Source organism: Pseudomonas sp. FW300-N2F2 (assembly GCF_017351655.1).
GTDB classification, from domain to species: domain Bacteria; phylum Pseudomonadota; class Gammaproteobacteria; order Pseudomonadales; family Pseudomonadaceae; genus Aquipseudomonas; species Aquipseudomonas fluorescens_AA.
On record NZ_JACNDQ010000001.1, the window covers coordinates 2,969,867 to 3,084,197 of the forward strand.

A 114,331-nucleotide genomic window follows, 5' to 3' on the forward strand; every position below is an offset into this window, starting at 1 on the left:
GTCGACGGGCTTGGATGACGGCACCGGCAGCCAGGTCATGGCCGCCATTGCCCGGCGCGCGGTGCAGTGCTTCCCGCGCTTGGGCCAGGTACGACTGGTGCGGGCCTGGGGGGCGCTGCGAGTGATGAGTGCCGATGGCTTTCCAATCTACGAAACACCGTCAAGCTGCCCGGGGCTGTCGGTTGTCAGCTGCCACAGCGGCGTAACGCTGGCCGCTGTCCATGCCTTGCGCCTGGCGCCGTGGATCGTCGGCGAATTCGATGATTCGGCGGTGAAGCCATTCGGGCTGCAACGTTTCAACTTGCCAACAGAGGCGCGCCATGTCGGCTGACAGTCTGTTCCGGCCATTGGCCTCGGAAGATCACACCGTGCAAATCGAATTCGAAGGCACGCCGTTCACGGTACCCGCCGAGGTATCCCTGGCGGCGGCGCTGCTGGGTTGCGGCATCCGACACACCCGCGAGAGCGCCATCAACGGCCGCCCCGGCGCGCCTTATTGCATGATGGGGGTGTGCTTCGAATGCCTGGTGGAGGTGAACGGACAAGCCAATACCCAGGCCTGCCTGGTGCCGGTGCGTGCCGGCATGCGCGTGCGTCGTCAACGCGGGGCCGTTTGCCTGGCACCGTGGGAGGAGGGTGGCGATGAGTAACGCGGTCATCGACCTGATCATCATCGGCGCTGGCCCGGCGGGAATGAGTGCTGCGCTCGAAGCCAGGCGCCACGGCCTGTCGGTGGTCGTGCTGGATGAGCAGTCCAGTCCAGGCGGGCAGATTTATCGCCAGGTGCTCCAGGCTGACGCACGTCGCCGCGCCGTATTGGGTGACGACTACGGGGCCGGGGCGACATTGGCCACCGACTTTCTCCAATGCGGTGCTCGCTATTTGCCCAATGCGGCGATCTGGCAGGTGACGCCGCAGTGCCAGGTGCATTACCTGGTCGAGGGGCGCGCCGAAGTCTTGCAAGGGTGCCACCTGTTGATTGCCACGGGGGCTTTCGAACGGCCGATGCCGATTCCCGGCTGGACCTTGCCGGGCGTCATGACCGCTGGCGCCGGGCAGATCCTGCTCAAAGGCGCGGCCATGGTGCCGGCCACGCCCGTGGTTCTGGCCGGGTGTGGTCCATTGCTTTACCTGCTGGCGGTGCAATACCTGCGTGCCGGCATTGTCCTTGAAGCCCTGGTGGATACCAGCCACCGAAGCGATCTGCTGCGGGCCTGGCGACACATCCCCGCTGCGCTGCGCGGTTGGCGCGACCTGCTCAAAGGGCTGGGGCTGCTGACGGAACTCAAGCGGGCCGGCGTCCGGCATTTTCGCGGCGCGAGCAACCTGCAGATTGAAGGCGCGGATCGGGCCTGCGCCTTGAGCTTCGACAGCCGAGGCCGTTCGCAGCGCATTCGCGCCGATTTGATCCTGCTGCATCAAGGCGTGGTGCCGAACACCCAGGTCAGTTGGTCGTTGCGCCTGGAGCATGATTGGAGCGAGCAGCAGCTGTGCTGGGTGACCCGCCGCGACCAATGGGGTGAAAGCAGCATGCCGGGCATTTTCATCGCCGGTGACGGTGGCGCCATCGGCGGAGCCCAGGTGGCGCGACTGGAAGGACGCCTGGCCGCGTTGGCCATTGCCGGCCAGCAGGCGCAAGCGCGGCCCCTGCAATACGCACTACGCCGCGCCCGCGCCGCACGGCCACTGCTCGACGCCCTGTATCGCCCCCAGGTCGGCAATCGTATCCCTGCCGACGACGTCACCGTGTGCCGCTGCGAAGAAGTCAGCGCCGGGGACATCCGCCGCTACGTCGACCTGGGTTGCCTGGGGCCCAACCAGGCCAAGGCCTTCGGCCGTTGCGGCATGGGCCCGTGCCAGGGACGCCAGTGTGGTCTGAGCGTCACCGAAATCATCGCCGAACGCCGTCATGTCTCACCCTCCGAGGTGGGCTATTACCGCATCCGTTCGCCCCTCAAACCCATCACGCTCGCCCAATTGGCGGGCGAGCGTCTCTCTGTCGAGGAACCCTCATGAGTATTCAACGCATCGAAAGCAACCCACGCCTGAGCCGCAGCGTCGTGCACAACGGCGTGGCCTGGCTCAGCGGTGTCGTCGCCGCCGATTGCAGCCAGGACATCCAGGGCCAGACCCGCCAGGTGTTGCAGCGGGTCGATGAACTGCTGGCCGCGTCCGGCAGTGACAAGCACAGGCTGCTCAGTGTGCAGATCTGGATGAAAGACATGGTCCGGGATTTCGCGGCGATGAACGCGTTGTGGAGTGACTGGGTCGATGCTGCGCACACCCCGGCGCGGGCCACCGCCCAAGTGGCCTTCGACGATCCCGAGATTTTGCTGGAGTTGATTGTCACGGCGGCGGTCTGAGGCCGCCGGCCGGATCACCGTGGTGCTGTCACCGGGTAGGCAACCGCCAGAGTCGCCGCCCGGGCTTGTTCACATTGCTGCTGCCATAACGGGCGACTTCTGTGGAGCGCCCGAACTCAATAACATCGCACCTGGAGCAAATGAATGAACGTTAAACGCATTGCCCTGAACCTGGGTTTCATCTCGCTGCTGGCGTTCGGCGCGAGCCTGCAAGCCGCCGAATCATCGCTGCGTATCGGCATCGAGGCGGCTTACCCGCCATTCGCCTCGAAAACCCCGGACAACGCCATCGTCGGCTTCGACTATGACATCGGCCAGGCATTGTGCGCCGAGATGAAGATCCGCTGTGTCTGGCAGGAGCAAGAGTTCGATGGCTTGATCCCGGCGCTGAAGGTGAAGAAGGTCGATGCGGTGATTTCCTCCATGTCCATCACCCCGGAGCGCTTGAAGTCGGTGGATTTCACCGACCGCTACTACCGGATCCCGGCGCGCCTGGTGTTTCGCAAGGGCAGTGCTATCAGCGACATCCCGGCACAACTCAAGGGCAAGCGGATCGGCGTGCAGCGGGCGACCAACTTCGATCGCTATGTCACCGATCACTTTGCCCCGGCGGGTGCCAAAGTAGTGCGCTATGGTTCGCAGAATGAAATTTTCCTCGACCTGCTGGGCGGACGCCTGGATGCGACCATGGCCAGTTCGGTGGTGATCGATGAAAGTCTGCTCAAGCGTCCCGAGGGCAAGGATTTTGAATTTGTCGGGCCCAATTTCACCGAAGAACAATACTTCGGCACGGGTATCGGCATTGCGGTACGCAAGAACGATGCGCTGGCGGGCCGCTTCAATCAGGCACTGGCGACCATTCGCGCCAACGGCACCTACGACAGGATTCGCCAGAAGTACTTCGATTTCGATATCTACGGTGAATGACGTTCGAGGCTGTTTTTTGGCCCGCAGGTCCAGCCTGCGGGCTTCCTGTGACACAGCACGGAGTGATCCATGAAAAGCAAAGCGGTACTCACTGAACAGGATGTCGCGCAGTTGCTGGTGGCGGCCAAGGAACTGGCGCACCAGCGCCAATGGGCCGTTTCGGTCTGCGTGGTGGACGACGGTGGTCATCCCCTCGGGTTGTTGCGCCTGGACGATGCCTCGCCGTTATCGGCCTACATCGCGACGGAAAAAGCCCGCACCGCCGCCATGGGCCGGCGCGACAGCAAGGTTTTCGAAGACATGATCAATGGTGGTCGCTACGCGTTTCTCAGCGCTCCGCACCTGCAGGGTATGCTTGAAGGTGGGGTGACCATTCGTCATGACGGGCAGTGCATCGGCGCTATCGGGGTGTCCGGGGTCAAGGCCGAGCAAGATGCCGAATTGGCCCGACTGGCGGTGGAAGCGGTATTGCCGATGATCACTCCGGATGCCTGAGACGGCCATAAACCGTGGGAAGGAAGATGTGCAGGGGAATGGGATCTTGTGAGCACCACAAGAAACGGTGGGAGCGAGCTTGCTCGCGATAGCGGTAGGTCAGTCGCCCGGTGTATCTACAGACTGCGCGCCTTCGCGAGCAAGCCTGCTCCCCACAGGGTTGCACAAATCTTCCAGACACACCCCTCATCAGCAGTTAATCTGCCAAGAGCACATTCGTTAAACGGGGCAGGGCATGACAGCGCGCAACTGGATCGATCTCAAGCAGGACGCCACGTCCGGTATCGAGACCGTGCGCGCGCATTTCGAGGGGCATGCCTATGATCCCCACTGGCACGACAGCTATCTGGTGGGCGTGACCGAGCAGGGTGTGCAGCAGTTTCATTGCCGTCGCCAGCAGCACAACAGCACGCCGGGCAAGGTGTTCCTGCTCGAGCCCGGCGAGTTGCATGACGGCAACGCGCCCCACGACCACGGGTTTACCTACCGCACGTTGTACCTGGAACCCCAATGGCTGGAGCGCGAGTTGCGCTCCTTGTTCGACGTGGCGCCGGACAACGCCCAATTGGGATTCGCCGCCACCCTGACCGACGATGCGCGGCTGGCGAGTGCCACGGCCCTGGCCTTCCAGAGCCTGCATGAGCAGGAAATCCGCATCGTGCGCCAGACGGCCCTCGATACCTTGTTGGCCAACCTGACCCAACACCTGCACTGGCGCGCGCGGATCAACCCCGACCCACGCCTGCCATTGGTGGCGCAACAGGCTCGCGATTACCTGCACAGCCACCTGAGCGACGACATCGGTCTGGACGATCTGGCGCAGGTTACCGGCGTGGATCGTTTTCGCCTGAGCCGTGCATTCAAGGCTGCTTTCGGCCTGGCCCCCCATGCCTATCTGATCCAATTGCGCCTGGCCCGTGCCCGGCGCTTGTTGGCCGCTGGCGAGAGCGCCGGGGCGGTGGCGGCCATGCTTGGTTTTGCCGACCAGAGCCACTTGGGGCGCTGGTTCCAGCGTGCCTATCGCCTGAGCCCGGCGGACTACCGCAAGCGCTGCTCAATTGTTCCAGACTGAGCGGGCCTTCGTGGGGATGATCGAGTGACGATCATTCACCGAGAAGTTGCTCCATGGACCAGTTACTGCCGTTTGCCTTGTTCGCCTTTGTCGCCTCCATTACCCCGGGCCCGACCAATATCCTGGTGCTGAGCCATAGCTCGCGCTTTGGCCTGGCCACCACCTTGCCGATCATTCTGGGTGCCTGCGCCGCGGCGGCTTTGCTGGTGTTGCTGGTGGGCACCGGATTGGGCGACGTGCTGGCGCGCCACGCCAGGGTGCAGACCCTGCTGTCATGGGCCGGCATTGCCTGGTTGAGCTGGATGGCCTGGCAGATTTTTCGCGCCCCGGCCCAGGCCATCGACCCGGACCGTCCGGTTGAAGGCCCGCGACTGGGCCTGGCGGGGGCCGCCGGGTTGCAATTGGTGAACCCCAAGACCTGGATGATGGCGCTGGCGGTGGTCAGCGTGTTTGCTGGCGCCGAGGCCGACCGTACGGTCCGGGTCCTTTGGCTGTCCCTGGCCTTTTTCGCGATTTCCATTCCCTGCATGACCGTCTGGGCCTACCTGGGCCTGGGGGCTGCCAGGTTCTGTCGCTCAGCTGTGGCGATGGGACGCTTCAATCGCAGCATGGCGGTGTTGCTGCTGGCGTCGGCGTGGTTGACGCTGGTGGTGTAGCCGTTTGCCAGCCCCCCGTCCACGCAACCCCTTGCAATGGTTGGACGGTTTCAAAAGAGGGCCATTTCTTAGAGCATCGGGCTCGCATCTAGTCAGCGTACGTTACTTGTCGAATACCCAATCGCCCCCAAGGATGGAGGTCCACCATGTCTACCCTCGATACCCATGTCGAGTTTATCCAGGCCAGGCTGCCCGCCTGGCTGAAACGAGCCCCACGGCCCCAGCAGGAGCGCTTCAGGGTGCTCACCCGGCAACTGCAACACGACAGCGATGCACTCAACGCATTGCTCAAGGACCTGCCCACGCCCTATGCCTTTACCCTCGACCTGCTCAAGGAGCAGCCGCAGGTGCAAGGCTGGAGCCAGGTCAATGGCCGCGGCGATGTCGCGGATGCGCTACGTCGGGCAAGGGTCCGGCGCAGTTCGTTCGTCACGGATCCCTCGCTATCGGTCGTCGAGGCGGCCATGCGCAACTATCCTCCCGACGATGCAGTCACCGGCAGCGCGTTCGATCGAAAAGGCGAGCTTTTCATCAAGGGCCAGCCTGGGGAGTTCTATCGTTGGGGCGCCCCGACGGACACCACGCCGCTGCCCATGACCCCGGCCAGTTTTGCCCGCCTGTGCCGCAGTGTGGATGTGGGCGGGGCTTACCGGCGCTCGCTCGAATGGCGGCTGCCACGTATCGGCCATCAGGTGCCCATCGTCGCCACGGCCTACATGGCCTATGCACGCAGCCAGCTCGCCTATGACGCCTACGAGGCGAAGCTGGATGGACGCCTGGACAACACCGGTGAGCGTTTGCTGGCCCATGTCGGCGTGCAGTTGGAAGATCGGCCCGTGGCGCCGCTGGCCTGCGAGGTCAAGGCGCTGGCGTTGCTGTCGGCGCCGTTGTTCGGCGTTCGGGTGTACTGGGGACTGGAAGGAGATGCCAATGGTGTTCGCCCGATCGTGCTGCACATGCCCCATGATGCAGTGGCACCGCTCAAGCAGTTTCCCAGCTTGCAGGCACTGTCGGCCGAGCTGACTGAGCGGGTCCGCAAACGCAGTTACCGCCAGACCCTGTTGCGTTATCTGCCGCTGCGTCTACAGGCCAGCCTGGGATCGGCCCTGCACGATCAGGTGGAGTGGAAGGTCACGGACAACCTCAACCTCTTCCAGGAAATCCATGCCCGCATCACCGGTTGGCGCGAGGGTGAGCGAGGCGAGGACGACAACCCTCGACGCATTCGGATCCCCACGCCCAAGGTGGCCTGGGGCCTGGATGACCTGCGCGAGGATCCCTGGCACTCCACCTACCATGAATGGCGCGGTCATACCTTGGCCAACGCCTCGGCGTTGATGGTCCCGACCCGGGACCAGGACTGGCGGGCGCTGCTGGCCCGCCTCGAATACTGGGAAGGCCTGGTCGAGCGTTCGCTGATGGTCGCCGCGACCTTTTTCCCGTTCTGCGCGCCGGTGGGCATGGTTGCCGCCGCGGTGGGCGGGGTGCGCCTGGTGTATGAAATATTCGAAGGGATCCAGGCGTTCAATGAAGGTCACGCGCAAGAAGGTATCGAGCATATCTTCAACGCCTTGTTCGGGGTTGCCCAGGGCGCTTACCTGGGCTTCATTGGCGCAGCCATCGAACCCATGCCCGTGGCTGACGGCAGCACCCGCCTTTGGAATGGCGACGTGCGCGCCTTCGAAGCACAGCGCTTGCCTCCGGTGGAGGCCGAGCAGGACGCCTGGGGTGTCTGGCGCACCGCTGACGAGGCCTGGGTGCGGATCGAGGATCGTTACTTCGAGGTCCAAGGCACGCGGGACAAGGTGAATCTGCGCCTGCCTCCCGGGCATAGAGGCGTTGCACCGCCGCTGGAATGGAACCGCACGCGAGGCTGGCAGTGGGCGCATCGCAACCCCTTGCAGCGAAGTGGCCTGGAGCTGTTGCGAACCTTCGCCGAGACGCCCGCCGAACTCGACGACCCTACGATCCTGGCCTTGCAACGCCAGGTCGGTATCAGCGAAGCGCATCTGCGCTACCTGCAAGTGGAGGCGCGGCCAATGCCGGCCATATTGGCCGATGCCCTGGACGAGGCGCGGAACTGGCAATGGGTGCGGCGCACCATCGAACGCCTGCGCCGTGGCGAATCGCCGCAAGGGATGCATTTTCGCATCGTCCAAACCCTCGTGGAGCTGCCGGGCTGGCCGGAAGACATGACCTTGCGCTACCACGATGGCATCAGTCTGTACCCGGTAGGTGATACGGCCGACACCCGCTCGATCCTCCTGACCAAAACCGACCTGGCCCATGACGCCTGGGCCGCTCGCATCCTGGAAGGCTTGAGTCACGACGAGCAGACCGTACTGCTGGGGCAAAGCAGTATCGGCTTGCAACCCCTGGAGCAAAGTCGCCTGTTGGCCAGCCGTTGGGCCGCACGTCTGGAGCGTGACGCCGAGCGGGTGACGATGGCCATGGGCAGGTCCACCCGGCTCGATCCACTGGCAGCGCCCTTGGTCCAGGCATTCCCGAGCCTGCCTGAATCCATCGCCAACGAGCTCGTTCGCGACGTGACAGGCGATGACCGGCTGCGCTTGCTCGAGGGGCGGGTGGCTGGGGACCTCGGCAGGCGGGCGGCCGAAGCGTTGCGTGAGCTGCGCTTGAGCCGTGCGTTGCGCGCCCTGGAACGTGGCGAAAGCAGCGTCGATCGGGATCGCGTCATCATGGGCCTGCTGGCGGATATGCCCAGGCTCCGCGCTCGCCTGCACCTGCGCCTGTGGTTGCGCGAGCTGGCGGATCCGGTCGAGTTGGGGGACGCCGGGCCGCTGAAAGTCATCCGCCAGGAAGGTGAACGGTATCGCCCCTTCGACGAAACCGGCGAAGAACTGGCGAACGCCGTGGCCCTGGAGGCTGCGCTGCTAAGCGCCATGCCGGACGAGGCTCGCAGCGCCCTGGGCCTGAACATCTGGGAGGCGGACCGGCTGCGCAGCCAACTGCTGGCACAGGCCCTGGAAGATCGGCAAGCCCTGCGTCCGTACTTGGCGATGCGTCGCCTGGGCAGCCTCGGGTCTCGCCCGCAATGGTTGAACGGACACCTGGTTTACCCGCTCAGCGGCCGTGGCCGGCTGCCGTTGCAGGAGTGGCAAGGCAGCCTGCGTCAGCGTCTGGAGCGGCTCTATCCCGCCCACGCGGGCAATGCGCTGGAACGGCTGCAGCTTGGCCTGACCGAACAGGCCGGGCTCGAGGGCATCAGCCTCAACGACGTGATCACCCGCCTGGAGCACGAATGGACCACTTTGGACGAGGGGCTGCGTCAATGGGTCGACCAGGAAGGCTTTCATCATCCCGCCGAACAGGTTCTCGACCGTGAGGCACTGGTCGCGCAGCGCCAGGTCATCGCGAGGGAAATCCGCCGGGCCTGGCAACGCGCGCCTGACCCGGGCCGGGAGGGCGCAGAGCTGGTGCTGCGGATAGAGAACATCAACATCGGAAGGCTGCCGCCCATTCCTGTTCGTTTCGAGCATATCGAATCGGTGGTGCTGGCTAACCTGGAGCTGGTCGAGGATCCTTCAGACTTCCTGCGGATGTTCCCCGGCATCGAATCGATGAATCTGCGGGGCAATCACCTCACTGCCGTCCCCGTTGCGGTAAGTGAGTTGCGGGCGCTGGTGGATCTGTCATTGGCCCGCAACCCGTTGCACTTGAACGCGGAAGTGTTTACGCCGCTGCTGGGCGACGATCCCACGATCCCGTTATGGACCCTGGACTTGTCCGGGATCAGCAGCGGCGCGGCATCGGGAACCAACGCCGAGGTGCTTGCCGCCATTGGCAGCCTGGCTTCGCTACCGTCCCTGCGTGAAGTCATATGGACCGACAACCTGGATTTCACGCCCGAGCAGTTGCAGGCCCTGACGGCCACATTGCCCGACCTGCGGGCGCTGAACCTGGCGCGCTGTGGCTTGCGGCTGGACGAGGAGGGCAGCACCTTCCTGCGCAGCGCCACCGCTTTGCAGGAACTGCGCCTGAGTGGAAACAACTGCCGGGACCTGCCGGAGCTCCCCGAGCTTGCAAACCTGATGACGCTGGAACTGGGCAGGACCGGCCTGGATCGGGTGCCCGCGTTGGCCTTGGCGGTGCTGGCCAGGCATTCCGATGTGTTCATCTCCGATACGTTCGTCGTCGATCTCAGCGGCAACCGTATCACCTCTATCCAGGATGACCTGCTCCCTGCGCTCAACCGTTTGCCGAGCCTTGACACACTTGGGGTCTGGCTTGACGACAATCCCTTGCCCAGCGCCCAGATCAATGCCCTGCGCAATGTGTTTCCCGAGGCGTTTCGCTACACCGTCGACGAGTGGCTCTATATTTCTGCCTCGCTCCAAAGGGCACTGGAGGTCGCCCGTGACGATCCCGGGATGCGGGGGTTCATCGATTGGTTTTCTGGTCGCGTCCGCGAAGCCGACGAGGACTCCCCCGCCGGACTGGCGTTTGGCGTTCGCCAGAGGGCCGGGGCGGTTCTGCAGCACTTCATCGGTTATGGAAACGTCTATGGCCGCCTGCCCACCTTGATTGGCGATTTCGATGTGCAACTTCGCCAACTGCGCACGCGCTTGCAAATCCGCAGCCAGGACAGGCAGCAGCCAGACATCGGCGAGCTGGAGCTGCACTTCACGATGTTCGAGTCGGTGATGCGTGCACGGCTGTCCCGGGACGGGGCGCCGTTTGCGAGTTTCCTGGCGGAACACCTTTCCCATTGGGACTTCGCGCTGATGGACCGCTTTATCGACCCGGTGCAACGCCAGGCGCAAATGAGCCGGGAGGCGTTCATCGATTGGCTCAGCGACGCCCAGGATACGTTCAATAGCAACGATCAAACCCCACGTACCGGCGAGATGACCTGGCGACCTTACCTGGGGTTGATGTCCCGCGACTGGCCCGAAGGACTGGCGATCTGGGAAACGGTCGATGACGATTTGGTGAATGCCTTCAGCGAGCCCATCGATCCGTCCCGCTGGCCCCAGGTCATGCTGGACAATCTGGTTTCGCCGGACCCCGGATTACCCAGCCCCTTGGAGCCGGTCACCGAAGGCGAGCGGATCGTCTGGCGTCGCGCGGGGCTCGAAGCCGTCGCCGATGTGGATTGGAGGGGTGGCCAGCCGGTGACGCTCAACGAGGATCAGTTGCGCCGCACCATGGCCATCTACCGTTCGGTCAAGAGCCGGGAGGTCGAGGCCTTGGTGCGCCGGGTGACCAGGAGCCTGGTTACCGCCTGGTGGCCGGTGCTGCCGCTGTGAAGACCAGCGCCTTCAGGCCACATTGCACGTCGGCATCGGGAAACTCCGGTGGGTTGGCCAGGCGCTGCACGAACGTCAGGCCGGGGGCTTCGCGGGTGACGCCGTCGATGAGGAAGTCCGGGCCGGTGGCCGGGTCATTGCTGCAGGCCAGGACCGTGCCGTCGGCCGTCAGCAGTTCCGGCAGGCGGCGCAGGACCCGCTGGTAGTCCTTGGTCAGCAGGAAGCTGCCTTTCTGGAAGGTCGGCGGATCGATGATCACCAGGTCATAGGGTCCGCCGTTGATCACTTTGCCCCAGGATTTGAACAGGTCATGGCCGAGGAAACTCACCTGGCCAAGGTCATGGCCGTTCAGACGATGGTTGTCACGGCCTCGACTCAGGGCCGCCCGCGACATGTCCAGGTTGACCACGTGCCGCGCACCGCCGGCGATGGCCGCCACCGAGAAGCCGCAGGTATAGGCGAACAGGTTCAGCACGCGCTTGCCGGCGGCACTGGCTCGGACCCAGTCACGGCCGTAGCGCATGTCGAGGAACAGGCCGTTGTTCTGTTTCTTGCCCAAGTCGATCCGATAGCGCAGGCCACCTTCGGTCAGGGTCCATTCGTCGATGGGGTCGCCCACCAGCCATTGGGTGAGGCTCTGGGGCAGGTAGCGGTGTTGCACGGCGAGGGTACGGGCGCCGCTGTTTTTCCAGGCGGGCGCGGCGGCAAGGGCGAGCAGCATGGACATCAAGTCATCCAACTGCGTCGGTTCCGGTTCCTTGAACAACGATACCAGCACAATCCCTTGCAGCCAGTCGACGGTGATCTGCTCCAACCCCGGCCAGCAGCGGCCGCGACCATGGAACAAACGGCGGGTTTCTTCCGGCGGGGACGCCAGGGCTGTCAGCAAATGGGTCTGCAGGTCATGTAGAACTTGAGGGGTCATCAGGCAAGGCCAGCGATTCGAAAGGCCGGCATTTTAACCTGTGGCGAGACAGCTTGCTCCCGCTCAGTTACGCAGCGACGGCCTGTTCAGCCACCGCTGGTAGCCAGAATGCTCGCCACCTGTTGCGGCTGGCAGTTGAGATAGGCCGAACGCTTGAGCCAGCCCGGGTCCGGGTACCAGGAAAACATGAATTGGCCGCCCTTGAGCTTGTCGATCACCTGCCGCGCCACTTGCGGGCGCACGGCCGGACAGCCCTGGCTGCGGCCGATACGCCCCTGGCGCACGCTCCACAGCGGATTCACGTAGTCGGCGGCATGGATCACGATGGCCCGGTCACGGGCCAGGTCATTGAAGCCCGGTTCGAGGCCGTCCATGCGCAGTGAATAGCCGTGGGTGCCCTGGTAGCTTTCCTGGGTGCGGAACAGGCCCAGGCTCGACTGATAGCTGCCCAGGCGATTGGAGAATTGCGTGGCGAAATTTTCCCCGGATTTCTGCCCGTGGGCCACCAGGTCGCGCAGCACCAGCTTCTTCTGGCGCAAGTCGAAGATCCACAAGCGCCGGGCCGTGGACGGTTGCGAGTAGTCGATCACCGCCAGGTGACGGGCCTGGCCAGCGCCATTGGCGACCGCGCATTGCATGGCGCTCAAGGCACTTTTGAGCGCCAGGGGATTGAGTTCCGGCGCTGCCTGGGCGAGGCTGTGGTAAAGCGTTTGCGACTTTGCCTTTTTTTCGGCCAGCGCCGGGCTGCAAATGATGCCCAGGCCCAGCATGAGCAGGCAGAATCGGCGCAAAAAGCCCGATACAGGCGAAGGGGTTCCAACGTGGTGTTCGTTCGCGGCATCCCGTCCGATTTCGTTTGTTTGCATGATGGCGGGTCGTACCTGTCGCAAAATTCACCGTCAACGAGACGGCCATGGATTGGAGTAAAGCAGTTGTTCAAAAAGTCCGCATGTTACCTGAGCCTTTTATTGCTCACTGCGCCATTGGTCGCCACAGCCGAAGACAGCGATCCGGCACTCGTGCAGACCACCCTGGCGCAATTGGCGGCCGCGTGCCCGGACGTGGCGGTGGGTGTCGACTTTCCGACGCTGCTCGACTTGCAGGCGTTCTATCAGCAAAACGCAGGCCAGGAAGTCTGGTCGGACGACGAACGACGGGGGGCGTTGCAGGTCCAGTTGCAACAACTGGCCGATGACGGCCTCGATCCCGCGCGCTATGGCTTGCCGGTCGAAGGGGCAACCCAAGTCCCTCATTGTGCCGACATCGCCATCAGCCGGCGCTACCTGCAAGCCTTGCATGACCTGCGTTTCGGCTACCTGCCTCAAGACCGGCTGGAACCGGTGTGGAAGGCCAACCCACCGCCACAGGACCACCCGGCCGTGGTGCTGGCCATCGCCGGGCTCGGCCTGCAGAACCTGGCCGACGCTTTTGAACAGGCGCGGCCGAACCTGGACCTCTACCGCAACCTGCGCGGCCTCTATGCCCGGTTGCGGCAACAGCCTTTAGCCGAATGGCAAGCGGTGCCGGGCGGGCCGTTGCTGCAACCGGACAAACAGGACGCCCGCGTACCCGCCCTGGCCCAACGACTGTTCAACGAGGGTTACCTGAGTACGCCGCCGCAGGTGAGCGACGAGCACTACAGCCCCATGCTGGTGGAGGCGATGAAGAGCTTCCAGACCCAGCATTCGTTGCAGGCCGATGGCGTGGTGGGGCCGTGGACCGTCACCGAGCTGAACATCAGCCCGGCCATGCGCCGCGAGCAGTTGCGCATCAACCTGGAGCGCATGCGCTGGCTGGCCCAGGACGTGGAGACCGACAGTGTCCTGGTCAACGTGGCGGCGGCGCAGTTGACGGTCTACCAGGGCGGCGCGCCGGTCTGGCAAACCCGCACCCAGGTGGGCCGTGCGCAACGGCAGACGCCGTTGCTCAAATCCCACGTTACCCGACTGACACTCAACCCGACCTGGACCATTCCGCCGACCATCATGCGCGAAGATAAACTGCCCGAGATCCGCCGGGATCCGGAGTTTCTCAGCCGCCACAACCTGCGGATCCTCGATGGCGATGGCCTGCCGTTGCTGGCGGAAGACATCGACTGGGAGCACCCGGGCAACCTCATGCTGCGCCAGGATCCAGGTCCGAAGAACCCGTTGGGTAAAATGGCGATCCGTTTTCCCAATCCGTTTTCGGTGTACCTGCATGACACACCGAGCCAGGCGTTGTTCAGCAAAGGCCCGCGGGCCTTCAGTTCAGGCTGCGTGCGGATCGAGCAAGTGATGCACCTGCGCGACCTGCTGGTAAGCCCGGCCGAACGCGCACGTACCGACACGTTGCTGGCCAGTGAGTCGACCCACGAGTTCAGGCTGGCCCGGCCCGTGCCGATTCTGCTGGGCTACTGGACAGCACAAGCGGACAGCCAGGGCCAGGCGGTGTATGTCCCGGATATCTACGGGCGTGACGCGACACTGTCTGCCGCCCGTGGTCGTGCGCTCTGAGCTCAGGCGCATGCGGTCGCAGGCGCGTGGGTGGTTTCGTCGAGCGTTGCGAATAACCGCTGGCCGATAACGCCGGCGGCCTGCAAATGCTGTTGCGGATCGGCGGTTTCCGAGTCGAGCAAACGCTGGGAACTCACTACCCGGGCACCGCAATAACCGAATATGCCATGGTCGATCTGCGTGGTCATCGCCTCACCGTAGCCGTGGCGTTGGAAGCTGTCGGCATCGGCACCACCGACTTCCACCAAATGGACCCGCAGGTGCTGCAGCTTCTGGATAAACGGCTTGTCGAGGCTGAAATCGAACGCCCAGCCGTTGGAAAACACCCGGTCGATCCAGCCTTTGAGCAGTGCCGGCATGGACCACCAATAAATCGGATAGACCAGCACCAACGCGTCGGCACGGTCGATTCTGGCTTGTTCGGCCAGCACATCCGCGGGTGGCAAGGCCTCGCGGTGGTGCACGGCGTGGTCGGCAAAGCTGAAGCGCGGCTCGAAGCCTTCGGCAGCCAGGTCGGCGATCTCGAACGTATTTGCAGGGTTGGCGCGGGTGATGCCCTCGGCGATTTTCCCCGCCAGGCTGTGGGTGAGGGAGCGCGGATCGTGGTGGGTCACAACGATGAGTGCATGCATGGCGAAACTCCTTCTGGTCACGAGGTCTTGATGACAGGTATGCTTAAGTTACGCTTAGTAAGTTACGGTTGGTAAAGTTAGCATGTCAAGCACTGACGAACATTCGCAGGCTTCACCTCGTCGTCGTTTATCCCGGCACGACCGGCAGCGCCAATTGCTGGATGCCGCCTGGCGGCTGGTACGCGAGGAGGGCAGTGACGCCCTGACCCTGGCCCGGCTGGCGGACCAGGCGGGGGTGACCAAACCCATCGTCTACAACCACTTCATTACCCGGTCTGGGCTGCTGGCGGCGCTTTACCAGGATTTCGATGCCCGTCAGACCGCGCTGATGGAGGCGGCCCTGGATGCCAGTGACGCCACCTTGCAAAGCCGGGCGGCGGTGATCGCTTCTTCCTACGTCGAATGCGTGTTGTTGCAAGGGCGAGAGATTCCAGGGGTGATTGCAGCGTTGACCAGTTCGCCGGAGCTGGAACGTATCAAGCGCGAATACGAGGGTATTTTCCTCGACAAGTGCCGCGCGGTGCTGGAGCCGTTCGCTGGCACGAAGGGCATCACCCAGGCCGGTTTGCGGGCGATGCTGGGAGCGGCGGAAGCACTGTCCAATGCCGCCGCTACTGGGGAAATCAGCGCTGACGAGGCGAAGGAAGAATTGTTGGCCAGTATCGTGGCGATGGTGACCAGGACCGCCGATACCCCTTCAAGCTGACCCACCGCTATCGCGAGCAAGCTCGCTCCCACAGGGGAGTTGCGGTGGATTCCGAACTTGAGCCCAACCCTATGTGGGAGCGAGCTTGCTCGCGATGACGGTCCTACGGTGAACGACTGCACTTTTATGAAGCCGCAGGCGGGGTGATCGCACCATCGCAAGGCAGTTGGCGGTGCCTGCGAAACGGCGCAGGAGGCTGGTCAGCTTGCGGTGACTGAGCCGGCGGTTTCGCGGCCAGGCCCGCTCCCACAGGGGATCGTCGGCGAATTCGAGGTTGTGAATCCATTGCGGATGAGGTTTGGCACGCTCGCTGCAAGAGGCTATTCAGGCCCACCGTGAACACAGTCGAGTGGGCAGCCCCGTCGGTCAACGAAGATCGAGCGCCAGCAGGCCGGGGGACAACGGTAGGTCAGGGCGCAGTCGCCGGGCCGATACCGCACAGAACAGGCAAAGACGCCTGGAACCGCAAGGTTTCAGGCGTCTTTTTTTTGCTTTCAAAATCGTGATGGGCTTTTGTCGGGTGCTTTTTATGAATTCCAACGTTGCTTCTCTGAACAAGCTGCAAACGCTGATCGTGATCGGCAATGGCATGGTCGGCCATCACTGCGTCGAGCAACTGATCGAACGCGGTGCCCTCAATCATTACCACGTGCATGTGTTCAGCGAAGAGCCGATGCGTGCCTACGACCGCGTGCACCTGTCCGAGTACTTCTCCGGGCGTGATGCCGAGTCCCTGGCCCTGGGCGAAGCGTCGTTGTACCAGACCCCCGGCGTCACGTTGCACTTGGGCGTACCCGTGCTGGAAATCGACCGCCAGGCGCGGCAGGTCGTCACTGCCCGGGAGCGCCTCAGCTACGACAAACTGGTGCTCGCCACCGGTTCCTACCCGTTCGTGCCACCGATCCAGGGCGCCGAGGGTGACTCTTGCCTGGTCTACCGCACCCTCGAAGACCTGGATGCGATCCGCGCCGCTGCCAGCAATGCCCGCCGCGGCGTGGTGGTCGGTGGCGGCCTGCTGGGCCTGGAAGCGGCCAACGCCCTCAAGACCCTGGGCCTGGAAGCCCATGTGGTGGAATTCGCGCCACGGCTGATGCCAGTACAGTTGGACACTCAGGGCGGCTTGGCCCTCAAGGCGCGCATTGAAAGCCTGGGCGTCGGCGTGCACCTGTCCAAGGGCACCCAGTCCATCAGCGCCGGCGAGCAGTACCGTTATCGGATGAATTTCGGCGACGACGATTTCCTGGAAACCGACCTCATCGTGTTTTCCGCCGGTATCCGCGCCCAGGATGCCCTGGCACGCCAGAGCGACCTGCAGATCGGCCCGCGCGGCGGCGTGGTGATCGACGATCATTGCCAGAGCAGCGATCCGGACATCTACGCCATCGGCGAATGCGCAGCCTGGAACGGCAGCATTTTCGGCCTGGTCGCCCCGGGCTACCAGATGGCCCGCAACGTCGCGGCCCGGCTGTGCGGCGAAAGCGCTGAAGCCTTCACCGGCGCCGACATGTCCACCAAGCTCAAGTTGCTGGGCGTGGACGTCGGCTCCATCGGCGATGCCCATGGCAACACGCCAGGTTCGCGCAGCTTCCAGTTCATCGACGAAACCAGCGCCAGCTACCGGCGGCTGGTGGTGGACGCCACCGGCAAGCGCGTGATCGGCGCGGTGCTGGTGGGGGACAACAGCTACTACGACACCTTGCTGCAATACATGCAGAACGGCATCGCCTTGCCCAAGGATGCCGCCAGCCTGATCCTGCCATCGTCCGAAGGCGCCCCGACCCTGGGCCCGGCGGCGTTGCCCGAAACCGCGACGATTTGCTCGTGCCACAACGTGACCAAGGGCTCGATCTGCTCGGCCATCGACGGCGGCTGTACCGATCTCGGCCAGCTCAAGTGCGACACCAAGGCCGGTACCGGTTGCGGTGGTTGCGCGGCCCTGGTCAAGCAAGTGTTCGAGCACGAATTGATTGCCCGTGGCGTCAGCGTCGACAAGAGCCTGTGCGAACACTTCGCCTACACCCGCCAGGAGTTGTATGCGCTGGTGCGCGTTGAAGGCATCATCAGTTTCGAAGAACTGCTGGCCAAGCACGGTCGTGGTCACACCGGCTGCGACCTGTGCAAGCCGGCGGTGGGCTCGATCCTGGCGTCGTGCTGGAACCAGCCGATCATGGACCCGTCCCTGGTGGCGCTGCAGGACACCAACGACACCTTCATGGCGAACATGCAGAAAAACGGCACCTACTCGGTGGTGCCGCGCATCGCCGGTGGGGAAATCACCGCCGACAAACTCATCGCCATCGGCGTGGTCGCGAAGAAATACGACCTCTACACCAAGATCACCGGCGGCCAGCGCATCGACCTGTTCGGCGCCCAGTTGCACCAGTTGCCGGACATCTGGGCCGAGCTGATCGAAGCCGGTTTCGAAACCGGCCATGCCTACGGCAAATCCACCCGTACGGTGAAATCCTGCGTGGGCAGTACCTGGTGCCGCTACGGCGTGCAGGACAGTGTGCAGATGGCCCTGACCATCGAAGATCGCTACAAAGGCCTGCGCTCGCCGCACAAGCTCAAGTTCGCCGTGTCCGGTTGCACCCGCGAGTGCGCCGAGGCCCAGAGCAAGGACGTCGGCGTGATCGCCACCGAGAAGGGCTGGAACCTCTACGTGGCCGGCAACGGCGGCATGCGTCCCCGTCACGCCGAACTGTTCGCCACGGACCTGGATGACGCCACGCTGATCCGCTACATCGACCGTTTCCTGATGTTCTACATCCGCACCGCCGACAAACTGCAACGGACCTCGGTCTGGCGCGAAAGCCTGGAAGGTGGCCTGGACTACCTCAAGGACGTGATCATCCACGACAGCCTGGGCCTGGGCGCCGAGCTTGAAGCCCAGATGCAACTGGTGGTCGACCGCTACGAATGCGAATGGGCCAACGCCTTGAAGGACCCGGACAAGCTCAAGCGTTTCCGCACCTTCGTCAACGACAAGCGCGGCGATCCGGACGTTCACTTCGTTCGCGAGCGCGGCCAGCGTCGGCCGGTTCACGCCCATGAACTCCACCTGATTCCCGTTACCGAGGAGGTGCTCTGATGAGCCAGTCAAACGTCGTTCGTATTCCCGCCCGCGATGTCGCCCAGGAGCCCTTGCAGTGGCGTGCCCTGTGCAGCCGCGCCGACCTGGTGCCCAACTCCGGCGTGGTCGCCTGGCACGACGGCAGCCAAGTGGCGTTGCTCTATCTGCCGGCACATGAGGACAAGCCGCTGTACGCCATCGACAACCGCGACCCCAAGTCCGGTGCGAACGTCATCGGCCGCGGTTTGCTGGGCAGCATCAAGGGTGACCTGGTGATTGCCTCGCCGATGTACAAGCAGCATTTCCGCCTGGAGGACGGCCATTGCCTGGAGTACCCGGAGCAAAGCCTGCGGGTGTGGCCGGTGCGCTTGAATGGCGATGTGGTGGAGATTGGCGAAGACTGATCCGTGAGTTGAAAGCTGAATGAAAACCTGTGGGAGCGAGCTTGCTCGCGATAGCGGTGCATCAGTCAATACTAATGCTGCTGATCCAACGCTATCGCGAGCAAGCTCGCTCCCACAGGGGATGTTTTAACTGACAGCATGATGTTCGAACAGGCCTTTGGCTGAATGTGGGGATGAACAATGAAAACCGCTGCCCAACTGGTGAGACTCAAGAGTGTGCAGAACCAGCAGGTCCACAGCATCGCGCCCGAGCAGACGGTGCTCGAAGCGCTGCAGATCATGGCCGAAAAAAATGTCGGCGCGCTACCGGTAATCGAGGACGGCCAGGTGGTGGGTGTGTTCAGCGAGCGGGACTACGCGCGCAAGATGGTGCTCAAGGGGCGGTCGTCGGTGGGTACGACGGTGCGTACCATCATGAGCGCCCCGGTGGTCACCGCCGACAGCCAGCAGAGCATCGACCGCTGCATGGAAGTCATGACCGACAGCCACTTGCGGCACTTGCCGGTGCTGGATAACGGGCAGTTGATCGGCCTGCTGTCCATTGGCGACCTGGTGAAAGAGGCGATTGTCGAGCAGGCGGACCTGATCCGGCAGTTGGAACACTACATTCGCGGGCACTGAGCCCACAGTTCAGCCCAGCATCAGCAACTGCCGGATCAGATTCGGCGTGCTGCCGGTCCAGCGCTTGAACGAGCGACGGAAGTTCGCCGTATCGTTGAAGCGCAAGTACTGCGCCACTTCCTCGTTGCTGAACCCCTTGACCTGGTACAGATACAAAGCCACGTGGGTGTGCACCCGGTCGACCTGTTGCTGGAACCCGGTGTGGTGCTTGTGCAACTTGCGCTTGAGGGTCGCCGGGCTCATGGCGAAGGCCTGGGCGGTTTGTTCCAGGCTTGGCGTCTGCTGCACATGGGCGTGCAGGTAGTCGTAGAGGCAATCCAGGAAGCTCGACGCGAAGCCCAGTTGGTTGAGCTGGTCCTGGGCTTCGATCCGTGCCACCTGGCCGGCGGTGGCCGACACGTTGGGCCAGGGCTGGGCGAGGCAGTGGCGGGGCAGGCGCATCAGGTCCAGGGGACGGTCGAATTGCGTGTGCTCGCCCAGGTGCACCCAATACTGCTCGACGTAACGCGGCTCGCTGTGGCGAAAATTGCACTGCCAGGGCAGGCGTTCACCGCTGAGCCAGGCGCTCATCGCCACCATCGAGGTCATGCTCGCCTCCAGCACGAAGCGCCATTGTTCCCCGGCGCCGCAGCTGTCCAGCCAATGGACATAGGCGTAATGCTCGTCCAGCAACAGGCGCGGGGCTGCCAACGGGCTGAGCAGCGCCTGTTGGTCGATCAGGCTTTGCAGGGCCTGATGCAGATTCTGTGCGTGGCGCAAGGCGTGGCTCGCGGGTCCGTAGTGGCCGGGCAACAGCCGCTGGCCAAACAGGAAGCTGCTGTCGCTGGCATCCAGCAGGCGCCGGCTGTTGTCGATCAGGCCGAGGAATTGCTGTGGGCTGATACGGCTCTGTCCGGCGAGGATATCGTCATGGAACAGTCCGGTGCCGCGCAGGAGGCGATGGCTGTCGATGTCCCGCGACAACGCCAGGTCGATCAGCGCGGCAGGCTGATAGTGCCCCGGAATGAAGCGGCTGTCGGTTTCGTACCAGCAGGTCTTGAGCGTCATGCGCTTTTCGCCAACGTCGTCCGGGACTGGGCCAGTGCCAGGTTCAGGCGTTTGAGCAAAGCGTCGGGGGCTTCGTCGAACGCCATCACCACCGCCGTGCTGGCGGCCAGTTGCAAGCGCTCGCCGTGTTGCCGGGTCTTGTGGGCCAGGCTGCGCACCGCGATTTCCAGCTCCAGGGCCAGGCGCCGGGCCTGGCTCTCGCCGGTGTCCGGCAGCAGCACCACGAAGCGATCGCCGGCCAGGCGGCACAGCAGGTCCTGGCGACGCAGGTTCAAGACCAGCAGTTGACTGATCGCTTGCAATACCGCATCGCCTTCGCCGTGGCCGAAGCGTTGGTTGATGGCGGTGAAATTGTCCAGATCCAGGGCCAGCAACGACAGTGGTTGCTGGCGGCGCCGAGTGTCTTCCAGGCTGGCGGACAGTTCGTGCTTGAGAAAGTCGGCGCCCCCCAACGGTGTGAGCTTGTCGAACAGGCGGTGCTCACGGAACAGTCGCTCGCGCTTCTCCATTTGCCCGTTGATCGCCAGCTGTTCGCGGTGCCAGTGATAGATGCCGAGGGTCAGTAGGATCATGCCCACCGGCATGGGCCCGGATTCGAGCCAGTGATCCCAAGTGATGCTGTCGGGCAAGCGGATGAATTCGTCGAGGCTGTCGATCCACCAGGAAAAGAAGATGCAGCCCAGGCCCAGGACCAGGTAGTTGGTCACCCGTCCGGCCGGGCGGCTTTTCAACACCAGCCCCAGCCAGACCAGCGCCAGCAGCGCCGAGCCGCCTTCGCCGAGAATATCCAGCCAGACCCATTCGGCGATGGGTTTGAGTTCTCCGCTGGCCAAATGCAGGATCAGCCCGAGGTTGGCCGCCAGCAGAAGCAGGGCGAGTTTGAAGCGGTGCGGGCGAAGCACGGAGAACATGGCCGAAGTCCTTTGCCAGAAGCGGAATGCGGCCCAGCACAGCAGATGGATGTGACAGTGCGGTGACGGCGGGTAACGGGGTGGGGGAGGTCGAATCAGCTCATCGGTCATCCGGTTTTTTTGCGACAACACTGCCCCTGTGGCGAGGGAGCTTGCTCCCGCTCGACTCTGTAGGAGCTGGCGAAGCCTGCGATCTTTTGATTTTTCGCTTGAGATTCAAGTGATTGGGGAAAGATCGCAGCCTCGTTGCACTCGACAGCTCCTACGGGCGCGCCCCAGCGGGAGCAAGCTCCCTCGCCACGGAGTTTCCGAGCGTGGTTCCAGCAGGTCATTTCAGCTCATTCCGGCTCGCCAACCCCGCTAAATCAGCCGATTGCAGCCCCTCCAGCCAACCCCTGTCACAGAACCGTCATTCCCCACCCCTAGCGTGCCCTCCCAGTTGCCGGGCCACTGCCTGGCGGATTTCCGGATTCCTGGGGAGGATCACCATGTACCACCGCACAAGCACCGCCGGGCTCGTCGGTTTCACCTTCACCGCGTTGGCGATGGCCATTGCCAGCGAACGACTGAGTGCCGCCGAGCAAGCGGCCGGCGCCACGGAACACGTTGAAGTGGTCGGCCAGGCGGCGAGTATCGACCAGGCCCTCAAGGAACAGCGCAGCGCCGACAGCATCAAGAGCGTGGTGCATGCCGACGGCGTGGCGCAGTTGCCGGATGAAAACGTCGCCGAAGCGGTGCAGCGCCTGCCCGGTGTCAGCGTCGAGCGCGACCAGGGCGAAGGCCGGTTTGTCAGCGTGCGAGGCCTGGGGCCGGACCTCAACAGCGTGACCATCAACGGCACCCTGGTGCCGGCTCCGGAAAGCGAGCGTCGCGCCGTTGCCCTGGATGTGTTGCCCTCGGAACTGGTGCAGTCGTTGTCGGTGATCAAGACCCTGACGCCGGACATGGACGCCAACTCCCTGGGCGGTACGGTGGATGTGAAAAGCCTCTCGGCCTTCGACCACAAGGGGCTGTTCTACACCGGCAGCAGCGAAGCCAGCTATGACAAGAACACCGGCCAGACCAGCCCGAAATTCTCCGGCGCCATCAGCGACCGTTTCAGCCTTGGCGACGGTATCGACAACTTTGGCGTGGCCGCGGCGCTGAGCTGGCAGAAGCGCGACTTCGGTTCGGACAACGTCGAAACCGGCGGTGCCTGGGATTTCGCGCAGGGTTCACGCCTCGAAGAGTTCGAACAGCGCGACTACGACATCCGCCGCGAGCGGGCCGGTGGCGGCTTGAACTTCGACTACAAGCCCGATGACTTCAGCAGCTATTACCTGCGCACGCTGTACAGCCGCTACAAGGACAGCGAAACCCGCAACGCCGCCAGCATCGCCTTTGAAAACCCGCAAGCCGCCGGGCAACTGGGGGACGCCGAGGGCGAGCGCAAGCTCAAGCAACGTGAAGAAACCCAGGAAATCCAATCCTACGTACTCGGTGGCGAGCGCCTGTTCGGTCTCTGGACCCTGAGTGGCCAGGGCGGCTACAGCCAATCCAGCGAAGACAGTCCCGGCCATATTGCCGGGGCTACCTTCGAAGGCATCGATGGTTTCAACAGTGGTTTCTACGACAACGACAAGCCGCGGCCAATCATCGGCTCGGGGTTCTACGATCCGGCCAACTTCAGCCTAGACAAGGTGGACTGGGAAGCGCAGAAGACCACCGACACCGAGAAAAACCTGCGCCTGGACCTGGCTCGGGACTATGACTTCAGCGGCTATGCGTCCCAGGTCAAATTCGGTGGCAAAGTCAGCCGGCGGGACAAGGACAACGACCTGGACGCCTGGGTCTACGAAGATTTCGACGACCTGGGTTTCACCGACGAGCAGCTGAACCTCGGGCAGTTCCAGAAAGGCACCGTGGACTACCGTCTCGGTCGCTTCGGCCCGGGCATCAGCGCCGATGCCATCAAGCAGTTGCTGGGCGGCCTGAACCGCGACGAGTTTTTCGACGAACAAGAATCGCGAGTCAACGACTTCAAGATGAGCGAGGACATCAATGCCGCGTACCTGATGAACACCGTCGACATCGATGATTGGCGCTTCATCGCTGGCATGCGCTACGAAGGTACCGAATTCGAAGCCAAGGGCAGCGGCGCCACTGACGGCGTCTTCACCGATACCGAGACCCGTCGCAAGTATCACCACTGGTTGCCGGGCCTGCACGCGCGCTACCAATTGGACAAGAACACCCAGGTGCGTGCGGCCTGGACCAAGTCCGTGGTGCGTCCAACCTTCGGGCAATTGGCGCCAGGTTTTGTCATCGACGATGACGAGGCCACTTTCGGCAACCCGGAGCTCAAGCCGCTGGAGTCGAGCAACCTGGACCTGGGGATCGAGCATTTCATGGGCCACGCCGGCACGGTCTCGGCCTTCGTGTTCTACAAGGACATCAAGCATTTCGTCTACAACACCGACCTGGCCGGTACGGGCGCCTGGACCGATTTTTCAGAAGCCCACAGCTACGCCAACGGCGACAGCGCCAAGCTGTACGGCCTGGAATTGGCCTACTCGCAAAAATTCGACTGGCTGCCGGCCCCCTGGAACGGGCTGCTGTTGGGGGCCAACACCACCTTCAGCCGTTCGGACGCCGAGATCGAAGGTTTCGACCAGGCCAGCGGTACCCAGCGCAAACGCAGCATCGACCTGCCGAACCAGTCGGACACGGTCGGTAACCTGATGCTGGGTTGGGAAAACGACAAGCTGAGCCTGCGGCTGTCGGCCAACTACAAGTCAGCGTACCTGTTCGAGCTGGCGTCCATCGGCGACCGCGACCATGACCTGCACGTAGACGCCCAGACCTTCGTCGATTTCAGCGCGCGTTACTCGTTGACCAAGAACCTGCAAGTCAGCCTCGAGGCCCAGAACCTCACCGACGAGTCGTATTTCGTCTACACCGGCCACCGCTCCTATAACGGCCAGTACGAAGAGTACGGCCCGACGTACAAGCTGGGGCTGACCTTTACCCATTTCTGAACTGCGATGCCCGTGGCGAGGGAGCTTGCTCCCGCTTGGGTGCGTAGCGCCCACAAAACAGGTCTGCTGCGCAGCCCAACGGGAGCAAGCTCCCTCGCCACGGGAATAGTGAACATGCCATTTCTGAAGTTGGCCCCATGACAAGGATTTTCCCGTTGAACACGATGTTGTCTTTACCCAAGCGCGGCTTGCTGGCGATGCTGATCGGCCTGGCATCGACCGCAGCCCTGGCGGCTTCCCCGACGCCCAAGCTAACGCTGCAAGCCTGGCCTCGATCCCAGGAACTGTCTCTCAATGCCTTGGCATTCCTGCCTGGCGCTGCAACCACCGAACGACTGGCCAGTGCCCGCGAGGGCCTGTTCTTGCTCGATGGCCAAGGGCGCGAACTGACGCGCCTGCAAGGTGCCTTCGACGGCCTCGACAGTCGGCTCCTGGGCGCGAACGTGCTGGTCGCCAGCCTCGACAGCGAGCGCCAGCAAGCCATGGTCGTCAGCCTCGACCCACAAAGCCGTCAGTGGGGCACGCCGCTGTACCTGCCCACGCGAGACTTCCCGGTAAACGGCCTGTGCCTGTACCGCGACGAGGCGAGCAACCTGTTTGTGTTCCTGGTGGGGGAAGAGGGCAAGGGCGAGCAATGGCTGGTGGGCGCCGGCGAAGAGCTGGGCGCGACCGCCCAACGGGTGCGTGGCTTGCCACTGCCGCCGGACGCCAAGACCTGCCAAGTGCAGGACGCCAGCCAGCAATTGTTCGTCAACGAAGAGCGCATAGGCTGGTGGGCCTACCCGGCATCCTCCGAGGCTGAGACCGTGCGGGCGCCCGTGGCGATGGGTGCGCCGTTCGGCGACATCCAGCAGGCGGCCGGCGCCTTGGCGGGATTGCCCGGTGGCGTATTGGGCCTCGATCCGGAGGCTGTGCAGTTGCACCTGTATCAACAGGACGGCAAAGGCTGGACACCCCGCGCCACGCTGTCGCTGCCGGGCCTGAAGGAACCGGAAAGCCTGGCGGCACGCCGGACGAAAACCGGTATCGAGGTGCTGCTGCGCGACGATGACGACGGGCGTCTGTACCAGGGAGAACTCAACTGGCAACCCACGCCCATGCCTTTGCCGCCGGTACTGCCCACGGTGGCTGCCATCGCCCAGAGCGAGCCGGTGGCCCGCCAGGGCGACGCCGCGGATGACCCGGCGATCTGGGTGCATCCGACCACGTCGGGCTTGAGCCGGGTGTTGGGCACCAACAAAAAGCAAGGCTTGCTGGCCTACGACCTGCAAGGAAAGTTGCTGCAGGAGTTGCCGGTCGGGCGCCTGAACAACGTCGATGTGCGGGCGAACTTCAAGTTGGGCACGCAAACCGTCGATCTGGCGGTGGCCAGCAACCGTGATCGCAACAGCTTGAGCCTGTTCAGTATCGACCGCGCCAGTGGCGAGTTGCGCGAAGCGGGGGAGATTGCGACGTCATTGAAGGACATCTACGGCATCTGCCTGTTCCAGCCCGCCGAAGGTGAGCTGTACGCCTTCGCCAACGGCAAGGACGGGCGCTTTGCGCAGTACCGCCTGAGCGCGCCGGACGGCGTGGTGCACGGCCAGTTGGTGCGCCAGTTCAGCGTCGACAGCCAGCCCGAAGGCTGCGTGGCCGATGAGCAGCGCCAGCGCTTGTTTCTCGGTGAGGAGGACGTGGGGGTCTGGGCGATGGATGCCCGGGCCGACCAGCCGGCGACCTTGAGCAGTGTGATCAAGGTTGGCCCGTCGTTGCACGCTGACGTCGAGGGCATGGCCTTGTACCAGGCCAAGGGGCGCGACTACCTGGTGATCTCCAGCCAAGGCAACGACAGCTACCTGGTGCTCGATGCCGAGCCTCCGTTCGCCGTGCGGGGCGCGTTCCGGGTCGGCCTGAATGCGGCTGCGGGCATTGATGGCGCGTCGGAGACCGACGGCCTGGAAGTGACCTCGGTGAACCTCGGCGGGCCCTGGAGCCAGGGCATGTTGGTGGTCCAGGACGGTCGCAAGCGCATGCCCGAACAGACCCAGAACTTCAAGTTCGTGCCCTGGGCCGACGTGGCGAAAGCCCTGCGTCTGCCTTGAGCGGCACTGTCATCAACCGGTCACGAACATTTCATCGAATAGCAGCCAGACAGGAGCTCTACCCATGCAAGCCACTTTGGAACACATGACAATCTGGGGCCTGATCAGTGACGCAAGTCTGCTGGTCAAGGCGGTCATGCTCACCTTGCTGCTGGCCTCGCTATTGAGCTGGTACCTGATCATCCAGCGCAGTGCCGTGCTGCAACGCAACGAGCGCCAGCTCAACGGTTTCATGCAACGTTTTCGCAGTACCCAGGACCTGTTGCCCCTGTACCGGGAACACGCACAGATACGTGAGGACGAGGGCGTCACGCCGATTTTCCAGGCAGGCTTGCTGGCCTTCACTCAGCTTAACCAGCCCTCCTGTACGCCCGAGGTGGTACTCGAAGGCGTCGAGCGTTCGTTGCAGGTAGCGATCAGCGAACAGGAAGTGCACTTGGAGAAAGGTTTGCAGTTTCTCGCGACCGTCGGTTCGGTCAGCCCTTACATCGGCTTGTTCGGCACGGTCTGGGGGATCATGAATGCTTTCCTCGGCCTGTCCCAGGTGCAACAGGCCAGCCTTTCCACCGTGGCACCGGGCATTGCGGAAGCGCTGATCGCCACGGCCATCGGCTTGTTCGCGGCGATCCCGGCGGTGATTGCCTATAACCGTTTTGCCGCGCGCGGCCAGACCCTGCTGACCCGTTACTACGGGTTTGGCAACGAACTGCAGGCGCGTCTGCACCGCAAGCTGCACGGCGCCCCGGTGAACCTGGCCTCGGCCGCTTGAAAGGAGAGGACAGATGCTCGTCAAGCCCCAACGCAAGCACGGTCCCAAGGCCGAAATGAACGTGGTGCCATACATCGACGTGATGTTGGTGCTGCTGGTGATTTTCATGGTCACCGCGCCGATGCTGACCCAGGGTGTGAAGATCGAACTGCCCAAGGTCGCGAGCGAAGCGCTGGCCACCGACAGTCGCCAGCAAATCCTTACTCTGTCGGTAAAGGCCGAAGGCGGTTACTACTGGAACCTGGGCGGTGAGCTGGACACCCGTCACCAGACCGACAGCGCCGTGGACCTGGAGCAGATGCGCGCCAAGGTGGCGCAGGTCGTAGCTGAGCGCAGCGATACCCAGGTGTACATCCGTGCCGATGATCATGCCGATTACGGCCGGGTCGTCGCGGCCATGGCCGCCCTGCAGCAGGGCGGCGTGAGCAACCTGGGGCTGGTGACCGAGGCGCCGCAATGACGGCGATGATCATGCACAGTCCCGCCTTGAGCGTACCCGCGTCGAGCCATCACGGTTTTTGGAGAAACAGCCTGGCGGCGGGATTGGCCGTGGCTCTGCACGCCGCGATAGCCGCGTTGTTGGTGTTGGGGTGGAGCGTGGAGAAGCCCGCCGCCGAAACGCCGCGGGTGTTGCGTACGCAACTGGTGATGCTGCCGGCCGCACCGCTGCCCGAGGCGCCTGCACCGGCGGCTGTCATCCCTGTTGCACCACCCGTGGCCGAGCCCGTACCGCCACCCGCGCAAGCGTCACTTCCTGTCCCCACCAAGCCGCTTGTCGACCCGCGAGCCGAGGCGCAGAAGCTGGAACAGGCGGCGCTGGCCCGCAAACGGGTCGAGGAGCAAAAACGCGAGCTACAGGCCCAACAGCAGCAGCGCGAACGCCTGGAAAGTGAGCGACGCAGGCAAGACGCCGAGCAGCAAGCAGCCGAACAACAGCGCCAGGCCCGACAGGCCCAAGCACTCGCCGAGCAGCGCCAGGCCGAGCAGGCGCGCCAGGCCGCCGCCGACAGCCGCAGCTATCAGCCCCTGAACAAGCAAGCCCCGGACTATCCGCAACGGGCCCTGGACAAGGGCCTGGAGGGCGATTGCACCGTGGAATACAGCGTGATGCCGGACGGGCGGATCGACAGTCCCAAGGTGCTCGACGGCTGCCACCCGCTGTTCATCCGCCCATCCCTGGCCGCCGCCCAGACGTTCCGTTATCAGCCGCGAATCATCGATGGTAAGGCGGTGACGGTGCCGGCGGTGCGCAATACCTTTCATTACCGGATCAAATGAATACAGGCCTGACAGAAAATACCTGTGGGAGCGAGCTTGCTCGCGATAGCGGTGGAGCCGTTGCCATCAGTGTTGACTGGTCTGACGCCATCGCGAGCAAGCTCGCTCCCACAGTGGTTTGTGTGCGGCCACATTGTGGCGCCATCGGCTTTTACTTGCGGTAATGACTCGGCGCCACGCCCACTTCGCGACGGAATACCTGGGAGAAATGACTGGCGCTGCCATAGCCGACCTCCAGGCCGATATCGATGACGCTGCGCTCGGTTTCGATCAGCAGTTGCCGGGCCCGGGCCATTCTCAGCTGGATGAAGTACTGCGAGGGCGAACGCCCGGTGGCGCGCTTGAACAGGCGGCTGAAGTGGTATTCGCTCAGGCCGATGGCCTGGGCCAGGTCACCGAGGTTGAAGGGGGCGGCCAGGTGTTGCTCCATTAACTGGATCACCCGCTTGAGCTTGAAGGCAGGCAGGGCGTTGCGGCCGGACATGTCCTCGGCCCCGGCATCCACATAATGCCGCGCCAGGTGCACCGCCACGCATTGCGCCACGCCCTGGACCAGCAAGGCACTGGTTTCACCGCGTCGGGTCAGCTCTACCCGGATCTGTTCCAGCAAGGCCGAGAGCACTTCATCCCGCCCGCCTGAGACTTCCCGCAGTTGGATCGCGCCGCCGCCAGCTTCGGTGATGGCGCGCTCCAGCAACGCCAGGCCCAAATACACATGCATGACCACGAACGGCTCAGGGCTGGTCACTTGCCAGCGCATTTCATAAGGCACAGGGGAGGTGGTCAGGAAAAAATCCCCGCGGCCCACCGTATTCGCTTCCCACGGCTCGTGGGCGGTGCGCTCCTCGACAATGGCTTGCCCGGACAACACCCAGACCAGCAACGGCTCGGCCACCGCTGGCACGACGATGTGGGCTTCGCAACGCTCACGGACAAAGATCTCCACCAGGATCTCTTTGCTCGATACGCCGTCGGAGGTGGCCAGGCGTTCGCCGCGAATGTGCCCTTGCAGGCCGTTTGCCGATGTTCGTTCGGTGACTTCCATGCTTCGATGGCCTCGATGAAACGGCCGCCAGACTAGACCGGATCGGCGGCGGGACGGTGCTGGCGCAACAGTTCGATCTGCTGGGACGGGATCAACTCGCGCAATGCTTTATAGAGCGCCCGGGTTTCCAGCAGGTTCCAGATGCGCAGCATGGTTTCCAGGGCATCCAGGGGTTTGCTGATGAAGTCCCGGGCGCCGAGTGCCAGGGCCCGCAGGCGGGTGTCGCGGGTCGCGTCGGCGGTCAGGACCAGGATCGGCAAGTAGTCGTTGGCCGGGATGCGCCGGTTCAGTTGTTCCAGCACGGCGAAGCCGTCGAATGCCGGCATGTGCAGGTCGAGGATGACCAGGTCCGGCTCGAAGCTGTTGAACAGGTCGAGCGTACGCAAGGGCTCGGTGCTGCTCAGCACATTGTGCAGCCCTTCGCGGGCCAGCAGTTGCTCCATCAGGTCCAGGTTGGGGCGCTGATCGTCGACGATCAGAATGCGCAAGTCGCGATTCATGCGGGCTCCGGTAGATAGTGCTCGAGGTGGCCGAGAAAGGCCTGGATATGGATAGGTTTGGTCAGGATCGCCGTGGCCCCGGCGTCGCGCAGGGCACGATGGGTCAGGTCGCTGGCATCGGCGGTGATCATCAGTACCGGCGTGGCCGCGGTGGCCGGGGATTGGCGCAGGCGCCGCAAGACTTCCAGGCCTTCCAGGTCCGGTAGGGTGACGTCCAGCAGGATCAGTTGCGGCGAGTGCTGGCGGGCGAGGTCCAGGCCCATCTGACCTTGCATGCTCGATAACAGCTGGATGCCGGGACGGCGTTGCATCAAGGTCTCGATCAACGCCAGGCTCGACAGGTTGTCTTCAATGCAGAGGATTTTGCCGTGGTAATCCACGGGGGCGCGCGTCACGGCCAGGGCGGCGATGGGCGGCAAGTGCGTGCCGATCACCTGGGTGGCGGGCAGTTGCAGGGTAAAACAGCACCCGTGTCCGGGTTCACTGTGGACCTGCAGGTTGCCCTGCATCATCTCCAGCAGGTTCTTGCTCAACGACAAGCCAAGGCCGGTGCCTTCGACCTGCGGATCGGCGCCCAGGCGTTCGAAGGGCTTGAACAGCTGGCCCAGTTGTTCAGGGGCGATGCCATGGCCGGTATCGTGGACGGCGATGCTCACCTGGTGGGCCTGGACGCTCACTTCGATGCGCACCTCGCCGCCGGGCCGGTTGTACTTGATGGCGTTGGACAACAGGTTGAGCAATACCTGCACCAGGCGTTGGCGGTCGGCAAGCACACCGCTGTCGTCGGGCAATGCAGGCAGGTCGATCAAGTGGATCCCGGCGTCGGCGGCCATGGGTGAAACCAGCGTCAAGGCTTCGTGCAGCACCGTCGCCAGGGGGATCGGTTCGATGTTCAGGGGCAGGCGCCCGGCCTCGATCCGGGCGATGTCCAACACCTCGTTGATCAACGCCAGCAAGTGCTGGCCGGCCCGCAGGATGTGGCTGACCTGGGGGCGCTGGCCGGCGGTGGAGTCCATGTCCAGCAGTTGAGCGAAACCCAGGATGGCGTTCAGTGGCGTGCGCAGTTCGTGGCTCATGCGCGAAAGGAATTCGCTCTTGGCCCGGCTGGCGCTTTCCGCTTCTTCGCGGGCGGTGCGCAGGGCGATTTCGGCGGCGCGCCGGTCGGTGATGTCGCGAGTGATCTTGGAGAAGCCGCGCAAGGCACCCGTGCCATCGTATTGGGCAGTGATGACCACGCTGGCCCAGAAACGGCTGCCGTCCTTGCGGCAACGCCAGCCTTCTTCCATGTAGTGGCCGTCGCGGGTGGCTTCGCGCAGGGCCATGTCCGGGTGCGCCGGGCATTCTTCGGGCAAGTAGAACAGGGAGAAGTGCTGGCCAAGGATTTCCTGCTCGGTGTAGCCCTTGATCCGCTGCGCGCCGGCGTTCCAGGTGGTGACATAGCCCTGGGCATCCAGCGCGAAGATCCCGTAGTCCTTCACCCCGTCGATGATCAGCCGCAAGCGCTCCTCGTTATCGCGCAGGGCCCGCTCGCGTTCGGCGAGTAACTGCCCGGCCTCCACCAGCCGCGTGCCGAGCTGGCCGATTTCGTCCTGCTCTGGCGGCTGCGGCAACAACGGTTGGCCCAAGGCCAGGCGCTGGGCGTTGCCTTGCACCTGCTGGACCCGGGCGACGATGCCTTTGGATAGAAACAGCACCGCGACAATGGCCCCCAGCAAGCCGCACACCGCTGCCAGCAACGTGGCGAACAGCAGGCGCATGCGCGTGGCCGAGGCGGCGGCGCTGCGCTCGGCGAGCAGGCCATCCTCGCGTATGCGCATGGCGCTGATCTGCTCGCGCAGCACATCCAGCACCTGCTTGTTTTCGATCAGGATCGCGGTGATGGCCTCGGGATCGTCACGCTTGCCGTTGCGCAAGGCGAGTAATCCGTCGAGTTTGTCGGCGATCAGCGGGGTGATGGTCTTGAGGTGCTCGCGCATCCTGGCATCGCGAATGTTGTGGTCCAGGCGCTGCAACGCCGCATGGATCAGCGGCGTGGCTTGTTCGTAGCTGGGCAGGAAATCTTCGCGCCGGGTCAGCAGGTAACCGCGCACGCTGGCCGCCGCTTCGGCCAGCAAGGTATGGACCGTCTGGATGTCACCCTGGACGAGCAGTACCCGGCGCACATCCTCCTCGGCCCGTGCGGTCTGCCGTTCGGTGATATAGATCAGCACCAGCGACAGCAGCAGGACCACCAGGGGCAGGGAAATCACCACCAGGGCCTTGCCCCGCAACGGCAGGTCCGCCCAGCGGCGGGCGGCGAGAAACCTCATGGCCATTGCCCGGCGGGTTGCGCCACCAGCCCCAGGGCCACGCCGCGCACGGCGGCCTGGGTCCGGTCGGCGGCACCCAGTTTGCCGATGACGCGCTCGACGTGGGCCTTGGCCGTGCCGGGTGCGATGCCCAGCTTTTCACCGATTTCACGATTGCTGAAGCCGCCGGCCACCAGCCCCAATACCTGGCGCTCACGGGCGGTCAGGGCCTGGACCTGGGGAGCGCCACTGGCACCGCGCTCGGTCATGCGGCGCAGCAGGCGCGCACTGACTGAACTGTTCAGCGCCTCGTCGCCCTGGGCGACCCGTTTGAGGGCGTCGAGCACCTCATCGCGGCTGGCATCCTTGAGCAGGTAGCCGACCGCGCCCGCACCGATGGCGGCTTCGAGGTGGTCGGGGCTGTCATCCATGGTGAAGATCACCACTTTGATCCCGGGCTGGCGCTGCTGCAGGATCCGCGCCGCGCCCAGGCCGTTGAGGACAGGCATGCGGATGTCAAGAATCGCGATGTCCGGTTGTAGCCGCTCGCACAGGTCGAGGGCCTCCTGGCCGTCGCGGGCCTGGCCGACGACCTCGAACCCCGGGCTGTCGGCGAGCATGCTGATAAACCCGGTGCGGGTGACTTCATGGTCATCGGCCAGCAGCAGGCGCAAAGGACGGTTCATGGCTGTACTCCAGCGGTGGGTAGCGGCACGCTGGCCAGCAGGCGGGTGCCGCCGCCGGGTTGGCTGCAACAGGCCAGGTGGCCGCCCAGCAGGTTGGCGCGTTCCTGCATGGCGGCCAGCCCCAGGTGGCAACTGCCGTTGGTCTCGATGGGCTGCTCCAGGGCAAAGCCACGGCCATCGTCCTCTACCCGCAGGCTGGCGTGGCCATCTTCCACCGCCAGCCCCAGGCCCACATGACGGGCCTGGGCGTGCTTGAGAATGTTGTTGATGCCTTCCTGGGCAATGCGAAACAGGGCGATCTCGGTGTTGCCCGGCAGGCGCGCGCTGCTGTGTTCGGCCCAGCTCACCGTCAGGCCCGCGTCACGCAGGCGGTCGGCCTCCTTGTCGACGGCTTTGTACAGGCCGAAATCATCCAGCACGTGGGGGCGCAGGCCACCGATCAGTTGCCGGCCCTCGCCGACGCAGCCTTGGGCCAGGTCGAGGATGGCCTGCAACTCGCTCGCCAGCGCCGGCGCCAGCGACGGGCAACGACCGGCGAAGCCCTGCAAGCGCTGGTGCAAACCGGCCAGGTTCTGCGCCAGACCGTCGTGCAGGTCGTAGGCCACGCGCTTGCGTTCGTCTTCCTGGGCGCTGAACAAACGGTGGACCAGCTCGGACATGGTCCGCTCGCGGGCCTGTAGCGCTTCGACCAGGCGGCTGTTCTCCAGGTGCGCCGCTAACAGCGTCGCCAGCAATTGCAGCGACTCGATGTCTTCGTTGTCCGGCGCGCCGAGGGCGACGCTGTTGCCCAGCAACAACGCCCCGAACGTCACGCCATCGGAGGTGCGCAGTGGAATGCGCAAGACCTGGGGCAGGGCGCTGCCGGGGGATTCCAGCCAATTCGGGCCGGGCGTTTGCGGCTGGGCCAGGTTGGCGAGGAAGTCGACCCGTTCCGCGCTCCCGTGGCTGGCGAGGGTGCGCAGCGTGTTGTCCGGCGCCCACTCCAGCAGCAGACCGTGGTCCATCGCCATGAAGGCGCACGCCCGTTGCAGCGCACGCTGACGCATGGCCGGCAGCGGCAACTGCGTCAGCTCGTGGCCGGTGCCCAGCAGCAGCCCCAGGCGCGCGGCACGGCTTTGCGACTGGCGATACTGACTGCGGATGGCCAGGGCACTGCCGGGATCATGGGGCGGGCTTTGCATGGGGAGCTCCAGCATGGAAAAAGATCGGACGGTTCGCGGTGACGCCATTAGACCGTGTCACCGGCACCGGGCCTATCTGCCGAATGGCATAGGCGATTGGCACCGGTTGGCCGATGGCGAGAGCCGGGAAGGTCGGCAAAGTGGGCTCATTGAAACCCAAAGGAGCTTTCCGATGAAAATGAAAACCTGTGCCATCGCTGCTTTTTTCCTGCTGAGTGCGCCGCTTGTCCAGGCTGTCGAGGTCACACCCTACGTGTATCGCACAGTGGCCGAGCAGCCCAAGAACGTGAATGACCGGGAAATCGCTGCCCTGTTCGATCGCTGGAACGCCGCGCTGCAAACCGGTAGCGCCACCGCCGTGACCGGCCTCTATGCACCGGATGCGATTTTGCAACCGACCGTCTCCAACAAGGTGCGCAACACACCGGCGCAGATCCAGGACTACTTCGAGCATTTCCTGGCCGCCAAGCCGGTCGGACAAATCAACTACCGGGAAATCCGTCACCTGGGGCCCGACGCGGCGATGGACAGTGGTGTCTATACCTTCACACTCACCCAGGCCGATGGTTCCAAACGTGAGGTCCAGGCGCGCTACACCTTCCTCTATGAACGCCTCGATGGCCAGTGGAAGATCATCAACCACCACTCTTCGGCCATGCCGGAAGTGCCGAAGACCTTGCACGCCAGTCACTGATCGCACTGCGTGCAAAGACCTGACTGTGGGAGCGAGCTTGCTCGCGATGGCGACCACCCAGCGCCATGGAAGCAAGCTGACCCACCGCTATCGCGAGCAAGCTCGCTCCCACAGGGGAGGGGGCTTGCATCCCGTTTCTAGACTCACTTTGCATAAACAACTTGGATTCCTGCGCGAACATTAATTAGAATCAGTCTCATTTAAGACTTTGCGCAGGCTTCTGGACATGTGTGATGCAGTTACGCCGACGGAGCAATCCCTCCATGCGTTGTACCGTGACCACGGGAGTTGGCTGGAAGGTTGGTTGCGACGGCGCCTGGGCAATGCCTGGGATGCGGCGGACCTGCGCCAGGATACCTTCCTGCGGGTGCTTGCCAGCTCCCAGACCTTGACAGACCTGCAAGAGCCCCGGGCCTATCTGCTGACCGTCGGCAAACGCCTGCTGAGCAATTTCTATACCCGCCGCAATCTGGAACAGGCGTATCTCGACGCTTTGGCGAACCTGCCTGAAGCCTGCGCACCGTCTCCGGAACAGCGTTGGCTGCTGCTGGAAACCCTGCAAGCCCTGGACGAATTGCTGGATGGCCTGCCGCCCTTGGTGCGGCGGGCTTTTTTATGGAGCCAGCTCGAAGGCCTGGGCTATCGCGAGATCGCCGAGCGCCTGCAAGTGTCCGAGCGCACCGTGAAGCGCTACATGGCCCAGGCCTATGAGCATTGCCTGTTGGTGGACTTCTGATGCCTTCGGCGCCATCACCGGAGGCTCGTGAAGCGGCACGGGCGGCTGCCCGTTGGTTGACCCTGATGGAGTTCGACGGGGATGCATTCGACTCGGCGGCCTTGCAACGCTGGCGCGACAGTAGCGCTCACCACGAGGCGGCCTGGCAGAAGGCCCAGCGATTGCGCCAGCGTTTTGCCGGGGTGCCGGCGGCCCTGGGCATGGCAACCCTGGATCGCCCGGCGCTGGCCCGGCGTGCTGTGCTCAAGCGTGCATTGGGCGTCGCCGCGCTGGTCCCGACCGCCTGGCTGCTGGGGCGGGAGCTGCCGCTGGAGGCTTGGCGCGCTGATTTGCACACCGCCACGGGCGAGCAACGGCGCTGGTCGCTGGTCGATGGCAGTGCGCTGCAACTGAACACCGACAGCGCCGTCGACCTGGACTTCAAGGCCCGGCGCCTGGTGCTGCTGCGCGGTGAGATGGCCCTCAAACTCGCTGGGAGCACGCCGCTGTCCGTTCAGTCACCCTATGGGCTCGTCACGATCCATCGTGGCGAAGTCTGCCTGCACTTGGGCGACGGCGACTGCCGGGTGTCGGTGGTCAGCGGTTCGGCGTACCTGCAACCCCTGCGAGGACCAGCGCTGAGTCTGGAAGAGGGCCAGCAGGTCAACGTCCAGGCCTCGGGCGCGGGGCCGGTGCAGGCGTTCGACGTGGCACAGCTGGGCTGGCGTGACGGGGTACTGGTGGCGCAGGACCAGCCGCTGGGGCATTTCCTGCGGGAACTGAGCCGTTATCGCCCCGGCGTGCTGCGCTGGGACGAAACCCTGGAACCGCTGCGAATCACCGGCAGCTTCCGCCTGGACAATACCGATCGAATCCTCGCGCTGCTGGCGGCCAGCCTGCCGCTGGACGTGCATATGCGTACCCGTTACTGGGTCACGTTGACGCTTCGCAAAAATCTGGCTTGAGTCCGGTTAGGCCTGTCCCCTTTTTTTGTCTCGCTTGTCATTCAAGGCAACTGAACAAAAACGAGAGCGCTTTCCAATGTCCGCAGTTGTACCTTTGCGTTTGCGCCCGGCCTTTGCCGGCCGGCGTCCGCTGTTGAACCTGAGCCTCATGCTGAGCCTGGGTGCCAGCCCATTTTTCATGTCATCGAGCCTGGCCGAAGAAGCCGCCCGGCGCAGCTATCAGGTGCCGGCCGGCAGCCTCAGCGCGGCGTTGACCCGGTTTGCCGGGTTGGCGGGGGTCAACCTGTCGGTGGATCCGGCTTTGGTGAGCGGGCGCGACAGCGCCGGGCTTTCGGGGGAGTTCGGGGTGGAAGAGGGGTTTGCCCGGCTGTTGCGGGGTTCGGGCCTGCAGTTGCAGCCGGTGGGAGAGCAGGCCTACATCCTGATGCCGGCGCCAGAAGGCGGCAGCTTGCAACTGGCGCCCACCTCGATTCTCGGCGCTACGGCTTCGGCGGACAGCCCGGTGTATGCCGGCGGCCAGGTGGCACGGCGTGGTTCGCAAGGCCTGCTGGGCTCGCGGGACTTCATGGAAACGCCGTTCAGCATGACCACCTACACCAGCCAGACGGTCAAGGACCAGCAGGCGCGCACCCTGGGCGACCTGATCGCCAGCGACCCCTCGGTCCGCACCACCAACCCGGCGGGCGGACGCTTTGAGCAGTTCACCATCCGCGGTTTCAGCCTGTTCAACAGCGATGTCGCCTACAACGGTCTCTACGGCATCCTGCCGACGTACACGATCGACATGGAGATGGCCGAACGCGTCGACATCCTCAAGGGACCGAGCCAGCTCATCAACGGTATCTCGCCGCGGGGCAGCGTGGGGGGCGGGATCAATGTGGTGCCCAAACGCGCCACCGACAAGCCCATCACCTCGTTCACCGGCAGCTATGCCTCCAATAACCAGCTTGGTGGGGCGGTGGATGTCGGTCGGCGCTTTGGTGAAGAAGACAAGTTCGGTATTCGTTTCAATGGTGTGAAGCAGGCGGGCGACACGGAATGGGATCACCAGAGCGTGGACCGCGAGATGGCGGTGCTGGGCCTGGATTTTCGCGGTGAACGCCTGCGACTCTCGACGGACATCGGCCACACCGAACGCAACACCGACGCGCCCCAGGAACGCGTGCAGGTCGGTGCCAATGCCCAGATCCCCCACGCCAGCGACGTGCGCGACAACTACGCCCAATCGTGGAGCAAGGCGCGCACCCAGGACACCTTCGGCACGGTGAACGCTGAGTTCGATGTCAGCGATTCAGTGATGTTGTATGGCGGTGTCGGCGCGCGCAAAAGCGACCACGACTTCCTTCGGCACAACGTTTCGGTCACCAACGACGCGGGCGACTTCACCGTCCAGCCCCGTGACTTTACCCGGGAGGAAAATGTCCGGACGGCCACGGCCGGAGTGCGCAATTGGTTCCATACCGGTCCGGTGAGCCATGAGGTCAACCTGGCGGCCAGTTATTTCTACATGGACTTCGAAAATGGCGGCGCCCGTTACGCCAACGGTCGCAGCAACCTGTATGACCCGGTACAGACCCCGACGCCGAGCAACCCGACCCGGCAGGACGACAAGGTCTACACCGAGAACCGCTTCAGCGGCGTGGCCTTGTCCGACACCCTGGGGCTGTTCGAGGATCGCTTGCTGCTGACCCTCGGCGCTCGCTGGCAACGGGTGAAGGTTGATGACTGGGCGAATAACGTCAAGGGTGACACCGCCTACGATGAGGAAAAGGTTTCGCCGTCGGGCGGGATCCTGTTCAAGGCGACTGACAAGCTGTCGCTGTATGCCAACTACATGGAAGGCCTGAGCCAGGGCAAGATCGCGCCATCGACGTCGGTGAACGAGGATGAGATTTTCCCGCCGTTCATCAGCCGCCAGGTCGAAGTGGGCGCCAAGTATGACGCAGGCCCATTCGCCGTCACCGCCGCCGTGTTCCGAATCAAGCAGCCCGCCTATGCGACCGACGCCACGACACGTGTCTTCGGCCCGAACGGCAAGCGCGAAAACACTGGCGTGGAGTTGAGTGTGTTCGGCGAGCCGCTGAAGGGCACCCGTCTGCTCGGCGGCGTGATGTTCATCGACAGTGAGCTGACTGACACCACCGACAGCACCTTCGATGGCAACCGCGCACCGGCCACGCCGAAGTACAACGTCAACCTCGGCGCTGAATGGGACGTGCCAACGGTACAGGGCCTGACGCTGACCAGTCGCGGCATCTATTCCAGCTCGCAGTACCTGGACCAGTCCAACACCAAGGAAATCGATGCCTGGACGCGTTTCGACGTAGGCGCTCGCTACGCGTTCAAAGCCGATGAAAAACACATCACTCTGCGGGCCAACATCGAAAACGTGGCCGACAAGCGCTACTGGAGTTCGGCCGGCGCATCGGATGACAGTGAACCGGGCTTGACGTTGTCGACCCCGCGCACCTACCTGCTGTCCGCAACGGTGGATTTCTAGGACGAAGTGCCGCTCCAGGGAAGGAGCGGCCCGGGCTCAGGTATCGCGAAACAGATCGTGGGCATCCAGCAGTCGCCAGGCGATCTCGGGGCGTTTTTCCAGCCCGCGGCGGATGGCGGCGGGAATCGACTGGCGAATCTTGCGGCACAGGCCGGGCTGTTCCTGGAATTCGATGGCGATGCCGCGCATGGTCCGCACTTCGTTGTAGCCGGGCTCGACGCGCAGGCGGATCCCCAGGTTTTCATACAGGCGCTGTTGCAGGCGCTGGAGTTCGTCGAGGCTCTGGATGTTCTCCAGGCGCTCGAGCAGGCGTTTTTCTTCCTGGCGATTCAGGCACAGGATGCGCAGGTCGCTGCCAGGCGCTTGCAACAAGGCATCACGCCCGCAATCGCAGACGCCGGGCGGGCAGGGGGGACGGATCGGGATCGACGCGGTCATGGGCTCCACAAAGTCTGCTGCACAACGAAACAGCGAGCTTATCGCCGGCCCAGGCAATGTGATGCCTGGCGGCATGTGGGTCAAGCCTGTTGGCGGGGCCGCTGGTCTGGCGCGGCTGTTGTACTGTGCGAGCGAGCTCGCTCGCGATAGCGGTGGGTCAGTTTGCACAGCCGTTGGATTTGTTGCCGTCATCGCGAGCAAGCTCGCTCCCACATTTGGATGCCAGCGCCCACAAATACCGTGTCCGACCTCGATCTCCTGTGGGAGCGAGCTCGCTCGCGATAGCGGTGGGTCAGTCGAGAGGGTTACAACCCCAACTCGGACAACCCGGGATGATCATCCGGCCGGCGGCCCAGTGGCCAGTGGAACTTGCGCTCGCTTTCCTTGATCGGCATGTCGTTGATGCAAGCGTAGCGGTTGTACATCAGGCCTTGCTCGTCGAACTCCCAGTTTTCGTTGCCGTAGGAGCGGAACCAGTTGCCCGAGTCGTCGTGCCATTCGTAGGCGTAGCGCACCGCGATGCGGTTATCGGTGAAGGCCCAGAGTTCCTTGATCAGCCGGTAATCCAATTCCTTGGCCCACTTGCGGGTCAGGAACGCCTTGGCTTCTTCGCGGTTGTGCGCGAATTCGGCGCGGTTACGCCATTGGGTGTCCAGCGTGTAGGCCAGGGATACTTTTTGCGGGTCGCGAGAGTTCCAGCCGTCTTCGGCCAGGCGAACTTTCTCGATCGCCGATTCACGGGTGAACGGCGGCAGTGGCGGACGAACTTCAGAAGAGGCAGACATGGCGAATCTCCAATGAGTTGATGAATGAGGCAGGGTTCAACGGTCAGGTGTGTAGCAACATCTTCAGCATGTCCTGGGCGTGGTCAGCCGCGCTGTGGTCGCCCATGACCAGCGCCACGGTAATGGCGCCGTCGATCAGAATCAGTAGCTGGCGGGCCAGGGCGTCCGGATTTTCGACGCCTTGTTCGACGCACAGCCGAGTCACGTAATCGAGCAACTTCTGTTTGTGCATCTTCGCCACCTGGCGGACCGGATCCTGTGGATCGCCGGTTTCGCCGCTGGTGTTGATGAAGGCACAGCCGCGAAAACCTTCGCTGTCGAACCAGCCCTTGAGCACGGTGAACAAATTGAACAGCCGCGCCGTCGGCGTGGGTGCCTTGTCCACTTCGCTGCTGAACCAGTGCATCCAACGCTCGTCCCTCCGCTTGAGTGCGGCCACGATCAGGTCGTCCTTGTTGGCGAAGTAGCGATAGACACTTTTCCTGGAGACGCCGGCGGTTTTCACCAGAAGGTCCATGCCGGTGGCGGCGATGCCACTTCTATAGATCAACTTTTCGGCGACATCGAGGATGATGTCTCGTGTTTCATTACCAGTGATTTCGTTCATGGAACAAAAGTAGAATGATCGTTCTCCTTGGTCAAGTTGTTTTTTTCTTGACGACAGGAAGACCCGAACCCATCCATGGTGTAAGCTCGTCCGTTCTTCGGAATCGACCTTTTTGCGAGCCCTATGCCGTCGCTCTTCAAACGCTCCCTGCTGCCCAAGCTGCGCAGCTTTGCACTGACCGCCGATGCGGTGACCATCCTCGATGGCGCTGCCCAATTCCGCCGTTGCCTGCTGGAGAAAATCGCCCAGGCCACCCAGCGCATCTACATCGTCGCCCTGTACTTGCAACAGGACGAGGCCGGCCAGGAAATTCTCGATGCCCTGCATGCCGCCAAAGCGGCGCGTCCGGAACTGGACGTGGTCGTGGTCGTGGACTGGTTGCGGGCCCAGCGTGGGCTGATTGGCGCCAAGAAGCAGCCGGGCAACTCGGCGTGGTACCAGGAACAGACCCGCACCCATGCCAGCGAAGTGCCGATCTACGGCGTGCCGGTGCAGACCCGCGAACTGTTCGGCGTGTTGCATTTGAAAGGTTTCGTCATCGATGACTGTGTGCTTTACAGCGGCGCCAGCCTGAATAACGTCTACCTGCACAAGTTCGACAAATACCGCTACGACCGCTATCACCTGCTGCTGAACACGGCACTGGCCGACTCGATGCATCACCTGGTGCAGCATGGCCTGATCACCTCCAGGGCCGTGCATCGCCTGGACCTGCCGAACCTGCCCAGCACCCGCAGTTTGCGCAAGGACATCGGTGACTTGCGCAGCCGTCTCAAATACGCGACCTATGACACCAGCGTCGGCAGCCTCGACAAGAGTGGCCTGTCGGTGAGCCCGTTGCTGGGCGTGGGCAAGAACAACCCCCTGAGCCGGGTGATCGGTGAACTGATCGCCAGCAGCCGCCAGCAACTGACCATCTGTACCCCGTATTTCAACCTGCCCCTGGCCGTGACCCGGGAGCTCAACCGCGCCCTGGCCCGCGGGGTCAAGATCGACATCATCGTCGGCGACAAGACCGCCAACGACTTCTACATTCCGCCAAGCGAACCGTTCAAGATCATCGCGGCACTGCCATACCTCTACGAAATCAGCCTGCGACGCTTCGCCAAACGGCATCAGCATGCGATCGACAGCGGTCAATTGAACCTGCACCTGTGGCGTGACGGGGACAACACCTATCACCTCAAGGGCATGTGGGTCGACGAGCGCTACACCTTGCTGACCGGCAACAACCTCAACCCGCGGGCCTTTCGCCTGGACCTGGAAAACGCGCTGTTGCTGGACGACCCCAAGGGCGAGCTGCTGGCGCCGCGCCAGGCCGAGCTTGAGCGGATCTACCGCCACACCCGTCGGATCGAACGTTACCTGGACCTGGAAACCCTGCCGGATTACCCCGAGGCCGTGGCCAGGTTCCTGAAGCGAGTCAGCCGGGTACGGATAGAACGGCTGCTTTACCGGATCCTGTGAACACCCGCGCCATGTCAGAAAAAGACACCATCTCCATCCACCTGGTGCGTGAGGCGTTGCTGCAAAGCTGCGCACCCGGGGCGGCCACCGAGGAGGTCCTGAGTCAGGTCGGCATAGACCCGGCGCTACTTGACGATCCCCTGGCGCGGGTCCCGGCCCATGCCTATGCGCGGCTCTGGCGCTTGCTGGCCCAGCGCCTGGATGACGAGTTTTTCGGCATGGACCCGCGCAAGCTCAAGTCCGGCAGCCTGGCGTTTCTCTGTCAGTGCGCCATGGCCCAGCCCACGCTGGCGAGCGGCTTGACGGCGGGGCTGGGGTTTCTGTCGCTGATGCTCGAACACCTGCCGGCCCAGTGGGCGCGCCAGCAAAGCCTGGCGGAGATCGTGCTGCTGGAAGACGACCAGGCGCCGCGCCGGGCCTTTACCTACTTCACTTACTGGATGATCGTCCATGGCGTCGCCTGCTGGTTGGCCGGGCGGCGCATTCCCATCCTGTCTGTCGAACTGCGCTGCCCGGCGCCGGATTTCTGCGACGACTACCGGGTGATGTTCTCCCAGAACCTGCGCTTTGGCCGGCCGCGCACCCGGATGATTTTCGCCGCCGAATGCCTCGACCTGCCCATCCGGCGCAACGCTGACGAGCTCAAGCGCTTCCTGGCCCGGGCCCCGGCCAACATCCTGGTCAAATACCGCGACCCGCAAAGCCTGGCCAGCCGTATCCGGCACGACCTGCGGCAACTGCCCGCCGAACGGTGGCCGGAAACCGAGGCCCTGGCCCAGCAGCTGTGCGTGTCCGCCTCGACCCTGCGCCGACGCCTGGCGGAGGAGGGCCAGACTTACCAAGGCCTCAAGGACAGCGTGCGCAAGGATCTGGCGATCACCTGGCTGGCCGAGCCGTCCATCAGTTTCGTCGAAATCGCCTCGCGCCTGGGGTTTGCCGATGCCAGTTCCTTCTACAAGGCGTTTCGCAAATGGTCCGGGTCCAACCCGGGGCATTATCGCAGCCTGATTCTCAACGACCCTGATTGATCCATCGGGTGGTCTCCAATCTTGTGCCTACCCAAGCCCCCTGTGGGAGCGAGCTTGCTCGCGATAGCGGTGGTTCAGTCGCCTCGTCATTGACTGCCATACCCTCATCGCGAGCAAGCTCGCTCCCACAGGGACTTTCACCTGGCAAGCTGGCACGCTCATAAAACCGTCATTTTTCTTTGATACAAGCCTGTGCAGGCGCCGGAAAAGCCGGGCCATCTATCAGGGTAATGTATGCAAGTGACCGTTTTGGGCTGCGTATGAGCGTACTGGTCACCGGTGCTGCTGGGTTCATCGGGTTTCATACCGCCAGGCGGTTGTGCAGCGAGGGCCATCAGGTCATCGGCATCGACAACCTCAACAGCTACTACAGCGTCGAGTTGAAGCAGGCTCGGCTGGCGTTGTTGGCCAAATACCCCAACTTCCGCTTCCTGCGGCTGGACGTGGCCGACAAGCAGGCGCTGCTGGATGTATTTGCGAAAACCCCATTCGAGTATGTCGTCCACTTGGCGGCTCAGGCTGGCGTGCGCTATTCCATCGATAATCCCGACCTGTATGCGCAAAGCAACCTGGTGGGGTTCCTCAACGTGTTGGAAGCCTGCCGTGCCCACCGGCCGGCGCACCTGGTGTTCGCCTCGAGCAGCTCGGTGTATGGCTTTAACGACCGCCTGCCATATGCCACCACCGATCCGGTGGATCAGCCCGTGTCTTTTTATGCGGCGACCAAGCGCGCCAATGAGCTGATGGCCCACGCTTACTCGCATCTCTACGGCATTCCCACCACCGGCCTGCGGTTTTTCACCGTGTATGGACCGTGGGGGCGGCCCGACATGGCGCCGTTTAAATTCACCGACGCCATCCTCAACGGTCGCGCCATTGATCTCTACAACGATGGTGCGATGTCGCGGGACTTCACCTACATCGACGACATCGTCGAAGGCCTGGTGCGGTTGTTGCCGCGGCCGCCGGCCAATGAAGCAGGCGTGCGCCACAAGCTCTACAACATCGGCTTCGGTGCTCCGGTGAAGCTCTTGCAGTTTGTCGAGTGCCTGGAAGAGGCCCTGGGCATTCCCGCGATCAAGCATTTCTTGCCGTTGCAACAGGGTGACGTGGTTGACACGTGGGCGGACACGCGGGAGCTGGAAGAACACATCGGGTTTCGCCCGCAGGTCGCGGTGCCCGTCGGCGTGCAGTCGTTTGTCGATTGGTACCGCGCGTATTACCGCGTTTAACCCCTCAGCTTTTTACTGGAGCGTCATGCACGAAACCCTTTATGTGTCGGTCCTGATTCCGGCAAAGAATGAAGCCGGCAACCTCATTCCACTGTTGGAAGAAGTGCGGGCGGCGCTGGTGGACGAGGCCTTCGAAGTCATCGTGGTCGACGATGGCAGCACTGACGCCACCGCTGCTGAACTGCGGGCGTTGCAAGGCAGTGGCTATCGCCAGTTGCGGGTGCTCAGCCATGCCCGTTCCGTCGGGCAGAGCACGTCGATCTACCACGCCGCTGAAGTGGCCCGCGGGCATTGGCTGGCAACCCTCGATGGCGACGGGCAGAACGACCCGGCCGACCTGCCAAAGATGCTCGACCTGGTGCGCGGTTCGGAGGGGACGCCCGCCGGTGTCAAGCTGGTGGCGGGGCATCGCGTCAACCGCCGGGACACGGCGAGCAAGCGCTGGGCCTCGCGGTTCGCCAACAAACTGCGGGCCAGTCTGCTCAAGGACCAGACGCCCGATACCGGTTGCGGCATCAAGTTGATCGAGCGCAAGGCGTTTCTGCGCCTGCCGTATTTCGATCATATGCATCGCTTCATTCCGGCGCTGATCCGTCGGCACAACGGCCGGATGCTGGTTCACCCGGTGAATCACCGTGAGCGCGGGGCCGGGGTGTCCAACTACGGCAACCTCGACCGGGCGCTGGTGGGCATTGTCGATCTATTCGGGGTGTGGTGGTTGATAAGACGCACCCGCCTGGATATCAACGCACAAGAAACCGAGGTGTGACATGGGCAGAGAATCGATATGGCTGGCCGTTGGCTTCGGCGGCCAGTTGGCCTTCACCGGGCGTTTTGCCCTGCAATGGCTGTACAGCGAGTACAAGAAGCGCAGCGTGATTCCCGTGGGTTTCTGGTACTTGAGCATCATCGGTAGCGCGCTGTTGCTGGCCTACGCCATCTACCGTGAAGACCCGGTGTTCATTGTCGGCCAGTCCTTCGGCTTCATCGTTTACCTGCGCAATTTGCAGTTGATCGCCAAGCATCACGAGCAGGAAAACCGCGAACTGGCCGAGAAGGGCTGAGACGGTGCGGATGCGATTGTCTTCCTCGCGACTGGAGCTTCTGGCGCTTGTGGCATTGGCCTTGATCATGGTGGGCGCCGGCCTGGGTTGGCGCCAACCGATGAACGTCGATGAAGAGCGCTTCCTCGGCGTTGCCCTGGAGATGCTGCAGAACGGCTCATGGTTCATTCCCCATCGCGCTGGGGAAATCTACGCCGACAAGCCGCCGTTGTTCATGTGGGCGGTGGCCTCTTTCGTGCAATTGACCCACCTGCCGAAAGTCGCCCTGTACCTGCCCGCGCTGTTGGCCGGTGCCGTCACCACGGCATGCCTGTATGACCTGGGCCGGCGCTTGTGGGGGCGACGCGTGGGGGGGATCGCCGCGCTTCTGTTTCTCGCCACCTACCAGACCTACAGCATCCTGCGCACCGGGCAGATCGATGGTTTTCTTGCACTCTGGACCATCCTGGGGATCTATGGCTTGTGCCGGCATTTGATGCTCGGCCCGGCGTGGCGCTGGTATTACGTGGCCTGTGCGGCGATGGGGCTGGGGGTCATCAGCAAAGGCGTGGGGTTTCTGCCGGTGTTGATGCTGATTCCCTACGCCTATGGGGTGCGTCGAGGGTGGAAAGGCCTGGTGTCCATGCCGGGCAAGGCGGGGGCCTGGTGGCTGGGGCTGGTTGTGGCGCTGGCAGCCATCGCGCTGTGGCTTGGGCCGTTGCTGCTGATCGTGTGGCAGGGCAGCCCCGACAGCCTGGCGTACGCCCAGGAAATCCTGCTCAAGCAGACGGCGGGGCGTTATGCCAATGCCTGGGAGCACCGCGAACCCTTCTGGTATTTCTTCGTCCAGGTGATTCCGAAATACTGGCTGCCGATCTTTTTCATGCTGCCATGGCTGGTGCCGGCCTGGCGCAGGCAGTTGCTCAAGCAGGATGGTCGCGTGCTGGTGCTGCTGGGGTGGGTGGTGCTGGTGCTGTTGTTCTTCAGCCTGAGCAGTGGCAAGCGCAAGCTGTATATCTTTCCCGCGTTGCCGGCCTTGATCCTGCTGGTGGCGCCGCTTGTGCCGTGGCTGCTGCACCGCTGGTTCAGCCGGCGTCCGAGGGGCAGGGGGGTATTCGCCGGGTTGACGGTGGTGTGGTTGTGCGCCTGGTTTGTGCGCGGCTTCATCGAGCCCTACAGGGAAGGCATCAACCCCCACCAGACCTTGATGCGTGATGTCGCGGGGCTGACTTCAAATGCCGAGTTGGTGCTCGTCGGGTGGCGCGAAGGCCATTGGTTGTTCGCCCAGCAGCCCATCGTGCATTTTGGCTTTCATGACCGCCAGTCCCTGGAACGATCCGCCACCTGGCTACGCGGCCACCCGCAGGCCTTTGCCTTGGTGCCCGCGCGGGACCTGGCGCGCTGCTACGACCTGCAAAAGGCGCGCCGGGTCGGCGATACCTCGCGGGCCGAGTGGTTCCTGGTGGGGCCTGACGCGGACAACCAGCGCTGCCAGTCCCCGGCGCCGGAGAAGGTTTATTCATTTGCCTGGAAGCAGCCCTTGTAGCGCCCGGAACGCCGTTATCGCGAGCAAGCTCGCTCCCACATAGGGGCTTGGGCGGTCACAGAATCGAGGCCCATCTCACATTCCCTGTGGGAGCGAGCTTGCTCGCGATAACGGTCTGACCGACAACACATCCCTCGAACCATGGCCAAACCAGTCAAGCAACTTGATGGCTTTGACCATTGCCGCCATCGCCCTTCGGCGCGAGTATTTGCCTGCTCTTCACGGTTCCCCCAGCCAATAAAAAGTACAGAGGGATTCTGGTCATGCGCGATTATTCGTCCGCCACGTCACAGTTCGATTACCAGCACACCGTCAACGCCGCGCTGCACGGCTCGCTCGAGGCGCTCAATGCCTGTGTCGAGTGTTGCGACCGGCATGCATTGCCGGGTCGCATCGCCTTGTTCTGGGAGGGCCGTGACGGCAGCGAAGCCACCTGGACTTACCGCGACCTGCAGGACAATGCCGCACGGTTCGCCAACTTCCTGCGTGCCCAAGGCGTCGGCAAGGGCGACAAAGTGGCCGGCCTGCTGCCGCGCACTGCGGAACTCTTGATCGTCGTACTCGCCACCTGGCGTATCGGTGCGGTGTATCAACCGCTGTTCACCGCGTTCGGGCCCAAGGCCATCGAGCACCGCCTCGGCAGCTCGGGCGCGCGGATCGTCGTGACCGACGCCGTCAACCGTCCCAAGCTCAATGAAGTCGCCGGTTGCCCCACCATCGTCACGGTCGGCGGCGAAAAGGGCCAAGGCATCGTGCGGGGCGACTACAGTTTCTGGGCCGAAGTGGCGAACCAGTCCAGCCAGTGCGAACCGCTGATGCTCACTGGCGAAGATCCGTTTTTACTGATGTTCACCTCCGGCACCACGGGACCCGCCAAGGCGCTGTCGGTGCCGCTCAAGGCCATCGTGGCGTTCCAGAGCTACACCCGTGACGCGGTGGACCTGCGCCCTGAAGACGCCTTCTGGAACGTCGCCGACCCCGGTTGGGCCTACGGCATTTATTTTGGCGTGACCGGGCCGCTGGCCATGGGGCATCCGATTACCTTCTACGATGGCCCGTTCACCCTGGAAAGCACCTGCCGGATCATCAACAAATACGGCATCACCAACCTGACCGGCTCGCCCACGGCCTATCGCCTGTTGATCGCCGGGGGCGAGCAGTTTGCCCGCTCGATCAAGGGCAAGCTGCGCATCGTCAGCAGCGCTGGTGAGCCATTGAACCCAGAGGTGATCCGTTGGTTCGCCGACAACTTGAACGTAGTGATCCACGACCATTACGGCCAGACCGAACTGGGCATGGTGCTGTGCAACCACCACGGGCTGGAACACCCGGTGCACCTGGGCGCGGCCGGTTTCGCCTCGCCGGGCCACCGGATCGTGGTGTTGGATGAAGAGCAACGCGAGCTGGGCGTGGGCCAGCCGGGCATTCTCGCGGTGGACCGCAGCCAGTCGCCCATGTGCTGGTTCGCCGGTTACGAAGGCGCGCCGACCAAGTCCTTCGTTGGCGACTACTACTTGAGCGGCGACACCGTGGAGCTGAATCCGGATGGCAGCATCAGCTTCGTCGGCCGCAGCGACGACGTGATCACCACTTCCGGCTACCGGGTCGGTCCGTTCGACGTGGAAAGCGCGCTGATCGAACACCCGGCCGTGGTGGAAGCGGCGGTGATCGGCAAGCCTGATCCGGAGCGTACCGAGTTGGTGAAGGCCTTCGTGGTGCTCAGCAGCCAATATCGCGCCTCACCGGAGCTGGCCGAGGAATTGCGCCTGCATGTGCGCAAGCGCCTGGCGGCCCATGCCTATCCCCGTGAAATCGAGTTTGTCAGCGACTTGCCGAAAACCCCAAGTGGCAAGTTGCAGCGCTTTATCTTGCGCAACCAGGAAATCGCCAAGGCTCAAGAGGCTGCGGCGCAGAACGTTTCAGCTTGACCCCAAGGAAACCATGATGCAGATCGACAACAAGATTTTCCTCGTCAGCGGCGGTGCTTCCGGCCTCGGCGCGGCCACTGCTGACATGCTGGTCAAGGCCGGCGCCAAGGTGATGCTGGTGGACCTCAACGCCGACGCCGTGGCCGCCCAGGCGCAAAAGCTGGGTTGCCAGAGCGTGGTGGCCGATATCAGCAACGAAGCGGCGGCTGAAGCGGCAGTCAAGGCCACGGTCACGGCTTTCGGGGGTCTGAATGGCCTGGTGAATTGCGCCGGTATCGTGCGCGGCGAGAAAATTCTCGGCAAGAACGGCCCCCATGGGCTGGACAGCTTCAGCCAGGTGATCAACGTCAACCTGATCGGCAGCTTCAACTTGCTGCGCCTGGCGGCTGCGGCCATTGCCGAAACCGAGGCCAACGCCGACGGCGAACGTGGCGTAATCATCAATACAGCTTCGGTAGCGGCCTTCGACGGCCAGATCGGCCAAGCCGCCTACGCGGCCTCCAAAGGCGCCATCGCCAGCCTCACGTTGCCGGCCGCCCGTGAGCTGGCGCGTTTCGGTATCCGGGTGATGACCATTGCTCCGGGGATTTTCGAAACCCCGATGATGGCCGGCATGACGCCCGAGGTGCGTGATTCCCTGGCTGCCGGCGTACCGTTTCCACCGCGTCTTGGGAAACCTTCCGAGTACGCGGCGCTGGTCAGGCATATCATTGAGAACAGCATGCTCAACGGCGAGGTGATCCGTCTCGACGGCGCCTTGCGCATGGCAGCCAAATAAGCAAGGAGGATTCATGATGTCCAACGATCCTATTGTCATCGTCAGCGCGGTCCGTACCCCCATGGGCGGTTTCCAGGGCGAACTGAAAAGCCTCACCGCCCCACAACTCGGTGCCGCCGCTATCAAGGCCGCCGTGGAGCGGGCCGGTATCGCGCCGGGTGCGGTTGAAGAAGTGCTGTTCGGTTGCGTGCTCGCCGCTGGCCAGGGCCAGGCGCCGGCACGTCAGGCCGCTCTGGGCGCCGGGCTCGACAAGTCGACCCGCTGCACCACACTCAACAAGATGTGCGGTTCGGGCATGGAAGCGGCGATCCTGGCCCATGACATGCTCATCGCCGGCAGTGCCGAGGTGGTGGTGGCCGGCGGCATGGAGAGCATGTCCAACGCCCCGTACCTGCTGGACCGCGCCCGCGGCGGTTACCGCATGGGCCATGGCCGGGTGCTTGACCACATGTTTCTCGATGGCCTGGAAGACGCCTACGACAAAGGTCGGCTGATGGGCACCTTCGCCGAAGATTGCGCCGAGGCCAATGGCCTGGGTCGCGAGGCCCAGGACGCCTTCGCCATTGCGTCCACCACCCGCGCCCAGCAGGCGATCGAGGACGGCAGTTTCGACGCCGAGATCGTGCCGTTGCAGGTCATGGTCGGCAAGGAACAAGTGACCATTCGCCACGACGAGCAGCCACCCAAAGCGCGGATCGACAAGATCGCCTCGCTCAAGCCGGCGTTCCGCGAGGGCGGCACGGTGACGGCGGCCAACTCCAGCTCCATTTCCGATGGCGCCGCTGCCCTGGTGCTGATGCGCCAGAGCCAAGCGGTGCAGCGCGGGCTCAAGCCTTTGGCGGTGATCCACGGTCATGCCGCGTTTGCCGATACCCCGAGCCTGTTTCCCACCGCGCCGATTGGTGCCGTGAAGAAACTGATGCAAAAGACCGGTTGGTCGCTGGACCAAGTCGACCTGTTCGAAGTCAACGAAGCCTTTGCCGTGGTAGGGCTGGTGACCATGGACAAACTGGAAATCGCCCATGACAAGGTCAACGTTCACGGCGGCGCCTGTGCGCTGGGCCACCCGATTGGCGCGTCTGGCGCGCGGATCCTGGTGACCCTGCTGTCGGCCCTGCGCCAGAAAGGCTTGAAGCGCGGCGTCGCGGCCATTTGCATCGGCGGCGGCGAAGCCACGGCCATGGCCGTTGAATGCCTGTATTAAGGAATCACCATGCTCCCGACTGAAGAACAGACCCAGATCCGCGACATGGCCCGGCAGTTCGCCCAGGACCGCCTGAAACCGTTCGCCGCCGAATGGGATCGCGAGCACCGTTTCCCCCGGGAAGCCATCGCTGAAATGGCCGAGCTGGGCTTTTTCGGCATGCTGGTGCCGGAGCAGTGGGGCGGCTGTGACACCGGTTACCTGGCCTATGCGATGACCCTGGAGGAAATCGCCGCTGGCGACGGCGCCTGCTCGACCATCATGAGCGTGCACAACTCGGTCGGCTGCGTGCCGATCCTCAAGTTCGGCGACGAAGAGCAGAAGGCGAAATTCCTCGCCCCCCTGGCCAGCGGCGCAATGCTCGGCGCGTTTGCCCTGACCGAACCCCAGGCCGGTTCGGACGCCAGCAGCCTGAAGACGCGGGCGCGTTTGGAGGGCGATCATTACGTGCTCAACGGTTGCAAGCAGTTCATCACCTCCGGGCAGAACGCCGGGGTGGTCATTGTGTTTGCGGTGACCGATCCGAGCGCTGGCAAGCGTGGCATCAGTGCGTTCATCGTGCCGACCGATTCGCCAGGCTACAGCGTGGCGCGGGTCGAAGATAAACTCGGCCAGCATGCGTCCGACACCTGCCAGATCCTTTTCGAGGAGGTGAAGGTGCCGGTGGGCAATCGCCTGGGCGAGGAGGGTGAGGGCTACAAGATCGCCCTGGCGAACCTGGAAGGTGGACGGGTGGGCATCGCGGCGCAAGCGGTGGGCATGGCCCGCGCCGCGTTCGAAGCGGCCCGGGACTATGCCCGGGAGCGCTCCAGTTTCGGCAAGCCGATCATCGAGCACCAGGCCGTGGCGTTCCGCCTGGCCGACATGGCGACCCAGATCGCCGTGGCCCGGCAAATGGTGCACTACGCCGCCGCCCTGCGGGACAGCGGCCAACCGGCGCTGGTGGAGGCGTCCATGGCCAAGCTGTTCGCTTCGGAAATGGCTGAAAAAGTCTGCTCCATGGCGTTGCAAACCCTGGGCGGTTACGGTTACCTCAACGACTTCCCGCTGGAGCGCATCTACCGCGACGTGCGGGTCTGCCAGATCTACGAAGGCACCAGCGACATTCAGCGCATGGTCATTTCGCGCAATCTTTGAACAGGAGTCCTGCATGAGCTATGAAACGATTTTATTGGAGATCAAGGACCGCGTCGGCCTGATCACCCTCAACCGTCCCCAGGCCTTGAACGCCTTGAATGCGCAGATCGTCAGCGAGCTGAACCAGGCGCTGGATAGCCTGGAGGCGGATCCGAAGATCGGCTGCATCGTGCTGACAGGCTCGAAAAAAGCCTTTGCCGCCGGTGCCGACATCAAGGAAATGGCCGAGCTGACCTACCCGCAGATCTACCTGGACGACCTGTTCAGCGACAGCGACCGCGTGGCCAACCGTCGCAAGCCGATCATCGCGGCGGTGAACGGTTTTGCCTTGGGCGGTGGCTGCGAGCTGGCGTTGATGTGCGACTTCATCCTGGCCGGCGACAATGCCAAGTTCGGCCAGCCGGAAATCAACCTCGGCGTGCTGCCGGGCATGGGCGGCACCCAGCGCCTGACCCGGGCGGTGGGCAAGGCCAAGGCCATGGAAATGTGCCTGACCGGGCGTTTCATCGACGCGGTAGAAGCCGAGCGCTGCGGCATCGTCGCGCGGATCGTGCCGGCCGATGAACTGCTGGACGATGCGCTGAAAACCGCAGCGTTGATCGCCTCCAAGTCGGTGCCCATCAGCATGATGGTCAAGGAAAGCGTCAACCGCGCGTTTGAAGTCAGCCTGTCCGAAGGCGTACGTTTCGAGCGCCGGGTATTCCACGCGGCGTTCGCGACGCAGGATCAGAAAGAAGGCATGGCGGCATTCGTGGCCAAGCGTGCGGCGGAGTTTCAGGACAAGTAAGGCGGCGTTCCGACTGACGCCATCGCGAGCAAGCTCGCTCCCACAGTGGATTTGGGGTGTATGCATCATCTGTGTACGCCATCAAACCCTGTGGGAGCGGGCTTGCCCGCGAAGGCGTCGGCACATCCAGCATGGAAGTGACTGACCCACCGCTTTCGCGAGCAAGCTCGCTCCCACAGTGGATTTGGGGTGTACGCGTCATCTGTGTACACCATCAAACCCTGTGGGAGCGAGCTTGCTCGCGATGCTTTTCCTACTGTTACACCAGATAGTGCTTGAGTTCCCGGGCGATGACCATCCGCTGTATCTCGCTCGACCCTTCATAGATCTGGGTGATCCGCGCATCGCGGTAATAGCGTTCTACCGGGTAATCCTCGAGGTACCCGTACCCACCGTGAATCTGTATGGCCGAGGAGCAGACTTTCTCGGCCATTTCCGAGGCAAACAGCTTGGCCTGGGAGGCTTCCGACAGGCATGGCTTGCCGGCGCTGCGCAGGCGGGCGGCGTGGAGGATGAGCAGGCGGGTGGCGTTGATGCGGGTGTGCATGTCGGCCAGCAGGTTGGCGATGCTCTGGTGCTCGATGATCGGCTTGTCGAACTGGACGCGATCGCGCGCGTAGGCCAGTGCCGCTTCGAATGCCGCGCGGGCAATACCCAAGGCTTGCGCCGCGATGCCGATGCGACCGCCTTCCAGGTTGGACAAAGCAATGGCCAAGCCTTTGCCACGCGCGCCCAGCAGGTTGGCCTCGGGGATGGTGCAATTGCTCAAGGTGACCGCGCAGGTGTCCGAAGCGCGGATGCCCATCTTGTGTTCGGTGCGATCGACGATGAACCCGGGCGTATCCGTGGGCACCAGGAACGCCGAAATGCCTTTTTTGCCCAGCTCCGGATCCGTCACCGCAAACACGATGGCCAGTTTCGCCCGCTTGCCGTTGCTGACGAACTGCTTGGCGCCGTTGATGACCCACTGGCCATCGCGCAGTTCGGCCCGGGTGCGCAGATTGTGGGCTTCGGAACCGGCCTGGGGCTCGGTCAGGCAGAAGCAGCCAATGGCCTGGCCGCTGGCGAGCTCGGCCAGCCAGGTCTGTTTCTGTTCATCGGTGCCAAAATTCAGGACCGGCCCGCAACCCACCGAGTTGTGGATGCTCATCAGCGCCCCGGTGGCACCGTCACCCGCGGAGATTTCCTCCACCGCCAGGGCATAGGCCACGTAATCGACGTAGGTGCCGCCCCATTCTTCCGGTACCACCATCCCCAACAGGCCCAGTTCACCCATCTTTGCCACCAGGCCGTCGTCAATCCAGCCGGCCTTTTCCCACGCCTGGGCATGGGGGGCGATTTCACCACGGGCGAAGTCCCGGGCCATGTCGCGGATCATCACTTGTTCTTCGGTCAGTTCGAGGTCGTGCATGGCTCAGTTCCCGTGGTCGTCGAAGCCGTCGAAGAAACTCGCCACATGGTCGGCGTCCAGCGCCTCCAGGGTCGGCGGGTTCCAGCGCGGGTTCTTGTCTTTGTCGATCAGCAAGGCGCGCACGCCTTCGATCAGGTCACCGCGTTCGAACCATTGCCGGTCCAGATGCAGTTCCAGGGCAAAACAGTCTTCCAGGCTCAAATGCCGACCGCGCCGCAGCATTTCCAGGGTCACGGCCATGGCCAGGGGCGAGCGGCTATCCAGCACGTCGGCGGTCTTCAGCGCCCATTCGTGGCTGTTGACGACGGTGACCTGGCGCAACTGCTCGACCATGCTTGGCACATCGGGCAGGGCAAAGAAATGGTCAATGGCCGGCCGCAAATCGGCCAGGGGGGGCGCAGGGAGTTGTTGCTGGCCGAGTTTGGCCAGCAGGCTTTGCAGGTCCTTGAGCGGCGCGTCGTGCCATTCCAGCCTATCGAGGCGCTCATCGAGCTGTTTGAGTCTGCGGCTGTCGAGATACCAGTCGGCCAACCCACAGTACAGCGCGTCGGCGGCACGAATCTGTACGCCGCTGACCCCCAGGTAGATCCCCAGCTCACCAGGAATGCGCGGCAGGAAATAACTGCCACCCACGTCCGGGAAATAACCGATGGCGACTTCCGGCATACCCAGGCGACTGCGTTCAGTCACGATCCGCAGGTCGGCGCCTTGCACCAGGCCCATGCCACCGCCCAGCACGAAGCCGTCCATCAAGGCGAGGACCGGTTTGCGGTAATGGTGGATCGTCAGGTCGAGGGCGTACTCCTCGACGAAGAAATCTTCATGCAGGGTGTCGCCCTGCTTGTGGCTGTCGTACAGCGAACGGATATCACCGCCGGCGCAGAAGGCCTTGTCGCCCGTGCCACGCAGTACCACCGCACGAATGTGTGGGTCGAGTGCCCAAGTATCGAGTTGTTGCTGCAAGCTGCGCACCATGCCCAGGGTGAGGGCATTGAGGCCGGCGGGGCGGTTCAGGGTCAAGTGGCCAATGTGATTGCGAACGTCGACCAGCACCTCATTGGCCACGGTTGCCATGGTTTCCGCAGCTTGGGATGAAACCTGAGCTGTCATCGCTAACTCCCTGCTTTTATTGTTTTTTACGAATGGTGTCGCGCGTACCCGTTCAGGATCGTACCAGTGCAAATTTGCCTTGCACAACCGGGATACGTGCAGGTCCTGTCTGCATATTTATAGCAGCCACAGGCTCAACCGCGACCGGAAAGCACCTCCGCGATGCTGCGGCGCCTGGCATTTCGCTCGCTGGCCTGGATCAATTGTTCGAGATCTTGCGGGGTGACGTCGAAGAAGGCCTCCATTTCCGCCAGGGCCAATTTCAGGTCTTCGGCGGTGATGGCCTGGCGGTCGATGGGAGGGTGGTCAGCCGGTATGACAGCCGCCGGCTCGCTGGCGCGCTTGGGATAGCGCACCCGCGTCAGGTTGTTGTAGGCCAGCGCAAAGGCGAGTAGCCCAGAGCCGGCCAACATGGCCGCGCCGACCGCCTGCCAGTCCAGGGCAACGATGGACGGATCCGCCAGCACCAAGGTCGCCGCCAGGGCGCCTGCCGGTGGGTGCAGGCAACGCAACCAGCACATCAACACCAGCGCCATGCCCGCCGCCAGGCAGGCGCTGCCCAGCGTCCGCCCCAATACATGGGCCACCAGCAGCGCCACGACCGACGCACACAGGTAACCGCCGACAATCGACCAGGGCTGGGCGAGGGCGCCCGAGGACACGGCAAACAACAACACGGCCGAAGCGCCGAGCGGGCCGATCAGGTGTTGCGCCACCTCAAGGCCAAAGACCTGGCCACATAGCCAGACACTGAACATCGTCCCCAGCGCCATGCCGAGGGCGGCGCGACTCCATTCGGTGGGACGGGTATTGATAGCGGCGGGAAACCAGCGAGAAAGCATTTAGCAAGAATCCAAAAAACGAACAAAAAAAAGGGGCTTACGGGAAAGTCCCAGAAAGCCCTTTAAGTGTTCCAACAGTTGGGGGAGGAACGGTGCACAGTGTGCCGGTCACAACCCTTGCTTACAAATTCATATTAATGCTGGTTGAGTGCATTAATTTTGAGGTAACGGTCAGGCTCAAGCGCTTCTCGAGGCGGGGAACCACGTTTGCTGGGCAATGGGCAGGTTGCGTGACTGGCCGCGGCCCATCGGAAAATAGGTAAAGCCCTTGTCGGCCATGCGTTCGGGGTCGAACAGGTTGCGCCCGTCGAAAATCACCGGGGCCTTGAGTCGCTGCCGGATCAGGTCGAAGTCCGGCGCCTTGAAGGGCTGCCATTCGGTGCAGATGACCAGCGCGTCGGCCCCTGGCAACACCGATTCCGGCGTGCCCATCAGCATGAGTCGGGGTTCGTCGGGATAGAGCAGTTGCGTCTGCTGCATCGCCTCGGGGTCAAAGGCGCGGACACTGGCTCCCGCAGCCCAGAGCGACTCCAGCAGGGTACGGCTCGGAGCATCGCGCATGTCGTCGGTGTTGGGTTTGAAGGCCAGGCCCCATAGCGCGAAGGTCTTGCCGCGCAGGTCGCCCTGGTAGAACGCGTTGATCCGCTCGAACAGCTTGTGTTTCTGCCGACCGTTGATGGCTTCTACCGCTTGCAGCAGGTCGCTGGAACAGTGCGCCTGCTCGGCGGTGTGGATCAGGGCGCGCATGTCCTTGGGAAAGCACGAGCCGCCGTAGCCGCACCCCGGGTAGATGAAGTGGTAGCCGATGCGCGAGTCGGCGCCGATGCCCAGGCGTACGGACTCGATGTCGGCCCCCAGGTGTTCGGCCAGCTCGGCGATCTGGTTGATAAAGCTGATCTTGGTCGCCAGCATGCCGTTGGCCGCGTATTTGGTCAGCTCGGCGCTGCGAAGGTCCATGAACAGGACCCGATCGTGATTGCGGTTGAACGGTGCGTACAGGTCGCGCATGGTTTCGCGCACTTCATCGCGCTCGCAGCCGATCACGATGCGATCCGGACGCCGGCAATCGGCGACGGCCGAGCCTTCCTTGAGGAATTCTGGGTTGGAGACGATATCGAACTGCAGCAAGCGACTGGCCTTGAGCAGGCATTTGTCGATGTGCGTCCGCAGAACGTCACCGGTGCCCACCGGCACGGTGGACTTCTCCACCACAATGAGCGGTTGCTCGCGATAACGGGCGACAGCCTCGCCAACAGCCAGCACCTGGCTCAGGTCGGCACTGCCATCGTCCCGGGAGGGCGTACCCACGGCGATAAACAGCACCTGGCCGTGTTGCACGGCAAGCTGTTCGTCACCGGTGAAGTGCAAACGCCCGGCCTCCAGCCCTTCGCGCACCAGCGCGGCCAGGCCGGGTTCGAAAATACTCACCTGGCCTTGCCGAAGGCTGTCGACCTTGCGCTCGTCGATGTCCATGCACACCACGTCATGGCCCACCTCCGCCAACACGGCGGCTTGCACCAACCCTACGTAACCACTTCCGAATACACTGATCTTCATGGCGGATTCCCTGGATCATTCCGAGCGAGCGACATGCACAACCAGCGTTCGCCGCAGTGCGCTTGGTCCAGAATAAGTCGGGGATATTGCAGTTCACTTACAGTCCGCTGAAGTCTTGCCCCGCCAATCGGTACGCGGCTGGCAGTTGCGCGACGAACTCGCCGACCACCTCCCGGGTCAGGCTGACGATGTCTTCCACTCGCTCCATTCCGGCGCCGGTCCGCCAACTGGCGACAATGTCCATGACCGATGGCAGCGGCACGCCGTCCACCAAGGTCAATGTACCCTGGGCCAGTTCGCCGACCACCAGCGCCGCGGGCATGGCGCCGATGCCAAAGCCGTCGCGAACCAGGCGGGTGATGGCCGAGGCCGAGTTCACGCAGTTGATGCGTGGCGAGACGATGTTGGCCGAGTGCAGCAGGTTGAGGATGTCCTGGTGAGGCCGTGAGTTGCGTGAGAACGTTACGATGCGTTCCTGGGACAGTTCTTCCAGTGACCCATAGGTTCGGTCATAGGCGGAGCCGGTGCGCACCACCCAGTGCATCGGATAACGGGTCAGCAATGCATTGCGCACGCTGTCCAGGCGCAGGATGTCGGTCTGGAAAATGATGTCCTGGTAGCCTTTTTCCAGCTGTGAGCAGAGGTTGCTCGCGGTGTCGGCCGACAGTTCGATTTCCAGGGCCGGGTAGCATTCCATCAGGCGTGTCACCAAGGGACTGAGCCAGGTGTGGATCACCGTATCCATCGCGCCGATGCGGATCCGGCCGCGCACCTGGCGCGGATCCTTGATCACGGCTTTCATGCTTTGCAGGGTGTCCATGATGCGCTCGGCGTATTCCAGCACGCGCTGGCCTTCGGACGTCAGCGACACCCCTTTGGAGTCGCGCACGAACAGGCGCACGCCCATTTCATCTTCCAGGGCGGCGATCCGGCTGGAAATGGAGGCCTGGGTGGTGAACAGCTTTTCCGCGGTGAGGCGAAAGCTCTTCAGGCGGGCAACCCAGACGAAGGTTTCGAGAAACTTGATGTTCACTGGGGGCGGTTCCTTGGAACAGTCATGCAAGACTCCTGAAAGCGCGGGGCCGGCCTGCTCAGAGAGCCGTCACGTAGTGGATCACGTCCTGGAGCGCGCCCGAATCCGGCGCGTTATCAATAATCGCCTCGGGCCGGCACCATGGATAGTCCAACCTTGATACCCAGGCCATGATCATCGGCAGATCGGTCGCCGGCAGGGTCTTCATGTGTTCTATGGTGATGGTCAATCGCTTGACCCGTTGCGACTGCGGATCGAACTGCCAGTCGTACAGGCCGCAACCGACACGCGCCTCGCCGCTGTTCTTGTCTGACATCGCCACCAGCCATTTGCACTGGAACGCCTCGGCGTTTGCCGGCGGAGGGGCGGCCAGGCAGAACGTGTAGACGTTTTCGAAGGTCTGGCCGAAGCGCCTGACCAGCACATCGCCAATGGCGGCACGGCCTTCAACGTGGTCGGGAAACGTGATGGCGCCGGTGTGCACGACCATGTCCAGGATGGCAGCCGCTGTAAAGGCCTGGTCCAGCAGGTGCGGGCGGTTGCCGTCCTTGGCACGGATGTACTGTTGAATCGAGAACTGAGCAGTATTCATCGTGGATCCCTTCAAGTCGCAAAGCAGCCTCGTTCGAGGCCTACAAATCACTGTTCCATAAGTCCGTCACCAGCATGCAACCCGGGGCGTGGGTGATGCACAGCGGTGGACGCGAGGCCTGGACCACCGATTGAGGCGTCACGCCGCACGCCCAGAACACCGGGATCTCGTCCGCTTCCACCGGTACGGCATCACCGTAGTCCGGCGTGTCCAGGGATTGAATGCCGATCAGTGACGGATCGCCGATGTGCACCGGGGCGCCGTGGACATTGGGCATGCGCCCGGTAATCTGGATCGCCTGGATGGCCGCGGCGGCTTTCATCGGCCGCATGGTCACCACCATCTTGCCAGACAGGCGGGCGGTGGGTCGCGTGTCGATGTTGGTCTGGAACATCGCGACATTGCGCCCCAGTTCAATGTGCCGCAAACGGATGCCGGCCTCCAGCAAGGGTTGTTCGAAGGAGAACGAACAACCGAGGGCGAAGGCCACCAGGTCGTCCTGCCACAGGTGTTCGATGTCCAGCGGCGACTCGCTCAACTCGCCGTGGCGATAGACCCGGTATTGAGGCACTTCATGACGGATATCGATGGCGGCGCCCAGGTTGCGGAAGAACGGATCCCCTGGTTCGGTCACGTCAAGCACCGGGCAGGCCTGGCGGTTGAGGGTGCAGTAGCGCAGGAATTCATTGGCCCAGTCGCCGGGCAGAATCACGATATTGGCTTGCACGCGACCCTGGCCCAGACCGCTGGTATGGCCCTGGTACTGGCCGGCGGCGATGCTTTGGCGCAGGACGAGAGGCGTGCATTGCTGCAGTTGTTCGAAGGACGTCATCACGGGTTCTCCAAGTGTTCGTTCGCTACTTTGAGAACAGCGTGGTGAGGACGTCCAACAAGGAATATTGGTACCCCGCGACAACTAAAAGTTATTCGAGCGACGGTTGGCTGTTCAGGCCGGGGGCGGCCACCATGCGCAACGGCCCGACATCGACGGCGTACTGGCTGACTACCTGGCGGCTCATCTGGACGATGTTCTCGATCAACTCCAGGCCGACGCCAGCGCGCCAGGACGCAACGACGTCCAGTTGGGGCAGGGCGGTACCGGGTTCGAGCTGGATCAACTCGCCGCTGGCCAGGGGCTTGGCCACCAGCGCGGCCGGCAAGGCGCCGATGCCGAAACCGTCACGAATCAGCCGGGTCATGGCCGAGACCGAATTGACGCAACTGACCCGCGGCGCGCTCACGCCATGGGCGTACAGCAGGTTGAGCACGTCCTGATGCGGTCGCGAATGCTTGACGAAGGTGATGATGCGCTCGCTGGCCATCTCCGCCAACGACCCATAGGGTCGGGCATAGATCGACTGGCTGGCGGCGATCCAGTGCATGGGGTAGTGCCCCAGTTCCAGGTTGCGCACGCTTTCGTGGCGCACCAGATCGGTCTGGAACACGATGTCCAGGTAGCCTTTCTGCAATTGCTCACAGAGGTTGCGTGCGGCATCGGCGGTGATTTCGATTTCCACGGCGGGAAAGGCCTGCATCAGCATCGACATCAATGGGCTGAGCCAGGTGTGGATCACCGTATCCATCACGCCGATGCGCACCAGGCCTTGCTGCGGGCTGCTGGTGTCCAGTGATTGCTTCAACGCCCGTTGGACGTCGAGCATCTGTTGCGCGTAGTCGAGCACCTTGAGGCCTTCGGGTGTCAGCGAGACCCCGCGCGAATCCCGCACGAACAGGCGCAAGCCCAGTTCCTCTTCCAGTGACGCGATCCGGCTGGAGATCGCCGCCTGGGTGCTGAACATCTTCTCGGCGGTGAGGCTGAAGCTTTGCAGCCGGGCGACCCAGACGAAGGTTTCGAGGAATTTGAGGTTCATGAAGGCTCTCTGGGGACGTGTGGTTCTTATTTGATTGCAATTGTTACTCCAGATCGGGCCATCGGACGCATCAAATTTTCTTATGCCCGATCCGGCTTTTTTCCCGTTTGACGCTGCGCGGATCCGGCACCAAGAATCCGCTCCACGACGCAGGCCCATTGCGCCGGTATCCCCATGACAACAATAACGAGGCGTGCGCGCAGCCCTGGCGGGTTCGCTCGCGCCCATAAAAGGAGCGCGCCATGCAACATGCCACATTACCTCGATGGACCTGCACCTCGGCGGGCACCTTGCTCGGCCTGAGCCTGATCGGCGTGCCGTGCGCCCAGGCTGACTTCATCGCCGACAGCAAAGGCAGCCTGGAGGCCCGCAACTTCTACTTCAACCGCGACTTTCGCCAGGAAGGGGCACGGGACAAGGCCGAGGAATGGGCCCAGGGCTTTCTGCTGCGGATGGAATCGGGATACACCGCCGGGACCGTGGGTTTCGGCCTCGATGCCTTGGGCATGGCCGGTTTCAAGCTGGACTCCGGCGGCGGCACGGCCGGCACCAATCTGTTGCCAGCGGATTTGTCGGGCGGTTCCCAGGACCGTTATGGCGAATTGGGCCTGACCGCCAAGGTGCGCCTGTCCAATAGCACCTTGAAACTGGGGACGTTGCAGATCAAGGACCCGGCGGTGAGTTCCAACGACACGCGCCTGTTACCGGGAACGTTCAAGGGTGGGTTGCTGAGCGTGCAGGAAGTCGATCGTTTGAAGCTGACCGCTGGGCAACTCACGCAGATCAACTTTGTCGACTCCACCGACTACCAGGACATGACCGCCAACCGCATCGGTGGCAGCAGTGACAAGTTCCAGTTCGCCGGAGCGGACTATCAGTTCCTGCCGAACCTCACGGCGCAATACCGCTATAGCCAGTTGCAGGATATCTACCAGCAAAACTACCTCGGGTTCGTCCACACCTTGGACCTGGGCGCAGGCCAGTCATTCAAGAGTGACGTGCGTTACTCGCGCAGCGCCGAAGACGGCAGTTTCCGCGATCTCGACAACCAGGCCTTCGGCGCCTTGTTCACCTACAGCCTGGCGGGCCATGCCGTGGGCCTGGGCTATCAGCGCATGAGCGGAGACGATCCGTTCCCCTACATCGGCCGCAGCGATCCGTACCTGGTCAACTTCGTGCAGATCGGCGACTTCGCCAACATCGACGAGCGTTCCTGGCAAGCGCGTTATGACTACAACTTCGCGGCCATTGGCGTGCCCGGTCTGACCTTCATGACTCGATACATCAGTGGTGACAACGTCCAGCGCAGCGCCGCGGGCGAAGGCAAGGAATGGGAGCGTAACACGGACATTGCCTATGTGGTGCAAGATGGCACGTTGAAGGGGTTGGGCTTGAAATGGCGCAACGCGACGGTGCGCTCGAATTTTGGTAATGACCTGGATGAGAATCGGCTGATCGTCAGCTATACGGTGGCGCTGTGGTAACGATATTCCGGTAACACCGAAGGGGGGGCCGTCGAGTCGCTAACGCCATGACGGGGATTGTTCGGCCACCAGAAGCAGTGACTGCGGCACCGGGCTTTGCGGGTGCTGCGGCTCCTGCAGGCCCACCAGTCGAAAACCAGCCATGTCCAAGGCATTGAGCCAACTGGACAAGGTGCGGAAGTACCACGGCATCGGCTGCCATTGACCTTTGAACCCATCGAAGGTCTCTTCCCGCCAGCCGTCCTGATAATTGCCCGCCGCCACGGTCCAGGGATGCAACGTCTGGATCACCAGTGCACCGCCAGGGCTGAGTAAGGCGTTCATGGCGGCGAGCAGCGGGATGATGTCCTGATGCAACAGGGCGAAGTTGGCGCAGACCAGGTCGTAGCCGCTGCCGACGTCCACCTTCGCCTCTACCAGCGCGTCATAGCTTGCCAGATGCACCGGCGAGGATCCCGACGCCCGGGCCGATTCGACCAACGTCGCGTCACCATCCACACCCACCGCCTCGACGCCCCGTTCAGCCAGTGCCCGCAACAACCAACCTTCGCCACAACCCAGATCCAGCAGGCGCTCGGGCTGACGGCTCAATACCGCCAGCAGGATGGCCTGGTCGGTGACCGTCTGACGGCTTTCGATGGCCCCCGTGCGGATGGCTTCTATCCAGGCTTGGGCATTGTGCTGCCAGCTTTGGAGGAGGGTGGTTTTGGAGAGCGACATTGATCCAGCTCCGGCAATAGGTCGAGTAAGCATAGGACAACGGCTGGCGCAGGGGCGCCGCAGGTCAAAGCGGTCGGTCAAGAAACAACAGGCGTGCCGCCAGCGCTGCCATGACCCCGGCAAAACCATAGGTGCCCAGGCGTCTTGAAATCCCACCGCTTGCCAGTTTTGCCCTGAGCTGTGCGGCGCCAACACCCAGCAGCGTATGGAAGACCAGTGCAATCAGTGCCAGCAAGGCGCCAAGGAAGATCAACTGCAAGCCCACGCCGCCGGCCTTGAGGTTGACGAACTGGGGCAGGAACACCATGAAGAACAGCAGCGCCTTGGGATTCAAGAGGCTGTTGAGGGCGCCTCGGCAGAAGATTTTCCACAGTGAAGCCGCCTGGAGCTGGCTATCCTGCGTCGCTGCCGGCGTTCTGAGTGCTTGCCAGGCCAGCCACAGCAGATAACCGGCCCCGGCCAGGCGCAGCACGTCGAACGCTGGCGCCCAACTCATGACCAGCGCGCCAATGCCAGCGCTGACCATCAGCGTCATCAGCGCGTCCGAAAAGGCAATGCCGAGGGCGGCTGCGACGCCGGCACGCCAGCCGTGGGCCAACGCATGGCTGGTGACAAAGGCCATGTTGGGCCCCGGAACGATCAGCAGAAGTACGACAGCAACCACGAACAGGTAGAGATTGGCGGTATCCGGCATGGGGAACACTCCGTGGGGTGAGCCACGACAGTAAGCGAAGGGCGAGGAGGGCGTCAGTTACAGTCCGGGCTTATCTGATAGCAACAGTCGTCTCGCGATGAATCACGGTTGTCGCTAAACTGCGGCCCCGAATTCAGCAAGGAAGTCGATGGATGCGTTCGCTTGTCGGCAGTGTGCTTCTTTCCACGGCTCTGACGGCCTCGGTCATGGCCGAGCCGCGGGCGTTTTCGGTGAATGATCGCAGCGGTCAGTACCTGATCGAAGTGCTGTTCCCGGAGCCGCCGGAAGATCCACATCAGCTGGCACAAGCGTCCATTACCGTGCGCGACAGCAAAACCCTCGAAACCCTGCAGCAATTGCAGACGCCCGCCGGCAATGTGCCCGTGGACCGCAACGGTAAGGTCGATAACTGGCTACTTGGCCCCCAGAGCCTGCTGTACTTCGACGACTTCAACTTCGACGGCCGCCAGGACTTGGCGATTCGCAACGGCAATGATCCCGAGGCGAGCTACAAACCGACATTCGACGTCTACCTGCAAGACCCGCAGAAAACCCAATGGGTCCTCAACCCGGCCCTGACGAACCTGGCAAAGGAGGACAGCAAGGGCATGTTCTCCGTCAGCCCGCTGGACGGCATCCTGCTTTCGCAAACCGACCGCGACTGCTGCTGGACGCGCGCCACCCACTGGAAAATGCGTGGCGACGAGTTGGTGCTGCTCTACTCGAACATCGAAGAGCAAATCCAGCCCACCGAGCCAGGCGAAAACACCAGCATGCCCGGCGGTTACACGCTGCGCACCACGGGTGAATTGAAAGAAGGCCAGTGGCACGAACAATCGCGCCTGGAAGGTCCGGAAAAGGAGGATCCGGTGATTCTTGCCGGCACCCTCGACGCCAAGACCCCGGTAGAGCTCTGGTATCAGGCGCAGGGCGCAGTGATCATTGGCGAAGTGCGCTATACCCAGGCGGACAATAGCGAACCGATCAAGCTGCTGGGCATTCGGGAAGACGCTGACGATGGCCTTATCAGCCTCCATGAATATGCCGGCGACGGTGGTCAAACGGGTACCTGGCGGTTCTCCCGGGAAAACGTCGAGCCCTATTTTTTCACCGGCACGTGGATCAGCGATGCCAAGGGCGACGACCGCCAACGGGCAATCCTGCTACATGACGAAGAACGGGAGTTGGATGTCGAAAAAATCGACGATGTCGACGCTGACCAGCGCGGCGGCCATTACCGGATGCGCCAGGATACCCCGGGGCACGACGCGGATCTGGACTTGAACATCCTCCCGGACCGCGACGCCAATGGGAAAGAAGTCGCCGAGTTCACCGTGACCACGAAGAACAACGTGGCCGAGCATCACATCGTGCCGATGGACACCGACAACCTGATCATCGTGCGCGAGCCGCAAGCCAGCGAGAAGAATGGGCCGTATCACATTCAATTGGTGAAAGGCTTTGCGGTCATTGGCTACAACGCGGTGCCGGATTCACAGGACGGGCTGGCTGGGGTGTATTTGAAGCTGCGTTGAACACCACAGCAGCCAATCGGACAGTAAGCATCCCGGGGCCATTAGGGCAGCGACTAACGCTGCGTCCCTGTCGGTTCTACGACGCTTCGAATCAGTGAAGCGAAGGTTCCGATGACCTCGTCTTCGCCATGCCGCCCCCGTACCAATGCGCCGGACAGGGCTTCTCCCGCGCCAACCAGGCCAATGCAGCATCGCTCGAGTTCGTCCGCTGACCACATCGTATGAGGTTCGAGCACAGACATGAACATCTGCACACAGTTATCCAGAAGCTCCTGGAACACCGCCGCCTTCTCCTCGCTGCCTGCCAGGGCTGCACCCACGGCATGGAATTCGTCGGTGTTATCGGCCGCGCAATGAATGTAGGCGCTGGCCAGGACCAGCGCTGTCTCCTCCAGGCTGCGCGCAGTCTTGGACATGGCGTCACGGAAAGCGGTGACCCGCTCGGTATCGATCCACTTGTAGAGCTCGATCAACAGCCCCGAGCGAGTGCCGAAATGATCGTAGACCACCGGTTTGGATACACCGGCGCGAACGGCCAGATGCCCCAAGGTCAAGCGATCCGCGTCTTCCTCGCGCACGATCAATAACGCGGTATCCAGCAACTGTCGCCGCCGTTCGGCTTTCGAAAGCCGGCGGGGAGGGGCACTGCTAGCGCTTTGCTCAGTGTTGTTCTGCACGTTTTCGTTCCTGCTCGATAAAAACCTACCAATGGTAGGTTGAAGTGCGTGATGTTGTGTTAGCTTACCTACTGAAAGTAGGTTTAAACCAGAGACAAGGAGAACACACTATGTCACTTGATCCTATCTTGCTAATGGGCGGTTCTGGCGCCATTGGCCACCACACCGCCCGGGCGCTGCGCGCCGCTCATCCCGACGTACCCCTGTTGATCGGTGGTCGCGACCTTGCCAAGGCTCAGCACGCCGCAGAGCACATTGGCGGGGCGCAGGGCGTGGTGATTGATTCCGCCGCAGACGACCTGAGCCTCGGCGATCGTCCGATCAGCGCCGTCGTGGTCTTTTACATGGATCACGCCCTTGCCGGATTGCGTTTTGCGCAGAAACGCGGCGTGCCGCATCTCAGCATTTCCTCCGGTGTTTTCGAGATCGCGCCGGAAATCGCGACGTACATGCACAGGCCTGACGCCTCGCCCATTGTCCTGGGTTACGAATGGATGGCAGGCGCGACAACAGTGTCGACACTGAGCATTGCCCAGGCATTCAGCCGAGTCGACGATATCCGTATCAACGCGCTGGTCGATGAGCAGGACACCGGCGGCCCGACCGTCGCCACCGACTTTGAACACCTGAACAACATGCTGCCCGCCGCGCTGACACGACGCGACGGTGTGTTCGTCTGGCGCGAAGGGGAGGAGTCCAAGGCCAGATTCCATGCGGTGGATGGTACGCAAATCGAGGCTTGGGGCTTCTCGTCCATTGATGTCGTTGGCCTGGCGGCGGCGACGGGTGCACCGAATGTCCAGTTCAACATGGCCACCGCGGTAAGCTCAAGCCGACGCCAGGGTAGGCCGATGTCCACCGAGATCATCATCGAACTGGTTGGCGATGACCTCAAGGGCGAACCGCTGCATACACGTCATGCGGTCATCCACCCGGCGGGCGCTGCGCCCTTGACCGGCCTCAGCGTCGCCATGACTCTGGAACGGCTGCTCGGGTTGGACGGCCAGTCACCGACTCCGCCAGGGCTTTATTTCCCTTATCAATTGTTGGACGCCAGCGCGTATCTGGAACGTCTGAAGGAGGAGGGCGGTGAGTTGCGCAAGCTGGAGGAGTAATGACCTGCGCAGTCCCGTGTGCTGAGCGTTTTCTCGGCGGCTTCTAAAAGGTCAGATCGGCTATCGGCTAGCACGCTAATGCTGAGAGATATCCACCCGGCTACAGCTTTCCAGCCCAAACCTCAGGTTTGCGTGCTGCCCAAGGCAAGGCTCGCTCCAACTGACCTGCCAGACGCAGCAGCGAGTCCTCTCGACCAAAGCCCGCTGAGAACTGCATGCCTATAGGTAGACCACTTTCTGGATCAAACGCCAATGGCATGGACATAGAAGGGGACCCAGTGACATTCGCTAACGCGGTGAAAGGGGAGTGGGTGAATACGCGATCTATCCAGCCTCTGCCATCCAGATGCTGCTGCCCATCGTTATAGCTGCCTATTGCAGGGGGCAGTGCTGGCAGCGTCGGACTCAACAGGACGTCGTATTTGCAGAAGAAGTGCCCCATGCTACGGGTCACAAGATTTCTCGAATACATGGCCTCAAGCAAATCGATGGCGGTGAGTCGACTCCCCATCTGATGCAACGAAAGCGTGGCAGGTTCAAGCGTGGTGGCATCAATGGGGCGGCCTGTTCCCGCAGCGATGGCATTGATCCAGGCAGCGGTATTGGCTGACCAGAACCGTGCATTCATTTCAATAAAGCCATCCCAGCTCAGACCAATGTCCAGACGAACTTCTTCCACGCTATGGCCCAGGCCTTGGAGCTGGACCGCAACATTGCGGGTCGCTTCTGCGATCGGTTCGGCGCAACGAGTGGCGTTTAGCGGATGCAGGAGAAGGCCAATCCGTAGGGATCCCGGCTCGCGAGTCGTTTCCGCCAGATAGGAATGTTGCGTCTTAACAATCTCAAAGGGATCACCAACAGCAGCCCCTTTGGTTGCGTCCAGTAAAGCGGCACTGTCGCGCACGGTTCGACTGACGACACCGTGCACGGCAAGCCCGGCCCATACCTCGTCCACCGCAGGCCCCATTGAAATTCTGCCCCGGCTGGACTTTAGCCCGAATAGGCCAGTAGCGGCTGATGGTACGCGGATAGAACCACCACCATCGGTGGCATGCGCCGCAGGTACCAGGCCGGCGGCTACGGCAGCGGCCGAGCCACCACTCGATCCACCGGCGCTGCGACTCAAATCCCATGGGTTGCGCGTAGGGCCCGAAAATACGGATTCAGTGGTTGTACTGGCAGCCAATTCCGGAGTGGTGGTTCTGCCGATGGTCACGAGGCCTGCCTGTCGCAAGCGGATCATCAGGTTAGAGTCTTCAACGGCAATGCACCCGGTCGCCAAGCGACTGCCCAGCTCATTCAGGTGCCCCTTGGCAGTCAGCCCTAAGTCCTTGACCAGAAACGGCACGCCCTTGAATGGCCCGGTAGCTGCCTGAGGTTCATTTCCCCAAACCTCAACCACCGCATTGATCTTTGGATTGAGCTGCTCAATGGCGGACAGGGCCGCAGCGCTGACTTCGGCTTGAGTGACTTGACCGCTGCTGATCAGCTCAGCAAGGCCCATTGCATCGTATTCGGCGTATTCAGTGGTTCTCATCGCGTTCTCCGAGCCATCTACCTGGCAAAAGCGGTATGATTACTTGTCGGTATCGAACGATACCCATCGGTATAGTAGGATACCGTTAAGTATCGATGTCAAGCGGAGAACACCATGCGGCCCGAACGAATTCCACAGTTAGCTCCCCGAGAAAGGATTCTCGATGCAGCCGAGGAGCTGTTTTTCAATGAAGGCATTAGTCGGGTGACGGTGGACGCCATCGCGGCAAAGGCCAAGTCGACCAAGATGACCGTCTACCGGCATTTCGATTCGAAAGACGCGCTGGTGCTGGAGTGGCTAAGGCTGCTCGTCGATAAATATTCCGAGATATTCGACGCGCTTTCGGCACAGTACGCCGACGATGCAAAGGCGCAGATTCTCGGGTTTGCCGAGTTCATCGCCCAGGATCTTTCGGCAGCGTCTTATAGGGGCTGTCCGTTTACCAATTCACTGGCGGAGCTACCCGAGCCAGGAAATCCTGCGCGCCAACTCATCGAAGCGCATAAAAAGCGACAGTTCCTCCGACTGGTGGATCTCTGTGTCGCGGCCGATTTGCCCGAATCGAACGAAGCTGCGATGGAACTCACTTATCTGATGGAGGGGGCCCAGGTCGTTTCGCAGAACAAAAGCATCAAGGGTGTCGGTGAAAATCTGATGAAGATGGTTCGGAAAAAAATCAGCGGCTAGCGCTCAAGCAGCCCCCGAACCCGCTTGGCAATGGCAAGGCAAGCGGTCAACCCGGGCGATTCGATCCCGAACAGATTGATCAATCCCGGAACGTTATGCAGCCGTTCACTGCTGATGAGAAAGTCGCTGGCAGGTTCGCCAGGTGCGGAAATTTTCGGGCGAATCCCGCTGTACCCGGGTTGCAAACTGTTGTCCGGCAAATCGGGCCAATAGCTGCGAATCGCTGCATAGAAGGCATTGGCCCGTGATGGATCGACCCGATAGTCCTCGGCCTCGACCCATTCGGTGTCCGGGCCGAAACGCGCTTGGCCGCCCAGGTCCAAGGTCATGTGAACCCCGAGGCCGGCGGCCTCCGGCGCGGGGTAGATGAGATGTGTGAAGGGCGCGCGCTTGGCCAGGCTGAAGTAGCTGCCTTTGCACAGGTAATCCCGAGGCACCGTTTGTTGCGCCAAGCCCTCCATGCGCCTGGCTAATGCAGGCGCTTTAAGGCCGGCCGCATTGATCAGCAGGCGGCAGGACAGCGCCGTCGGTGCCGCCCCTCCGACATTGAGAAGGAAACCGTCAGCGGTGACCTGGGCACTGATCAGGGGCGAGTAGAACGCGATGGTGGTGCCTGCCGCTTCAGCATCGCCCTGCAACGCCAACATCAACCCATGGGAATCCACGATGCCGGTCGACGGCGAATGCAACGCGGCGATGCATTCAAGCGCAGGTTCCAGCGCGAGGGCCTGATCACGATCGAGCAGGCGTAGATCCTCCACGCCATTCACCCGTCCTCGCTCGAGCAAGACCTCCAGTTGGCGAACTTGCGCTTCATCCTTGGCGACGATCAGCTTTCCAGTTTTACGTGTGCTGACCCCATGGCTATCGCAGTAGGCATAAAGTGCATGCCTGCCCTCGACGCACAACTGGGCCTTGAGGCTGCCGGGCGGGTAGTAGATCCCGGCATGGATCACCTCCGAGTTACGCGAGCTTGTGCCGATACCAATCGCTTCTCCGGCTTCAATCACCAGCACTTCATGACCTGCCAGGGCCATTTCCCGCGCGACGGCAAGACCGACGACACCCGCACCCACGACTACGCAATCGATATCGACACTCACCGTCACGGCTCCTTTCAGTTGCATCGGCGATGTGTTGCTGGACGTTCAATGCCGCTTTGTCATCTTGGCAACGGTCGTTTGCAATTTATCGGCAAAAGCAGCGTATTGGAATTCATCAAGACGCAGTAATCGCTGGGGCAGGCAAGGGGAGAATGAACAAGGCCGCAAATGCGGCCTCGTTCTGTGCTTATTCCTGACGCAATAGCACCCTGGTCACTCGACGTTCTTCAACCTCCATTACGGTCATGCTCCATCCTTGGCAACTGAGCGTGTCGCCAATGATCGGTAAGCGGTCCAGCAGGCTCATAACCAAACCAGCCAGTGTCTGGTAATCCTCTGTCGCTTTCGCCTGGAAGCCGATGTGTTCGCGGACCTGAGTGAGATTCAGGGCGCCGCTGACCAGGAAACCGTCTTGCTGGGGAACAATATTCGGGCCTTCGATTTCACTGGCATCCGGCAGTTCACCGGCAATGGATTCCAGGATGTCAGTCATGGTGAGGAGGCCGACGAAGTCACCGAACTCGTTCACCACGAACGCGATGTGGGTCGACTCTTTACGCATTTGCTCCAGTGCATTGAGGATCGTGAAGCTGTCGAGCAGGTTGATGGCTTTGCGCGCCATGACTTCCAGGTTCGGCTGATTGCCCGCCAGTATTTCCTTGAGCAGTTCTTTCTTATGGACAAAGCCTAGCGGCTCATCCACGCGTCCTTCGCGGATCAGCGGCAAGCGCGAGTAAGAAGAGTGCATCAGCGCCGTACGGATTTCTTGCGTAGCGTCTGCCAAGTCGAGGTGGTCAATTTGCGCACGAGGCGTCATCACGCTGCGTATCGGGCGCTCGGCCAATTGCAGCACGCCACTGATCATGACCCGTTCGCGCCGATGGAAAACCTGCTCCGGTTCATCGCCCTCCAGCATGTCGGCGATTTCCTCGCCGACTTCATCGGCCCCCAGCTTTTGGCCGCCCAGCAGGCGCAACACCGCATGGGCGGTACGCTCGCGCATCGGCCGAAGACCTTGCAGGCTTTTCTTGCGGCGCGAGCGCGCCAACTGGTTGAACAGTTCGATCAGGATCGAGAAACCAATCGCGGCGTACAAGTAGCCTTTCGGAATGTGGAAGCCCAGACCTTCAGCCGTGAGGCTGAAGCCGATCATCATCAAGAAGCCCAAGCACAGCATGATGACGGTAGGGTGGCCGTTGACGAATTTTGTCAGCGGCTTGCTCGCGACCATCATCAAGCCGATCGAGAACATCACCGCGATCATCATGACCGACAGGTGCTCCACCATCCCCACGGCCGTGATCACTGCATCCAGGGAAAAGACCGCGTCGAGCACCACAATCTGCGCAACGATAGGCCAGAACATCGCATAGGCGGCATTGCCGGAGCGTTGCGCCACGTGGCCCTCGAGTCGCTCATGCAACTCCATGGTCGCCTTGAACAACAGGAACACACCACCGAACAGCATGATCAAATCCCGGCCCGAGAACGTCTTGCCGAAGACCTCGAACAGCGGGTTGGTCAACGTCACCATCCAGGAGATGCTGGCGAGGAGGCCGAGGCGCATCAGCAACGCCAGGGACAGGCCGATGATACGGGCACGGTCGCGCTGCTCGGGCGGAAGTTTGTCGGCCAGAATGGCGATGAATACCAGGTTATCGATGCCGAGCACCAGCTCCAGCACGATCAACGTCAGCAGGCCCAGCCATGCCGTAGGGTCAACGATCCATTCCATGGATTATTCGCTCCCTCGGACGATCAATGCGAGGGAAGAGGGCTGCAACGAGCGTATGCAGACCGCTGGAGCGCAGGAGAGAAAACGGTTCTTTGAAAGGCGACTGGGAGGTTCCTGGAGGGTGTTCATACAGACCTGGAAATGATTGGGGAATAAATCCTACAACGGTTTCCAGTAATTCATACGAGACGATTTATTACAGGATCTGACAAGGGGGATTGATGAAAACAGTGCGTCGACACGTCCCCTTGAAGACATAGGCAGCTTACGCGGTGCATTGTCGGGGCTGCATCGCAGCCCTTACGGAATATTCGGAGCCGTTGTGGTGATCATCATTATTGCAACCGCGACACTGATTTATCAGTTCCTCGATCCTCGGCATTCCCAACCAATCCGAGCTGTTTTATCTGTTCGTGAATTTTGTCCTTAGTCATACCTCAAATGTCCCGTTTGCCAATGCGGGTAACGCGCTGGTGTTCCAGGAAGCTTTTGCCAATTGACGAAGTTCAGTGTCGCTGTCACGTATGGAAGTTTTAACCCGTGGCTGAACCGGTCTCGAGGCATGAGCCAGCGGTTCAGCGAGAGCCGGTAAAGACCGTGGTGACTGACCGCGGTAGCACAGCGAAAAGCCTACACAGGGCGTCACTTGGACTGATCACTTGCTACACATAATGTATATTATGTTAAACGACATGTTTACTCCACCTCGGATGGTACGCAATTGACCCTTACGAGCCGTTGCCAGCAGTGCCCGCTTTCCCTACGAATGACGGCAGCATTAGCTACACGCCGGATGCTCTCGGTCACCACCTCGGTGAGTTTCGCAAACGGCTAGCGTTTGTGCTGACTCGGCGATAGCGAGGGTCGAAAGTAAGTTCGGGCGCATGACATTCACAACGATTCGAAGATCCACGATCTTTACCTGGGAGACCTATGGGCCCGAGTACACAGCCCTGCGTCGTCAAGAATGTCAAACTTGCCTAGTAGGTTTGCGTGTGGGAGCTTGGATACGTTCCCTTCGCGATCAAAGACTGCCTCGCTTTTTGCACGATTACTTTTTATCCGGTAATTCACACCTTCGAAAAAACCCTGGTCTTGCCAGGGTCTTTTACGTGACGCCCGAGTCAACTCCTGTAGGCTAGGAGCCAGATGGAATGAAGTGCTTGGGGGATGAAGACTTAACGGATGAAGGTCGTGTTGGTTCTGTCTACAAACCCGCGCAGCTTATCGGCAACCGTCTCCAACTCGGCCTGGAGCCCTGGCCCTCTTGGGATAAATCGTTTTCTAAAAGCAGTGACTTGTTTGTCCAAGGTGTTAGCAGTTGAAGGAAACGTGGCGGCGAACAACTTGAATGTGGTCACTGCGTCCAAGCCAATTGGGCCTTGCTGTGCAGTAAAAGGTACGGCGTATTGCTCAACGGCAAGGCCAAACCTTCTATTCGAGCTCGCGATGACGGGCGCCAACATTACCCATGCGTGCGGTAGATCTTTCAGGGATTTTTTATTGATGACATGATCCGCATCCAGTGTCGAGTCAAATGGCTTGAGCAGGTGGCTGTCTTTAATGGCGGCCTGTTCAGAGGAAGAAGCAATCTGACAGCGCGCGGCCATGGCTCTGAAAATTTTAACCAGCTTCGCGCGGCGACCTGGGGATACTTTTTTACGGATGGCACCCGCTTCCACAGAAGCTGCGACTCGCTCGTAAACAATCGCAGCACGCCCCTGCACTTCAAATAGCTTTCGATCATCGCGTAGGTAATTCAACCAAGCCAGCAGTGCCACTCTGTATTTTGACGACGTGGCTTTGACCCAGATAAATGAGCTGCCTCTCAAGTTAAACGAGCTATTGTCCACGCCATGCGTCATGAACGCAGGATTTGATGGGGTGCCAACAGACACTTTGGTCAGCCCGTTTAATTTTGCCCATTTAAAAAACTGCTTGGTGGTACTGAAGGCCCCAGGAAGCGCACCGAATGAATCACCCTCCTCCACCGCCACCTGAACGGAAGTCTGAAAGTTTAAATAACAATAGGCGTGATGATCCCACCTACCTCCATTCGCCAAGGCCACGCTCTCCATAAACTCAACCAGGGACTGCGTTAGTACAGATGCCATGTAGATATATCACCTAATTTGTTTAGCTTGAGGTGAATATATGCCAAATTTGATGAAATGCCTATAGCCACAATCGGCATTCAATGGGTGCCTTCCAAGAGCAATGCATCTAAGCATGCCAGCAGCATACTTAGTATATTAGCATTATCCGCCAAAACAGCGTGGGCGCTTGCCCTAGATACGTTTATATTGGCCATATTTAAATCAGGAGTTCAGGGTGAGATGTAACAGTGTTCACACAAGACTGCCCACACGAGGATATTTGGTGCTTCCAGTTCGAAAGAACCTCATGCAACTTGCAGACATGACTTGCGCCAGGTAAACGCCACTCATCATGGACAGAGTCGCAATGGCAGTCCTTTCTCCAGGTCTGTCGATGCGTTTTCCCGGCGGCGGTTCGTGAGTAGACCGGTTAGTTTATCGGGGGTACATGAATGACTGATCCGTCCACACGATGTTTAAGTGCGCCATAAACCCACCCCCACCCTTGATGGCTCAACGCTATCTGTCGATAATCCCCCCTTCAAAAAAAGCACATAAGGATTTGCTGTGAAGAAGCTCTACCTGGCCCTACCGTTCTGCGCATTGCTGCTCCAGGGCTGCGGCGTGACCATGACCCGCTATGAACCCAATTTCCAGAACGTTCAGCAGCTCAAGAAAAATGAGCCCATGCAGTCCCTGCGCGAGACGCAGGTGAATGCCGATACGGGCCAAGGGTCGCTGATCGTGCGCCTGAACCCGATTTCTTCGCCTGTGGGCAGCGTTCCACTGCACATCCAGGCCGCGATCAACGATGAGCTGCGTCAGGCTGGTCTGTTGGATCCTCGTGCTGATCGGCAGTTGCAGGTTCAGTTGGTCAAGAGCCAGCTCACCGCCGGCGTGGGCACGGGGCACGGCGAACTGGCTGCACGCTTCACCCTGCGTAAAGGTGATCAGGTCCTGTACGAAACCACTAAAGACGTGCAGCGTGAGTGGGACAGTAGCTTCTTCGGTCCGATCGCCATTCCGGCGGCGGCTAACAACTACAACCCTATGCTGCAAGATCTGCTCAAGAGCTTGTACAACGACCCACAGTTCACTCAAGCGTTGAAGTGATCAAAAAAAAGAGCCGCGACTGCGGCTCTTTTTCTATCGGTGTCAACCCCGTGGGATGTGGGTATCGACAGCGGAATATTTCATGCGGTTGTTGTCGACCCAGTTTTTCAGCAGCGCATTGACCTGGCGATTGAAGGTGTCGGTGACGGCAGCCTTGGGCGTGTTACCCGCCAGCGGCAGGAACCAGATACCCATCCAAGTGTTGACCGCGTCATGATTGCTGGTCTTGCCCAACGGCTGGCCCTGATTGTCCAAGGTTTCCAGGCTCATGGTGTACTGGTCGGTTGCCAGCGCAGGAATGATCGTGAACGTGAGGCCACTGATGAATGCCAAGACCATTTGCCCACCGCCTGGCGCATGGTTGTAGACCTTCAGGCGAAGGCTGTAGTCGCCGGGTTGCTTCTGGAACTCGTCGAACACTACGCGCCCGAAAAGCCCTGATTCATCGAAGGTTCGCTTCAGATCGGGCTTGAGCATGTCACGAGCCTGAGGCACCTCGGTGGCTTTGGCATTGTCGGGTTCGCCCTGATAGAAATCGAAGTCGACATAGACGTTCGGCTTGTTCGAATAGCTGGCCATCGAAGGCAGGTTCACGGGTGCGACTTCATCTTTGGTGAAACTGGCGCATCCACTGAGGCTCAAGGCCAAAGCAAGGCCTAGGGCTTTTCCAAATTGCATATCGACTTCCTTGCTTAATTTATTGATGCCGCTCACAGAGAGGGGGGACGAATTCTAGCGATATTCGCTTGAAATCAAAAGGCCACCACTCTCTGCCCTCGCCCGCGTTTTTCCATTGACGAGGCTGAGGGATGAGCTGGAGCGGCTGTGTCTGGACTGATGGATACCGAGCGCGTTCGACCTGCTAAAGGGACATGGCTCGCAATCACCCACTAAACACTCGGCATCCGGCGTAACGAAGCACGCTGGACAGGCATCTGCTGCCAAGCCAGCTGCGCCTGAACAATGGCGACCGCCTCCAGCACTTTATGCGCCCAGCCCTCATCTTCCGGATGCACCACGACAACGCGAAAACCATGGTCATCACCTTCAATCTGCACGCCTTCGGAATCATCGACATGCAAGTCGATATCGAACGCCGGCGGATATTTCGAGGGTGCATTCGACAGCCCATGGACCGTTAGCGCTTGATTGTGCAGCACGCTGTTGACCACGCCGTCGACGCGGATGCCGTAGAGCAACAGCCAACGCCGGATGTAGGACGGCGTGCGACCGGACGATGTATAGACCCAGATGCTGCAATCCTGGCGGCGCAGTTCTCGGATCAGGGAGCGTGTCCCCCTGCGCAACGGCTCACCCAGCCAGCGATGAACGCAGGCCGGCAATCGGCTTTGCTCGACTTCGCAGTGGTGGAGTTGGCAGGCGAGCGTGTCATCGATATCAAACGAAATGCGTATGCGCTGCCGCCTGGACATCTGCATCGGGATAGCCCAGCGGATGGCCTGCCCTGCCCGGCTGCCGAAGGTTTTGCATTTGGCGAGCGCTGAACTCCCGCTCATCAATGGCCACCCTGAGAGATGGGCAAAGACTTGCCCTTGAGAAAAAACTTCATCGGGTCAGGCGCTTGTTCTTCCAGGAAGGCTGCGTATTTTTTCTTGATCTTGGGCAGTTCGTACAACGCCTTGACTCCATGTTTGGCAGAGTTGCGTATGACCGATGACGGGTTGAAGTAGCCTTTGGCGTTTTCCAGCGTCAACACGAAAGGCGGCAAGCCCGCGCGCATGAGCAGGTAGCTGACGATGAGCGACCCACTGCGGTTGTTCCCTTCAATGAACAACTGCGGCTTGCTGAGAATGCGCACATAGACGCCCGCCGCCCGCTTCCAGACGGATTCGCTGCGATACGTGCAATACCAATTGAACAAGTCCTTGATGCCTCCCTCAACGTTGTTGAAGAAATGCGCCTCGGTCGCGGCCAGGTGCTGGGCGTATTCCAAGCGGCGCGTCGGGTCTCGACCACAAAGCACCGTGGCGTTGATCTCGAGCATCAGGTTCAGTTGCTGAAGGTCAAACAGATCGACGCCGCGGGCAACATAGTCGTCAATCAACGCGTAGCCTTCAAGCACGTTCTGCAGTACTTCGTCGGTCAAGGGATCGCGTGGCTCCGTGAAGTGCCGGCTGAGCTCGGCGAAGCGATTTTGCACTTCGCGCAGTGCATGTTCAATCGCAGGCAAATCAAGGCGATGCGTAGCAGGCATTGGTGCTCCTTGGAAACGCTTGGTAAATGTCTACCGGATGCCCGCCAAATCCATTTGGCTTCTGCAGGTATGCGGCCTTGACCGGATGGGTGACTTAGCTGAACTTGCCGCTGATGTAGTCGCCGGTCATCTGTTCACGTGGGTTGTCGAAAATCTGCGTCGTTGGGCCCATTTCAACCAGATAGCCGGTGCGCGTGCCCTGGGAAATATCCACCGAGAAGAACGCCGTCGTGTCAGCGACACGGATGGCTTGCTGCATGTTGTGGGTGACCAGCGCTATGGTGTAATCCTTCTTCAGCTCGACCATCAGTTCCTCGACCCGCCGGGTAGCGATCGGGTCGAGTGCCGAACACGGCTCATCCAACAGCAGGACTTCCGGCTCGGTGGCGATGGCGCGGGCGATGCACAGTCGTTGTTGCTGGCCGCCGGAGAGCGACAGGCCGCTGACTTTGAGCTTGTCCTTGACTTCATCCCACAGGGCGGCGCCTTGCAGCGCATGCTTGACCCGATCGCCTATATCGCCTTTGTAGCGGTTGAGGCGCAGGCCAAACGCGACGTTGTCGAAGATGCTCATCGAGAACGGGTTCGGCTGTTGGAACACCATGCCGATGTAACGGCGCACGACCACCGGATCAACGCCCTTGCCATAGACATCTTGTCCAAGGAAGTGCACGTGGCCCTCGAAACGGAAACCTTTCACCAGATCGTTCATCCGGTTAAGGCTGCGCAGCACGGTACTCTTGCCGCAGCCGGATGGCCCGATGAAACCGGTGATCTTGTTTTTCTCGATCGGCACATGGCTGTCACGTACCGCCATGAAGTTGCCATAGAAAATCTTGTCCAGTTTGCAGTCCATGACTACAGGCGCCTGGGTGACAAACGGAGCGGCTATTTGCGCAGTGGATACGTTCAAGATCAGATGCTCCCGTTCTTAATACTTGGGCTTGCCGAAGATACGGCTGATGATATTCACGACCAGTACGATCATCACCAGCACCAGCGAGGCCGCCCATGCGAGCTCGAGCTGGTTGTCGAACGGCATGCCGGAGAAGTTGTAGATCAGCACGGCAAGCGATGCCGTCGGGTTCATGACCTCGAGGCTGCCTTGGTGGTAGATCCAGTAGTTGCTGAACAGCGCGGTAAACAACAGCGGCGCCGTTTCGCCCGCGGCCCGTGCCACCGCCAACATGACGCCGGTCAGGATCGCCGGCATGCCGGTGGGCAAGACGATTTTCCAGATCACCTGCGAGCGGGTACAGCCCATGCCATAGGCGGCATCCTTCATGATCTTGGGCACCATCCGCATCGACTCTTCCGCCGTCAGCACGACGATAGGCAGCATCAGGACTGCCAGCGCTACGCCACCGGCCGGGGCCGAATAAGTGCCGGTGGTCATCACCACCAGGGCGTAAGCAAACACCCCGGCCAGAATCGATGGCAGCCCCGTGAGCATCTTGGCGGCAAAGCGCGCAGCGTTCGCCAGCTTGCTGTCCGGCCCCAGTTCAGCCAGGAAAATCGCCGCCATGATGCCGACCGGTACCGCGATTGCCGCCGCGATACCCACCATCACAAAGGTACCTGCCATCGCGTTGCCGAAGCCCCCGCCCATCTCGAAGCCCGTCGGCGGCAGTTCGGTGAAGACTTCCAGGTTCAGGCGAGCGCCGCCGCGGGTGATCAGCATGTAGAGCACGGAAATCAACGGTACGCTGGCCAGCAGCGCCCCGCCCCAGACCAGGGTGGTCAGGATCAGGCTGCGCAGGGCGCGGCCCTCGAACTTGCGCTGCAGGCTGGGCATCGCGCCTGCTGGAGCCGTCAAGTCTGTTGCAGCAGTCAGGTCGGTCATCACTTATTACCCCGCTGGGCGTACATCATGATCAAGGAGCCGAAGACGTTCACGATCAACGTGATCAACATCAGCACCAGTGCGGCATACATCAACACCTCGATCTCGTTCGGCCCGGCTTCGGGGAAGTTCAGGGCCAGCAAGGCCGCCAGGGTGTTGGCCGGTGCGAACAGCGAAAGGGAAATGTTATTCGCGTTGCCTACCAGCATGGCCAGCGCCATCGTTTCACCCAACGCGCGTCCCAGGCCAAGTACCAAAGAACCGAAAATGCCCGTGGCGGCCGACGGCACCATCACCTTGAGAATCGCTTCCCAGTGGGTGGTCCCCATGCCGTAGGCGGCCTGCTTGGTTTTCATCGGTACGCCCGTGAGCGCATCCTGCGAAACAGCGGCAATGGTTGGAAGAATCATGATGGCAAGCACCAACGCCGCAGGAAGCAGCCCCGGCCCGCTCAAGGATGTGCCGAAAAACGGTACCCAGCCGAGTTCGCTGTTCAACCAGGTCGTCAGTGGTCGAATCGCCGGGATCACCACGTAGATCCCCCACAGGCCGTAGACGACGCTGGGGATGGCCGCGAGTAATTCGACAATGGTGCGGAAAATGGCGGCGAGCTTGGGAGGCAGGAAGTCCTGGGTCAGGAAAATCGCCATGCTGACGCCGAAAAAGCCCGCGATCAGCAATGCGATGAAGGCGCTGTAGAGCGTGCCCCAGATAGCCGGCAGGATGCCGTATTTACCCTGGTTCACGTCCCAGACGGTGCCTAGGAGAACATCAAACCCGTGCTTTTCCATGCCAGGCAGCGCCTTGCGTCCCACTTCGAACACGAGGGCAAATACCAACGCCAGAACCAGAATGCCCCCAATACGCGCAAGCGCACGAAAGGTGCGATCAACCAGGAAGTCCTTCGCGGACGGTGGTTGGCAGGCAGAATCTGGATTAACCGGTACGACAAAGGGTTTGTTCATTGGCTAAGTCCGGAACAAGGGGGAAACTCTCCCGGCATGGCTGACAGCACACACCGAGAGAGGCCTCAGGCGTTACTGAATGTTGGCGGACGCTTTGCGAACCTGCTCGACAACCGACTGCGGCAACGGGATGTAACCCATCGAGTCGGCAATTTTCTGCCCTTCGGTCAGGCTGTATTCGACCATTTCACGCATGGCCTTGGCCTTGGCCGGGTTGCCGTTGTCCTTGCGGAAAATCATCCAGGTGTAGGACGTGATCGGGTACGACTTGGCGCCGTCTGGATCAGGCAACCAGGACACCAGGCTATCCGGCATCTTCACCGCTGCCAGAGCCTCGGCACCACTCTCGGCGTTTGGCACGACGTAGTGGCCGGCCTTGTTCTGCAACTGGGCAAAGTCAACCTTGGCAAGTTTGGCGAAGCCGTATTCGATGTAGCCAATCGCGCCCGGCGTCTGGCGCACAGTAGCCGTCACACCATCGTTCTTCGGCGACTTGATGAACTTGTCACTGGCCGGCCAGTTGACGGTGTTGCCCTCCCCCAGCGCCTGCTTGAACTCCGGATTGATGGTCGCCAAGTGCTTGGTGAATACCGCGGTCGTACCGCTGGAATCCGCGCGCACAACCACCGTGATCGGTGTATCGGACAGTTTCAGGTCCGGGTTGGCAGCGACGATCTGCGGATCGTTCCAGCGGGTGATTTTGCCCAGGAAAATGTTGGAGTACACATCGCGTGGCAACTTCAAGCCTTTAGGATTGCCCGGCAGGTTATAGGCCAGCACGATTTCCCCAGCGGTCATCGGCAGCAACTGCACGCCTTCGGCAACCTTGGCGATATCTTCGTCTTTCATTGCCGAGTCACTGGCGGCGAAATCAACGGTTTTATTCAGGAAGTCCTGTACACCCGCGCCGCTGCCCTTGGATTGGTAATCCACAGTGACACCTTCGGATTTCTTGCTGAAATCCTTGAACCAGGTCAGGTAGATCGGCGCCGGGAAACTCGCGCCAGAACCCGTCAGACGGACGCTTTCTGCAGCGAATGTCGCCGAAGTGGCACCAAGAGAAAGCGTAACCGCGAGCGCAACAGACTTCATCAAACTTTTCATAGAAAGAAATTCCTTGTGATGACGGGCTGGGGAACTCTGCAACAGTCGTGTTACGTTTTTATGAAGATCGAATTGCAGAAGGAACAAATGTCCCCGTTTTACGCCACCGCACCGACGTGAAAAGCTCGCGCACACTCACGCCCCGGCGTTTGCGCAGGGCCTGAAGAAGTTTGAATTCACACGCCGATTGATCGGATCGCAATGCCGAGGCGCATTGATTCCGGCAGCGCTGGGGCTGCTTGCAGGTCGTAAGGAGCCGTTCGAAGGATTGCCGTCATGGACGGCTGGCGCTGGGACGTATCAGTGACGCAACAACCTACGCAGCGGAACCCCATCCTTGAGCACGGGGGATTTGATGACGATGTAACTGAAGTACTTGGAAATGCCGATGTTCTTGTCCAGCAACCCTTCGATCACTTCCTGGTAATGCTGGATACTGCACGTCATGAAGCGCACCAGGTAATCGTAGCCGCCGCTGATCAAATGGCACTCCAGCACTTCATCGACCAAGCGAATATTGGATTCGAACTTGGCGAAGTCTTCCCGCTTGTGGTCGCTGAGAGTGACTTCAGTGAAGACCGTCACCGAGTCAGTGATCTTGGCCAGGTTGAGATGAGCCCTGTAGCCGGAAATATAACCAGCCGACTCGAGCCGCTTGACTCGCTGCAGGCAGGGGCTGGATGACAGGCCCACGGCATCGGCGAGACTGACGTTGGTCATTCGACCGTCCTTTTGAAGTTCAACAAGGATACTGATATCAATTCGGTCTAGTTTTATTAAACCTTCCATCGGGTACCCCTCGGTTGTCTTCAGGTTGACAGTGGTTTTAGCAAATTCAACGCCGCAAAGATAGCTGATGCTGAGCGACGAGGTCGGCCATGCTGGTGATGTAGAAATCGGCGGAATATGCTTGATTATCAGGCTCATGGCCACGGCGGATCAGGCACAGGCCAGCCGATTTTGGCGGGTACGCGGGCGGCCTGGACACTTGCATGATGTTTTCAGGCTTGAGCTTGTTCGCCAGCAACCATGCCGCGTCCTCCAATGGATTGTTGGCGCGGGAATGCAGGTCCTCGGGGGGAATTCCCAAGCGTTCGCAGAGCGGGTCACGATCCTCGGCATCACGATCGCAATACACCAGCAGCCGGTAGAATTTGCGCAGGTACAACATGGCACCGGGCGCGTCCTCGAACAGCGACCAGCTGCTGGCCGAACGGGCAAAGCTCATGCCCTCCTCCCAACTGACCTTGAGCCCCAGGCGCTCTGCCAGTTGACGATGGGCAAAGCACAACAGACCACTGAAGCCCAGTTCGGAAAAACGCGGATAGAGCCCGCGCACTGCCTCGTCGAACTCAGCCAGCACCGCCTCCCTGGCTGGCACGTCCGGATGGTTGTCGAGCAAAGGTTGCAGGGCCGTCCAGACACCGGAATCCCGATCGACCAGGACTTCGTCGCAATCGATCAGCAGCGCACGATAATCAGTCAGGTGCATGTGTGTCGCCTCCCATGATGCATTCATCAATCCATATGCGCTAAATGCCCCCGGTCGGCACATCGCTACTGCGGGCCGACCGAGACCTGAGATTAATCCAACACGCGTAGCAATGCTGCTTCAAGAATGGTCAGTGCTTCGTCGATCTGACTTTCTTCGGTGACCAGGGGCGCCAGGAAGCGCAGGACATTTCGGTGCACCCCGCATTTGATCACCAACAGCCCGCCGACCCTGGCCTGGTCGATCAGTTGTTGGGTGAGTTCGGCATCGGGGCTGCGGGCCTCATCGTCCTTGATCAATTCGATGGCCAGCATGAAGCCGGTACCGCGCACGTCACCGATGCGCGGGTGACGTGCCTGCAAGCGCAGCAGGCCCTGTCGCAGCCGCTCGCCCAGGACCTGGCCACGCTCGAGCAACTGCTCCTGCTCGTAAGCGTCGATCACCGCCAGCGCCGCTGCACACGACAAGGCGTTGCCGCCATAGGTGCCGCCAAGACCACCAGGCAATGGCGCGTCCATGATGTGCGCACGCCCCACCACGCCCGAAATGGGCAAGCCACCTGCCAGACTCTTGGCGACGGTGACCAGGTCCGGCTGAATGCCGGCGTGCTGAAAACCGAACCATTTGCCGGTACGCCCGAAGCCGGTCTGGATTTCATCGAGGATGAGCACGATGCCGTGTTGCTCGGTCAGGGTCCGCAGCGCCTGGAGAAATTCGGGCGGAGCAGAAAGGAAGCCGCCGTCGCCCTGCACCGGCTCGATGATGATCGCCGCGACTCGATCCGGAGCGACTTGGGTCGCCAGCAGCTCATTCAGGGCCTGCAACGCCATCTCGCTGCTGAAACCACGATAGGCATTCGGGTATGGAGTATGGAAGACCTCCGGTGCGAAGGGCCCGAAGTTCTGCTTGTAGGGCTGGCTCATGCCCGTCAGCGTCGTACCCAGCAAGGTACGCCCATGAAAACCGCCACGAAAGGAAATGACCGCGGGACGATTGGTATGGGCTCGGGCGATCTTCACCGCGTTCTCCACCGCCTCCGCGCCAGAGGTGAACAGCGCCGCCTTGTAGGCTTGCTGACCACCTACCAACTCGCACAGGCGCTTGACCAGGTCGAGATAGGGCTTGTAGGCCACCACCTGGAAGCAAGCATGGCTGACCTTTTGCAATTGGGCCTGCACGGCCGCGATTACCTTCGGATGATTGTGGCCGATGTTCAAGACGCCAATGCCGCCGACGAAGTCCAGGTAGCGCGCCCCGTCCACGTCCCACACTTCAGCCCCCTGGGCCCGGTCGATGACCAGCGGATGTGCGGTGACCAGACCCCGGGGCACGAATTGATCGCGTTGACGGAGCAAGCTTGGGGTTTCTTCGACTTTACTGTTCATGGCATCTCCCACAGTGAACCAGGCAACCGGGAAACGGCTGCGATGTGTTCCACAGGTTAAGCGTTCGACGCGATTGTCTAAGCCGAACTTGGGCTCTGGGAAATTCGGATCGACTGTTTTCACCCCGGCAAACAGCAGATTCCTTCAGCCGCCTCCAGCCCGATGGAATCTGCCGGCAGACGCCCCATACAACGCAGCGATGTGTGATTACGCAGGCTCTTTTGATACATCCTGCTTTGCCACTCGGGCATGCTGGAGGTTCCCTATCCAGTACGAGAAGTGACCCATGGCCCTGCTTTATAAAGCCGACCCGGTACGCGGCGAACAATGGAAGCGTCTATTCGCCGAGCACGCGCCGGATATCGAATGGCGTGCCTGGCCGGACATCGGCGATCCGAAGGATATTCGCTACCTCGCCGCCTGGCAGGCGCCGGACGACCTCGAAACACGGCTGCCAAACCTGGAGGTGCTGTTCGCCTTGTCGGCCGGGGTCGACCAACTTGACCTTGATCGCCTGCCCACGTCCCTGCCGGTGGTCCGGCTACTCGACCCCGGCATCACCCGGGGCATGTGCGAGTACGCCAGTTTCGCTGTGCTCAGCCTGCACCGGGACATGCTCCGTTATCGCCAGCAACAGGTCGCCCGGTGCTGGCAGGCGCACTTGCTGCAGCCGGCGGCCCAACGTCGGGTCGGTGTCATGGGACTAGGCATGCAGGCCCGGCAGATCCTGGCCACCTTGCAGACCTTTGGCTTCGCCTTATCAGGTTGGGCACGCAGCGAACACCGCATCGCCGGGGTGGACTGCTTTGCCGGTGACGAACAGCTCCCGGCGTTCCTCGGCCAATGCGACATCGTGTTGTGTGTCTTGCCATTGACCGCGCAGACCAAAGGGATTCTCAACCGCCAGTTGTTCCAACATCTGCCCAAGGGGGCTGCCCTGGTCAACATGGGCCGCGGCGGGCACCTGATAGAAGAGGATCTGCTCGAGGCTCTAGCCAGCGGCCAGCTCAGTGCCGCGGTGCTCGACGTATTGCAACAGGAACCAGCCGCGCCGGATCACCCGTTCTGGCAGCATCCACAAATATTGCTGACGCCGCATATCGCGGCGATGACCCAACCCGAAAGTGCCTTTGGCGTGTTGCTGGACAATATCCGACGCCATCAGCGAGGCGAATCGATGCTCGGCCAGATTGACCCTCAGCGACGTTATTGACCCGCGCTTGTCATGCACCTACGAGAAAAACACCGACGAAAAATCCGCTGATATTTGCTGCTGAGCCTGGTCCCGATTTGAGCAATAACTGCGGCGCGCGAAGCCGCAACTTATGCAATCTACCGAATCAATGTCCGCCTCTTGTCAGGCCTGGTGGCAGATGAGATACCAACACTTTCAGCGGAGAAATCCGACCGGTCACGCTCCCTGTCCATGGAGATCTGTCATGTCCAACACGCAACGCCCCGCCTGTACCTATCGCCCCATGACGCCTGCCGATGTGGCATCGGCTCATGCCTTGTCCGTGCAGTTGAAGTGGCCCCACCGCCTTGAAGACTGGGCCATGCTGCAGCGTGTTTCGCAGGGTTTTGTCGCAGAGGACGAAGGCCGCCTGATCGGTACGGCGTTCACTTGCCCGCAGGGTGATTACGCCACGATCGGCCTGGTGATCGTCAGTGATGAGTACCAGGGCCAGGGCATCGGTCGCAAACTGATGGAGCTGGCACTCCAGGCGTGCGGTTCGCAGACCCCCATGCTCAATGCGACGCTGGCCGGCGCGCCTCTTTATGTCAGCCAGGGATTCGTCGACTTTGGGCATATCCAACAACACCAAGGAAACGTATCGCCTCCGGCCCCCACGGACCTGCCATCCGGTGAGCGCCTGCGCCACCTGACCGAAGCCGATCGAAACGACGTAATCGCACTCGCCAACGCTGGCAGCGGCCTGGACCGGCATGCCGTGCTCAACGATCTGTTCGAGCGTGTCGAAGACGTCGTGGGGATCGAGCGTGAGGGGCAATTGCGAGCGTTCGCCCTCCTGCGTTCCTTCGGTCGCGGTCGTTACATCGGCCCGGTCGTTGCGGGAAATCCAGAGCAGGCCAAGCACCTGATCGCGGTGTTGTTGGCGCAAGTGCCGGATGCTTTCGTGCGCATGGATGTACTGCCCGACAGCGGGCTCGGTTCCTGGCTGGAAGAAGCCGGGCTGAAGCAGGTCGACACCGTTGCACAAATGGTTCGTGGGACCCCACCCCAGGCCCGCGATGGCGTACATCAGTTTGCGCTGGTGACCCAGGCCATCGGCTGACGCCCTACTCACAGCGACACTATCCACTCTCCCGGAGTAACACCCTCATGCTAGAACCCCCCGCCGTGCTGCTCGCACATGCCAACGGCACTCCCGCGTCAACAGCATTCACCTGCGGCTCATTGGGCGCCAACGATCCTTTCGACCGACAGATCGCTTATGTCGGGACCGATGACATTGCTGCCGGCGTCGTCCAGGCGAGCGGACAATTCAGCAGCGATCGGTACCCCTACAGTGAAACGATCGTGGTTCACGCGGGACGCGTCATCTTGCAGAGCCAGGATCACGCGCTCGAACTCAATCCGGGTGACAGCGCCGTGATCGCCCGTGGCACATCGGTTCAGATCGACGCGCTACCTGGCTCGTTCTGGGCATTCTGTGCCGATACCCAGCCTGTTGAAGCCGGTACTGCCGGACTGACCGCCCTCCCCCCATACACCCTGCTCTCCCCTTCGACGCCTCCGAGTGAAGAGTTCCTGCTGAGCCCGACACCGCAATGTCGCTCGAACAACGTGTTCGTCGAGGACACGACCAACCTGCGCATCGGCATCTGGGACTCTACACCCTATACCCGCAAGGCGCGGCCACACACGATGCATGAACTGATGCACCTGATCGAGGGCAGCATCATTCTCCAGATCGCCGATGGTTCCGAACTGGCGGTCAACACGGGCGATACGGTGTTCGTGCCTCGAGGCGCCCCCTGCGCCTGGAAGAGCAGCGTCTATGTGCGCAAGTTCTACGTCTGCAAGTGATGTCTGGCGGGGCTTTTTTGGGTTGGTGAGGCCGCGCTCCCCCTGTGGGAGCGAGCTTGCTCGCGATGGCGGTGGTCCGGTCACATGGATGCCGGGTTTACTGGCCTCATCGCGAGCGAGCTCGGCTCCCACATAGGTTCTTCGGTACCCACAGATTCAGCATCCACCCGCAATCCCTTGTGGGAGCTGAGCTTGCTCGCGATGGCGGTGGTTCAGTCACATGGGTGCTGGGCTTGCTGGCCCCATCGCGAGCAAGCTCGGCTCCCACATGGGTTCTTCGGTGCCCACAGATTCAGCATCCGCCCGCAATCCCTTGTGGGAGCTGAGCTTGCTCGCGATGGCGGTGGTCCGGTCACATGGATGCTGGGCTTGCTGGCCTCATCGCGAGCAAGCTCGCTCCCACAAGGGGAGCGCGGTGTACATGAGGTCTGTGGCTTCTGAAAATCCAATGTGGGAGCGAGCTTGCTCGCGATGTTCAGTTCAAAGCGCCATCGCAATAGCCTGACCCACATCCTGAGTCGAGCCCTGCCCGCCTAGATCAGGCGTGATCGGCCCCTCGGCGATAACCTGCTCGATGGCCCTGAGAATCCCATCATGGGCCGCACGGTAACGCTCATCGCCATTGCCGAGGAAGTCCAGCATCAAGGCGCCGGACCAGATCATCGCAATCGGGTTGGCGATGTTGCGGCCATAGATATCCGGCGCCGAGCCATGGACCGGTTCGAACAACGAGGGAAAACGGCGCTCCGGGTCGAGGTTGGCCGAAGGGGCGATGCCGATGGTGCCGGCACAGGCTGGGCCCAGGTCGGACAGGATGTCGCCGAACAGATTCGATGCCACGACCACATCGAAACGGTCGGGTTGAAGCACGAAGCGCGCGCAGAGGATATCGATGTGTTGCTTGTCCCAGGTGACGTCCGGGTACTGCTGCGCCATGAGCGCGGTGCGTTCGTCCCAGTACGGCATGCTGATGGAGATGCCGTTGGACTTGGTCGCCGCGGTCAGGCGTTTGCGCGGTCGGGTCTGGGCCAGGTCGAAAGCGAACTTGAGAATCCGGTCCACGCCGCGGCGAGTGAACACCGACTCCTGCAGCACGAACTCATGTTCGGTGCCTTCGAACATCTTGCCGCCGATCGAGGAATACTCGCCCTCGGTGTTTTCGCGGATCACCACGAAGTCGATGTCCCCGGCTTCGCGTCCGGCCAGCGGGCACGGTACACCGGGAAACAGCCGCACCGGCCGGATGTTCACGTATTGGTCGAAGTCCCGGCGAAACTTCAGCAGCGACCCCCACAGGGAAATGTGATCAGGCACCTTGTCCGGCCAGCCCACGGCGCCAAAGTAGATCGCGTCGAAGTCCTTGAGCTGCGCAAACCAGTCGGCGGGCATCATCTGCCCGTGCTCCAGGTAATAATCGCAGTGAGCCCAGTCGAGCACTTCGATGCTCAAATCCAATTGCCATTTCTTCGCGGCCTGCTCCAATACCCGCAGCCCTTCCGGCAGGACTTCCTTACCGATGCCGTCGCCGGCAATCGCAGCGATTCTGAATGGTTTGCTCATCAACCGTGCCTCCTCTCTTCAAATGCTGACCGGATCACAAGCCACCCATGTGGAAGGCTTTGACTTCAAGGAACTCGTCCAGGCCATATTTGCTGCCTTCACGCCCCAGCCCCGATTGCTTGATACCGCCAAAGGGAGCGACGTCCATGGAAATGAGCCCGGTATTGAGCCCGACCATGCCGAACTCCAGCGCCTCGCCAAACCGCCATGAGCGGCGCAAGTCCTGGGTGAAGAAATAGGCGGCCAAGCCGTAAGGCGTTGCGTTGGCCGAGGCCAGCGCCTCTTCTTCGGTGCTGAAGCGCATCAACGGCGCAACGGGACCGAAGGTCTCTTCATTGGCCAGCAGCATTCCGGCATGGGTCTCACCGAGTACCGTCGGCTGGACGAACTGGCTGTCGCCCTTGGGGATTTCACCACAGAGTAGACGAGCGCCCTGACTCAAGGCCTCGTCGATATGTCGAGCGACCTTGCTGACCGCCGCCGTATTGATCAGTGGGCCTATGTTTACGCCGGCATCCAGGCCATCGCCGACCTTGAGCTTGCCCACCTCCTCCACCAGGCGCTGGGCGAAGCGCTCGTAGATCCCATCCTGCACCAGGATCCGGTTGGCGCAGACGCAGGTCTGCCCGGCGTTGCGGAATTTGCTGAGCATGATGCCGGTCACGGCCTGCTCCAGGTCCGCGTCGTCGAACACGATGAACGGCGCGTTACCGCCCAGCTCCAGGCTCAAGCGCTTGATGTGTTCGGCGCTCTGGCGCATCAGCAGGCGACCGACCGCCGTGGACCCGGTGAAAGACAGCTTGCGCACTGTCGGGTTGCCGGTCAGCTCTTCACCAATGCCGGCGGGCATGCCGGTCACGACGTTGAACACCCCGGCCGGAATCCCGACCCGCTCGGCCAATACCGCCAGTGCCAGGGCCGACAGCGGGGTGAGGTCCGACGGCTTGACCACGATCGTGCAGCCGGCGGCCAGGGCGGGTGCGCACTTGCGCGTGATCATCGCGTTGGGGAAGTTCCATGGGGTGATCGCGGCGCAAACGCCGACCGGTTGCTTGAGGGTCAGCAAGCGGCGATCACCGCTGGGGGCCTGGATGGTTTCGCCGTAGACCCGTCGGGCTTCTTCGGCGAACCATTTGACGAAGCTGGCACCGTAGCGAATTTCGCCCTGGGCTTCCGCCAGCGGCTTGCCCTGTTCGCAAGTCAAGATCAACGCCAGGTCATCGAGGTTGTCGATCATGGCCTGATACCAGCGATCCAGCAGCGCCGCCCGCTCTGCCGCCGGACGGGCACGCCAGGCCGGCCAGGCACGGTCGGCGGCTTCGACGGCGCGCCGGGTTTCACTGCCCTGTATCGCGGGGACCCTGGCGAGCACTTCGCCGGTGGCCGGGTTGATAACGTCCACGGTCGCGGCGTTGTCGGCGCTGACCCACTGACCGTCGATGTAAGCGCGTTCTACCAGCAGGCTGGGGTCTTTCAGGCGATTCTTGAGCATGGTGTCGGGTCCTGTTTTGAGCCAGCCTTCAGTCTATTGTTTTGCCCTGGACGAGGATGCTGAAAACGCCGGCCCTACAGCCGTGAATGCTGAAAATCAGCCTTCGACGGCATGCTCTACCGCGGGTGGGGATTGATCGCCGTACGCCTCGATCAGGCGATGAAACGCACGGGGTTGCAGGCGTGGTGAGGGAATGTTCAATCAGGCAGACGGAACACTAGCGGTGCATTGAGCCCACTAACCCTTGCAGGAAGCGCTCGCCAGCGTCCATCTGGCTGATCTCGATGAACTCGTCAGGCTTGTGCGCCTGTTCTATCGAGCCTGGCCCGCAGACCACCACCGGCACATCCAGGCGTTGTTTGAACAAGCCGCCCTCGGTGCCGAATGAGACCTTGGCCGTGCCGGTGTCCGGGGCGGCAAAGTTTTTCAGGAAGCGCACCGCTTCGACGCTCGGGTGGGTATCGAGGCCCGGATAGACATTCAGGGTCTCGATTTCGATAGCGGCCACACTGGACAGCTTCCTGGCTTCGCCGACGATCAGTTCGGCTCGCTCACGCATCTGTTCCAGGAACCCGTCCAGGTCGTCCGCCGGCAAGTTACGCACTTCGAAGTCCAGGGTGCACAAGTTGGGCACGATGTTCAGCGCCTTGCCGCCGACAATCTGTCCAACATGCACGGTGCTGTAGGGCACGTCGTAATCGGTATCCCGGGCGCCCTGCTCTTGCAACTGCTGCTGGCTCAGGCGCAGCGCGGCGATGAAATCGCAGGCCACGTGAATCGCATTGACCGAGCGCGGTGCCAGGGACGAATGCGCTTCCAGGCCGCGACAGTAAGTACGGTAGGAACCCTTGCCCTTGTGCCCGAGCACGAACTGCATATTGGTTGGCTCGCCGATGACACACAGAAACGGCCGGACCGGTGCCAGGTGCAGCACATCGAGCAAACGACGCACCCCCACGCAACCGATCTCTTCGTCATGGGACAGGGCCAATTGCAAGGGCCGGCTCAATGGCTGCTCGGTGGCCTCGAGCATGGCGTCGACAGCCAGTGCGATAAAACCCTTCATGTCGCAACTGCCTCGGCCATAAATCCGCCCGTCCTGCACCGTCGCCTCGAAGGCAGGAAAGGTCCAGGCCTGCCCCGCCGCCGGCACCACGTCGGTATGCCCGGACAGCAGGATCCCCGGCACGTCCCGTGGCCCGGTGCTGGCAAACAGATTGGCTTTCCTGCCGCTTTCATCCTGGACGATCAGTGACTCGATGCCCTTGGTCAGCAGCAGGTCGCGCACGTACTCGATCAAGGCCATGTTCGATTCCGAAGAGACGGTATCGAAGGCCATCAGCCGTTTGAGAATGTCCAACACGCGGGGTTTCATGAGGCCTTGCTCCGTTGCTCGACTGAAAAGAAGAAGCGCTTGATGTCGACCAGCCTGACGAGACGCCGGTTCATGCATACGCCGCCACGGTCATTGTGTTGGACTGCTGGGTCTTCATCAGTTCCGCACTGTCGTGGTGGCAGAGGATTTCACTGCCGCCCACAATCATCCGCCGTTGCGGCGCGACGCAATTGCACAAGCCGTCGACCCGCACCGGGCAGCGACTGAGGAAGGTGCACAGGTCGGGTACGTTGGCTTTAGGGCCAATGGGCGGCAGCGTCTGGCAGGTCGTGGCCCCACAGGTTTCCAGCCAACCCTGGCGCAGTTCCGGTACGGAATGGATCAGCAGGTCGGTATACGGATGGAACGGTGCCTGCGCATAGGATTGGCGCGTACCGGCCTGGATCTTGTGGCCGCTGTACATCACCACGATGTCGTCACACAGGGCGCGCACGGTGGAGATGTCGTGGCTGATGAACAGATAGGACACCCCCAGTTGCTGGCGCAGATCGCGCAGCAGTTCGAGAATCGCCGCACCGACCACAGTATCCAGCGCCGAGGTCACCTCGTCGCAGAGGATCAGGTCCGGCTTGGCCGCCAAGGCCCGGGCCAGGTTGACCCGTTGCTTCTGCCCGCCGGACAGTTCGTTCGGACGCCGCTGCGCCAACGCCCGCGGCAAACGCACCAGGTCCAGCAATTCGCCGATACGCTCGCGCAAAGCCGCGCCCTTGAGGCCGAAATACATCTTCAGCGGGCGGCTCAGGATCGTGCTGACGCTGTGCATCGGGTTGAGCGCGGTGTCGGCATTCTGGAAGACCATTTGAATACGTCGAAACTGCTCGGGGGTGCGCGACGACAGGCTGCCCCCCAGGGGTTGGCCATCGAAGGTCAAGCCGCCTAGGGCCGGCACCAACAATCCGGCCACGACCCGTGCCAGGGTCGATTTGCCGGAACCCGACTCACCGATGACGCCGATGGCCTGGCCTCTGCGAACCGTCAGGTCAATGTCTTCCAGCACGCGAATCGCTGGCATGCCCTGGGCATTTTTGTTGCCATAGCCGGCGGTCAGCCCCTGGATGGTCAGCAACGGGGTCTCTTGGGCGATGTCGCTCGGCGGACGGATCGTGGTGTCCGGTCGCGCCGCCGCCAGCAAACTGCGGGTGTATTCGTGGGCCGGGCCCTTGAGCAACGGTGCCGTGGCGCTGTGTTCGAAGATTTCGCCGCCGTTGAGCACCACGATCTGGTCAGCCATCTGCGCCACCACCGCCAGGTCGTGAGACACATAGACGGCCGTGGCCCCACGTTCACCGACCACCCGTTTGAAGGCCCGCAGCACATCGATCTGGGTGGTCACATCGAGGGCCGTGGTCGGCTCGTCGAGCACCACCAGCAACGGATCGCTGATCAGCGCCATGGCCGCCATCACCCGTTGCAGTTGCCCGCCGGACACCTGGTGGGGGTAGCGCTGGCCGATGCGCTCAGGGTCTGGCAGGGCCAGGTCGCGGAACAATTCGATGGCCTTGGCTTCAAGCACCGCTCGACTACCCAGGCCGTGGATCAGAGCGCCCTCCACCACTTGGTCGATCAGCTTTTTCGCCGGGTTGAATGCCGCTGCGGCGCTCTGGGCGATATAGGACACCCGGTTGCCCCGCAACTTCTGCAACTGGCTTTCGCTCGACGCCAGCATGTCATGCTCGCCGATTTGCACCACGCCGCCCGCCAGGCGACAACCGCGCCGGGCATAACCAAGCAGCGCCAGGGCAATGGTGGTCTTGCCGGAACCGGACTCACCGATCAACGCCAACACTTCGCCTTTTTGCAGGGAGAAGCTGACACCCTTGACGATGTCCACTTCACCGCGTTCGCCACAGGCGACCACGCGCAGGTCCTGTACTCGAATCAATTCACTCATTTCAATGACCTCCCGAACGTCGGCTACGCCGCGACGACAACCGGTCGATGAACAGATTCACACCGATGGTCAGGGTGCCGATGGCCAGGGCCGGAATCACAATGGCCGGCGCCCCCTGATTGAGGCCACCGATGTTCTCGCGCACCAGCGAGCCCAGGTCGGCATCCGGCGGTTGCACGCCCAGCCCCAGGAAACTCATGCCACTGAGCAGCAGCACGATAAAACCGAAGCGCAGGCCCAGGTCCGCCAGCACCGGGTTGAGTATGTTCGGCAGGATTTCCACACAAGCGATGTACAGCCGGCGCTCGCCACGGGTACGGGCCACTTGCACGTATTCCAGGGCTTCGATATTCACCGCCATGCTGCGGGCGATGCGGAAAGCGCCGGGGGTGTAGCTCAACACCGCCGTACAGATCAGCAAGGTGACCGAGGAGCCGAAGGCCGAGACCATGATCAGCGCCAACATCTTGCTGGGGATCGAGATGAACGCGTCCATCAGGCGACTGATCAGCTCATCCAGCCACTTTGGCGACACCACCGACAACAGCGCCAGACTGGTTCCCAGGGTGCTGGACAACACCGCGGCCACCAACGCCAGCCCGACGGTGAAGCGTGCGCCGACAAGGATCCGGCTGAGCATGTCGCGGCCCAGGTAATCGGTGCCGAACGGGTACGTCGCGCTGAGGCTGTCGAAGACGTTGTCAGAGACCACCTCCCCCACCGGATGCGGCGCCAGCCACGGACCGAAGATGGCCACCAGCAACCAGATCACACACATCGCGGCACCGACCAGGCCAAGCCAGGACTTGGCGTGGGCGTCTTTGCCCAGCCCCAGCGCAACGGCCGCCGTCGGGGACTTCACAATGAGGTTGTTCATTGGTTTCTCAGCCTCGGGTTGGAAAGGATCGCGCACAGGTCGGCAATCAACACCAACGCCAGGTACGCGGTACAAAACAACATGGTGCAGGCCTGGACCAGGGCCATGTCGCGGTTGGTCACGGCATCGACCATCAGGCTGGCGATGCCGGGGTAGTTGAAGATCGTTTCCACGATCACCACTCCGCCCAACAGGTAGGACAGGCTCAGGGCGATGGCATTGGCGATGGGGCCAATGGCATTGGGCAAGGCATGCCGCAGGACGATCCGGATATTGCTGACTCCCTTGAGCCGGGCCATTTCCACGTAAGGGCTGTCGAGTTGATCGATCACCGCCGCCCGGGTCATGCGCGACATTTGCGCGACAATCACGCAGCACAGCGTCATCACCGGCAAGGCGTAGGTGCGCATGAATTGCCAGGGTGAGGTGATGTCACTGGCGTAGGACAGTGCCGACAACCAGCCCAGGTTCACCGCGAATATCAGCACCGCCAAGGTGGCGACCAGAAACTCCGGCACCGCCACCATGGTCAAGGTGAAGAAGCTCAGGAAGCTGTCGATACGCCCGCCTCGCCCCATCGCCGAACCGATACCCAGGGTCAAGGCCACAGGCACCGACACCAACGCCGTGGCAGCCGCCAGCATCAAGGTGTTGGGGACCCGGCCGGCCATCAAGTCGACGACCGGCATGGCATTGGACATCGACATCCCCAAGTCACCGCCGAGCAGGCTCGTCAGCCAATGCAGGTAACGCAACACACCGGGCTGGTCCAACCCCATTTTCATCCGCAGGGCCGCCACCTGTTCCGGTGTGGCGAACTGCCCCAGCGCCTGTTGTGCCGCGTCCCCCGGCAGCACTGCCGTGATGGCGAACACCACCATGGAGACAATCAACAAGGTCACGACCGCCGCCCCCAGGCGGCGGCCGATCAACCAGAGTGTGTTGCTGTTCATCATCCGACCCTCATGCAATATGGCCCAAACCCGACGGTCATCAGGCGTCCAGCCAGACTTGCTCGGCAAACATGTAGCCCATGAAACCGCCCAGGGGGTTGGCGCCGTAGCCCTTTACGCGCTGATCGGCGCCATCGATGTTGCTGATGAATACCGGTACGCCGATGCCACAGTGCTCATGTACCAGCACTTGCATGTCGCCGTACATCTTGCCGCGCTTGGCCTCGTCGGTTTCACCTCGGGCCTGCACCAACAACTGGTCGAACTGTTCGTTTTTCCAACCGGATTCATTCCACGGTGCGCTCGACTGGAAGAACTGCGAGAACAGCATGTCGGCATTGGGCCGCGGGTTGATGTTGCCGAAGCTCAGTGGGTGCTTGGCCCAATGGTTGGACCAGTAGCCATCGCTCGGCAGGCGGTTGACGTTGAGCTTGAGTCCCGCCTCCTTGGCGGACTGCTGCAGCAATACCGCGACGTCCACCGAGCCGGTCGCCGCTGGCGAGCACATCAGCGGCATGCTGATGTCTTGCATGCCGGCCTTCTTGAGCAGGAACTTGGCCTGTTCCGGATCGTAGGCCCGTTGTGGCAACTCGGCGTTGTAGAAGCGTGCACCGGGTGCGATCGGATGATCGTTGCCGATCCTGGCGTAGCCGCGGAAGATCGCCGACTTGATCTGTTCCCGGTCCAGCAGCAACTTCATGGCCTGGGTGAATTCCGGGCTTTGGCCCGGCATCTGGTCCTGACGGATGATCAGGTCAGTGTAGTTGCCCGACGGTGAATCGATGACCTGGTGCTTGACGCTGGCCTTGATGCGAGTCGTCGAGCGTGGGTTGACCTCGTTGACGATGTGCACGTCCCCCGACAACAGGGCGTTGATCCGTGACGATTCGTCGGCAATGCCGATGAATTCGATCTCGTCCAGGTACGGCAAGCCGGGTTTCCAGTAGTTGGTATTGCGCACACCAATGGAGCGCACCCCGGGCTTGAACTCCTTGACCTTGAACGGACCGGTACCGATGCCCTGGCTGAAATCGCTGGTGCCCTCGGGAACGATCAACATGTGCGAGACGGCCAGGATCGACGGCAGCTCAGCGTTGGGACCGCTCAACTGTATCTGCACTTCATGGGTGCCGACGGCTTTGACTTCGGCGAACTGCGACGCCAGCGGCAGGACCTTGGAACCGGTGATCGGGTCCTTGTGCCGCAGCAGCGAAAACACCACGTCGGCGGCGGTCAGGGCCTTGCCATTGTGGAAGGTCACTTCCTTGCGCAGGCTGATCACCCAAAGCGTGGCGTCGGTGGTGTCGATACGCTCGGCCAGTTCCAGTTGCGGCACCATGTGGCTGTCGAAACGCGTCAGCCCGTTATAGAACATGTAATGGCGCACATAGTCGGTGGACGATGAACCTTTGGCCGGATCGAGGGTGTCGGCGGTGGAACTGGTCGAGCCTGCGACGCGAATGCGCCCGCCAGGCTTGCCTTTGCCAGGGGCGGCGGCCTCCTCATCGGCGAACAGCTTGCCGGCGGCGCCGAACAGGCTGCCCGCGCCCGCCACGGCCACCCCGGCCAACCCCAGCATTTGCAATGCATTGCGGCGTGACATGCCGCGATTGAGCCCCTCGAAAATGCGCAGACTTTCCGTACCTGTTATCAGCTGGGTGTCGATACTGTTTTTTTTGTCAGTCATGTCAGTTCTACCTTTCGGAAATGATAAGGCTCGATTGCTCGCGATTAACGCAATGTGTTGAAACGTGAAGCGTCTCCCGCAACTCAGTGCAAATAGTCTTGAAGGCGGTAGTAGGCACCGACCAGAGGCAAAAACCAGGGCTTGCCAAAATGACCGGGGATCGCCGGCCAATCGAGTTCGCGCCAAGGGTTGGCCTCGACCTTGCCCGCCATGACGTCGGCCATGACTTGGCCCATGTGCACCGACATCTGCACACCATGGCCGCTGTAGCCCATGGAGTGATAAATACCTCCGTGCTGGCCGGCCCGGGGCAGCCGATCGGAGGTCATGTCCACCAATCCGCCCCAGCAATAATCGACCTTCACCTGGGCCAGTTGCGGGAACATCTGCACCATCGCCGCGAGCAAGACTTTGCCGCTCTTGGCATCGGACACGCTGTCAGACATGGCAAACCGTGCCCGCCCGCCAAACAGCAGACGGTTGTCCGGAGTCAGGCGGAAGTAGTTACCGATCATGCGGCTGGTGACATAGGAGCGGCGTGCCGGCAGCAGGCTGTCGATCAGCGCCTGCGGCAACACCTCGGTGGCGATCACGAAACTGCCCACCGGCACGATCCGCCGCCGATACCAACCCAACCCACCCTGCTGAGAGGTGCCGGTGGCCAGCAGGACCTGCGTGGCCTGTAGCGATCCCTTGGTGGTATTGACCCGATAGCCGCCGGCACTGGCTTTCCAGTCCGTGACGGACACGCCCTGGAAAATCAGGGCGCCGTGACGGGCGGCGGCCTCGGCCAACCCGACCCCGAAGCGCCCGACGTGCATCTGCACGCCGTTGCGCTGCAACAAGCCGCCATGGAACTGGGCCGAGTTGACCTCTGCGCGAGTCTCTTGCGCAGACAGCAATTCGACCTCGGCATCGACCTCGCGCCGAATCAGTTCGCAGGTGCGCGCCAAACCTTCGTAATGCATGGGCTTGGCCGCCAGCTTGAGCTTGCCATTGCGCGTGAAGTTGCAGGCGATCTGCTCCTGCTCCACCAGCGAGACGACGCTCTGCACGGCACTTTCGTAAGCCTGGTAATAGGCGCGCGCTTTATCGGCACCGAGGCTGGCGCTCAGGGCTGCGTAGTCCTGGGCCACGCCGGTATTGCACTGGCCGCCATTGCGCCCCGACGCCTCGCCAATGACCCGCCCGCCTTCCAGCACCGCTACATTGGCCCCCTTCAAGGCCAGGGCCCGGGCCGCGGCCAGGCCAGTGAAACCACCACCGACGATGGCCACATCGACCTGCCCGGGCAACGCACCGAGCTGGGCACCGGTAAATGCCGGTGCGGTATCGAGCCAATAAGACTCACTGCCCATGTCTAACCCCTTATGCCTTGACGAGTGCCCAACGACTCAGAGACCGACCAGGCCGGCCAATCCGCCGATGTCCGGGATCTGGTGGTAGTTGTAGCCAGCGTTTCCAGGCAGTTCATGACCACGGGCCACGAACGCTTTGTGCTTGATCTTCATGTCGTGGGCCGACATCAGGTCATAACGGAAGCTCGAGGACACGTGCAGGACATCCTCCGGCCCGCAGCCGAGGTTATCGAGCATGAATTCGAAGGCCGCCAGGCGCGGCTTGTAGGCTTGGGCTTGTTGAGCCGTGAAGACTTTATGGAACGGTGCGCCGAGCTTGTCGACGTTGGACATGATCTGCTCGTCCATCGCGTTGGAGAAAATCACCAGGGGAATCTTGTCGGCGATTTTCGACAGGCCGGCCGGTACGTCGGCATGGGGCCCCCAGGTCGGGACGGCATCGTAGTAGAGCTGACCTTCGCCTTTGTACTCGACACCCCAACGCTTGCAGACCCGGGCCAGGGCAGTCTTGAGAATTTCATCATAGGGCCGCCAGTCACCCATCACCTGGTCCAGGCGATAGGCCGAGAAATCCTTGACGAACTGGTCCATCTGCCCGGCAGGGACCCGATCGGCGAACAGTTCGCGCGTCATGGTCCCCATCTGAAAGTTGGTCAACGTGCCGTAGCAGTCAAAGGTAATGAACTTGGGGCGAAGGAAGCTCATGAGTGCAGTCCTGAGTGATGGTTGAGGTCATGAGGGGCAAGCGGTTGCGCCGTTCCGAAAGCCTGGGTGCAACGCTGCATCACGGATTTATTACAGCATCATGAGACCGTGCATAAACGGTTAAAAGTATAGGTCCCTTGGCACAAACCACCGTTTTTCGGGGCCTGCTCAGCAGACTGTGCGGGATGCGCCATGGCCGGGCATTTGCGCCGTTTTCACGGCATTTACGGCCGTTTATGGTGCGTAAAAAACCACTGGAACCCCCCACAGGCGGCAGAATCTACGCCTGCAAACGAAAACGGGCGCATCCCCTGAGGATGCGCCCGTTCATTGTTTTGCCGGTGAGTTTCCAGCGCCTCAGAACTCCGCGACCTTGCCCCAGGCCGAAGATTGAAAACGGTCCGGGTGATAGGGACGCGGATCAACCAGCGGGGGCATGTCACAGACAATATCGGCGATCAAATGGCCCGCACCCGGGCCGATGCCGAAGCCGTGGCCACTGAACCCCGCCGCCAGCACCAGGCCAGGCAGGCTCGCCATCTCGCCGATGCCCGGGACGCCGTCCGGCGTGCTGTCTACATAACCTGCCCAGGCTGCGGTGACCGACGAGGTTTTCAGCATCGGGATCAGGTCTACCGCGCGCTTGTAAGTCAACTCGACCGTCGAGGCGTCTGCCTTCGGATCCAGAATTCGCATGCGCTCCATCGGCGTCGGCTGGTCCAACCGCCAGCGCCCCAAGCCCTCGTGCCCCGATTGAAAGCCCTCCAGGCCACCGGGGGCCAGCTTGCGCCAACGGCGCTGGAACATCGGCAGGAACTGCGGGGCGAAACGCAGCAATTGCAAGGTAGGGTCGACACGCCCTCGGCCACTGATGGCCAGCGTGATCCCGCCATCGGAGCGACGGGTCATGGAGACTTCATCCGTGTGGAGCGCGTCCGGTATCTCTTGGGCGTTCTTGGAAACCGACAGTATCGTCTGACGAATGGACGCCTGGGGAAACCGGATGCCGTACTGGCGGCAGAAAGAGGACGCCCATGCGCCACCGGCGAGCACCGCGAGCTTGGTACGAATGGTGCCCTTCTCGGTGACGACGGCAGACAACCGGCCACCCTCGGTCTCGAGGCCACGGGCGGCGCATCCCTGGTGCACCGTGCCGCCCAGTTTAATGATGGCCCGTGCGACCGCCGGGGCGGCGCGGGATGGGTCTGCCGTGCCGTCGGTAGGTGAAAAGACCCCGCCTTTCCAGGGCTTGCCGGTGACCCGGCCATGTTGAGCGGCCTGCTCCGCCGTCAGCATGTGGGTTTTCACATTGACGGTACGGGCAAACTCCCCCCATTTCGCCCAACCGGCCAGCTCTTTCTCGTTGTTGCTCAGGTAGAGCAAGCCACACCTTCTGAAACCTGTGTCCTCACCGGTCTCTGCTGCGAACTGCTCCCAAAGGTCCAGGCTCTTGGTCGACAGCGGCAGTTCACGAGCGTCTCGATTCTGTTGACGGCACCAGCCCCAGTTTCGACTCGATTGCTCTGCACCCACGCGGCCTTTTTCCACCAGCGCGACCTTCATGCCGCGCTTGGCCAGGTAATAGGCCGTGAAGGATCCGATAATGCCGCCGCCGATCACGACAACGTCAGCGTGCGTCGGAAGCTCAGAATTCGTCTCTACGGAAATTAACGGTGCTGGCATTTTAGGGATGTCCATGAAGGCCGGGGGATTTGAAGGTACGTCTTCTTCAGGTGGTCGCGGGTGCATCGGCCATGCACTGAGGGTGGCGACCAGGGCAAGCCGCTACTCCGTTCTGGAAGCATCAGTGCCACGCTGAATCATGGTGTTATTACAACACCAAGAAACCGTGCATAAACGGTTAAAAGTATAGGTCGCCTGGTACAAACCACCGTTTTGCGGGACGTGTTCAGCAGACTTTGCGGAGCGCTTCGGATTGGAGGTTTTGCTTATCTGTTTGGCGGGACACGTCCCGGCATTTATTTAGCTGGACCACCGCTATCGCGAGCAAGCTCGCTCCCACATTGGGTTTTTGGCAGACAACAATATGTACTTAGTACCCTGTGGGAGCGAGCTTGCTCGCGATGAGGCCGGCACATTCAACGTCTCATTGACTATGAAACCACCTTCGCGAGCAGTTCGCTGGTCATACTTTCAATGCCTCCTCCAGAAACGCCACCAAAGCCTGCACACGCGGGCTACGCAGTTTTCGTGAAGGCACCAACAGGTTGATCGGCGCACTGTCGAATTGCCAATCCGCCAGCACCCGAACCAGACGCTTGTCGGCAATGGCGTCACTGACATCCCATTGCGAACGCAGCACCAGCCCCAGGCCTTGCTCGGCCCAGCGTCGAGCCACACTGCCATCGTTGCTCAGCATCGCGGGCTCGATGCGCAGGGTTCTACGCCCCTGCCCCTTGCGCAGGTGCCACAGCGTGACATCTTCATCATTTTCACGGATGCAAATGCAGCGGTGCCCGGCAAGTTGCTCAGGCGACGACGGCGTGCCGTGCTGCTCCAGATAGGCAGGGCTTGCGCACAACCATCGGTCATTTGACGTGAGGAGCCTGGCGACCCACAGGCTGTCATTGAGGTGACCGATGTGGATCACCGCGTCGCTGTCATGGCGATCAGGCCATGGCGTTTCGCGTAAATCCAGGTGCAGGCACAACTGAGGGTGCAACCTGGCGAAACGCGCCAGCAGCGGTGCAATGCGTTGCCGCCCATAGCCGAACGGCGCCGCCAGCCTGAGCGTGCCAACCAACTGCTCGTCTCGTTGCTTGAAGGACTCCGGGAGCGCTTCCAACTGCTCCAGCAAACGCGCGCTTTCCCGAGAGAAACGCTCGCCATCGGCGGTGAGACTCAGGCGCCGGGCATCGCGATTGGCCAGCGTCAGGCCGAGCAGCGTCTCCAACTTGCGCAGACGCATGGACAGCGCGGGAGGTGAGACATTCAGGATTCTGGCAACAGCGCTCAACGATTCGGCGCGCGCCAGCGTCACGGCCAGACGCAGGTCCTCGATGGAGATCATTCAATTCTACTTAATGATTGATGACGCCTCATTGAAGCACACCTTCACGACCGCTTTGTAGAGTGAGCCCTGTACCCAGCCATTCGAGTCCTCCTTATGTCAGCTTCTCTTGCCGCCCTCGATACCCCCGCCGCGCTCGTGGATGTGCCGCGCATGCAGCGCAATATCCAGCGCATGCAACAACGCATGGATGCCTTGGGGGTGCGTCTGCGCCCGCATATCAAAACCAGCAAATGCCTCCCCGTGATCCAGGCGCAGCTCGCCGCGGGTGCCAGCGGCGTCACGGTTTCGACCTTGAAGGAAGCCCAGTTCTGTTTCGCTGAAGGCATTCGTGACGTTTTCTATGCCGTCGCCATCACGCCAGGCAAGCTGCCCCAGGCCTTGCTGCTGCGGCGCCAAGGCTGCCAGTTGAGCCTCCTCACCGACAGCCTTGCCGCTGCCCAGGCCATCGTCGCCTTCGGCCAGCAACACCACGAACGTTTCGACGTCTGGATCGAGATCGACTGCGACGGCCATCGATCCGGCCTGCACGTCGAAGACGATTCACTCCTTGAAGTCGCACGGATACTCAGCGAGGGTGGCATGCTGCTTTGCGGGGTGATGACCCATGCCGGCTCAAGCTATGAACTCGACACGCCTGAAGCGCTGCAAGCCCTGGCCGAACAGGAACGCGCTCTTTGCGTCAAAGCGGCCCAACGACTGCGCGAAGCCGGGTTCGCCTGCCCGGAGGTCAGCATCGGCTCGACGCCTACGGCCTTGTCGGCACTGAACCTGGAAGGTGTCACTGAAGTGCGCGCCGGTGTCTATGTGTTCTTCGATCTGGTGATGCACAACATCGGTGTCTGCCAGGCCGACGAGTTGGCGCTGAGCGTGCTGACCACCGTCATCGGTCATCAGAAAGACAAAGGCTGGATCATCACCGATGCCGGTTGGATGGCCATGAGCCGTGACCGCGGCACGCAACGTCAGCAGCGGGACTTTGGTTATGGCCAGGTTTGCACCGAAGCCGGCGATTGGATCGAGGGCGCGTTGCTCACGGGAGCCAATCAGGAGCACGGCATTGTCTCGCTTGAAATGGCCGAGGGTGTCGACATCACCGCGCGTTTTCCCATCGGTAGCCGCCTGCGCATCCTGCCCAACCATGCCTGTGCCACAGGCGCGCAGTTCCCGGACTATCACGCGGTTGACGCCGAGGGTGGCGTGCACACCTGGAGTCGTTTGCATGGCTGGTAATCAAGCAGGCTCGATCCAGTTGATCAGCACGACCAACGCCGCGGCGCCGGGTGGACATTACGCCCAGGCGGTCGTGCACCAGGGCGTTCTGTATGTGTCCGGGCAACTGCCCATACGCGCCGATGGAGTCCACAGTGCCGGCCAACCCTTTGAGGTCCAGGCCGCCATCGCCCTCGATAACCTGTTGGCGATCCTCGGCGCAGCGGGCCGAAGCACGCGCGACCTGCTGAAGGTCACGGTCTATGTCGCAGGTATCGAACACTGGCCTGCGTTCGATCGAATCTACGCCCGTTACCTGGGCGAGCATCGGCCAGCGCGAGCGGTAGTGCCCGTGCCGGCCTTGCATCATGGCTACCTGATCGAAATCGAAGCGATGGCCCTCGCCCCGGGGTAATGCCAAGTTAGCCCGGCAGATACGGCAGATTCTCCTTTGCGCACTTGAACAACGGCATCTTTTGTCTGGGCCGCTCTGTTAGCTTATTGAGCAGGCTCGACATACCGCTCTAAAGGAACACCTTGGATGACTACTCAATCTTCGAATAGCTACAGCGTTGATCCGCAAACCGCCCAGCTGTTTTATATCAATGGCGGTTGGTCTGCGCCGGTCAGCCCGGCCAGTTTGCCGGTGCTCAATCCGGCAACCGAAGAGGTCGTCGCCCAGGTCGCCAGCGGGTCTGCCGAGGATGTCGATCGGGCGGTCGCGGCGGCGCGTGCCGCGTTTGCCGGTTGGTCTGTCACTTCCACGGCGTCGCGTGCGCAGGTGCTGGGCAAGATCCATGAGCTTATCCTTGAGCGCAAAGAAGAGTTTGCCCAGGCGATTTCCCTGGAAATGGGCGCAGCCATCGGTTCTGCGCGGGCAATGCAAGTGCCCCTGGCAGCCGAGCACGTCCGGGTCGCCCGCGACCTGCTGTCCACCTATCGTTTCCAGACCGTCGAGAACGGGACCGCGATCCAACGCGAACCCATCGGCGTCTGCGGCCTCATCACCCCGTGGAACTGGCCGCTTTATCAAATCACCGCAAAGGTCGCCGCAGCGCTGGCGGCCGGCTGCACGGTGGTCCTCAAGCCCAGTGAACTGTCGCCGCTGAGCGCCCTGCTGTTTGCGCAAGTGGTCCATGACGCAGGCGTTCCACCGGGTGTCTTCAACCTGGTGAACGGCAGCGGCCATGTCGTCGGGGCTGCCATGGCCGCACATCCCGATATCGACATGATCTCGATTACCGGCTCGAATCGCGCAGGGGCGCTGGTGGCCCAGGCGGCCGCCGCGACGGCGAAACGGGTCGGCCAGGAACTGGGCGGTAAATCCCCGAACATTCTGCTGCCCGACGCCGACTTTGCCAAAGCCGTCCCATTGGGCGTGATGACGGCGTTGCGCAACGTCGGACAATCGTGCAGCGCCCCCACCCGGATGATCGTGCCCAAGGACCGACTGGCGGAGGTCGAAGCGCTGGCGGCCGCCACCGCCAACGGGATCATCGTGGGTGACCCGCAATCACCGGAAACGGTACTGGGCCCCATCGCCAATGAAGCCCAGTTCAATCGCGTGCAAGCCATGATCGAGACCGGACTGCATGAGGGGGCAAAACTGCTCTGCGGCGGGCTCGGACGCGTGCCGGGGTTTGAAAAAGGCTTCTACACCCGCCCGACTGTTTTTTCCGAGGTGGATAACGCCATGCGGATCGCCCAGGAAGAAATCTTCGGGCCGGTGCTGTGCATCATTGCCTACGAAACCATCGACGAGGCAGTCGCTATCGCCAACGACACGGTCTATGGGCTCGGCGCCCATGTTCAATCGCAGGATCTTGAATTGGCGCGCGCGGTGGCTTCTCGAATTCGCGCGGGGCAAGTGCTCCTGAATTACCCGGCCTGGAACCCCATGGCGCCATTCGGAGGCTACAAACGCTCGGGCAATGGCCGTGAGTACGGCGTCTTCGGCCTTGAGGAATACCTGGAAACCAAGGCGATCGTGGGGTTTGGCGAATCGCCTGAAGGTGCTTTGCGTACCTAGACACCCTTTTCTCGCAGCGCCTCGGGCTTCGGTGCCAGCTGTCCACCCTTCGATGGCAGATGTGCCCGAATGCCCTCGGGCACATCACTTCACACGCTCCCAGACGATGTGAACCTTTGCCCCATCCGGACGGCGAAAATCCTCCACCATCTGGTCACCGTCGACCTTCAACTGCAAGTCGTCCCGGGTACGCACAGCGCCCACCCAGTTCGGGAACGTAGAGCCTTGGACAGTATTGCCCGTGAACTCACCGTTCTGATCGACGGTGTATCGCCCGAAGAAACCGATGCTCCCCGCCATCGCTGCCCGGTTCTCCTCATCGGTGCCTTCGCCACGCGCATTGGATCGAAACACCGGCACGCGCGGATCAGTGAGAACTTCGACAAACGTCAGCTCTGGCGTGAACACGAGCCAACCATGAGGATTGGGACCATAAGCCTCCGATCGGCTGCCCTGATTCTCAACGGTTGCGCTGACCATGCGCCATGTCCCGACCAAGGCGTTTTCTTTGCCCGCAAACACGCTGGAGAATGCCAAGAAGGCAATCGCCGCACCGACCGCCAGTACCTTGTTTTTCAGACTCATCCGCATCACCTTTCACTCGCCGCAACGATGCGACGGACAATAAAGTAGTTGGGTTGGCACGGTCTTCATGCCCTGGCCGCGATGGCCGCCAAGCGCAGCTCCCGGGAAGCGGCGTTGTCCGCCCGCCTCCCCAGTTGCCAGCCCAAGTACCCCCACAGCAGCGCGCAACAGGCGCCAATCATCGCGGCCGGACCGGCGCCCTGCCCTAGCAGGTCGAGCAGGCTCTTGGCCCAGCCGCTCATGGCGTCACCCGCGCGGTACACCACGGTGTCGATGAAGTTCTTGGCCTTGTATTTGCTCTCGGCATCCAAGGGGGCGAACAGCATTTCCCTACCCGGCCGGACGAACGCGTACTCGCCGATCCGTCGCACGATCATCAGCGCTGCCAGCAGCGCGAACCCCGGCGCCAACGCCAGGCCAAGGAAGCCGATGCACATGAGCAGCGGCACGATGGCCAGCAAGGCACGCACCCCCAGCCTCGGCGCGATACGGCCAGTGATGAACAGCTGGGACAGCAACGCACCGGCCTGCACGATGATGTCGATAGTGCCGAAGATGCGCACTTGCGCCGCGCGATCCGGATAGAGCTCGGCCACCAGGCGCGCCTGCTCGAAGTAGAGAAAGGTACTGACCGTCGCCAACAGCACAACGAACCCGGCGATTCCCAACAGGTAAGATGACCTGAGCACCGCCGTAAAACCGCTGAACGGATTGCCCTGCAGTGGCTGTCGGGGGCTTTGCGTCGGCGCGGCGCCGGGACGGCCAGCCCCGCCCTTTTCGCGCCACCCCATCAGCGCTCGTTTCAACACCAGCGTGGCCCCCAGCAACAAGGCCGCCAGCAACATCAACCCCGGGGCGCCAAAGGGACCAATGAGCAGCGCGCTCAGGGCCGGCCCCAGCAGGCCGCCGACGCTGGCCCCGGCGGCGATGAAGGCAAACAGACGCTTGGCCTGCTCGCTGTCGAATACATCCGCCATCAGGCTCCAGGCCACGGAGACGACGAACAGGTTGTAGACCGAGATCCAGACGTAAAAGACCCGGGCCAGCCAGATACTGTCGGGCTGGAACTGGAACAGCTCGACGAACATCAGCAGGTTGAAGCCAAAGAAGCCGTACACCCAGTCGATCAGGCGCAGGCGCGGTACTCGGGCGCTGAGCCAGGCGAATAACGGCACGGCCGCCAGCATGACCAGGAAGGTCGCGGTAAACAGCCATTGCAAATTTTCCACCCCGGCTGCGATGCCCATCGACTCACGGATCGGACGCAGCATGAAGTAACCGGTGAAGAGGCAAAGAAACAGCAGGAACCCGCACAGCGCCGGACGCAACTCGCCATCGCGGGCGTTCAGGGCGAGACTCAGCCGGTGCACATAGGAAGGCGTACTCATAGGGACTCCGGGGAGACGGCAATAAGCCAAAGGTCAAGCGCGGGACGGACGCCCGCGCCCAGGGTCGCATCAGCGATAGGTCACGCCGGTCAGGCGCTCGGAGACCGCCCAGAGCCGCTCGGCATCCGCCTGCGTGCTGGCGGCAGGCGGGGTCTTGGCAAACCCCAGCGGACCGCGTCTTTCTCCGTCACCGGTCGGGCCGTAATAAGCCCCGCCTGCGGCTTGGGCAGCCGTGGCGGCATATAACGTGGGCAATGCCCCTTGTGCCGCTGAGTGGTACGCGTCGCGGTCCTTTGCCCAGCGTCGACCGAACTCGCTGTCGAGGCCCGGACCCCGTTCGACCAGCTCGGTCACGGCAACGCCAGGGTGCGCCGCGATGCTGCGAATGCCCCAGTTTTCGGCGTCACTGCGCCGCTGCAAGGCAAAGGCCCAGTGCAGCACGGCCAGTTTCGATTGTGCGTAGGCCGCGTAGGGGTCGTATTTCTGCTCGCTCTGAAGGTCATCGAGGTTCATCGCGCCGCGCGCTGCGGCAATGCTCGACAGGCTCACTACCCGGGCATCCTCGCTTTGACGCAAGAGCGGCACCAACAGGCCGGTCAGCGCGAAGTGCCCCAGGTAGTTGGTGGCCAGTTGAAGTTCAAAGCCATCAGCGGAAGTCCCCCGCTCGGGAGGCGCCATGACGGCGGCGTTGTTGATCAGCACGTCGAGGCGCGGCAGTCGCTGATTGAGCCGCTGGGCCAGGCCGCGCACCGATGAAAGATCGGCCAGGTCCACGGCCTCGAACTGCACCTTGGCGTCGGGCACCGACTGGCGAATACGCGCAATGGCCTGTGCGCCACGCTCCGGGTTGCGCGCGGCGATGATGACTTCGGCGCCGGCGCGCGCCAAGGCCAGCGCATCCTCGTAGCCCATGCCGCTGCTGCCACCGGTGATCAGGACAATCCGACCTTTCTGGGACGGTATGTCGCCGGTCGACCAGTCTGGTTTCGGTGCAATGCGCGTGGACGCCTCGACACTCACCGCACTGAGCAGCGCGACGCCAGCGGCAAGGTTTTTCGCCAGTCTCCCAAGCCGGCTCATGGTGCTCATACGGCCAATGACGGGTGTTGTTGTGCTATTCCACATGGTGATGGTCCCTGTCTGAAGAATGAACCGGCATCGCCGGACGGTCACTGTTTCGAGCACGCCTCGGCCAACTGCAGAAAGCTGACGTGTTTCTTTGCCCCTTGGGTATTCAAGTAGGTCATCTTCGCTTGCACGACCTCGCACATCGGCGATGTCGGTGCCTCGATACGGATGACCTTGGCGATGTCCAGCGGCATGCCATATTCGTAGGCCGGGACTTGCGTTTGTTCTTTGGCGAGCAGTGGCGAACCGCTCAGGGCGATGATGACCAGCAGGCCGGCAATCGACAGGTTTTGAATTTTCATAGTGGACTCCACGACACTGTCCTCGTTGGGATGGTCGTAGCACTCTAGGCGGGGGCGACTGACGTCAAGGTGACTGCTGGCTGACGGGAAGATGTCAAACGCGGGCGGGTTTTACTCGCGGGGCGACGACTAAGACGCCGCCTGGTTCATCAAGGAAAATCCGAAGGTGTTGAGCCCATTCTCGCTGTGGGCGAACACGCGCCCACCATGCATGGATGCCACCGCACGCACGATGGAAAGGCCCAGGCCATGGTGCGCATCGCTTCGCGTCCGGGCGGCGTCGGCGCGGTAGAAACGCTCGAACAGACGCTCCATGTGCACGGTGTCGATGGGCTCGCCGGCATTGGAAACGCTCACCTCGACCTGCATGCCGTGGTTGACCAGGCTTACCGTGACAGTGCTGGTCGGCACCGCGTACCGCGCCGCGTTCTGTAGCAGATTGGCCAGGGAGCGGTGAAAAAGGCGGCGGTCGATGCACACGCGCATGTCGCCCTGGATCACCACGCTCAGCTGTTTGTCGTGCAATACCGGCTCCAGGTACTCCACCGTCTTCGCCGCCTCTTCATAAAGCGAGACATCGCTGAGCTCGGTTGCCCGTTGGCCGCTCTCGGCGCCGGCCAGGAACAGCATGTCGTTGACGATGGTGCCCATCCGCTCCAGCTCTTCGAGGTTCGACTGCAGCAAGTCCTGAAGCTCGCTCACCTCACGCCCATGGGCCAATGCCACCTGGGTCTGTCCGATCAGGTTGGTCAAGGGCGTTCGCAGTTCATGGGCCACATTGGCATTGAACCCTTCGAGTTGGCACCAGGCCGCCTCCTGGCGCGCCAGGGCGCCGTTGAACGACACCGCCAGTTCCTGCAATTCGCCCGGCAGCGCCTCGGTGTCCAATCGTTGTTTCGAATCCCCCGGCGGCAGGCTATTGGCTTGATGGCTCAAGCGCCTCACCGGCCCCAGGCCGAAACGCGCGATCCAGTAACCGAGCAGCGCAACCAGCCCGATGCCCAACGCCGAGGTCAGGATCAGTATTTTGGTGAAGTGGTCCAGGGTCTTCCTGAAGGGCGTTGAATCCAGCCCCACGATAAAGCGCAGTTCCGGACGGTCGCCCATGGCCGCAATGGTCTTGAGCAACACCATCATGGGACGCTCGCGCTCAGGGAGATCGAGGGTAAAAAGCCCATCGGAGCGCGTCGACCAATCCTGGCCGTCCGGCATCGCTCCGCCGTAGCTAAAGGCCGGGTCATCGACCAGGATCCAATAGCGGACCCGTTCATCCGCGGGTGTCAGGCCGTCGAGCTTCTGGCGCAAGCCGACCCAGAACGTCGGCGAATCGTATTTCGCCAGCACCGGGTCGAGCACGGAATGGCGCAGGATCAGCTCGTTCTGCATCTGCTCATCGAGCGATTGCTTCAAGGAACAGCGCAACAGTGTCGCGCTGATCGACATGATCAGCAGGACAGCGAGGGCGAACATCAGGGCGAGCCGCTTGGCGATCGATCGTTTCATCAAGGCGTACCACTTTGCCTGCCATCTACCTCTCGGCTTTCCAATACATACCCCATGCCGCGAACGGTATGCAGCAGCTTGCGTGGATACGGGGCGTCCACCTTGGCGCGGACCCGCTTGATCGCGACCTCGACCACGTTGGCGTCACTGTCGAAGTTCATGTCCCAGACCTGCTCGGCAATCATCAGTTTGGAAAGGATCTCGCCTTGATGCCGTGCCAACAGGCTCAACAGACAGAACTCCTTGGCCGTCAGGTCCAGCCGCAGCCCTCCCCGGGTCACTTTGCGCGCTTGCAGATCGACCTCCAGGTCGTCGATGCGCAGATGCGTCAGGTCGGCCGTGTCACCTGTGCGACGACGGATCAAGGCCTGGACACGCGCGACGAGTTCGGCAAATGAAAAAGGTTTGCCCAGGTAATCATCGGCGCCCTCGCGCAGCCCGCGAATGCGATCATCCACCGTCCCCCTGGCCGACAACATGATGACCGGGGTTTTCTTTTGCAGGCGCAGGCCTTGCAGCACGTCATAGCCGTCCTTGCCCGGCAGCATCACATCCAGGATCACCACGTCGTAGTCCCATTCCAGCGCGTAATGCAGCCCATCGATGCCATTGGTCGCGACGTCGACAATATAGCCAAGCTCGGTCAAGCCACGATGGACGTAGGAGGAGGTTTTTTCTTCGTCCTCGACAATGAGCAAACGCATCAGGTGACTCCTCTGCAGCAGCGGGGCAACTCAATGAGTCTAGACAGCGAAGGTGTCTGGAGGCTGACCGCTTCCTGACATTCTTGTCAGAAACGGCTTGATGGCTGAGTGCCTCCAACTTGTCGACAGGCTCATCTCCATTTCATTGTTTATTCTTATTTGGAATCGAATTTATAGCTAATAAAACTAAGCAAACGGCCTTTCACTCACCTATCTTGACCTCAGTATCCGCCCCACCAGGGGTATGTTGGAACGTTTCTGGTGGGTCAGAGGTGCCATAAAATGGCTCCCTGCAAACGTCAATCCGCACGTCCCAGTTCTGCTCGTACGCTCACGCTAATTGAAGACCGCAAGACCGATAAGGAGATCACCTCTGTGGTGGATGTGCAGCAAACGTTGAGCTTGATTTCCCTTCATGTTCCCTTTGGCGGCGCCCTTGCCTACGGCGCCACCTTTCTTACGACGGCCAACTGACGCCCGAACCCGAGCCAAGGAAGCCGCTCATGGCAATCACGCAAAACAACCGTTTGGTGCAGGTCGACAGTCCCCTCGGTGGCGATGTCCTGTTGCTGCAAAGCATGGACGGTAGCGAAGAGCTGGGACGATTGTTCCACTACGAATTGGACCTGACCTCCGAAGACCGGGCGATCACGTTCGACCAGTTGCTGGGCAAGCCGATGGGCCTGACCCTGGAGCTGTACGACGGCGCAAAGCGCTATTTCCACGGCATCGTCTGCAGTTGCCGGCAGTTGACCGGGCACGGCCAGTTCGCCGGTTACCGCGTCAGCCTGCGGCCCTGGTTCTGGCTGCTCACGCGCACCTCTGATTGCCGGATTTTCCAGAACAAGACGGTACCGGACATCATCAAGCAGGTGTTCCGTGACCTCGGCTTCTCCGATTTCGAAGACAGCCTGAGCGGCAGCTACCGCGAGTGGGAATATTGCGTGCAGTACCGTGAAACCAGCTTCGACTTCGTCAGTCGGCTGATGGAGCAGGAAGGCATCTATTACTACTTTCGCCATGAAAAAAACCGTCATGTGCTGGTGCTGGCCGATGCCTATGGTGCCCACTCCACGGCGGCGGACTATGCCTCGGTGCCCTTCTACCCGCCCGATCGGCAAATGCGTGAGCGCGATCATTTCTACGACTGGCAACTGGCACGGGAAGTCCAACCCGGCTCGCTGGCGCTGAACGACTACGACTTCCTGCGCCCGCGCGCCAGCCTCGAGGTGCGCTCCAGCGTACCGCGCAACCACACCAACGCCGACTACCCGCTCTACGACTACCCCGGTGAATACGTCCAGAGCAACGATGGCGATCACTATGCGCGTACTCGCATCGAAGCCATTCACAGTCAGTTCGAGCGTGTGCAGTTGCGCGGACGCGCCCGTGGCATCGGTTGCGGTCATGTGTTCTCGCTGACGGGATATGACCGTGCGGACCAGAACCGTGAGTATCTGGTGGTGGCCGCCCGTTATCAGATTCGTCAGGATGCCTATGAAAGCGGGCAGTCGGACGTCGCCGAACAGTTCGTCAGCGAGCTGGACTGCATGGATGCCAACCAGGCCTTCCGTCCTCTGCCCCTCACGCCGATGCCCATCGTCCGCGGACCGCAGACCGCCGTGGTGGTGGGCCCCAGTGGCGAGGAGATCTGGACCGACCAGTATGGCCGGGTCAAAGTGCATTTCCATTGGGACCGCCATGACCAGTCCAATGAAAACAGCTCCTGCTGGATTCGCGTCTCACAGGCCTGGGCCGGCAAGAACTGGGGATCCGTGCAGCTCCCGCGGATCGGCCAGGAAGTGATCGTCAGTTTCCTCGAGGGCGATCCGGATCGGCCGATCATCACCGGCCGCGTCTACAACGCCGAACAGACCGTGCCCTACGGGCTGCCCGCCAATGCCACCCAGAGCGGGGTGAAAAGTCGTTCAAGCAAGGGCGGCTCGCCGGCCAACTTCAATGAAATCCGCATGGAGGACAAGAAAGGCGCCGAGCAGCTGTTTATCCACGCCGAGAAAAACCAGGACATCGAGGTCGAGAACGACGAGACCCACTGGGTTGGCCATGATCGCCGCAAGACCATCGACAACGACGAGACCGTGCACGTCAAACACGATCGCACCGAAACCGTCGATAACAACGAAACCATCACCATTGGTGTGGATCGCAAGGAAAAGGTCGGCAATAACGAAACCATCTCCATTGGTGTGAACCGCACCGAGGATGTCGGCAGCGACGAGAAAATCACCATTGGCGCCAATCGCAC

102 protein-coding genes (2 of these 102 cut by a window edge) are annotated in these 114,331 nt (G+C 61.9%); 47 read left to right on the plus strand and 55 right to left on the minus strand.

All coding sequences use genetic code 11. From position 1 onward, the window contains the following. The 9 genes from J4E63_RS12810 to J4E63_RS12850 form a co-directional block, all read left to right on the plus strand. Positions 1-331, plus strand: the final stretch of a protein-coding gene (locus J4E63_RS12810) for an FAD-binding oxidoreductase (RefSeq protein ID WP_207282189.1). Its footprint begins 794 nt before the window's first position; the window shows 331 of its 1,125 coding nt (coding positions 795-1,125); the start codon falls outside the window, past its left edge; it ends in the stop codon at positions 329-331. After that, positions 321-650 carry a (2Fe-2S)-binding protein gene (locus J4E63_RS12815; RefSeq protein WP_103309988.1) on the plus strand — a complete coding sequence of 110 codons (330 nt, stop codon included), beginning with the start codon at positions 321-323 and terminating at the stop codon, positions 648-650. The genes J4E63_RS12810 and J4E63_RS12815 overlap by 11 nt, the downstream gene beginning before the upstream one ends. After that, a complete protein-coding gene (locus tag J4E63_RS12820; protein ID WP_207282190.1) occupies positions 643-2,016 on the plus strand; it encodes an NAD(P)/FAD-dependent oxidoreductase in 1,374 nt (457 codons plus the stop codon). Before J4E63_RS12815 ends, J4E63_RS12820 begins: the two co-directional genes overlap by 8 nt. Then, on the plus strand, positions 2,013-2,363 hold the full coding sequence (locus J4E63_RS12825; RefSeq protein WP_060742253.1) for a RidA family protein: 351 nt from the start codon (positions 2,013-2,015) through the stop codon (positions 2,361-2,363). The genes J4E63_RS12820 and J4E63_RS12825 overlap by 4 nt, the downstream gene beginning before the upstream one ends. A gap of 144 nt (positions 2,364-2,507) precedes the next feature. Further along, on the plus strand, positions 2,508-3,290 hold the full coding sequence (locus J4E63_RS12830) for an ABC transporter substrate-binding protein (RefSeq protein ID WP_207282191.1): 783 nt from the start codon (positions 2,508-2,510) through the stop codon (positions 3,288-3,290). Between the two features lie 69 nt (positions 3,291-3,359). Next, positions 3,360-3,785: a heme-binding protein gene (locus J4E63_RS12835; RefSeq protein ID WP_060742255.1), complete on the plus strand. Its 426-nt coding sequence runs from the start codon at positions 3,360-3,362 to the stop codon at positions 3,783-3,785. A 235-nt stretch (positions 3,786-4,020) separates the two neighbouring features. Then, a complete protein-coding gene (locus J4E63_RS12840; protein WP_207282192.1) occupies positions 4,021-4,857 on the plus strand; it encodes an AraC family transcriptional regulator in 837 nt (278 codons plus the stop codon). 53 nt (positions 4,858-4,910) lie between these two features. Further along, on the plus strand, positions 4,911-5,513 hold the full coding sequence (locus J4E63_RS12845) for a LysE family translocator (RefSeq protein WP_207282193.1): 603 nt from the start codon (positions 4,911-4,913) through the stop codon (positions 5,511-5,513). Between the two features lie 146 nt (positions 5,514-5,659). Beyond that, the gene (locus J4E63_RS12850; RefSeq protein ID WP_207282194.1) at positions 5,660-10,783 is read left to right on the plus strand and encodes a dermonecrotic toxin domain-containing protein; all 5,124 of its coding nucleotides are present in this window, start codon (positions 5,660-5,662) and stop codon (positions 10,781-10,783) included. Here the strand turns inward: J4E63_RS12850 and J4E63_RS12855 are convergent. Together J4E63_RS12855 and J4E63_RS12860 are read right to left on the minus strand one after the other, a co-directional pair. Further along, positions 10,752-11,708: a class I SAM-dependent methyltransferase gene (locus tag J4E63_RS12855; RefSeq protein WP_207282195.1), complete on the minus strand. Its 957-nt coding sequence runs from the start codon at positions 11,706-11,708 to the stop codon at positions 10,752-10,754. The two genes, J4E63_RS12850 and J4E63_RS12855, sit on opposite strands and share 32 nt — an antisense overlap. Before the next feature lie 86 nt (positions 11,709-11,794). Continuing rightward, entirely contained in the window at positions 11,795-12,478 is a 684-nt protein-coding gene (locus J4E63_RS12860; RefSeq protein WP_092164422.1) for a murein L,D-transpeptidase catalytic domain family protein, read from the minus strand. Positions 12,479-12,640: 162 nt separating this feature from the next. Here J4E63_RS12860 and J4E63_RS12865 point away from each other — a divergent pair, with 162 nt between their 5' ends. Next, a complete protein-coding gene (locus J4E63_RS12865) occupies positions 12,641-14,203 on the plus strand; it encodes a murein L,D-transpeptidase (protein ID WP_207282196.1) in 1,563 nt (520 codons plus the stop codon). Between the two features lie 2 nt (positions 14,204-14,205). On the opposite strand, the gene J4E63_RS12870 is transcribed toward J4E63_RS12865, so the two are convergent. Further along, positions 14,206-14,835: an NAD(P)H-dependent oxidoreductase gene (locus J4E63_RS12870; protein ID WP_207282197.1), complete on the minus strand. Its 630-nt coding sequence runs from the start codon at positions 14,833-14,835 to the stop codon at positions 14,206-14,208. Positions 14,836-14,917: 82 nt separating this feature from the next. Between J4E63_RS12870 and J4E63_RS12875 the strand changes: the two genes are divergently transcribed. The 4 genes from J4E63_RS12875 (at position 14,918) to J4E63_RS12890 (ending at position 19,639) form a co-directional block, all read left to right on the plus strand. Beyond that, positions 14,918-15,541, plus strand: a complete 624-nt coding sequence (locus tag J4E63_RS12875; RefSeq protein WP_207282198.1) for a TetR/AcrR family transcriptional regulator — start codon at positions 14,918-14,920, stop codon at positions 15,539-15,541. Between the two features lie 529 nt (positions 15,542-16,070). Next, positions 16,071-18,632 (plus strand): nitrite reductase large subunit NirB, encoded by a 2,562-nt coding sequence (gene nirB / locus J4E63_RS12880; RefSeq protein ID WP_103311282.1) that lies wholly within the window; start codon positions 16,071-16,073, stop codon positions 18,630-18,632. Further along, positions 18,632-19,018, plus strand: a complete 387-nt coding sequence (gene nirD / locus J4E63_RS12885; protein ID WP_207282199.1) for a nitrite reductase small subunit NirD — start codon at positions 18,632-18,634, stop codon at positions 19,016-19,018. Before nirB ends, nirD begins: the two co-directional genes overlap by 1 nt. 180 nt (positions 19,019-19,198) lie before the next feature. Continuing rightward, on the plus strand, positions 19,199-19,639 hold the full coding sequence (locus tag J4E63_RS12890) for a CBS domain-containing protein (protein ID WP_003202071.1): 441 nt from the start codon (positions 19,199-19,201) through the stop codon (positions 19,637-19,639). A gap of 9 nt (positions 19,640-19,648) precedes the next feature. Here J4E63_RS12890 and J4E63_RS12895 read toward each other — a convergent pair whose 3' ends face one another. Together J4E63_RS12895 and J4E63_RS12900 are read right to left on the minus strand one after the other, a co-directional pair. Continuing rightward, positions 19,649-20,686 (minus strand): AraC family transcriptional regulator, encoded by a 1,038-nt coding sequence (locus J4E63_RS12895; protein WP_207282200.1) that lies wholly within the window; start codon positions 20,684-20,686, stop codon positions 19,649-19,651. Next, positions 20,683-21,597, minus strand: a complete 915-nt coding sequence (locus J4E63_RS12900; RefSeq protein WP_060742271.1) for a GGDEF domain-containing protein — start codon at positions 21,595-21,597, stop codon at positions 20,683-20,685. Before J4E63_RS12900 ends, J4E63_RS12895 begins: the two co-directional genes overlap by 4 nt. Positions 21,598-22,085: 488 nt before the next feature. On the opposite strand from J4E63_RS12900, the gene J4E63_RS12905 reads away from it, so the two are divergent. From J4E63_RS12905 to J4E63_RS12925, 5 genes are all read left to right on the plus strand, one after another. Then, a complete protein-coding gene (locus tag J4E63_RS12905) occupies positions 22,086-24,614 on the plus strand; it encodes a TonB-dependent receptor (RefSeq protein ID WP_207282201.1) in 2,529 nt (842 codons plus the stop codon). A 137-nt stretch (positions 24,615-24,751) separates the two neighbouring features. After that, a complete protein-coding gene (locus J4E63_RS12910; protein ID WP_259333743.1) occupies positions 24,752-26,695 on the plus strand; it encodes a phytase in 1,944 nt (647 codons plus the stop codon). A 64-nt stretch (positions 26,696-26,759) separates the two neighbouring features. Continuing rightward, entirely contained in the window at positions 26,760-27,464 is a 705-nt protein-coding gene (gene tolQ, locus J4E63_RS12915) for a protein TolQ (protein WP_192260223.1), read from the plus strand. A 13-nt stretch (positions 27,465-27,477) separates the two neighbouring features. Next, positions 27,478-27,924, plus strand: a complete 447-nt coding sequence (gene tolR / locus J4E63_RS12920) for a protein TolR (protein WP_060742274.1) — start codon at positions 27,478-27,480, stop codon at positions 27,922-27,924. After that, complete coding sequence (locus J4E63_RS12925; RefSeq protein ID WP_207282202.1) at positions 27,921-28,742, plus strand: energy transducer TonB; 822 nt, start codon at positions 27,921-27,923, stop codon at positions 28,740-28,742. Before tolR ends, J4E63_RS12925 begins: the two co-directional genes overlap by 4 nt. Before the next feature lie 151 nt (positions 28,743-28,893). Here the strand turns inward: J4E63_RS12925 and J4E63_RS12930 are convergent, their stop codons facing one another. Genes J4E63_RS12930 through J4E63_RS12950 form a run of 5 tightly spaced genes read right to left on the minus strand, consistent with a single transcriptional unit; the run spans position 28,894 to position 34,442 of the window. Continuing rightward, positions 28,894-29,787, minus strand: a complete 894-nt coding sequence (locus tag J4E63_RS12930) for a helix-turn-helix domain-containing protein (RefSeq protein ID WP_207282203.1) — start codon at positions 29,785-29,787, stop codon at positions 28,894-28,896. 32 nt (positions 29,788-29,819) lie between these two features. After that, positions 29,820-30,287, minus strand: a complete 468-nt coding sequence (locus J4E63_RS12935; protein WP_092164443.1) for a response regulator — start codon at positions 30,285-30,287, stop codon at positions 29,820-29,822. After that, positions 30,284-32,596: an ATP-binding protein gene (locus J4E63_RS12940; protein WP_207282204.1), complete on the minus strand. Its 2,313-nt coding sequence runs from the start codon at positions 32,594-32,596 to the stop codon at positions 30,284-30,286. The genes J4E63_RS12935 and J4E63_RS12940 overlap by 4 nt, the downstream gene beginning before the upstream one ends. Next, a complete protein-coding gene (locus tag J4E63_RS12945) occupies positions 32,593-33,261 on the minus strand; it encodes a response regulator transcription factor (RefSeq protein WP_192260227.1) in 669 nt (222 codons plus the stop codon). The genes J4E63_RS12940 and J4E63_RS12945 overlap by 4 nt, the downstream gene beginning before the upstream one ends. Then, entirely contained in the window at positions 33,258-34,442 is a 1,185-nt protein-coding gene (locus J4E63_RS12950; protein WP_207282205.1) for a sensor histidine kinase, read from the minus strand. The genes J4E63_RS12945 and J4E63_RS12950 overlap by 4 nt, the downstream gene beginning before the upstream one ends. A 172-nt stretch (positions 34,443-34,614) precedes the next feature. Between J4E63_RS12950 and J4E63_RS12955 the strand changes: the two genes are divergently transcribed. The 4 genes from J4E63_RS12955 to J4E63_RS12970 all read left to right on the plus strand — a co-directional run bounded on the left by J4E63_RS12955 (position 34,615) and on the right by J4E63_RS12970 (position 39,316). Next, entirely contained in the window at positions 34,615-35,136 is a 522-nt protein-coding gene (locus J4E63_RS12955; RefSeq protein ID WP_060742280.1) for an SgcJ/EcaC family oxidoreductase, read from the plus strand. Between the two features lie 226 nt (positions 35,137-35,362). Next, positions 35,363-35,872, plus strand: coding sequence for a sigma-70 family RNA polymerase sigma factor (locus J4E63_RS12960; protein ID WP_060742281.1), 510 nt, complete (start codon positions 35,363-35,365; stop codon positions 35,870-35,872). Next, positions 35,872-36,816 (plus strand): FecR domain-containing protein, encoded by a 945-nt coding sequence (locus tag J4E63_RS12965; protein ID WP_207282206.1) that lies wholly within the window; start codon positions 35,872-35,874, stop codon positions 36,814-36,816. The genes J4E63_RS12960 and J4E63_RS12965 overlap by 1 nt, the downstream gene beginning before the upstream one ends. A gap of 76 nt (positions 36,817-36,892) precedes the next feature. Beyond that, positions 36,893-39,316 carry a TonB-dependent receptor gene (locus J4E63_RS12970; RefSeq protein WP_207282207.1) on the plus strand — a complete coding sequence of 808 codons (2,424 nt, stop codon included), beginning with the start codon at positions 36,893-36,895 and terminating at the stop codon, positions 39,314-39,316. Positions 39,317-39,352: 36 nt separating this feature from the next. Here the strand turns inward: J4E63_RS12970 and J4E63_RS12975 are convergent, their stop codons facing one another. The 3 genes from J4E63_RS12975 to J4E63_RS12985 form a co-directional block, all read right to left on the minus strand. Next, a complete protein-coding gene (locus tag J4E63_RS12975) occupies positions 39,353-39,754 on the minus strand; it encodes a hypothetical protein (RefSeq protein ID WP_060742284.1) in 402 nt (133 codons plus the stop codon). Between the two features lie 305 nt (positions 39,755-40,059). Next, a complete protein-coding gene (locus J4E63_RS12980) occupies positions 40,060-40,539 on the minus strand; it encodes a nuclear transport factor 2 family protein (RefSeq protein ID WP_060742285.1) in 480 nt (159 codons plus the stop codon). A gap of 43 nt (positions 40,540-40,582) precedes the next feature. Continuing rightward, on the minus strand, positions 40,583-41,146 hold the full coding sequence (locus J4E63_RS12985; RefSeq protein WP_192260233.1) for a TetR/AcrR family transcriptional regulator: 564 nt from the start codon (positions 41,144-41,146) through the stop codon (positions 40,583-40,585). Between the two features lie 123 nt (positions 41,147-41,269). Here J4E63_RS12985 and pssA point away from each other — a divergent pair, with 123 nt between their 5' ends. The 11 genes from pssA (at position 41,270) to J4E63_RS13040 (ending at position 53,296) form a co-directional block, all read left to right on the plus strand. Then, positions 41,270-42,613: a CDP-diacylglycerol--serine O-phosphatidyltransferase gene (gene pssA, locus J4E63_RS12990; RefSeq protein WP_207282208.1), complete on the plus strand. Its 1,344-nt coding sequence runs from the start codon at positions 41,270-41,272 to the stop codon at positions 42,611-42,613. An 11-nt stretch (positions 42,614-42,624) separates the two neighbouring features. Next, on the plus strand, positions 42,625-43,641 hold the full coding sequence (locus tag J4E63_RS12995) for an AraC family transcriptional regulator (RefSeq protein ID WP_207282209.1): 1,017 nt from the start codon (positions 42,625-42,627) through the stop codon (positions 43,639-43,641). Positions 43,642-43,901: 260 nt separating this feature from the next. Continuing rightward, entirely contained in the window at positions 43,902-44,873 is a 972-nt protein-coding gene (locus J4E63_RS13000) for an NAD-dependent epimerase (protein ID WP_207282210.1), read from the plus strand. Between the two features lie 25 nt (positions 44,874-44,898). After that, the gene (locus J4E63_RS13005) at positions 44,899-45,642 is read left to right on the plus strand and encodes a glycosyltransferase (protein ID WP_207282211.1); all 744 of its coding nucleotides are present in this window, start codon (positions 44,899-44,901) and stop codon (positions 45,640-45,642) included. Between the two features lies 1 nt (position 45,643). After that, a complete protein-coding gene (locus J4E63_RS13010) occupies positions 45,644-45,937 on the plus strand; it encodes a lipid-A-disaccharide synthase N-terminal domain-containing protein (protein ID WP_092445938.1) in 294 nt (97 codons plus the stop codon). Between the two features lie 10 nt (positions 45,938-45,947). After that, the gene (locus tag J4E63_RS13015) at positions 45,948-47,462 is read left to right on the plus strand and encodes a glycosyltransferase family 39 protein (RefSeq protein WP_207282212.1); all 1,515 of its coding nucleotides are present in this window, start codon (positions 45,948-45,950) and stop codon (positions 47,460-47,462) included. Between the two features lie 263 nt (positions 47,463-47,725). Next, positions 47,726-49,390: an AMP-binding protein gene (locus J4E63_RS13020; RefSeq protein WP_207282213.1), complete on the plus strand. Its 1,665-nt coding sequence runs from the start codon at positions 47,726-47,728 to the stop codon at positions 49,388-49,390. 16 nt (positions 49,391-49,406) lie between these two features. Continuing rightward, a complete protein-coding gene (locus J4E63_RS13025; RefSeq protein WP_103308719.1) occupies positions 49,407-50,168 on the plus strand; it encodes an SDR family NAD(P)-dependent oxidoreductase in 762 nt (253 codons plus the stop codon). 13 nt (positions 50,169-50,181) lie between these two features. Beyond that, positions 50,182-51,372 carry an acetyl-CoA C-acyltransferase gene (locus tag J4E63_RS13030; RefSeq protein ID WP_207282214.1) on the plus strand — a complete coding sequence of 397 codons (1,191 nt, stop codon included), beginning with the start codon at positions 50,182-50,184 and terminating at the stop codon, positions 51,370-51,372. Between the two features lie 9 nt (positions 51,373-51,381). Then, a complete protein-coding gene (locus tag J4E63_RS13035; protein ID WP_207282215.1) occupies positions 51,382-52,509 on the plus strand; it encodes an acyl-CoA dehydrogenase family protein in 1,128 nt (375 codons plus the stop codon). A gap of 13 nt (positions 52,510-52,522) precedes the next feature. Further along, complete coding sequence (locus J4E63_RS13040) at positions 52,523-53,296, plus strand: enoyl-CoA hydratase (RefSeq protein ID WP_024617255.1); 774 nt, start codon at positions 52,523-52,525, stop codon at positions 53,294-53,296. Positions 53,297-53,555: 259 nt separating this feature from the next. On the opposite strand, the gene J4E63_RS13045 is transcribed toward J4E63_RS13040, so the two are convergent. From J4E63_RS13045 to J4E63_RS13080, 8 genes are all read right to left on the minus strand, one after another. After that, positions 53,556-54,707 (minus strand): acyl-CoA dehydrogenase family protein, encoded by a 1,152-nt coding sequence (locus J4E63_RS13045; RefSeq protein WP_092326671.1) that lies wholly within the window; start codon positions 54,705-54,707, stop codon positions 53,556-53,558. A gap of 3 nt (positions 54,708-54,710) precedes the next feature. Then, on the minus strand, positions 54,711-55,817 hold the full coding sequence (locus J4E63_RS13050) for an enoyl-CoA hydratase/isomerase family protein (RefSeq protein WP_207282216.1): 1,107 nt from the start codon (positions 55,815-55,817) through the stop codon (positions 54,711-54,713). A gap of 134 nt (positions 55,818-55,951) precedes the next feature. Beyond that, positions 55,952-56,659, minus strand: coding sequence for an HPP family protein (locus J4E63_RS13055; RefSeq protein ID WP_207282217.1), 708 nt, complete (start codon positions 56,657-56,659; stop codon positions 55,952-55,954). Positions 56,660-56,836: 177 nt separating this feature from the next. Further along, a complete protein-coding gene (locus J4E63_RS13060) occupies positions 56,837-58,216 on the minus strand; it encodes a UDP-glucose/GDP-mannose dehydrogenase family protein (protein ID WP_207282218.1) in 1,380 nt (459 codons plus the stop codon). Between the two features lie 97 nt (positions 58,217-58,313). Further along, a complete protein-coding gene (locus J4E63_RS13065) occupies positions 58,314-59,249 on the minus strand; it encodes a LysR family transcriptional regulator (RefSeq protein ID WP_103308723.1) in 936 nt (311 codons plus the stop codon). Positions 59,250-59,307: 58 nt separating this feature from the next. Then, the gene (locus J4E63_RS13070) at positions 59,308-59,841 is read right to left on the minus strand and encodes a hypothetical protein (RefSeq protein ID WP_207282219.1); all 534 of its coding nucleotides are present in this window, start codon (positions 59,839-59,841) and stop codon (positions 59,308-59,310) included. A 40-nt stretch (positions 59,842-59,881) separates the two neighbouring features. After that, complete coding sequence (locus J4E63_RS13075; protein WP_060742299.1) at positions 59,882-60,673, minus strand: putative hydro-lyase; 792 nt, start codon at positions 60,671-60,673, stop codon at positions 59,882-59,884. A gap of 91 nt (positions 60,674-60,764) precedes the next feature. Further along, complete coding sequence (locus J4E63_RS13080) at positions 60,765-61,712, minus strand: LysR family transcriptional regulator (RefSeq protein WP_207282220.1); 948 nt, start codon at positions 61,710-61,712, stop codon at positions 60,765-60,767. 242 nt (positions 61,713-61,954) lie between these two features. On the opposite strand from J4E63_RS13080, the gene J4E63_RS13085 reads away from it, so the two are divergent. Beyond that, on the plus strand, positions 61,955-63,196 hold the full coding sequence (locus J4E63_RS13085) for an OprD family porin (protein ID WP_207282221.1): 1,242 nt from the start codon (positions 61,955-61,957) through the stop codon (positions 63,194-63,196). A 39-nt stretch (positions 63,197-63,235) separates the two neighbouring features. Here J4E63_RS13085 and J4E63_RS13090 read toward each other — a convergent pair whose 3' ends face one another. After that, entirely contained in the window at positions 63,236-63,916 is a 681-nt protein-coding gene (locus tag J4E63_RS13090) for a bifunctional 2-polyprenyl-6-hydroxyphenol methylase/3-demethylubiquinol 3-O-methyltransferase UbiG (RefSeq protein WP_207282222.1), read from the minus strand. Positions 63,917-63,980: 64 nt separating this feature from the next. After that, on the minus strand, positions 63,981-64,610 hold the full coding sequence (locus J4E63_RS13095; RefSeq protein ID WP_060742303.1) for a LysE family translocator: 630 nt from the start codon (positions 64,608-64,610) through the stop codon (positions 63,981-63,983). Positions 64,611-64,762: 152 nt separating this feature from the next. Between J4E63_RS13095 and J4E63_RS13100 the strand changes: the two genes are divergently transcribed. Continuing rightward, positions 64,763-66,145 (plus strand): XAC2610-related protein, encoded by a 1,383-nt coding sequence (locus tag J4E63_RS13100; RefSeq protein WP_207282223.1) that lies wholly within the window; start codon positions 64,763-64,765, stop codon positions 66,143-66,145. A 53-nt stretch (positions 66,146-66,198) separates the two neighbouring features. Here J4E63_RS13100 and J4E63_RS13105 read toward each other — a convergent pair whose 3' ends face one another. Next, the gene (locus tag J4E63_RS13105) at positions 66,199-66,822 is read right to left on the minus strand and encodes a TetR/AcrR family transcriptional regulator (protein ID WP_310650707.1); all 624 of its coding nucleotides are present in this window, start codon (positions 66,820-66,822) and stop codon (positions 66,199-66,201) included. 110 nt (positions 66,823-66,932) lie between these two features. Between J4E63_RS13105 and J4E63_RS13110 the strand changes: the two genes are divergently transcribed. Then, positions 66,933-67,937 carry an NAD(P)-dependent oxidoreductase gene (locus tag J4E63_RS13110; protein WP_207282224.1) on the plus strand — a complete coding sequence of 335 codons (1,005 nt, stop codon included), beginning with the start codon at positions 66,933-66,935 and terminating at the stop codon, positions 67,935-67,937. Between the two features lie 100 nt (positions 67,938-68,037). Here the strand turns inward: J4E63_RS13110 and J4E63_RS13115 are convergent, their stop codons facing one another. Continuing rightward, complete coding sequence (locus tag J4E63_RS13115) at positions 68,038-69,474, minus strand: amidase (RefSeq protein ID WP_207282225.1); 1,437 nt, start codon at positions 69,472-69,474, stop codon at positions 68,038-68,040. 114 nt (positions 69,475-69,588) lie between these two features. Between J4E63_RS13115 and J4E63_RS13120 the strand changes: the two genes are divergently transcribed. Further along, the gene (locus J4E63_RS13120; protein ID WP_207282226.1) at positions 69,589-70,161 is read left to right on the plus strand and encodes a TetR/AcrR family transcriptional regulator; all 573 of its coding nucleotides are present in this window, start codon (positions 69,589-69,591) and stop codon (positions 70,159-70,161) included. Here J4E63_RS13120 and J4E63_RS13125 read toward each other — a convergent pair. The 3 genes from J4E63_RS13125 to J4E63_RS13135 all read right to left on the minus strand — a co-directional run bounded on the left by J4E63_RS13125 (position 70,158) and on the right by J4E63_RS13135 (position 75,113). After that, on the minus strand, positions 70,158-71,264 hold the full coding sequence (locus J4E63_RS13125; RefSeq protein WP_207282227.1) for an FAD-dependent oxidoreductase: 1,107 nt from the start codon (positions 71,262-71,264) through the stop codon (positions 70,158-70,160). The genes J4E63_RS13120 and J4E63_RS13125 overlap by 4 nt on opposite strands. 187 nt (positions 71,265-71,451) lie before the next feature. Further along, a complete protein-coding gene (locus tag J4E63_RS13130) occupies positions 71,452-72,999 on the minus strand; it encodes a TerC family protein (RefSeq protein WP_207282228.1) in 1,548 nt (515 codons plus the stop codon). Positions 73,000-74,177: 1,178 nt separating this feature from the next. Continuing rightward, positions 74,178-75,113 carry a hypothetical protein gene (locus tag J4E63_RS13135; protein ID WP_207282229.1) on the minus strand — a complete coding sequence of 312 codons (936 nt, stop codon included), beginning with the start codon at positions 75,111-75,113 and terminating at the stop codon, positions 74,178-74,180. Positions 75,114-75,662: 549 nt separating this feature from the next. Between J4E63_RS13135 and J4E63_RS13140 the strand changes: the two genes are divergently transcribed. Continuing rightward, positions 75,663-76,208, plus strand: a complete 546-nt coding sequence (locus tag J4E63_RS13140; protein WP_207282230.1) for a hypothetical protein — start codon at positions 75,663-75,665, stop codon at positions 76,206-76,208. A 42-nt stretch (positions 76,209-76,250) separates the two neighbouring features. Here J4E63_RS13140 and J4E63_RS13145 read toward each other — a convergent pair whose 3' ends face one another. The 10 genes from J4E63_RS13145 to gabT all read right to left on the minus strand — a co-directional run bounded on the left by J4E63_RS13145 (position 76,251) and on the right by gabT (position 85,212). After that, positions 76,251-76,886, minus strand: a complete 636-nt coding sequence (locus tag J4E63_RS13145) for a hypothetical protein (protein ID WP_207282231.1) — start codon at positions 76,884-76,886, stop codon at positions 76,251-76,253. A 212-nt stretch (positions 76,887-77,098) separates the two neighbouring features. Further along, on the minus strand, positions 77,099-77,725 hold the full coding sequence (locus tag J4E63_RS13150; RefSeq protein WP_404943326.1) for a hypothetical protein: 627 nt from the start codon (positions 77,723-77,725) through the stop codon (positions 77,099-77,101). Beyond that, positions 77,725-78,423, minus strand: coding sequence for a hypothetical protein (locus J4E63_RS13155; RefSeq protein ID WP_207282232.1), 699 nt, complete (start codon positions 78,421-78,423; stop codon positions 77,725-77,727). Before J4E63_RS13155 ends, J4E63_RS13150 begins: the two co-directional genes overlap by 1 nt. 94 nt (positions 78,424-78,517) lie before the next feature. Next, a complete protein-coding gene (pstB, locus tag J4E63_RS13160) occupies positions 78,518-79,279 on the minus strand; it encodes a phosphate ABC transporter ATP-binding protein PstB (protein ID WP_025214260.1) in 762 nt (253 codons plus the stop codon). 75 nt (positions 79,280-79,354) lie between these two features. Continuing rightward, positions 79,355-80,266: a phosphate ABC transporter permease PstA gene (gene pstA, locus J4E63_RS13165; protein WP_060742349.1), complete on the minus strand. Its 912-nt coding sequence runs from the start codon at positions 80,264-80,266 to the stop codon at positions 79,355-79,357. Continuing rightward, the gene (gene pstC, locus J4E63_RS13170; protein WP_207282233.1) at positions 80,266-81,231 is read right to left on the minus strand and encodes a phosphate ABC transporter permease subunit PstC; all 966 of its coding nucleotides are present in this window, start codon (positions 81,229-81,231) and stop codon (positions 80,266-80,268) included. The genes pstA and pstC overlap by 1 nt, the downstream gene beginning before the upstream one ends. Positions 81,232-81,303: 72 nt before the next feature. Next, entirely contained in the window at positions 81,304-82,335 is a 1,032-nt protein-coding gene (gene pstS, locus J4E63_RS13175) for a phosphate ABC transporter substrate-binding protein PstS (protein WP_207282234.1), read from the minus strand. A gap of 300 nt (positions 82,336-82,635) precedes the next feature. Next, positions 82,636-83,124: an Lrp/AsnC family transcriptional regulator gene (locus J4E63_RS13180; protein WP_060742352.1), complete on the minus strand. Its 489-nt coding sequence runs from the start codon at positions 83,122-83,124 to the stop codon at positions 82,636-82,638. Positions 83,125-83,170: 46 nt separating this feature from the next. Continuing rightward, positions 83,171-83,827, minus strand: coding sequence for an HAD family hydrolase (locus J4E63_RS13185; protein ID WP_207282235.1), 657 nt, complete (start codon positions 83,825-83,827; stop codon positions 83,171-83,173). A 92-nt stretch (positions 83,828-83,919) separates the two neighbouring features. Then, the gene (gabT, locus tag J4E63_RS13190; protein WP_207282236.1) at positions 83,920-85,212 is read right to left on the minus strand and encodes a 4-aminobutyrate--2-oxoglutarate transaminase; all 1,293 of its coding nucleotides are present in this window, start codon (positions 85,210-85,212) and stop codon (positions 83,920-83,922) included. Positions 85,213-85,498: 286 nt separating this feature from the next. On the opposite strand from gabT, the gene J4E63_RS13195 reads away from it, so the two are divergent. From J4E63_RS13195 to J4E63_RS13205, 3 genes are all read left to right on the plus strand, one after another. Then, on the plus strand, positions 85,499-86,425 hold the full coding sequence (locus tag J4E63_RS13195; RefSeq protein WP_207282237.1) for a glyoxylate/hydroxypyruvate reductase A: 927 nt from the start codon (positions 85,499-85,501) through the stop codon (positions 86,423-86,425). A gap of 226 nt (positions 86,426-86,651) precedes the next feature. Then, positions 86,652-87,509: a GNAT family N-acetyltransferase gene (locus tag J4E63_RS13200; protein ID WP_207282238.1), complete on the plus strand. Its 858-nt coding sequence runs from the start codon at positions 86,652-86,654 to the stop codon at positions 87,507-87,509. A gap of 47 nt (positions 87,510-87,556) precedes the next feature. Continuing rightward, on the plus strand, positions 87,557-88,264 hold the full coding sequence (locus tag J4E63_RS13205) for a cupin domain-containing protein (RefSeq protein ID WP_207282239.1): 708 nt from the start codon (positions 87,557-87,559) through the stop codon (positions 88,262-88,264). A 480-nt stretch (positions 88,265-88,744) separates the two neighbouring features. On the opposite strand, the gene J4E63_RS13210 is transcribed toward J4E63_RS13205, so the two are convergent. The 11 genes from J4E63_RS13210 to J4E63_RS13260 all read right to left on the minus strand — a co-directional run bounded on the left by J4E63_RS13210 (position 88,745) and on the right by J4E63_RS13260 (position 103,214). Continuing rightward, positions 88,745-89,824: a tartrate dehydrogenase gene (locus tag J4E63_RS13210; protein ID WP_060742358.1), complete on the minus strand. Its 1,080-nt coding sequence runs from the start codon at positions 89,822-89,824 to the stop codon at positions 88,745-88,747. Between the two features lie 34 nt (positions 89,825-89,858). Continuing rightward, positions 89,859-91,316: an NAD-dependent succinate-semialdehyde dehydrogenase gene (locus J4E63_RS13215; protein ID WP_207282240.1), complete on the minus strand. Its 1,458-nt coding sequence runs from the start codon at positions 91,314-91,316 to the stop codon at positions 89,859-89,861. A 217-nt stretch (positions 91,317-91,533) separates the two neighbouring features. After that, positions 91,534-92,691, minus strand: coding sequence for an acetylornithine deacetylase (argE, locus tag J4E63_RS13220; RefSeq protein ID WP_207282241.1), 1,158 nt, complete (start codon positions 92,689-92,691; stop codon positions 91,534-91,536). 70 nt (positions 92,692-92,761) lie between these two features. Continuing rightward, complete coding sequence (locus tag J4E63_RS13225) at positions 92,762-94,603, minus strand: ABC transporter ATP-binding protein (RefSeq protein WP_207282242.1); 1,842 nt, start codon at positions 94,601-94,603, stop codon at positions 92,762-92,764. 1 nt (position 94,604) lies between these two features. Further along, entirely contained in the window at positions 94,605-95,480 is an 876-nt protein-coding gene (locus J4E63_RS13230; RefSeq protein WP_053121195.1) for an ABC transporter permease, read from the minus strand. Further along, positions 95,477-96,433 carry an ABC transporter permease gene (locus J4E63_RS13235; RefSeq protein WP_207282501.1) on the minus strand — a complete coding sequence of 319 codons (957 nt, stop codon included), beginning with the start codon at positions 96,431-96,433 and terminating at the stop codon, positions 95,477-95,479. The genes J4E63_RS13230 and J4E63_RS13235 overlap by 4 nt, the downstream gene beginning before the upstream one ends. A gap of 40 nt (positions 96,434-96,473) precedes the next feature. Then, positions 96,474-98,120: an ABC transporter substrate-binding protein gene (locus tag J4E63_RS13240; protein WP_207282243.1), complete on the minus strand. Its 1,647-nt coding sequence runs from the start codon at positions 98,118-98,120 to the stop codon at positions 96,474-96,476. Between the two features lie 83 nt (positions 98,121-98,203). Then, positions 98,204-99,478, minus strand: a complete 1,275-nt coding sequence (locus J4E63_RS13245) for an FAD-binding oxidoreductase (RefSeq protein ID WP_207282244.1) — start codon at positions 99,476-99,478, stop codon at positions 98,204-98,206. Positions 99,479-99,514: 36 nt separating this feature from the next. Beyond that, positions 99,515-100,183 (minus strand): haloacid dehalogenase type II, encoded by a 669-nt coding sequence (locus J4E63_RS13250; protein ID WP_092164513.1) that lies wholly within the window; start codon positions 100,181-100,183, stop codon positions 99,515-99,517. 357 nt (positions 100,184-100,540) lie between these two features. After that, positions 100,541-101,866, minus strand: a complete 1,326-nt coding sequence (locus tag J4E63_RS13255) for an FAD-binding oxidoreductase (protein ID WP_192260279.1) — start codon at positions 101,864-101,866, stop codon at positions 100,541-100,543. Between the two features lie 463 nt (positions 101,867-102,329). Beyond that, a complete protein-coding gene (locus J4E63_RS13260) occupies positions 102,330-103,214 on the minus strand; it encodes a LysR family transcriptional regulator (protein ID WP_207282245.1) in 885 nt (294 codons plus the stop codon). 96 nt (positions 103,215-103,310) lie between these two features. Here J4E63_RS13260 and J4E63_RS13265 point away from each other — a divergent pair, with 96 nt between their 5' ends. The 3 genes from J4E63_RS13265 to J4E63_RS13275 all read left to right on the plus strand — a co-directional run bounded on the left by J4E63_RS13265 (position 103,311) and on the right by J4E63_RS13275 (position 106,455). Beyond that, positions 103,311-104,447, plus strand: coding sequence for a DSD1 family PLP-dependent enzyme (locus J4E63_RS13265; RefSeq protein WP_207282246.1), 1,137 nt, complete (start codon positions 103,311-103,313; stop codon positions 104,445-104,447). Then, on the plus strand, positions 104,437-104,841 hold the full coding sequence (locus J4E63_RS13270) for a RidA family protein (protein WP_207282247.1): 405 nt from the start codon (positions 104,437-104,439) through the stop codon (positions 104,839-104,841). The genes J4E63_RS13265 and J4E63_RS13270 overlap by 11 nt, the downstream gene beginning before the upstream one ends. 126 nt (positions 104,842-104,967) lie before the next feature. Further along, complete coding sequence (locus J4E63_RS13275; RefSeq protein WP_207282248.1) at positions 104,968-106,455, plus strand: aldehyde dehydrogenase family protein; 1,488 nt, start codon at positions 104,968-104,970, stop codon at positions 106,453-106,455. Between the two features lie 84 nt (positions 106,456-106,539). Here J4E63_RS13275 and J4E63_RS13280 read toward each other — a convergent pair whose 3' ends face one another. From J4E63_RS13280 to J4E63_RS13305, 6 genes are all read right to left on the minus strand, one after another. After that, positions 106,540-107,040, minus strand: a complete 501-nt coding sequence (locus tag J4E63_RS13280; protein WP_207282249.1) for a lipocalin-like domain-containing protein — start codon at positions 107,038-107,040, stop codon at positions 106,540-106,542. A 65-nt stretch (positions 107,041-107,105) separates the two neighbouring features. Next, the gene (locus J4E63_RS13285) at positions 107,106-108,428 is read right to left on the minus strand and encodes an NTP/NDP exchange transporter (protein ID WP_207282250.1); all 1,323 of its coding nucleotides are present in this window, start codon (positions 108,426-108,428) and stop codon (positions 107,106-107,108) included. A gap of 69 nt (positions 108,429-108,497) precedes the next feature. After that, positions 108,498-109,553 carry an oxidoreductase gene (locus J4E63_RS13290; protein ID WP_259333751.1) on the minus strand — a complete coding sequence of 352 codons (1,056 nt, stop codon included), beginning with the start codon at positions 109,551-109,553 and terminating at the stop codon, positions 108,498-108,500. Between the two features lie 44 nt (positions 109,554-109,597). Next, positions 109,598-109,858: a DUF2790 domain-containing protein gene (locus tag J4E63_RS13295; protein WP_207282251.1), complete on the minus strand. Its 261-nt coding sequence runs from the start codon at positions 109,856-109,858 to the stop codon at positions 109,598-109,600. Positions 109,859-109,987: 129 nt separating this feature from the next. After that, positions 109,988-111,361: a heavy metal sensor histidine kinase gene (locus J4E63_RS13300; protein WP_207282252.1), complete on the minus strand. Its 1,374-nt coding sequence runs from the start codon at positions 111,359-111,361 to the stop codon at positions 109,988-109,990. Continuing rightward, the gene (locus J4E63_RS13305) at positions 111,361-112,065 is read right to left on the minus strand and encodes a heavy metal response regulator transcription factor (protein ID WP_192260288.1); all 705 of its coding nucleotides are present in this window, start codon (positions 112,063-112,065) and stop codon (positions 111,361-111,363) included. Before J4E63_RS13305 ends, J4E63_RS13300 begins: the two co-directional genes overlap by 1 nt. Positions 112,066-112,347: 282 nt before the next feature. On the opposite strand from J4E63_RS13305, the gene J4E63_RS13310 reads away from it, so the two are divergent. Then, positions 112,348-112,539 (plus strand): hypothetical protein, encoded by a 192-nt coding sequence (locus J4E63_RS13310; RefSeq protein ID WP_146042648.1) that lies wholly within the window; start codon positions 112,348-112,350, stop codon positions 112,537-112,539. A gap of 29 nt (positions 112,540-112,568) precedes the next feature. Further along, on the plus strand, positions 112,569-114,331 hold the 5' portion of the coding sequence (locus tag J4E63_RS13315) for a type VI secretion system Vgr family protein (RefSeq protein ID WP_060742375.1). 463 nt of this gene lie beyond the right edge of the window; 1,763 of the gene's 2,226 nt are visible here — the first part of the coding sequence; the start codon lies at positions 112,569-112,571; its stop codon lies beyond the right edge, outside the window.

What these genes read in the sequence shown, in the direction of transcription:
- pssA (WP_207282208.1), top strand. Translation starts at nt 41,270, where the DNA reads ATGCCGTCGCTCTTCAAACGCTCCCTGCTGCCCAAGCTGCGCAGCTTT.
- J4E63_RS13130 (WP_207282228.1), bottom strand. Translation starts at nt 72,999, where the DNA reads ATGGAATGGATCGTTGACCCTACGGCATGGCTGGGCCTGCTGACGTTG.
- J4E63_RS13020 (WP_207282213.1), top strand. Translation starts at nt 47,726, where the DNA reads ATGCGCGATTATTCGTCCGCCACGTCACAGTTCGATTACCAGCACACC.
- J4E63_RS13210 (WP_060742358.1), bottom strand. Translation starts at nt 89,824, where the DNA reads ATGAGCAAACCATTCAGAATCGCTGCGATTGCCGGCGACGGCATCGGT.
- J4E63_RS13085 (WP_207282221.1), top strand. Translation starts at nt 61,955, where the DNA reads ATGCAACATGCCACATTACCTCGATGGACCTGCACCTCGGCGGGCACC.
- J4E63_RS13225 (WP_207282242.1), bottom strand. Translation starts at nt 94,603, where the DNA reads ATGAGTGAATTGATTCGAGTACAGGACCTGCGCGTGGTCGCCTGTGGC.
- J4E63_RS13090 (WP_207282222.1), bottom strand. Translation starts at nt 63,916, where the DNA reads ATGTCGCTCTCCAAAACCACCCTCCTCCAAAGCTGGCAGCACAATGCC.
- J4E63_RS13155 (WP_207282232.1), bottom strand. Translation starts at nt 78,423, where the DNA reads ATGCCTGCTACGCATCGCCTTGATTTGCCTGCGATTGAACATGCACTG.
- J4E63_RS12995 (WP_207282209.1), top strand. Translation starts at nt 42,625, where the DNA reads ATGTCAGAAAAAGACACCATCTCCATCCACCTGGTGCGTGAGGCGTTG.
- J4E63_RS12820 (WP_207282190.1), top strand. Translation starts at nt 643, where the DNA reads ATGAGTAACGCGGTCATCGACCTGATCATCATCGGCGCTGGCCCGGCG.
- J4E63_RS13185 (WP_207282235.1), bottom strand. Translation starts at nt 83,827, where the DNA reads ATGCACCTGACTGATTATCGTGCGCTGCTGATCGATTGCGACGAAGTC.
- J4E63_RS13135 (WP_207282229.1), bottom strand. Translation starts at nt 75,113, where the DNA reads ATGGCATCTGTACTAACGCAGTCCCTGGTTGAGTTTATGGAGAGCGTG.
- J4E63_RS13310 (WP_146042648.1), top strand. Translation starts at nt 112,348, where the DNA reads ATGGCTCCCTGCAAACGTCAATCCGCACGTCCCAGTTCTGCTCGTACG.
- J4E63_RS13145 (WP_207282231.1), bottom strand. Translation starts at nt 76,886, where the DNA reads ATGCAATTTGGAAAAGCCCTAGGCCTTGCTTTGGCCTTGAGCCTCAGT.
- J4E63_RS13080 (WP_207282220.1), bottom strand. Translation starts at nt 61,712, where the DNA reads ATGAACCTCAAATTCCTCGAAACCTTCGTCTGGGTCGCCCGGCTGCAA.
- J4E63_RS13260 (WP_207282245.1), bottom strand. Translation starts at nt 103,214, where the DNA reads ATGATCTCCATCGAGGACCTGCGTCTGGCCGTGACGCTGGCGCGCGCC.
- J4E63_RS12900 (WP_060742271.1), bottom strand. Translation starts at nt 21,597, where the DNA reads ATGTTCTCCGTGCTTCGCCCGCACCGCTTCAAACTCGCCCTGCTTCTG.
- J4E63_RS13110 (WP_207282224.1), top strand. Translation starts at nt 66,933, where the DNA reads ATGTCACTTGATCCTATCTTGCTAATGGGCGGTTCTGGCGCCATTGGC.
- nirB (WP_103311282.1), top strand. Translation starts at nt 16,071, where the DNA reads ATGAATTCCAACGTTGCTTCTCTGAACAAGCTGCAAACGCTGATCGTG.
- J4E63_RS12965 (WP_207282206.1), top strand. Translation starts at nt 35,872, where the DNA reads ATGCCTTCGGCGCCATCACCGGAGGCTCGTGAAGCGGCACGGGCGGCT.
- J4E63_RS12935 (WP_092164443.1), bottom strand. Translation starts at nt 30,287, where the DNA reads ATGAATCGCGACTTGCGCATTCTGATCGTCGACGATCAGCGCCCCAAC.
- J4E63_RS12870 (WP_207282197.1), bottom strand. Translation starts at nt 14,835, where the DNA reads ATGCATGCACTCATCGTTGTGACCCACCACGATCCGCGCTCCCTCACC.
- J4E63_RS12985 (WP_192260233.1), bottom strand. Translation starts at nt 41,146, where the DNA reads ATGAACGAAATCACTGGTAATGAAACACGAGACATCATCCTCGATGTC.
- J4E63_RS13265 (WP_207282246.1), top strand. Translation starts at nt 103,311, where the DNA reads ATGTCAGCTTCTCTTGCCGCCCTCGATACCCCCGCCGCGCTCGTGGAT.
- argE (WP_207282241.1), bottom strand. Translation starts at nt 92,691, where the DNA reads ATGAAACCCCGCGTGTTGGACATTCTCAAACGGCTGATGGCCTTCGAT.
- J4E63_RS13250 (WP_092164513.1), bottom strand. Translation starts at nt 100,183, where the DNA reads ATGAGCTTCCTTCGCCCCAAGTTCATTACCTTTGACTGCTACGGCACG.
- nirD (WP_207282199.1), top strand. Translation starts at nt 18,632, where the DNA reads ATGAGCCAGTCAAACGTCGTTCGTATTCCCGCCCGCGATGTCGCCCAG.
- J4E63_RS12905 (WP_207282201.1), top strand. Translation starts at nt 22,086, where the DNA reads ATGTACCACCGCACAAGCACCGCCGGGCTCGTCGGTTTCACCTTCACC.
- J4E63_RS13255 (WP_192260279.1), bottom strand. Translation starts at nt 101,866, where the DNA reads ATGCCAGCACCGTTAATTTCCGTAGAGACGAATTCTGAGCTTCCGACG.
- pstS (WP_207282234.1), bottom strand. Translation starts at nt 82,335, where the DNA reads ATGAAAAGTTTGATGAAGTCTGTTGCGCTCGCGGTTACGCTTTCTCTT.
- J4E63_RS13040 (WP_024617255.1), top strand. Translation starts at nt 52,523, where the DNA reads ATGAGCTATGAAACGATTTTATTGGAGATCAAGGACCGCGTCGGCCTG.
- J4E63_RS12975 (WP_060742284.1), bottom strand. Translation starts at nt 39,754, where the DNA reads ATGACCGCGTCGATCCCGATCCGTCCCCCCTGCCCGCCCGGCGTCTGC.
- J4E63_RS13070 (WP_207282219.1), bottom strand. Translation starts at nt 59,841, where the DNA reads ATGAATACTGCTCAGTTCTCGATTCAACAGTACATCCGTGCCAAGGAC.
- J4E63_RS13200 (WP_207282238.1), top strand. Translation starts at nt 86,652, where the DNA reads ATGTCCAACACGCAACGCCCCGCCTGTACCTATCGCCCCATGACGCCT.
- J4E63_RS13005 (WP_207282211.1), top strand. Translation starts at nt 44,899, where the DNA reads ATGCACGAAACCCTTTATGTGTCGGTCCTGATTCCGGCAAAGAATGAA.
- J4E63_RS12850 (WP_207282194.1), top strand. Translation starts at nt 5,660, where the DNA reads ATGTCTACCCTCGATACCCATGTCGAGTTTATCCAGGCCAGGCTGCCC.
- J4E63_RS13030 (WP_207282214.1), top strand. Translation starts at nt 50,182, where the DNA reads ATGATGTCCAACGATCCTATTGTCATCGTCAGCGCGGTCCGTACCCCC.
- J4E63_RS13235 (WP_207282501.1), bottom strand. Translation starts at nt 96,433, where the DNA reads ATGAACAGCAACACACTCTGGTTGATCGGCCGCCGCCTGGGGGCGGCG.
- J4E63_RS12860 (WP_092164422.1), bottom strand. Translation starts at nt 12,478, where the DNA reads ATGCTGGGCCTGGGCATCATTTGCAGCCCGGCGCTGGCCGAAAAAAAG.
- J4E63_RS13215 (WP_207282240.1), bottom strand. Translation starts at nt 91,316, where the DNA reads ATGCTCAAGAATCGCCTGAAAGACCCCAGCCTGCTGGTAGAACGCGCT.
- J4E63_RS12910 (WP_259333743.1), top strand. Translation starts at nt 24,752, where the DNA reads ATGACAAGGATTTTCCCGTTGAACACGATGTTGTCTTTACCCAAGCGC.
- J4E63_RS13045 (WP_092326671.1), bottom strand. Translation starts at nt 54,707, where the DNA reads ATGCACGACCTCGAACTGACCGAAGAACAAGTGATGATCCGCGACATG.
- J4E63_RS13205 (WP_207282239.1), top strand. Translation starts at nt 87,557, where the DNA reads ATGCTAGAACCCCCCGCCGTGCTGCTCGCACATGCCAACGGCACTCCC.
- J4E63_RS13025 (WP_103308719.1), top strand. Translation starts at nt 49,407, where the DNA reads ATGCAGATCGACAACAAGATTTTCCTCGTCAGCGGCGGTGCTTCCGGC.
- J4E63_RS13275 (WP_207282248.1), top strand. Translation starts at nt 104,968, where the DNA reads ATGACTACTCAATCTTCGAATAGCTACAGCGTTGATCCGCAAACCGCC.
- J4E63_RS13150 (WP_404943326.1), bottom strand. Translation starts at nt 77,725, where the DNA reads ATGAGCGGGAGTTCAGCGCTCGCCAAATGCAAAACCTTCGGCAGCCGG.
- J4E63_RS13195 (WP_207282237.1), top strand. Translation starts at nt 85,499, where the DNA reads ATGGCCCTGCTTTATAAAGCCGACCCGGTACGCGGCGAACAATGGAAG.
- J4E63_RS13120 (WP_207282226.1), top strand. Translation starts at nt 69,589, where the DNA reads ATGCGGCCCGAACGAATTCCACAGTTAGCTCCCCGAGAAAGGATTCTC.
- J4E63_RS12940 (WP_207282204.1), bottom strand. Translation starts at nt 32,596, where the DNA reads ATGAGGTTTCTCGCCGCCCGCCGCTGGGCGGACCTGCCGTTGCGGGGC.
- J4E63_RS12830 (WP_207282191.1), top strand. Translation starts at nt 2,508, where the DNA reads ATGAACGTTAAACGCATTGCCCTGAACCTGGGTTTCATCTCGCTGCTG.
- J4E63_RS13270 (WP_207282247.1), top strand. Translation starts at nt 104,437, where the DNA reads ATGGCTGGTAATCAAGCAGGCTCGATCCAGTTGATCAGCACGACCAAC.
- J4E63_RS12930 (WP_207282203.1), bottom strand. Translation starts at nt 29,787, where the DNA reads ATGGAAGTCACCGAACGAACATCGGCAAACGGCCTGCAAGGGCACATT.
- J4E63_RS13230 (WP_053121195.1), bottom strand. Translation starts at nt 95,480, where the DNA reads ATGAACAACCTCATTGTGAAGTCCCCGACGGCGGCCGTTGCGCTGGGG.
- J4E63_RS13055 (WP_207282217.1), bottom strand. Translation starts at nt 56,659, where the DNA reads ATGCTTTCTCGCTGGTTTCCCGCCGCTATCAATACCCGTCCCACCGAA.
- J4E63_RS13240 (WP_207282243.1), bottom strand. Translation starts at nt 98,120, where the DNA reads ATGACTGACAAAAAAAACAGTATCGACACCCAGCTGATAACAGGTACG.
- J4E63_RS12815 (WP_103309988.1), top strand. Translation starts at nt 321, where the DNA reads ATGTCGGCTGACAGTCTGTTCCGGCCATTGGCCTCGGAAGATCACACC.
- J4E63_RS12955 (WP_060742280.1), top strand. Translation starts at nt 34,615, where the DNA reads ATGAAAATGAAAACCTGTGCCATCGCTGCTTTTTTCCTGCTGAGTGCG.
- J4E63_RS13000 (WP_207282210.1), top strand. Translation starts at nt 43,902, where the DNA reads ATGAGCGTACTGGTCACCGGTGCTGCTGGGTTCATCGGGTTTCATACC.
- J4E63_RS12925 (WP_207282202.1), top strand. Translation starts at nt 27,921, where the DNA reads ATGACGGCGATGATCATGCACAGTCCCGCCTTGAGCGTACCCGCGTCG.
- J4E63_RS12840 (WP_207282192.1), top strand. Translation starts at nt 4,021, where the DNA reads ATGACAGCGCGCAACTGGATCGATCTCAAGCAGGACGCCACGTCCGGT.
- J4E63_RS13075 (WP_060742299.1), bottom strand. Translation starts at nt 60,673, where the DNA reads ATGACGTCCTTCGAACAACTGCAGCAATGCACGCCTCTCGTCCTGCGC.
- J4E63_RS13300 (WP_207282252.1), bottom strand. Translation starts at nt 111,361, where the DNA reads ATGAAACGATCGATCGCCAAGCGGCTCGCCCTGATGTTCGCCCTCGCT.
- J4E63_RS13050 (WP_207282216.1), bottom strand. Translation starts at nt 55,817, where the DNA reads ATGACAGCTCAGGTTTCATCCCAAGCTGCGGAAACCATGGCAACCGTG.
- J4E63_RS13115 (WP_207282225.1), bottom strand. Translation starts at nt 69,474, where the DNA reads ATGAGAACCACTGAATACGCCGAATACGATGCAATGGGCCTTGCTGAG.
- J4E63_RS12950 (WP_207282205.1), bottom strand. Translation starts at nt 34,442, where the DNA reads ATGCAAAGCCCGCCCCATGATCCCGGCAGTGCCCTGGCCATCCGCAGT.
- J4E63_RS12835 (WP_060742255.1), top strand. Translation starts at nt 3,360, where the DNA reads ATGAAAAGCAAAGCGGTACTCACTGAACAGGATGTCGCGCAGTTGCTG.
- J4E63_RS13305 (WP_192260288.1), bottom strand. Translation starts at nt 112,065, where the DNA reads ATGCGTTTGCTCATTGTCGAGGACGAAGAAAAAACCTCCTCCTACGTC.
- J4E63_RS12970 (WP_207282207.1), top strand. Translation starts at nt 36,893, where the DNA reads ATGTCCGCAGTTGTACCTTTGCGTTTGCGCCCGGCCTTTGCCGGCCGG.
- J4E63_RS13245 (WP_207282244.1), bottom strand. Translation starts at nt 99,478, where the DNA reads ATGGGCAGTGAGTCTTATTGGCTCGATACCGCACCGGCATTTACCGGT.
- J4E63_RS13295 (WP_207282251.1), bottom strand. Translation starts at nt 109,858, where the DNA reads ATGAAAATTCAAAACCTGTCGATTGCCGGCCTGCTGGTCATCATCGCC.
- pstB (WP_025214260.1), bottom strand. Translation starts at nt 79,279, where the DNA reads ATGGACTGCAAACTGGACAAGATTTTCTATGGCAACTTCATGGCGGTA.
- J4E63_RS13035 (WP_207282215.1), top strand. Translation starts at nt 51,382, where the DNA reads ATGCTCCCGACTGAAGAACAGACCCAGATCCGCGACATGGCCCGGCAG.
- J4E63_RS13010 (WP_092445938.1), top strand. Translation starts at nt 45,644, where the DNA reads ATGGGCAGAGAATCGATATGGCTGGCCGTTGGCTTCGGCGGCCAGTTG.
- J4E63_RS13060 (WP_207282218.1), bottom strand. Translation starts at nt 58,216, where the DNA reads ATGAAGATCAGTGTATTCGGAAGTGGTTACGTAGGGTTGGTGCAAGCC.
- pstC (WP_207282233.1), bottom strand. Translation starts at nt 81,231, where the DNA reads ATGAACAAACCCTTTGTCGTACCGGTTAATCCAGATTCTGCCTGCCAA.
- J4E63_RS12825 (WP_060742253.1), top strand. Translation starts at nt 2,013, where the DNA reads ATGAGTATTCAACGCATCGAAAGCAACCCACGCCTGAGCCGCAGCGTC.
- J4E63_RS12875 (WP_207282198.1), top strand. Translation starts at nt 14,918, where the DNA reads ATGTCAAGCACTGACGAACATTCGCAGGCTTCACCTCGTCGTCGTTTA.
- J4E63_RS12960 (WP_060742281.1), top strand. Translation starts at nt 35,363, where the DNA reads ATGTGTGATGCAGTTACGCCGACGGAGCAATCCCTCCATGCGTTGTAC.
- J4E63_RS13015 (WP_207282212.1), top strand. Translation starts at nt 45,948, where the DNA reads ATGCGATTGTCTTCCTCGCGACTGGAGCTTCTGGCGCTTGTGGCATTG.
- gabT (WP_207282236.1), bottom strand. Translation starts at nt 85,212, where the DNA reads ATGAACAGTAAAGTCGAAGAAACCCCAAGCTTGCTCCGTCAACGCGAT.
- J4E63_RS12895 (WP_207282200.1), bottom strand. Translation starts at nt 20,686, where the DNA reads ATGACGCTCAAGACCTGCTGGTACGAAACCGACAGCCGCTTCATTCCG.
- J4E63_RS13180 (WP_060742352.1), bottom strand. Translation starts at nt 83,124, where the DNA reads ATGGAAGGTTTAATAAAACTAGACCGAATTGATATCAGTATCCTTGTT.
- J4E63_RS12890 (WP_003202071.1), top strand. Translation starts at nt 19,199, where the DNA reads ATGAAAACCGCTGCCCAACTGGTGAGACTCAAGAGTGTGCAGAACCAG.
- J4E63_RS12945 (WP_192260227.1), bottom strand. Translation starts at nt 33,261, where the DNA reads ATGAACCGTCCTTTGCGCCTGCTGCTGGCCGATGACCATGAAGTCACC.
- J4E63_RS13100 (WP_207282223.1), top strand. Translation starts at nt 64,763, where the DNA reads ATGCGTTCGCTTGTCGGCAGTGTGCTTCTTTCCACGGCTCTGACGGCC.
- J4E63_RS13285 (WP_207282250.1), bottom strand. Translation starts at nt 108,428, where the DNA reads ATGAGTACGCCTTCCTATGTGCACCGGCTGAGTCTCGCCCTGAACGCC.
- J4E63_RS13095 (WP_060742303.1), bottom strand. Translation starts at nt 64,610, where the DNA reads ATGCCGGATACCGCCAATCTCTACCTGTTCGTGGTTGCTGTCGTACTT.
- pstA (WP_060742349.1), bottom strand. Translation starts at nt 80,266, where the DNA reads ATGACCGACCTGACTGCTGCAACAGACTTGACGGCTCCAGCAGGCGCG.
- tolQ (WP_192260223.1), top strand. Translation starts at nt 26,760, where the DNA reads ATGCAAGCCACTTTGGAACACATGACAATCTGGGGCCTGATCAGTGAC.
- J4E63_RS13280 (WP_207282249.1), bottom strand. Translation starts at nt 107,040, where the DNA reads ATGAGTCTGAAAAACAAGGTACTGGCGGTCGGTGCGGCGATTGCCTTC.
- J4E63_RS13290 (WP_259333751.1), bottom strand. Translation starts at nt 109,553, where the DNA reads ATGTGGAATAGCACAACAACACCCGTCATTGGCCGTATGAGCACCATG.
- J4E63_RS12980 (WP_060742285.1), bottom strand. Translation starts at nt 40,539, where the DNA reads ATGTCTGCCTCTTCTGAAGTTCGTCCGCCACTGCCGCCGTTCACCCGT.
- J4E63_RS12855 (WP_207282195.1), bottom strand. Translation starts at nt 11,708, where the DNA reads ATGACCCCTCAAGTTCTACATGACCTGCAGACCCATTTGCTGACAGCC.
- J4E63_RS12845 (WP_207282193.1), top strand. Translation starts at nt 4,911, where the DNA reads ATGGACCAGTTACTGCCGTTTGCCTTGTTCGCCTTTGTCGCCTCCATT.
- tolR (WP_060742274.1), top strand. Translation starts at nt 27,478, where the DNA reads ATGCTCGTCAAGCCCCAACGCAAGCACGGTCCCAAGGCCGAAATGAAC.